We start from the raw sequence: 114,513 nt of genomic DNA on the forward strand, positions 1-114,513 counted from the left end.
GATCAGCGCGGGCGAGATGATGCCCACCGCCGGCACGAACAGCGCCCCGGCCAGCCCCGCCATACCGGCCGCGACCACGTACGCGACGAGCTTGACCGACGCCGGGTCGTAGCCGAGGAAGCGGACCCGCTCCTCGCCGTCGCGGACCGCCACCAGCAGCTCGCCGTAGCGGCTGTGGATGAGCTGGCGGGCCAGCGCGAGCAACGCCAGCAGGACTGCGGCGATGATGAAGTAGACCATCCGCTGGTTGACCGGGTCGTCGAGGTCGTAGCCGAAGAAGCCCTGGATGTCGGTGAGCCCGTTGGTGCCGCCCGTGGTGCCCTGCTGCCCGATCAGGAGGATCACCATGGCGGCGGCGAGGGCCTGACTGAGGATGGCGAAGTACGCGCCCCGCACGCGGCGGCGGAACACCAGCGAACCGAGCCCGAAGGCGACCGCCATCGGCAGCAGCACCGTGGCGGGCAGCGCGAACCACGGGCTGGCGAACGGCCGCCACCACAGGGGCAGTTCGTCGAGCTGCCCGTACAGCTGCATGAAGTCGGGCATCCCACCCGGGCCCGCGTCGGCGAGCTTGAGGTGCATGGCCATCGCGTAGCCGCCCAGGCCGAAGAAGACGCCCTGGCCGAGGGTGAGCATGCCGCCCCGGCCCCAGGCGATCCCGATGCCCACCGCGACCATGGCGACGCAGAGGTACTTGGCCAGCAGGGCCAACCGGAAGTCCGACAGGACCAGCGGCGCCACGGCGAAGAGCAACGCCGCGCCGAACGCGAAGCCCGCCACCGCGCGCAGCCGCGACCGCCCCCCCGGCGGGTTCGGCGGTACGGCACCGGCCGGCGCCTGTCGCACGGCGGTGTCCGGTGGGGCGGGTGTCACGGCGGTCATGCGAGGCTCCTGGTCCGCAGGGTGAACAGGCCCTGTGGTCGCCACTGGAGGAACGCGACGATCGCCACGAACACGATCACCTTGGCGACGCTGAGGGTGGTCAGGTATTCCCCGGTGGCCTGCAGCACGCCGAGGGCGAAGGCGACGATCACGCTGCCCTTGAGCTGGCCGATCCCGCCGACCACGACGACCAGGAAGGCGTCGATGATCAGGTTGGTGCCCATTGTCGGGCCGATCGGGCCGAGCAGGGTGAGCGCCACCCCGGCGAGCCCGGCCAGGCCGGAGCCGAGGAAGAACGTCGTCCGGTCGATTCGAGCGGTGGGAATGCCGGACACCGCGGCGAGGTCGCGGTTCTGCACCACCGCGCGGATCCGACGCCCGAGCGGGGTGAGCCGCAGCGCCAGGGTGAGCGCCGCGACGGCGGCCAGGGCCAGGGCCAGGATGAACAGCCGGTTGTTGGCGATGGTCAGCCCGCCGGGCAACGCCACGTTGCCGGTCAGCAGGTCCGGCGCGCGGGTCTGCACGTTCGGGCTGCCGAAGACGTCGCGGGCGAGCTGTTGCAGCATCAGCGACACACCCCAGGTGACCAGCAGGGTGTCCAACGGGCGGGCGTAGAGCCGGCGGATCAGCAGGATCTCCAGCAGCACACCCATCGTGCCGGCGACCACGAACGCCACCGGCAGCGCGACCACCAGCGACAGGCCGGCGGAGGTGATGCTCTGCTGCAGGACGTACGTGGTGTACGCGCCGGCCATGATGAACTCGCCGTGCGCCATGTTGATGACGTTCATCTGCCCGAAGGTCAGCGCCAGCCCGAGCGCGATGAGCAGCAGCACCGCGCCGATGCTGATGCCGGTGAAGAGTTGACCGAAAAGGACTGTCACGGTGGGTACTCCGTACTGCTGGTCGGGTGGCCCGGGCGGGCCGCGCGGCAACACGGCCGCCCGGGCCGGCGTCGTCAGCTCAGGCCGCTCGCCCATGGGTAGGTCTTGAGGAACGGGTCCGGCGCGACAGGCTTGCCGGAGTTCCACACCTCGGTGATCAGACCGTCGGCGCCGATCTTGCCGATCCGGGCGGTCTTGGCGATGTGCTGGGTCTTCCCGTCGACGGTGACCAGGCCCTCCGGCGCGTCGAAGGTGATCCCGTCGGAGGCGGTGCGGACCTTCTCGACGTCGAACGCGCCGGCCTTGGTGACCATCGCCTTCCACAGGTAGACGCTGACGTAGGCGGCCTCCATCGGGTCGCTCGTCGGCTTGTCCGCGCCGTACTTCGCCTTGTACGCGGCCACGAACTTGCTGTTCGCCGCGCCGGGCGTGGTCTGGTAATAGTTCCAGGCGGTCAGCTGGCCCTGAAGGTATTGCGTGCCGATGCCCTTGACCTCCTCCTCGGCGATCGACACCGACACCACAGGCATCGCCGCGGCGGTCAGACCGGCCGACTTGTACTCCTTGAAGAAGGCCACGTTGCTGTCGCCGTTGAGGGTGTTGAACACGGCATCCGCGCCGGAGGACTTGACCTTGTTGACGATCGTGCCGAATTCGGTGGACCCGAGCGGTGCGTAGTCCTCGCCGGCCACCGTCATCCCGTTGGCGGCCGCGTACGCCTTGATGATTTTGTTGGCGGTGCGGGGAAAGACGTAGTCACTGCCGACCAGATAGACCGACTTCACCCCCTGGGCCTTGAGGTAGTCGAGCCCGGGAACGATCTGCTGGTTGGTCGTCGCTCCGGTGTAGAAGATGTAGGGCGACTGTTCCAGCCCCTCGTACTGCACCGGATAGAACAGCAGCGCCTTGTTCTTCTCGAACACCGGCTTGACCGCCTTGCGGCTCGCCGACGTCCAGCAACCGAAGACGGCGGCGACGCGGTCTTCGGAGATCAGCTTCTCGGCCTTCTCCGCGAAGGTCGGCCAGTCCGAGGCGCCGTCCTCACCAACCGGTTGGATCTTCTTGCCGAGCACGCCGCCGGCCGCGTTGATCTCCTCGACGGCGAGCATGATGGAGTCGCGGACGGTGACCTCGCTGATCGCCATGGTGCCGGAGAGCGAGTTGAGCAGGCCCACCTTGACGGTGTCGCCGGAGACGTCGGCGGTGACGCCGGCCGCGCCGCCCTCGTCACTGGTCTTGCTGCCGCATGCGCTCAGCGCGGCCGCGGCGACGAGGGTCATGGCGCCCGCCAGGATGCGGCGGCTCCAAAGAAGTGACATCTATTCTCCCTGCGGTGCACTCTTGTGACGAATGGACGGTCGGTGCGGTCCGGTGGAGCTCAAGTGCGCGATGCCGAGGTCGACGGGTGGACGTCGCCGGTGGCCATCGCATCGGGTACGGGCACGCAAAGCGTCGACCGACTTGATTGCGTGAGTGTTTCCCAGCCCTTAATTGACTGTTTCCCGCGCACGGTCGAAGGCGCACACCACAATGGCCGACGCCGTCAGTCGGAGACGGCGCCGGCCATGAGGAATTCGAAGAATAATGGCCACCACAATGGTCGGCGAACAGATTGCGCCGACGGTGGACACACAATCGCGGCATCCGGCCCTCGGCCAGATACTTCACGCAGGAAGCATCTTAGGGTCGAGCCAGGTGGGCCTGTCAAGGCCGGACCCGACGGTCAGAGCTGGGCGAGCACCGTGAAGTCGAGCCCGTCGGCCTCGGCGAGGTAGATCCGCTGGCGCACGTGTCGCCGCCGCAGCCGCAGTCGACCGCGCGGCCCGTGGTACGCCACGGTGTCGGCGGCCGTCTCGATCGCCCGCACGTCGAGGGTGCGGGCTTGCCCGATCAGCGCGGCGAGCAGCATCACGCCCTCGTAGCAGGACTCCCCCAGGCTGCCCAGCGGCGGCGCCTCCACCCCGAACCGGCGGGCGAACTCGCCGTGGAAGTCGAGATTCTCCTGCGTCACCAGTCCGGCGAAGAAGCCCGCCGTGCTGTAGAGCCGCCGCGTCGCCCCGGCACCGCTGGCCAGCAGCATGTTCTCGTCCATGAGGGTGCTCAGTCGCAGGCAGCGCTGATCCATCCCGGCGCGGGCGAAGGCCCGGTTGAACCGCACCGCGTCGGCGCCGACGAGCAGCATCACCACCGCGTCGGCCTCGCTGCGCTCGATGTGGCGCAGCACGTCGCCGAAGTCGTGCGTCTCCAACGGCAGGAACGACTGCCCCACCACCCGTCCACCGCCGCGCACCGCGTACCGCTGGGCGGCCCGCGCGGTGCGCCGTGGCCACACGTAGTCGTTGCCGACCACGAACCAGCGGCGTACGCCCTGCTCCCCGGCGAGCAGCCGCATCGCCGGCCACAGCTGGGCGTCCGGCGTCTCGCTGGTCAGGAACACCCCCTCGGTACGCTCACCGCCCTCGTACAGGGCGGTGTAGACGTACGGCACCCGGTGTGCGACCCGGGGCGCCAGCGCCTGCCGCACCGACGAGATGTGCCAACCGGTCACGCCCTGCACGGCGCCCACCGACACCAGCGCCTCGACCTCGGCGGCCACCTCGGCCGGCGGGGCGCCGCCGTCGACCGGCACCAGCCGCACCTCGCGGCCCAGCACACCGCCACAGGCGTTGATCTCCTCGACCGCGAGCTGGGCGCAGAGTTCGCAGGTCGGGCCGAACATTCCCGCCGGCCCGCGCATCGGATAGACCAGCGCGATGCTGACCACGGCCCGATCGACGGTGAGCCACGGCGGTGCCGGCGCGGACATGAGCACATGATTGCCCGGCCCACCTCGGAAGACCAGGGCTCACCACGGACCGGGACGACTCGGTACCATGGCAGGGCCACCGGCCCAGGGAGATCCATGTCAGACGTGCCCGGGGCGCCAGCCGACCTGCTGCGCTCGCTCACCCGCGCCGAACGGCTGCTCTCCCGCCGGCTGGGCGCCGTCCTGGCCGAGGATGATCTGACCACCGAGGCGTGGCGGGTGCTCTGCCTGCTCGCCGACGGTCAGGGCCACCCGATGAGCGAGGTGTCAGTTGAGGCGTCCCTCCCGCCGGGCACCCTCACCAAGCTGGTCGACCAGCTCGTCGACCGCAATCTCGTCTTCCGGCGGATCGACCCCCTGGACCGCCGACGCATCCGCGCCTACCTGACGGCCCGGGGTCTTCGCGAACACGCCCGCCTCGACGAGCTGATCCGGGCCAGCCTCGCCGACCTCGGCGTACTGGCCGACCCTGCCCTGCTCGACCACCTCGGCGACCTGATCGCCCGCCTCGACCCGGCCCGTCGCCGCGACCACGCCGACGCGGCCGGCCCGCGCCACTGACCCGACGCCCGGCGGGTCACTCCACCTTGGTGAGAAGCGGCTTACCCTTCTCGACGACGTAGGTGGCCAGTTCGACGGCGACGCCGTCGCCGACGTTGCGGGCCTGATGGTGGACGCCGTACGGCACGGTGAGAGCGTCACCGACGGTGCACACCACAGGTGGCTGGCCTTCGAGCGTGTACTCCAGCGATCCCTGTAGCACGCAGATGATCTCTTCGCCGGGATGGAAGTGCTTGAACGGCGGAGAGTCCGGTGTGAACTCCACCCGGCTCTGGATGACCTCGCGGCCCTCGATGCTGAGATCGTGTCTCTGGAGATCGACACGCCACAGACCGGGTGCGCCCTCCACCGCTGTCGGACTGATGCCCTCGGGCCGATCTTTCCCACTCATCACGGCCTCCTGTGCGCCGTCATCCGAACGGCGGTCGCTCCGGTTGGCACATCCTCTCGAGGATAGGAGGCTCCCCAGCCCGCCGGAGCCGAGATGCCGAACATCGGGCCGGGGAGGGCTCACCTACCCACGAAGGTGGGCGCGCAGGGTGTGCGCGTCCGGGGCGGTCGCGGTCCACAGTGTCGCCGGGCCCCCGGCCAGCGGCAGTCGGGCGACGGTCCCGTCGACCGCCGCCGGTTCGACGGGCCGCGACGGGTCCACCACCAGCAGCGAGCCGGTGGCCGGCGCCCCGCCGAGCACGGCTGGGCCGGCCCAGCCGGGCGCCTGCGGTCCCACGGCCAGTGACTGGCGCAGCAGCGGCCGGCCGTCGTAGTCGACCCGGGTGTGCACGACGGCACCGCCCGGCGACTCGCCGTACCGGCCGCAGATCAACTCGTCCCGCCAGGTCAGCCGCGCCCCGGCGGCCAGCTCGATCCGGGATTCGGCCAGGTGGGCGCAGCCGGCCGCCGCGACGAGTTGCTCGGGCAGCCAGTGCAGCGCGCCGCCGTCGTGCACGACCGCCCGCACCGCCATCCGCGACACCGCGCCGGGCCGGCCGGGCAGGGCCACCGACGCGGCGACACTGTGCACCCGTACCGCCGCTCCCGGCCCCACGTCGATCTCCAGGCGCAGGTCGTCGCCGGCGAGCGGGCCGGCGGCCCCGCCCACGACGTGCACGGTCGCGACGCCGGCATCGCCCGGCGTCTGCCGCAACAGCAGCGGCGTCTCGCCGTGCACCTCGGTCAGGACCGTGCCGCCCCGGCTGGTGGCCCGGGCCACCAGCCGGGCGAACGCTCGCATCAGGCCGGGCCGGCCGGCGCGGCGACGGGGTGCAGGACCGCGTGGTGGGCCAACTCGTGGCGGATCCAGTCGGCGACCCGAGCCGCCGTCGGGTCGCCGACGATCGACAGGAAGACGGTCGGGAGGTCGCCGCGCCGGGCCCGCGCGTCCCGGTCCATCACCGCGAGGTCGGCGCCCACCATGGGCGCCAGGTCGGTCTTGTTGATCACGAGGAGGTCGGCGGACGTGACCCCGGGCCCGCCCTTGCGCGGCACCTTGTCCCCGCCGGCCACGTCGACCACGAAGATCTGCCGGTCGACCAGGCCCCGGCTGAACGTGGCGGTCAGGTTGTCCCCGCCGCTCTCCACCAGCACCAGGTCCAGCGGGCCGAGCGCCTCGGCCAGTTCGTCCACGGCGTCGAGGTTGGCGCCGATGTCGTCACGGATGGCGGTGTGCGGGCAGCACCCCGTCTCCACGGCGCGGATCCGGGCCGGGTCCAGGACGCCGGCCCGCTTGAGGAAGTCGGCGTCCTCGGTGGTGTAGATGTCGTTGGTCACCACCCCGAGCCGCAACTCGTCGGCGAACGCCCGGCACAGGGCGGCCACCAGGGCGGTCTTACCGGACCCGACCGGCCCGCCGATGCCGACCCGCAGCGCCCGGCCCGACCGTGCCAGCGGCGGGTGCGGGTCCACCCCCGGTTCGGGGTGGGTGTGCAGAACTGTCTCGTCGTGCGGCGGGACCGGCCCGGCGGCGGATGCAGCGGCGGGTACAGCGGTCGGCTCAACAGTGTCAGGACGCAAAGAGACGCACCTCCCAGGTGGCGTGGACTTCGGCGGATATGTCGGCGAGCGGGGCGGCGGCGGCCGGCAGCCGCTCGGGTGGATCGTCGGCGGCCCGGGCCGCGTCGGCGGCGGTGCCGTCGCAGAGGTCGGCGAGACCGACCAGCAGGGCCTGGACGTGGTACGGGTCGAGGCCGAGCAGACGTACGCCGGCGCTGGCCGCACCGGTCACCGTCCCGTACGCGGCGACCGTGGCGGTCTCGGTGCGGCTCAGCCCGGCGGCGGCGCAGAGCAGGCCGAGCACCAGCGGCTGGTGCGCTCCTTGAGGTGTGGCGGGCAGGTCACCGAACGGCGCCCGTGGCCAGATGGCCCGTCCGGCGCGCAGCAGCGCCCGCCCCTGGCGGCGGGACACCGCGCGCAGCGCCGGAGCGGCGGTCCGCGCGTCCAGCTCCGCGTCGAGCCGGGCCAGCGCAACCGCCCGTTCCGCGGAATCGGCAGGCGCACCCGACCCCCCGGTGTGATCGGCAGGCGTACCCGCCCGCCCGGCGGGATGGCCGCGGCCGACCGGCCGGGCGGTGGCCGGGGCCGGCTCGGCGGCGCTGCCGCCGACCGGCGACGCCACCCGGTGTGCCGCCGCCGCGAACGCCGCGCCGACCAGCCCGGCCGTGGTCAACCGGCCGACCAGGAACGACTCCAACGACGCCAGGTCGTTCACCCGGCCGGCGGCGACGGCCGCCTCCAGGCCGCCGGAGTGCGCGTGCGCGCCGGCCGGGAAGCGCCCGTCGGCCAGCAACAGGAGCAGGCTCGACGTCGCCATCAGAACAGGAAGTACCGCTGTGCCATCGGCAGCTGGGGCACCGGGTCCGGCTCCACCACCTCGCCGTCGATCCGCACCGTGAAGGTGTCCGGGTCCACCTCGATGTGCGGCATCGCGTTGTTCTCCGGCAGGTCGGCCTTGCCCCGGGACCGCACGTCGGCGACCGGCACGACCCGCCGTCGTACGTCCAGGCGCAGTCCGGCGTCCAGGGCGGCCGGCGCGACGAACGTGAGACTGGTGGCCGCCGCAGCGGCCCCGTACGCCCCGAACATCGGGCGCGGCAGCATCGGCTGCGGGGTGGGGATGGAGGCGTTGGCGTCACCCATCTGGGCGTACGCGATCATGCCGCCCTTGAGCACGAGGTGCGGCCGTACGCCGAAGAACGCCGGGTCCCAGAGCACCAGGTCGGCGAGCTTGCCCGGTTCGACCGAGCCGATCTCCCGTTCCAGTCCGTTGGCCATCGCCGCGCAGATCGTGTACTTCGCCACGTACCGGCGGGCGCGGTGGTTGTCGGCCGCGCCGTCGCCCGGCAGCGCGCCCACCCGCTCCTTCATGACGTGGGCGCTCTGCCAGGTTCGCAGGATCACCTCGCCCACCCGGCCCATCGCCTGCGCGTCGGAGCCGATGATGGAGATCGCGCCGAGGTCGTGCAGCAGGTCCTCGGCGGCCATGGTGGACGGTCGGATCCGGCTCTCGGCGAACGCCAGGTCCTCCGGCACGGACGGGTTGAGGTGGTGGCAGACCATCAGCATGTCCAGGTGCTCGGCGAGGGTGTTGCGGGTGTACGGGCGGGTCGGGTTGGTCGACGACGGCAGCACGTTCGGCTCGCTGGCCACCGTGATGATGTCCGGCGCGTGCCCGCCTCCCGCTCCCTCGGTGTGGTACGAGTGGATCGCCCGCCCGCCGATGGCGCGCAGCGTGTCGGCCACGAATCCGGCCTCGTTGAGGGTGTCGGTGTGGATCGACACCTGGACCCCGGAGGCGTCCGCCACCCGCAGGCAGGCGTCGATCGCCGCCGGGGTGGTGCCCCAGTCCTCGTGCAGTTTGAAACCGCCCGCGCCGGCGCGCAGTTGCTCCCACAGCGCCTCCGGCGAGACGGTGTTGCCCTTGCCGAGCAGCAGCACGTTGACCGGCAGCGTGTCCAGCGCCTCGTGCATCCGGGCCAGGTGCCAGGCGTTGGGCGTGACGGTCGTGGCCCGGGTGCCCTCGGCGGGGCCCGTACCGCCGCCGACGAGCGTGGTGATGCCGCTGGCCAGCGCCTCGGTGACGATCTGCGGGCAGATGAAGTGCACGTGGGTGTCGACGGCACCGGCGGTGAGGATCCGGCCGTTGCCGGCGATCACCTCGGTCGCCGGGCCGATGACCAGGTCGGGGTGGACGCCGGGCATGGTGTCCGGGTTGCCGGCCCGACCGAGGGCGACGATCCGCCCGTCACGCAGCCCCACGTCGGCCTTGACCACACCCCAGTGGTCCAGCACGACGGCGCCGGTGATGACGGTGTCGAGGGCACCGTCGGCGCGGGTGGCCCGCGACTGCCCCATCGACTCGCGGATCACCTTCCCGCCGCCGAAGACGGCCTCGTCGCCGCCGACGCAGTGGTCGGTCTCCACCTCGATCAGCAGGCTCGTGTCGGCAAGTCGGATGCGGTCGCCGGTGGTGGGCCCGTACAGGTCGATGTAGCGGTCCCGCCGCACGGCGCTCATCGCGCCGGCCCGTCGCTGGTCGGCCCGGTCGGGGACGCCTCGTCCAGCGGCCCGGCGCACTCCCCGCGCAGGCCCGGCACGATGCGCGCGCCGCCGAGCGGGACCAGGTCGACGCTGCGGCTCACGCCCGGCTCGAAACGGACCGAGGTGCCCGCCGGTACGGCCAGGCGCTGCCCCCAGGCCGCGACCCGGTCGAAGGTGAGGGCCGGGTTGGTCTCGGCGAAGTGGTAGTGCGAGCCCACCTGCACCGGCCGGTCGGCGGTGTTGACCACGACCACCGTGGTCACCGGCCGACCCGCGTTGATCTCGACCGGGCCGGCCGCCGGCAGGATCTCCCCCGGGATCACGGGATCGGGTGGTGCACCGTCACGAGCTTGGTGCCGTCCGGGAACGTCGCCTCCACCTGCACCTCCCTCAGCAGCTCGGGGATGCCGTCCTGGACGTCGTCGCGGTCGAGCACGGTCCGGCCGGCCGACATGAGGTCGACCACCGACCGACCGTCGCGGGCGCCTTCGAGCAGGAAGGCGGTAATCATCGCGACGGCTTCGGGATAGTTGAGGCGCAGGCCGCGTTCGCGGCGGCGGCGGGCGACATCGGCCGCGACGTGGACGAGCAGGCGGTCCTGCTCGTGGGGGCTGAGGAACACGGGACTCTCCGGTGGGGATCGGCGTGTCCGGCTCGCCGTCGGCTCCGTACGGAGCCGCGCCGGGCAGCAGCCACCCGGGGACGAGCTGGAGTCACACGACCGCCGGAACCACAGTCGACGGGGTGGCCCGGGACTCCACCATCCCGGCCCGCGCGACGGGCATCCGGCGGTGTCCGGTCGGATGCGGACCGCACCGCCCACCGCTTGAGCAGACCGTAGAGGATCGTCACCGGCCGGGGCAACAGTCCGTTCGGGATCGGCGGCGACGCCCCGGCTACGGCGGCAACCCCGCCCAGGCGTACGCGGGCTACGTCGCGTCGGCCACCGGGCGCCTGACGCCGTCGACGGGGTACGGGTACTCATTCCCGCCCGGGTCACGGCGGGAGATGATCGCCCGATGACGGCGACGAGGCGTACGCACGCACTGTTCGGTGCGCTGTTCCTGGCGGTGGCCACGGTCGGGGTGTGGCTGCTCTGGCTGGGCTGGGACACCGGTTACACGGTCGACGCGCGGACCGGCGCGACAAGCGGCCCGTACGAGCCGTGGCAGGTGATCGGCTGCGTGCTGACGCTCGTGCTGCTGGCCGCCCTGGCCGCGTGGCGACTCAGCCCGTGGCTGGTGGCCCCCGTGATGACTGTCGCCTTCACCGCCGCCTGGTCACGCCAGGCCGCGTCGCGCGACGACAGCGGGCTGTGGGTCGTCGGGGCGGTTCTGGTGCTGGTCGGGATGGCGGTGGGCAGTACGGCGGTGAGCCTCGCCGCACGCCGGATCGCCCGTGCCCGGGTCGGGCGTTCCGGCTAGGACGTGGCCTGTCGGGCACGCACCGGCCGGTCGGTTCAGCGCCGGTGGGTGAACGCGCGCCCGGCCACGGCGAACAACGACACGCTGATCGTGGCGACGAACACGCGCATCGTCGGGTCGAAGTTCAGCGCCGAGCCGAGGTCGCGGGAGATGTGCACGCCGACGAAGGTCGGCACGGCGCTCCACACCGTGACCGCGAGCAGCAGCAGGGCGACGCTGGCGAGAACGGCGGCCAGCAGGCATTGGCGCACGTACCGACCGGACCGCTTGCCGCGTACCCACAGCCGGGCGATCGCCGATGTCGGTGGCCGGCGCCAGCTGCCGTGCCGTACCCAGCCCTCCTCGTGGTCGTCGAGGGAGTAGCGGTTGACGATCGCCTGGATGAGCAGGTAGGTACGCAGGAGCAGGTAGACCTTCGACGGGGCGTCGAACGCGTACCACCGTTGCAGCTCCCGTGTCTCGGCGCGGATCCGGCCGGCCCAGGCCCGCAGCTGCCGGTCGGTGGCGTCGACACCCGTCCGGTTGACGCGATGCCACGCGAACTCGAACGTGGTGGCGGCGCGGTCCAGTGCCTCCACGACACGACGCCGCTCCGGTGGTGCCGGATCCGACTCGACGTGGTCGGCGAACTCCAGGAGGGCGGCGATCAGGGCCACGTCGGGGCGGGTCCAGTGCTCCCGCTCGACGCGCCACGCCCGCACGAGCGGCCACAGCGCGACGAAGAGCAGGCCAGCGCCCGCGAAGGCGAGCCCCACCAGGACGTCGTACCAGCGGGTCGCCTGGATCGTGGGGACGGCCGACGCCGCGACGCACGCCGCGACCGCGGCACCGCCGCCGACGGCCGCCCCGCGATACGGGACGGCGAGGCGCGAGACGGCCAGGGCGAGGACGACCCCGACGGACAGGCTCGTGGCGGCGGCCACCAGCCGGTGAGCCAGCGGCCCGCCGACCATGGCGAACGCCGCGACGGCGGCCACCACCGCGCCGAACAGGAGCGGTAGCGGTCCCGGCGTCCGCAGGAACTGCAGCGAGACGTCCCGCCAAGCCAGCGCGATCTTCGCGTCCCGTACGGTGGGGACCACCGACTGCGGATCAACGTCGACGTGGTCCCAGAACGTGTCGTAGCCCGCGACGATGCCGTGCAGCCGGTTCCCATGCTCCCTGCGGTTGGACCGCGTCGTCGCGTCGATGTGCTCCCCATGGGTGACCCACCACGGGACGGCGTACGGTCCGTCGGCGGCCTCGGCCGCGTCGACCGGGTCGCCCTCGTCCGACCAGTCGACGTCGGCCCTCGTGCTGTCGGGCTCGTCGTCAACGAACAGCAGGTCATCGTCGGCGGGCGATGCGGACCACCGTTCCCGGGATACCGGACTGTCGTCCGCGACCTCGATCAGGTCTTCGCGGAACAGGACGACGCGCGGCGGACGGACTGCGCGTCGAGGCAGCTGCCTGTCGTCGGGTGCGGGCGCGTCGGCTGCCCATTCGTCCACGCGATCACCACCAGCTCGCGGATGTGCCTCCGTGATAGCACGGCACGACAAGTCCGACGGTCCCGGCGGTGGGCCGGTCAGCGGGCCGCCACGGGCTCCGGGGCCGGGCGCGGTGTCGACGTCCCGGCGAACGGGATGTCGACGTCGTCCGCCGGCCCCGGCTGGCCGTCGGGGTGCCGCCACAGTCCGCGCTCGCGCAGGATCGGCAGCACGCCCTCGCCGAACCAGTACGCCTCCTCCAGGTGCGGATAGCCGGAGAGGATGAACTCGTCGATGCCGAGCGCGTGGTATTCGGCGATCCGGTCGGCGATCTCGCGGTGGCTGCCGACGAGCGCGGTGCCCGCGCCGCCCCGGACCAGTCCGACGCCGGCCCACAGGTTGGGCGAGACCTCCAGGCTGTCGCGGGAGCCGCCGTGCAGGTCGAGCATCCGGCGCTGCCCCTCGGACTCGCTGCGGCGCAGCCCGTCCTGCACGGCCCGGATGTCGGCCTCGGCGATGCCGTTGAGCAGGCGGCGGGCCTGTGCCCACGCCTCGTCGGCGGTGTCGCGCGCGATGACGTGCAGCCGGATGCCGAAGCGCAGGTCCCGACCGGCGTCGGCGGCCAGCACCCGCACCCGGTCCAGCTTCTCGGCCACCTGGGCCGGCGGCTCGCCCCAGGTGAGGTAGACGTCGCTGTGGCGTACCGCCACCGGCAGGGCGGCGGCGGACGAGCCGCCGAAGTAGACCGGCGGCGCCGGGTCGGGCAGCCGGTGCAGCCGCGCCTGCTCGACGCGCAGGTGGGCGCCGTGGTGGTCGACCGTCTCACCCCGCCACAGCGCGCGGACGATGTGCAGGAACTCGTCGGCCCGCGCGTACCTGGCGTCCTTGTCCAGGAAGTCGCCGTACGCCCGCTGCTCCTGCGACTCGCCGCCGGTGACCACATTGAGCAGCAGGCGGCCCCGGGACAGCCGCTGGAACGTCGAGGCCATCTGGGCGGCGAGGGTGGGTGAGGTCAGGCCGGGCCGGAAGGCCACCAGGAACTTCAGGCGTTCGGTGACCTCGGTGAGCATCGCCGTGGACAGCCAGGCGTCCTCGCACCACGCACCGGTCGGGGTGAGCGCCCCGACGAACCCGAGCTGCTCGGCGGTGCGGGCGATCTGCCCGAGGTAGGCCACGCTGGCCGGGCGGGCGCCTCCGGCGGCCCCGGTCGGCACGCCGTGGCCGCCGCCGACGATGTCGCGGCTGTCGCCGTTGGTGGGCAGGAACCAGTGGAAGGTGAGGGTCATCGGGGCTCTTTCCTCCAGTGCGCGGCGGAGCGGGTGCGGACGGCGCGCGCGGTTGAGGCGGGCACCTCCTGAGGGGTGGGACGATCCCGCCGACAGCCTACCCATAAAACCTATCGGGTTAGTAGGCTACCGCCCACGCCACCCCACGCCGGTCGATGCGGCCCGGCACACCTGCCCGACCCAAGGAGCCGCCATGCGCACCCCCTCGCCGAGTCATCCCCCGCGTCGCCGCCTGCTGACAGCCGCGTTCACCGCAGTGGTCCTGCTTGCCGCAGTCGCCCTGAGCGCCTGCGGCGGGTCCGCCGACGCCGGAGGCAGCGCGGGCAAGCTGCGGATCGGCTATCAGCGCTTCGGAGGGCTGAGTCTGGTCAAGGCGCGCGGCGAGACACCGGGCGTCGAGTGGTCGCTGTTCGAGAGCGGGCCGGCGCTCACCGAAGCGCTCAAGGCCGGGTCGATCGACATCGGACAGGTCGGCGAGGCGCCACCCGTCTTCGCCGCTGCCGGGAAGATCCCGTTCTCCATCATCGGCACCTCGGCGCCGATCCCGCAGGGTGAGGCGGTGCTGGTCAAGGCCGACAGCGGCTACCGCAGCTTCGCCGACCTCAAGGGGAAGACGGTCGCCCTCAACAAGGGCTCCAACGTGCACTGGCTGCTGGTCCGGCTGCTGGAGGCCAACAAGATGACGTTGCAGGACATCAAGGTCAAGTACCTCAAGCCGGCCGAGGGGCGACCCGCGTTCGACAGCGGGCAGGTCGACGCCTGGGTGATCTGGGACCCGTACTTCGCGCTTGCCGAGCAGCCGGGCGTGCGGGTGCTCGCGGACGCGACAGGCCTGGCCAGCAACCGCGAGTACGTGCTGGCCGCCCCCGACGCGGTCGCCAAGCGCTCGGACGACATCCGGGCCTTCCTGCAGCGCTACCGCGAGGTGACCGACTGGGGCATCGCCAACCCGCAGGAGCGGGCCCGCACGCTCGCGCCGGAGCTGAAGATTCCGGAGGACGTCACGAGTCGCGCCCTGGACCGCAGTGCCAAGCCGCTCGCCCCGGTCACCCCGGCCATCGGCGACGAGCTCCAGGCGATCACCGACAGCTTCATCGCGCTGGACCTCATACCGGGCCCTGTCGACATCAGGAGCCGGGTGGACGACCGCTTCAGCGCGGTGTTCCAGTGAGTCGTACACAGCTGTTGGAAACGCCGCCGGAGGCCGCTGCCGCCGCTCCGCCCGACCCCCGGCGGCCCCGGCCGGCGCGGCGGTGGCGACGGCTGGTCAGCCCGGTCGTGCTGGTGCTGGGCTGGGAGCTGGCCGCCCGGACCGGCGTGCTGGCGCCGGAGAAGCTGCCCGCGCCGAGCGACGTGCTCGCCACCGGCTGGCGGCTGTCCCGCGACGGCACGCTCGCCGTCCACCTCGTGGACTCCCTCACCCGGGCCGGGGCGGGGCTGCTCATCGGCGGCGTCCTGGCGCTGGTCCTGGGCACGGTGGCCGGGCTGTTGCGCCTCGGCGACGACCTGGTCGACCCGCCGGTGCAGATGGCCCGGATGCTGCCGCACCTGGGCCTCGTTCCCCTGCTGATCATCTGGGTCGGCATCGGCGAGTCGCTGAAGATCAGCCTGGTGGCCCTGGGCGCGTTCTTCCCCATCTACTTCAACACCTACGCCGGCATCCGGGACATCGACGAACGGTTGGTGGAGGCGGCCCGCGCCTGCGGGCTCGGGCCGGCCGCCCGGCTGCGGCACGTGGTGCTGCCCGGCGCGCTGCCGTCGCTCTTTCTCGGCCTGCGCCTCGCGATCGGGGCCGCCTGGCTCAGCCTCGTCGTCGGCGAGCAGGTCAACGCCCAGACCGGCATCGGCTTTCTGATGATGGAGGCGCGGGAGTTCAGCCAGACCGACGTCGTGGTCCTCGGCCTGCTCGTCTACGCGCTGCTCGGGCTGATATCCGACCTTGCCCTGCGCGTTGCGGAGAGGAGGATGTTGACATGGCGACGCGGACTGCGGGCCACCTGATCGGCACGACGCCGGTGCTGACCGCCCACGCGATCCACCGGGCGTTCGGGCCGACGGTCGTGCTGGCCGGGGTCGACCTCACCATCGCGCGGGGCGAGGTGGTGGCCCTGCTGGGCTCCAGCGGTTCCGGCAAGAGCACCCTCCTGCGGGTTCTCGCCGGCCTGGACGGTGACGCCAGCGGCGAGACAGTCGTGCACGGCACCGCCGCAGTGGTCTTCCAGGAACACCGGCTCCTGCCCTGGAAGCGGGTGGCGGCCAACGTCGGGCTCGGCCTGTCCGGCCCGGACACCGCCGGGCGCATCGACCGGGCGTTGCGCGAGGTCGGCCTGGCCGAGCGGCACCGGGCCTGGCCGGCCGAGCTGTCCGGCGGGCAGGCGCAGCGGGTGGCCGTCGCGCGCGCCCTGGTCCGCGAACCGGACCTGCTGCTGCTCGACGAGCCGTTCGGCGCCCTGGACGCGCTCACCCGGCTCAGGATGCAGGTGCTGCTGCGCCGGCTGCGCGCCGAGCACGGCTTCGCGGCCCTGCTGGTCACCCACGACGTGGACGAGGCACTGCTGCTCGCCGACCGGATTCTGCTCCTCGACGACTGCCGCATCGCCGCGGAGTTGCCCGTCGACCTCGCACCCACCCGTACGCCGGACGACCCGGGTTTCGGCGCACTGCGGCGCCACCTGCTCGACCGACTCGGCGTTCCCACCACCTGAGGAAGCGGAGACACGATGACCCGCTGGACGCCCGACCCCACCTTCTACCCGTCACCGTCGCAGGCCGCGACCGCCCCGGCGGAGAAGCTCGCCTACGTGGCGGCCTTCGACCGTACGGCCAGCCGCCCGGACGCCATCGCGGTGCTGGACACCGACCCCGACTCCCCCGACTACGGCCGGGTCGTCGGCTGGACCGACCTGCCACACCTCGGCGACGAGGTGCACCACTTCGGGTGGAACGCGTGCAGCAGCGCACTCTGCCCGACCGCACCGCACCCGCACGTCGAGCGGCGCTACCTGATCGTGCCCGGCCTGCGCTCGTCGCGGATCCACGTCATCGACACGCAGCCCGACCCGCGCCAGCCGCAGGTCGTCAAGGTGATCGGGCCGGAGGAGCTGGCGAAGCGTGCCGGCTACTCCCGGCCGCACACCGTGCACTGCGGCCCGGACGGCATCTACCTCTCCGCCCTCGGTGGCGCGGACGGCGCCGAGGGCCCGGGCGGCATCGCGATCCTGGACCACACCACGTTCGACGTGCGCGGGGCGTGGGAGGCCGACCGGGGCCCGCAGTTCCTGGCGTACGACGTGTGGTGGCACCTCACCCAGGACGTGCTGGTCACCAGCGAGTGGGGCACGCCGTCGATGATCGAGGACGGGATCATCGGCGAGCTGTTGCTGGGCCGGCGCTACGGTCACGCCATCCACTTCTGGGACCTCGCGAAACGCCGGCACGTGCAGCGGGTCGACCTGGGTGATCAGTACCAGATGCCGCTGGAGCTGCGCCCGGCGCACGATCCGACGAAGTCGTACGGGTTCGTCGGGGTGGTGATCAGCGTCGAGGACCTGTCCGCCTCGATCTGGCTGTGGCACCGCGACGGGGATGCCTGGGCGGTCACCAAGGTGATCGACATTCCGGCCGAGCCGGCCGACCCGGCGAACCTGCCCGACCTGCTCAAGCCGTTCGGCGCGGTGCCGCCGCTGGTGACCGACATCGACCTGTCGGTGGACGACCGATTCCTCTACGTCTCCTGCTGGGGTACGGGTGAGCTGCGCCAGTACGACGTCAGCGACCCGCTGCACCCGGTGCAGACGGGCTCGGTGCACCTCGGCGGGATCGTCCGGCGCGCGGCGCACCCGTCCGCGCCCGACGAGGCCCTCGCCGGTGGGCCGCAGATGGTGGAGGTGAGCCGGGACGGGCGGCGGGTCTACGTCAGCAACTCTCTCTACGGCTCGTGGGACGACCAGTTCTATCCCGACGGGGTGGGCGCCTGGCTGGCCAAGCTCGACGTGGATGTCGACGCCGGTGGCCTCACCCCCGACGTGCGGTTCTTCCCGCACGGCGACGAGTTCCGGGGGCTGCGCGTGCACCAGACGCGATTGCAGGGTGGGGACGCGTCCTCCGACTCGTACTGCTTCCCGTGACCCTCGGGACGCTCGCGACGCTGGCGGCGCTCGGCGCGTTCCACGGTCTGAACCCGGCGATGGGGTGGTTGTTCGCGGTGGCCCGGGGCCTGCAGGAGCGCAGCCGGATGGCGCTGCTGCGCGCCCTGCCGCCGATCGCGGCGGGGCATCTCGCCTCGGTGGCGATCGTCGCGGCCCTGGTCACCGCTACCAGGTCGGTGACGGCGAGCACCGCCCTGGCAGTGGTCGGCGGCCTGCTGCTGGTCGGCTTCGGGTTGTGGCGGCTGCTCTCCGAGCGGCACTTCCGCTGGGCGGGGATGCGGCTGTCGGCGGCTCAGCTCACCGGATGGTCGTTCCTCATGTCGTCCGCGCACGGCGCCGGACTGATGCTGCTGCCGGTGCTGGTCGCCGAGCCCGTGCCCGGAGGTCACTCCGGGCATCTGGCCGCCGCGCCGCTCGGTGCGCTGCCCGGGCTGGCCGCGGCGGGCGTGCACACAGTGGCGATGCTGGGCACCGCTCTGGTCGTGGCGGTGCTGGTTAACCAGGTGCTCGGGGTCGGGGTGCTGCGTCGGGCGTGGTTCAACGTCGACCGGCTCTGGGCGGGCGTGCTGGTGGCCGCGGGGTTGGTGACGCTGATCCGGGCGTGACAGTCCATCGTGGAAACGTGTGATGTGTGATCTCATGTCGCCATGGTCACCCCGACTCCCCTCATGCAGCTGGTGGCCGGCGTGTGGGGGTTCAAGACCCTCGCGGCCGGCGTCGACCTCGGTCTGTTCACCCGGCTCGCCGGTGGACGGACGATGACAGTCGAGCAGGCTTCGGCCGAGTTCGGGCTGCCGGACCGGCCGGCGGACCTGCTGCTCGCCGCGTGCGCCTCGCTCGGCCTGTTGGAGAAGGCCGGCGACGGCTACCGCAACTCCGAGTTGGCCGAGCAGTTCCTGGTCGAGGGTCGGCCCTACTACTTCGGTGCCCAGATCCGCTACTCCGACCTGCGCACCTACCTGCCGTGGCACCGCATCGGCGAGGCGCTGCGCACCGATCGGCCGTTGACCTGGGACCCGGAGTCCCAGCAGTCCATGTTCGATACCGAAGATCCGGAGATGCTCACGCAGTTCTGGGACGCCATGTTCTCGACGTCGAGTTTCACGGCGAGCGCGCTGGCCGAGGCGTACGACTTCTCCGGGCACCGCCGGCTGCTCGACGTGGGCGGCGGGGCCGGCGCGTTCCCGATCGAGTTCTGCCGCCGGCTGCCCGAGCTGCGGGCGACAGTCCTGGACCTGCCGCACGTCTGCGTACGGGCGCGGGAGCGGATCGCGGAGGCCGGTCTGACCGATCGGATCGACGCGGTGCCCGGCGACTTCCTCGCCGATCCGGCGTTGCCGGACGGGCACGACGTCATCCTGCTCAGCATGATCCTGCACGACTGGGACGAGCCGACGAACCGCGCGCTGCTGGCCCGCTGTCACGCGGCGCTGCCGCCCGGTGGTGCCATCGTCGTCTGCGAGCTGCTGCTCAACGATGAGCGCACCGGGCCACCGGAGGCCGCTCTGATGGGCATGAACATGCTTGTCGAGACCGAGGGCGGCCGGAACTACTCGGCGGCCGAGTACGGCGCGTGGCTCACCGACGCCGGGTTCGTCGACGTCCGTACCGTGCCATTCGACGCCCCCGGCGCCAACGGCGCTGTCGTGGCCCGCCGGCCCTGAACGCCGACGGCACCCGACCCGGAGAGGGTCGGGTGCCGCAGCGTCATCGTGACGCTGGCGTCCGATCGGCTACCGGTACCCCTCAGGCGCGAGCCTTGGCCGGCTGCTTCATGAAGTCCATGATCGCCTTGTTGACCTCGTCGGCGTGCGTCCACGGGATGCCGTGCGGCGCCCCCTTGAGCGTGATGAGCGTGCCGGTCGGCATCATCGGGCCGAGCCGCTGGCCGGTCACCGGGTAGGGCAGCACCCGGTCCTGGTCACCCTGCACGATCAACACCGGAATATTGATCTTCGGCAGGTCCTGCCGGAAGTCCTCCTGCCAGGCGTCCACACTGTCGTGGGTGGCCTTGCCGGAGGCCATCGCGCCGATCTGCCAGTGCGCCCGGTACGCCTCTTCGCTGACCCGCTTGCCCATGTTCTGGTCCGGGTTGAAGAACGCGTCGCAGAACGACGTCAGATAGGCGAAGCGGTCCTTGATGATGGCGTCCTGGAAGCCCTTGAAGAGCTTGCGGTCGACGCCCTCGGGGTTGTCGTCGGCCTTGGCCAACATCGGTTGCAGCGGGCTGAGCAGCACGGCTCGGCTGACCCGCTGGGAGCCGTAGTTGGCCAGGTAGCGGACGACTTCGCCGGTGCCCATCGAGTGACCGATCAGGGTGGCGTCGTTGAGGTCCAGCTCGGTCATCAGCACGTCGAGGTCCGCGGCGAACGTGTTGTAGTCGTAGCCGAAGGCCGGCTGCGCCGAGTTGCCGTTACCGCGTCGATCGTAGGTGATCGTCCGGTATCCGGCGTTCTGCAGCACGCTGGTTTCCTTCTCCCACGTTGCCCCGTTGAACGGGAAGCCGTGGATGAGCACCACGGGCTTACCGGATCCGTGGTCCTCGTAGTACAGGTCGATGGGTGCGGAGTTTTCCGTCCCCACGGTAATGAAAGGCATGTTTTTCTCCTGCTCCGGTATGGGCTGTCGGACGCCCCGCGCTTTCCCGTCGGGTCGCCGGATATGCGGCCGAGCGCCGTCGCCCAGGCCCGCCGGCCCGCTCCGGACGGCCGGTCCCGGCATCGACATTTATCAACCTCGTCGGTAGGGTCGCCGGTAGGAAAGTTTCGGCGTACGGGAGGTGGGCATGCTTCGAAAAGTCCCCGCGGCGCTGGCCGTCGGAGCGGCGGTGGCCGCCCTGGGCGGCACGCCGGCGCAGGCCGACCCGGTGGTGCCACGGCACGCCATAGTCATCTGCCAGAGCGCCAGCTTCTACGCCAACTACGACTCCGCCGGCGGCCCCACCGGCCTGAAGCGCACGCTCGTCTACGGCAACAAGATCGGCCACACCCCGGGCGCGCATCCGGTCTACAACGGGTGGGCGGCCACCTTCGACTTCGGCCCGAACGACTGGGGTTACCTTCGCTCCGAGTGCATCGGCGGGTACGACTCATGGTGAGGGCCCGGGTGACGGCTGGCGTGCTGGCCGGGATCGTCGCCGCGACCCTCGCCGCGCCGGCACCGGCGCAGGCCGCCAACGGCACCATCGGTCAGCGCGAGACGGTGTGCGCGAGCGACCTGTTCGTCCGCACGCAGCCCAACGGCGCCTGGATGGGCACCCTCTACGCGGGTCAGACGTTCCTGGTCGAAGGTCCCCGCAGCGGCGGCTACGTCTACGGCTTCGCCTACGGGTACATCAACCGACGCGGCTGGGTGCAGGACGGCTGGTTCTGCTGAGCGGTCGGCCGGCGACGCGACCCGATCGGAGTGCCCCGATCCGGCCGCGGCGGCCTAGCCTCGATGCGTGAGCCCTTCGCCCCGGCTGCGAGCCGTCAGCGACCTGCACATCAGCTACGCGGAGAACCGCGCGTTCGTCCAGGAGCTCCGGCCGGACCACCCCGGCGACTGGCTGCTCGTCGCCGGTGACGTGGCCGAGCGGTTCGCCGACATCGAGTGGGCTCTCGGCCTGCTGAGCAACCGCTTCGCCCGGGTGGTCTGGGCGCCCGGCAACCACGAGCTGTGGACGCCACCCGGCGACCCGGAGCACCTGCGCGGCGAGACCCGCTACCGCGAGCTGGTCGAGCTGTGCCGGCGCCTGAGAGTCGTCACCCCGGAGGATCCGTACCCGGTGTGGGACGGCGAGGGCGGGCCCGCCACGATCGCCCCGCTCTTCGTGCTCTACGACTACACGTTCCGGGTCCCCCAGGCGGGAACCAAAGAGGAGTCGCTGGCCCTGGCGTACGCGGCCGGGGTGGTCTGCACGGACGAGGCGCTGCTGCACCCCGACCCGTACCCGAGCCGGGAGGCGTGGTGCGACGCCCGCATCACCGAGACCGAACGCCGGCTGGCCGAGCGCGACCCGGCGCTGCCGACCGTGCTGGTCAACCACTACCCGCTGGTGCGCGAACCCACCGACGTCCTGTGGTTCCCCGAGTTCGCCCAGTGGTGCGGCACCGTCCGCACCCGCGACTGGCACCTACGCTTCGGCGCGTCCACGATGGTCTACGGGCACCTGCACATCCCCCGCACCACGTTCTACGACGGCGTCCGGTTCGAGGAGGTCTCGCTGGGCTACCCGCGTGAGTGGCGGCGACGCGGCCCGGTCCCAGACCCCGTCCGCACCATCAACCCCGCCGAGGACCTGCGCCGACGCGAGTCCGTCAGCGGGTGAGGCCGACCACCGACGCCAGCCGCGCCACGCCGGCCGGCGCCGGCTACGCGCGGGCGACATCGGCGATGAGGGTACGCGCCAACGGCCGCCACCGAACCTCAAGTTCAACACCCCTCTGAGCTGAGCGCAGCGACTACGGTGACCGGATGCCGATCAGTCGACGCCGAATCCTCCAGTTGGTGGCCGCCGGCGGCGGCGTCACCGCGCTCGGCGCGGCCGGCATCGCCCTGGTCGACGCCGAGGTGCTGCCCGGCCGGTCGGTGCTCGACCACGCGCTGGGCCGCTGCGACGCCGCACCGCCGACCGCGCCGCAGGGCACACCCCAACCGCCGGTCACCGGCAGCTTCCGCTCGGCGGCACGCCGCCGGGAGGTGGCCTTCGCCATCTCCTACCCACCCGGGTACGCCCCGGGCGCCCGGCTACCCGTCTGCCTGGCCCTGCACGGGTACGCGGCCGACGCCCGCTCCGCCGTCACCGCCGCCCGGTATCCGGAGTTCCTGGCCGGCGCGCTCGCGGCAGGGGTGCCCCCGTTCGCGCTGGCCGCACCGGACGGCGGGGACGGCTACTGGCATCCGCACGCCACCGACGACCCGCTCGGCATGCTCGTCGACGAGTTCCTGCCGCTGCTGGCCGGGCGCGGCCTGCGTACCGACCGGGTCGCGGTGGCCGGCTGGTCGATGGGCGGATACGGCGCGTTGCTCGCCGCGCTGACCCATCCGGACCGGTTCCGGACGGTGGTTGCCACATCACCGGCGATCTTCCGCTCGTACGCCGACGCGGAGCGGGTCAACGCCGGCGCGTTCGACGGTCCCGACGAGTGGGCCCGGTACGACGTGACGGCCCGCGCCGCGCAGTTCGCCGGCCTGCCGGTGCGGATCGCGATCGGCGCGGCCGACCCGTTCGCGGGCGCGGTCGAGACACTGCGGGACCGGCTGCCCGACCCGGAGGTGGTGACCATCGGGGTGGGCTGCCACGACGGCGACTACTGGGCGTCGGTCGCCCCGGCGCAGGTGCGGGCGATCGGCGCCGCGCTAGCCGGCTGACCCGCAGCACCATCCGCCAGCCCTCGGGGCGATGTATACGGTGCATCGGTGCATGAGCCATCCGTGCTGGACGGTCTGACGGAGATGACCGGCGTGCAGATGCTGTGGTTCGCCGACTATTACGACGGACCGTTGGATGGTCTCGCGCTGCTCGACGGCCGGGAGTACTGGTTCATCGCCGTTGCGGACGAGCGCGACTGTCCCGTTGATCAGGAACGGCGCTGCTACGTGCTCCATGCGATCTCCGAGGAGCAGGCACGAGCGGAGTGGGCGGAGCACCGCGATTTTGTGGCAGTGGTGGGTGGGCCTGGGTGCGTGCACACGCCCGCTTGTGCCCATGGTCCGGTTGATGCCGACGCGGCTGCTGCCTGGCACCGCGATCATCCTTGGGAGCTGCGGCCGGACCATGCCAGCGCGCCGGCGATCGGGTGGTTCCGCGGGTAGTGAGCTGACTAGTCCGGGTAGGAGTCGCGGATGACCAGCTCTCGGGTTTCGATGATGCCGGGCCAGTGCCGGGAGACCGGGTCGGTGCCCCGGCGCAGCCAGAGGGTCGTGCCGTCGGTGGCCGTCGCGGTCTCGATGACGTGCTCGGCGTCCGCCTCGATGCGGCCGGTCTCGACCGGGCCCATGCCCAGCCTCTCCGCCTCGGTGCGCAGGTCGGCGCGGGCGAGGTAGAGCAGGGCCGCACGGCCCGGGTCCACGCTGACGGCGGCCGGCTCGACGCGGGTCAGCCACGGCCCCAGCGCCTGCACGCTCCCGGCGATCGTGTCCGCCGGAACGGTGACGAAGAGCCGGGCGACAACCTCGGCCTCGGTCGGCCCGATGTCCAGGGTGCGGTCGGGGGTGAGGCCGGAGCCGTGGGTCGCGCCCTCCCAGCCCAGCTCCTGGTCGGCCCGATCGATCACCAGGCGGGTGGCGGGCGGCCCGGACGTGGGTACCAGAGTCTCGGCGTAGCGGACGTTGCGCGAGTAGCGGAAATCCTGATCGCGCCAGCCGAAGCGGTGCAGCAGCGGCTGCGCCAGGGCGTGCATGGCGCGTTCCTCGTTCCTGGCGACCCGGTAGCCCGACAGCAGCAGGTCCGCGCGGTCGACGTCGATGTCGATCCCGTCAGCGCCGAGCTCGTCGGCGAGCGGAGCGTAGCGGCGCAAAGTGTCGGCGGCGGTCGCGGTGCCGCGTTCCAGCCTGAGCATCGCCTTCATCCTGAACGGCGGCTTGTTCGTCGCCACTCGCCTCACCGCCAATCCGCGCCAGGCACGCGAGGCACCGTAACCAGCGGCTACCGAGTGAACAACCGATTTGGACCAGGCAGGCTGGGCGCCCGCGCCGACATCACGGTCGGTCAGTCGATGCCCTCGACGATGCGGAAGTCGCGCTCGACGGCGTCGGAGAGGACGACAAGCGCCTCCTGGTAGGCCGCACTCTCGTGCGCCGCGACGGCCTGCGCGAAGCTGTCGAACTCGATCAGGATGGTGCGCTCGGCGATGCCGGCGTCATGCGCCACGACCCGACCGCCACGGACGAGGACCCGACCGCCCCCGGCCGCGACGGCCGGAGCGGCCAGCGCGTTGTAGGCAGCCAGCTTCTCCGGGTCTGAGATGGTGCGGTAGGCGCTGACCCAGTAGCCCTTGGGCATGGAACCTCCAGTGTGGGGATGAGTGCATCAGGCTTACGGGTTGGTCTCGGACGAGCGTCGGCGGGCGAGAGCGAGGCTTGCCAGGGTCGTGATCGCCATGGCGCCGATGCCGACCACCGCCGCTGTGGTGTAGGCGCTGTCGTCGGGGAAGCGGTGGCCGGGGCCGGTGCCCGCGGCGAGGATCAGGCCGCCGATGGCGCTGCCCAGGGAGTACCCGACGCTGCGGACGACGTAGTTGAAGCTCATGGCGCTCGACGTCTCGCTCTTGGGGGTGACGGCCAGGATGACGCCGGGCATCGCGGCCGAGAAGCCGCCGACGCCGAAGCCGAGCACGCCCATCGCCACGAACAGTTCGGCCAGGTCCGACCGGGCCGCCGCGAACAGGGCGAACCCGCCGCCGACCACGACGGCGCTGCCAGCCAGGAGCAGGGGGTCGGCGATCCGCGTCCGGACCCGTGGCGTGAGCTTGCCGGCGACGAACCCCAGCACCGAGAACGGAATGAGGACAAGCCCGGCGACGAAGGTCGTCAGCCCGAAGCCGTAGCCGGCGCCGTGCGGCGTCTGCGCGTACCGGGTGATGAGCGTAAGCAGGAGGTACATGCCGATCCCGCCGACGAACATGGCGAGGTTCGCCCCGGCGACCGCCGGGTGCCGCACCGCCCGCACATCGACCAGAGGCGTCGTGCTGCGCAGCTCGATGACGGCCCAGACGCAGAGCAGCACCACCGCGACGACGGCGAGGCCCGCCGCCACGGCGAGGTGCCGGCTCCACAGATTGCGTTCGCCGGCGAGGAACAGCACCAGGAGCAACGCAGCGGCCAGGACGACAGCGCCTGCCACGTCCACGTGGGCGGAGCGGCCTTCGGGGGCTTCGGGCATGGAGCGCCACGCGGTCAGGAGGGCGGCGGCGGTGACGACCAGGCCGAGGCCGTAGGCGGCCCGTACCCCGCCGAGCTCGGCGAGCAGTGCGGCCAGCGGGTAGCCGACGCCGGCCCCGATGATCGAGACCACCGAGATCAGGGCGATCACGGCCGCGCCGCGCTCCTCGGGGAGGTGGTCCCGGGCCACGCCCATCATCAGCGCCGTCAGCCCGAGCCCGACGCCCTGGGCCGCTCTGCCGACCAGCAGCCACGCGAACGGCAACGGCAGCACGGTGAGCGCGCTGCCCGCGACGACGACAGCCAGCGTGGCGAGGATGGTGGCCCGCCGGTGCGGGCCGGCTCCGAGCCGGCCCAGGACCGGTGTGGCGACGGCGCCGCTGAGCAGCGCGATGGTCAGCGTCCACTGCGCACTGCCGAGCGAGACGTGGAACGAGGTCGCCACGCTGGTGATGAGCGGCGTCCCGAGGCTGGCGACCGCCGCCACGACCAGAGCGATGAACACCAGGGCGGGGACCAGCAGCGGCGTTTCGGAACGTGCCACCGGGACCGCCTGCACCGCGCCCCCACCGACGGGCTGCCCGGTCACTGCTTCGGCCCTTCGCGGTCCTGGCTTTCGAGCTCTGCCAGATGCTTCAGCGCCGGAAGGGCCGCCACCAGGGCCTCGACCTCGTCGCCGGTCAGCTCGCCGATCAATCGCTCGAACGCGTGGACGCCCGCCTGGCGGCGCGTCCGGACATAGGAGGCGCCGGCCTCGGTGAGGCACACCAGCGTGACCCGCTTGTCGGACGGGTCGCTGCGCCGCTCGACGAGGCCGGACTCCTCCATCACCCGGACCAGGGTGGTCATCGCGGGCTGGGTGACGCCCTCGACCGCGGCCAGGTCGGTGATGCGCCGCGGGCCGGTCCTGTCCAGGGTGGCCAGGGTGGCGGCGGACGTCAGGCTCATGTCCCGGGGCAGGCGTCTCGCGGCCCTTGTGGCCAGGGCGTAGAGGGCTGTCCCGATGGCGGCGGACGCGCCAGGAGTGGTGTCGTGATGACTCACACTCGAAGCATAGCAGTTTTATATTCAGTCTTTATGGAAGTGCCGGGGCACCGGTCGCGCGCACCGCCCACGGTGCTCACGCCATCGCGCTTGACACTCGACGTCAAGTACTTGACGATGGGCGTCAAGTAGCGGAGGAGGCAGCATGGCGCCAACCGACGAGGAACTGACCGAGCATCTGATCCGGTTGATCGACATCCGCCTGCTCGACCCCCTCGAAATCCTTGTCGACGGCCATGACGCCATCGACCCGCTGCGCGCCGTCATCCGGGAGCGGGCCCGATCCTGGGCCACCACGATCGTCAGCGGCGACGACCGGGCCGCCGTCGGCGTGGTCGTGCGCGCGATTTCCACCCTCTACCCGGGGGACGGGCCGTTCGACCCGCCCATCGATTGGTGGCGCAGTCCTTTCGGCCAGGCCGTCGCGCGACGGGTCGGCCACCCGAGCGCCGAATCCGTGTCGTACGCGGTGGCCGGCGCCATGCTCGGTATCACCCGCCAGGGCGTCCACGACCTGGTCTCCCGCGACAAGCTCGCGCGCCACCCCGAAGGCGGCGTGCGCTCCGCCTCCGTGCGCGACCGACTGCTCAACGAAGGAACCAGACGTGCCTGAGACCTTTGTCGACTCCGGGTCCGTGCCCATCGCGATCCGCGACTTCGGTGGACCCGGACAACCGCTGCTGCTCCTTCACAGCGCCGGCGGCAACCTCGCCCAGATGGCCACCCTCGCCGAGCACCTGCGCCCGACCCACCGGGTGGTCACCGTCGATCTGCGTGGTCACGGCCGGTCTGGAGACGGCCCGTGGCGCTGGGACGACGTACTGGCCGACCTGGCCGCCGTCACCGACCACCTCGGCCTCGCCTCCCCAGCAGTGGTCGGCGTCTCCCTCGGCGGCATGCTCGCCACCCTCTGGGCGCAGCGTCACCCGGAGTGCCCCGGCGTCGTCAGCTTCGACGGCAATCCGCCGCTGAACCGTCCGGACCAACTCGCCGGGCTGGATCCGGAGCAGGCCGAGACCGAGCTGGCCAAGCTGCGGGCCGTCTTCGACGGGATGGCCGCGATGCTGGCCGAACCGCTGACCGCTGAACAGGTGGCCGCCATGCGTGCGGGGCAGCGGGCCATGGCCCAGCGTTACGGCGCCGCACCCGACGAGTGGGTGGCGGCCTTCGAACGCAACCTCGTAACCGGCGACGACGGCAGCAGTCAGCTGCGGCCCGCCCCGGACCTCACCCGGCAGCTCCGGGACGCCATGGACTCCCTCGACCTGATGCCCGCCTACCGCGACGCCCGCTGCCCGCTGCTGCTCGTCCTCGCCACCGAGGACCTGCCCGAACAACAGCCGTTTCACAACCTGTACGAGGCGTACCGCAAGGTCACCGCCGAACGGCTTGCCACTGTGGACAATCCGTCTTTGCGGGTGCGGCACCTCGCCGGCGCCAGCCACGCGATGGTCGCCGAACGCCCACAGGAGCTCGCCACTCTCATCACCGACTTCCTCAGCCCTCGCGGCTGAGGGCGACCCGCAGGAGCCCGCCTCCTGGCGAAGGCGCGAGTGGCGGTGACGCGGACCGGTCCCCGACCCGTCCGCACCATCAACCCCGCCGACGACGTACACCGACGCACGTCCGTCGCCGGGTAAGCCCAACGAGCGTCGCCAGTCGCGCCACACCGGCCGGCGCCGGCTTCGCACGAGCAAGATCAGCGATGAGAGTACGCGCCAGAGGCCGCCCCCGAACCTCACCCGGCGCGACGCTGTCCGCGTCGCCCAACGCCCGCGCCGTCCCACGCAGGCCCGAGCGCTTCTCACTCAAGCTTCAGGCTTCCGTCTTTGGTGCCAGGGTGGTGTTGGCGATGAGTTTCTGCAGCACTGTCAGCGCCGCAACGTAGTCCGCGTCATCGATACCTCGATGGATCAGCGACCGGATCTCGGGAGCGGACTGCTTCATCTGCAGTCGAGCTGCCTCGCCGGCGTCTGTGATTCGTAGGTTGCCGTCGTGATCTGCGTGGATCCATCCGCGGCTGAGGAGCACCTCGGCTTCGCTCGCGAGGTCGTCGTCGGGGCGGATGTACTCGGTCATGGCGTGCTCAAGCTGGGGAATGGTCCTAGCTGCGCCGTCATGAGGCGCGAGGTCGTGAGGAGAGAGGTGGCGCAGGATCCAGAACTGCGGCTGCGTGAAGCCGCGCTTGGCCTGCTCGGCGCGGGTGAACCGGATGATGGACTCGTACGCCAACCGCGTCCAGTACGCGGCCACCTGGTTGGCGTCGGCCGTCGGGGCACCGTTGTTTCCTGGGAGCTGCATACAACTGATGCTTGACGTTCAAGGACGGTTGAAGTCAAGAGCGTGCTGCAGCATGTTGGGGACATGACCATCACTACGCAGGCCCCGCCATCTTTCGTGTTCACCGTCAAAGACGTTGCACACGCGAGCCACGTCGCTCCGTCCGCGGTGCGCTTCTACGAAGAACAAGGCCTGATCCAAGCGCGCCGAACCACTGGGAACCAGCGTCGGTTCGACGAAAACGCGGCCTGTCGCATCGGGTTCGCCCGACTCGCTCAGCGAGTAGGGCTGACAGTTCGGGAGATCGTCACCATCTTCCAGGCTCTACCCGGGAAGCCGTCGGCGCAGGACTGGGCGCGGGTCTCCGACTCGCTGGTTGCTGAGGCCGAAGCCCGTGTGGCGCACCTGCGCCACGACCTCGACGCCCTCCAGACCGTCACCACCAGGTGCACTGCCGGAGTCGTACGGTGAGGAATGGGACGGCCCTCCTGCTACCAACAGCGGCACGCCATCGTCCGCTTCCAGGAGGTCTCGCTCGGCTACCCGCGCGAGTGGCGGCGACGCGGCCCGGTCCCCGACCCCGTCCGCACCATCAACCCCGCCGACGACCTGCGCCGCCGCGAGTCCGTCACCGGGTAATCCCAACGAGCGTCGCCAGTCGCGCCACACCGGCCGGCGCCGGCTTCGCACGAGCAAGATCAGCGATGAGAGTACGCGCCAGAGGCCGCCCCCGAACCTCACCCGGCGCGACACTGTCCGCGTCGACCAGCGCCCTCGCCGCCCCGCGCAGGTCATCGGCGTGCAGATAGATCCGCGCGGCGTCGAGCAGGTAGGCACCCCGATACTCGACCGGCAACCGCCGCCACACCTCCCGCCGCACGACGCTCACAAGCCGTGCCAGTGCGCCATCGGCGTCACCCCGCTGCGCCGCGAGGAGCACCCGCGCCATCTCCACAGTGACCGGCCCGAAGCTGGTGCCATGCGGTTCGTCGTACCCCCGCAGGTCGACGGCGACGCCCGCGGCCCGGTCGATCAGCTCGGCGGCGCGGCGGTGCTCGCCGCAGCCGGCGGCGGCGAGGGCGGCCTGGACCAGCAACGTCCCACCCACCGCCCACGCTCTGCGATCACCCCGGCGCTCTCCCCTGCCTCGTTGATCGCCCTCGCCCCGGTGATCAAGAGGTTTGCGTCGACTTTGATCTCCAAAAGTGCCGCAAACCTCTTGGTCACCGACGTGGAGTGCCGGTGGAAGGGTTCGGTTGGCCGCTGTGAGGGTCGCCGACAGGGCCAGGCGGTCCCGGCCCGACGCGCGTAGCGCCTGCGCCACCGCGATTGCCGCTGTCGCCGCGAGGATTGGGTCGTCTTGGGCACCTCCCACGGCGCGGTCGGCGGCCAACCAGGCGAGGTCGGCCTCGCCGAGCTTGACCAGTAACAGCGCGGTGATCCGGTACGCCTGCACCAGCACCTCCGGCGACCGTGCACCCTGGGCAGCGTCGAGCAAGCTCGGCACCGCCCGCACCAACTGCGGGTAGTGCGCGTGCTGGTAAGCCAACCAGGCGTGCCCGATCTGACGCCTCAGCTCGTGCATGTGTGGTGGGGTCGGCGGGGTGTCGTAGCGGGCGAGCGCCGCCCTGATGTCGTCCACTCCGGCCGGGGTGCTCGCCGGGGCGCTGGGCGGCTGACCGAGCAGCACCTCCGGATCGACCCTCAGGACGCGGGACAGCTCCTGGATCACCGAGTACCGGTCCAGGGGACGAACGCCGCGTTCGATCTTGTCCACCCAACTCTTCGATCTGCGCAACCGATCGGCAAGCATCTGCTGCGTCATCGACCGTCGCACCCGCCAACCGGCGACGCGTCGTCCGATAGGGAGGTCATCGCTGCTCACGCCGCCACCGCCGGTCCGGGACCGCACGGGTCGTGTCGTCCACGGGTACACGCTCCGCCTCGGCCTGATCCAGGAGGCGCTGCTTGGCAGCCTCCCGCTCGGCCGCCTCAGCCTGCTCACCCTTACTCGCCGTCTCGTCGCCGCGCACGCTCACCTCCGTCAACTGGGCGCGACGGCGTTTCCCCCGTCGCCGCCTATGAACTCCTGTGATCAGCAAAGTCAGCCGCCGAGGGACGGACCAGATGGCAAGCGATGCGTGCCATTGCGCTGCTCAGGACGTGGGTTGCGCAGGGTTGCGTGGGTCCCCATAGGACCAGGTCTACCCATAGGCTCGTCACTGGTTGTAGTTGGCTTGATGCGTGGAGGCGAACCCATGGCGCGACCGGTGACGAACGCCGCTTTCGAAGGGCTGTTGCTTGCCGCTGGCTATGGCAACGCTCACGCTGCCTTCGCTCGCCAGCTCAATCACGCCGGCCGCGACCAGGGCGTCTGGCGGTACGACGCCGCCAGCGTCTACTGGTGGTTACGCGGCCGCCGGCCGGGCGAGCACGTCCAGGCCGCGATGGCCGAAATTTTAGGCCGCAAGCTCGGCCGCCCTGTTGCCGTCACGGAACTGGGTTTCGGCGCGACAGACGGCATCGGAACCTGCGTCTACCCGGCGACCGTCGATGGGACGATCGATACTGCCGAGCGGATCTGGGCGACGCTCAGTAAGCACATCAACGAGCAAGCCAGCGGATCATTCGACAGCGGAAAAGCTGAACAAGCTGCGCTCGGGTGGCGGTATGACCCGCCCGACGGCACACTGAGCCGGAGCGGTCGGCAGCCAGTCAGCCTCACCGACGTCCAGTCGCTGTACGCCCTGGCGGATCACTTCACCGACCTCGACCGACGTCACGGCAGCGGCTCGCCGCGCATCCGGGTTCTATTGGCGGACTTCCTCGTGCGTCAGGTCACTCTCATGCTGCGCGGCACCTACACGGATGCCGTGGGTCGCGACCTCATGCGAGCGGCCGCGACGCTGTGCGGCCAGCTCGCTTTCATGTCGTATGACGCGGGCGACCAAGCCAACGCCCAACAGCACGTGACCATCGCCCTGCGGCTCGCCAAGGCCGCCGACGATCGCCTCTACGGCGCTCACCTGCTGGCCAATCTCGCCACCCAGGCCGTGCACCTGGGTCACACCCGGGAGGCGATCCGGCTCGCCGAAGCGGCCATCGACGGCGCAGGCGGTGCACCAGCCGCGGTGCTCACTCGACTACACGCCACCGCCGCCACCGCGTACGGGCAGTCAGGTGAGCGACGTGCCTGCCAGCTCGCGCTTGCCAGAGCCGAGCGGGCTCTCGACCGCATCGGCGCGGACACCGGCCCGCGCTGGGTCAGCTACTTCAGTCCGGCCCACCTCGCTGGCGCCGCACTCAGGTGCTTGGGCGACCTGCGCCTGTACTCGCAGGCCCTTCGACACGCTACCGACGCGCTAACTCTCGGCAGCCAGAACACTCGGACGCGGGCTCTGCACACCGCCCTGGTCGCAGTGACTCATGCCCGCGCCGGGAACACCGACGCCGCCTGTGATTGGGGTCGGAAGTTGGCGCAGCACACTGAGGGCGTTCATTCGCGGCGTGTACAGCAGCGCATCCACGAATTCGCTGTCACGCTCGGCCCTCAAGGAGGGTGCCCCCAGGTCAACGATGTCCTGCATACCCTTGCAGCCACGCCCGCCGCGACATAAGGCCGGAGCCACCATAGGCCTGTCCGCTAGCGTCACCGACGTGACCTGGACGGAGCCTGCCACCTGGTACGCCAACCTGGCGTCTTTCTACGCCGCCGCCGCAGCGTTCATTACCGACCCAGACGGCAACGTGCTGCTCGTCAAACCCACCTACCGCGACCACTGGGCCTTCCCCGGCGGCTATGTCGACGAAGGCGAATACCCCCACGACGCCTGCGCCCGCGAGATTCGAGAGGAGCTGGGGATTTTGGTGGCGGTAGGCGACTTGCTCGTAGTTGACTGGGCACCACCCGCCGGCCAGCGGCCACGCGCGATCATCAGCTTCACGTTCGACTGCGGGTCCATCGCCAACCTCGATGACCTCAACTTGCCAGGACAGGAGCTAGAGGACATTGCCTTTTTCCCACGCCAAGAGGCCGAACAGCGGCTTCCCAACAACGTTGCCGCAAGGGTCCATGCGGCTATGCACACCCGCGACCGGCGCGCTGCGGCTTACCTTGCCGGCGGCTCGTTCGTCCCGCCCGCCCTTTGAACCGAACACAGGGCAACACCTCGGGCGGATACGGCGTGAACAACATGCCGCCTACAGGTCGACTCGTCCGTCGCCTACTTGCTCAACACGTAACAGGTTTGGTGTGGCAGCTCGGATGACGTTCGGGGTGCAGTTGCAGAAGCACTTAGCCGTCAAGCGGGACGGAGCACGTATTGCCTTGAAGTGGCAGCATGTCGAGTATGAACTTCCAGGATGTCGACTTCGGCGATCTGCCAGGTTGGCTCAGCGCACTGAGCGCCTTGGCGGCTCTGGCCGCTGCTATCTGGGCTGGCCGCGCCGCCTGGCGGGTCGTTTTCGTAGAGCGTGAACGTGATGAAGGACGACTGCGCCTGGACACCCGAGCGCAGGCCGATCTCATTGCCGCCTGGCCCTCGCTCGTCTTGAGTGAACCGACGGACGAGGCCTCACCGATCAGGTGGGGTGTAGCCGTGCGTAACGGGAGCCCACTCCCCGTTCATCAGCTACAGCTGACGTACGTTCCGATCTCACATCACGCTCAGTCAGAGCAGACGGTGGTTTTCGAGCTTGTGCCGCCGGGCGACTTCCTGGTGACGGGGCATGAGTTGTATCGACGTCCCGATTCCGTCGTCCCGCGCCCTTTCCCTCCAGAGCTCCGAGGCAGGTGGTACGTCATCGAGATCCGCTTCACGGACATGTCCGGGAGGCGGTGGCACCGGGACCGACGCGGTAACTTGGTACGAGTTCAGGTCAAGCCCGAGCTGGCATAGCGCCGAAGCAGACTGTCGGACAACCGACAGATGATGGTCAGTTCTATGGATCGCGACGAACCTGACTGCGGCGATCCACGAGGCAGAGTGCGATGCCGAGCAGGCAGCCTTGATCTGTCAGCCAGTCAGCCGACTTGATCAATTCTGACATCCTGCGAACCAGCCAAGGCCGCGTTGGCGGCACCGGTCTATGGTCGTGGTGATGGCTTTTGATCTCACGAAGGTTCGTCGCGACCATAGCTGGCCGTGGCGTGGGCTCACGCTCGTAGCGATACTCGCAATCTCAGCCTGGTGGTGGGCTCCGCCTGTTGTCGATGCCATCGTTAGCTTTGCGCGCGCAGACCTACCCCAGAAGGACAGCATTAGTAGCGTCGTGAGCATGGCAGTCGGCCTACTGTCGCTCTTAACGTCAACCTTTCTAGGCTGGATTCAACTCCGCAAGCGACGGCAGGGGTTTCCTTCTGAGGAACTGGCGTCGACCGACGGACGCGGCCACAAAGCTTTCAATCGGCTGAAGAGTCACATCGGCAGGGTGCGCAGTCTGCCCCCAATGAGTGCTGCTGATGCGCTTGCATTGGGCGTGCATCCGGCTATCGATCTGCGATCGTTGGCACCTCGGCCGGGCGAATCAATGGTCGCAGTTGCGGCGGCAGTAGACCAAGCGAAGAAGAAGGGCACGACGAGGCAGCATATCGAAGCATATCCGGAGCTGCCACTTTTCGTTCCTCGGGAGAAGTTTCAGGCAGCTTGCCACGCCTTGTTGGAATTTAAAGCAGACGGCGGCTTCTTACTGCTGGTGGGAAACTCGAGTGTCGGGAAGACTCGCCTCCTTTATGAGGCGAGTCGCATGATGCTTCCCGATTTCACACTCCTGGCACCCGACTTGGGCGACGGAGAATTAATCAACGCGATTGCTGACGCCGACTTCGATTTGCCACCAATGATCATCTGGCTGGATGAATTGCAACGTTTCCTTGAGGGTCCATATCTCACGGCCGGTCACACCCCCATTGCCGCTACCGCCATCCGGAAGTTGCTAGAGGCACCAAGCCCTGTCGTGATCGTCTCGACCTTGTGGCCGGAGTATGCTCGCCAACTCCGGAGCACAGAATTCGATGCAACTCACGGATTTCATCGACCTCGATACCCTTCCGCACTCGACGTCCTAGAGAGTAGGCGCTTAACGGAGATATCGCTCGACAGCTTCACCTTGGCAGAACGCGGGGAGGCGGCACGCCTAGCGGTAGCTGACCCTCGACTCTTACTTGCGCTGGAGAACCCTGATTATAATGTCACGGAAGCACTCTCAGGCGCGTTGGAAATCGTTCGTCGATATGAGCGAGGAACGAAGGAGCAGCGTGCAATCGTAGATGCTGCTGTCGATGCCCGCCGCCTTGGAATTCAAGGACCATTAAGCGCAAAGCTGCTCTTGGATGCATCTCGAGCTTATCTACCAGGCCACTATCCTGACGATAGCTGGTTCCTAGTCAATCTCGATGACTTGACGTCAGCAGCTCGGCCCCAGGATCGAGCTACCGCGCCCATTAATGCCATCACCAGCCCTGACCGCCGAACAATGCTCGGTTATTCGGTAACTGATTTCCTACTGCAACGATTAAGTAGACAGAGAGCTGGCCAGGCTGTGCCTCGCCTGGCATGGGAGGCCCTGACGGCGAATATTGCCGGGCCGTACGATCAAATGCGGTTAGCTGATAGCGCCTACGAAAAGGGGATGGCATTTCACGCTGAGTCACTTTACCGAAAGCTGACCGATGCTGGCACCGACAACTGGCAGGCAGCAAGGAAGCTCTCCCTCCTGCTTGCAGCTCATGGCCAAATCGACGAATTAAGCACTCGAGCCGACAACGGTAATATATTCGCAGCCGAGGTACTTATAGGAACCCTGGTTTCCGAGAACCGGATTGACGATGCGCTCGCAAAGTTGCGGCTATATGCGCAATCTGGCGGTATTTATGAACTACGAAGGCTCGCCGTGTTCCTCGACCTCTGCGGCCGACGGCATGAAGCACGCGCCGTTCTTCGAGGGCTGGTCAGCAGAGGAGATGGTTACGCGGAACGGCGCTTACTTGAGTTGCTTGTCAGCGATGGACAGACGGATGAAGCTGCGGAAATCGTGGATCAGGGTAACAACTGGAGCTGGCTTGGGGCTTACGGTTTAGCGCACCTGAAGTCAACGCCTGACGGGTGAAGATCTCGGGTGTCGAAGCGGTGGAGCGCGCCACCCTCAGTCTACTCAGAGACGTATTTTCCAATCCATTAAACTGCGATAGGCGTCGGGGATCGGGTAGCGCGGGACCATATCTTACCGTAGCTTTCGAAGTGGAACTAGTCGTAAAGGTTAACTTGACGCTGCCGGCTGAAGCCAAGCCCGCGAGCAGCCAACGGCGCCCTCGGCCCCGAGACTGATCTGCCATCCACTTGTGACCCCGACATGGCCTGCCCGGTGGCCAGGGCGGTCGCGTCGGCTGGCTAGCATCCGCTGGTGGACATCCTCTCAGACGCACAGTACGAGGTGCTTGCCTTCGTTGGCGCCTGCAACCGGAACTTTTACAAGCCAACTGGGACGCAGGTGATGCTCTGGCGGAACAACCGCAACCCAACATTGGCTGTCTACCGGACCGTTCGTCGGGATGTTGGCCCGGCTGTTGAACGCGTGGTGCCGCCCTTCGAAGTGAGCACCGCGGGCAACCGAATGCTCGCGTCTCTCCTCGCGGAACGCCTGCGGCCGATGCAGGAGATCTTCAGCGCGTTCGCGATGCAGATAGGGCAGCTCGGCATAGGCAACCAGGCACGCTACGTCACCGAGCGGGAGCTTGTGAAGCCGGCCGAGTCGGTGGTCGAGCACCTCGTGCGTCTTACCTGGCTGGAGGAGGTCCCGGCACCTCAGGCGGAGGATCCCGGGCTTCGACTTACCGACCTAGGCCGCGCGCTGCTCCGTAACGCCGAAACCGACGAGGAGAGCGACGAGGACGTGAGCGTCGTTGTCCTCGGGCGAGAGGATCCACTCGCCTACCCGATCGTCGTCGGGCAGTTCGCCGCGGCCGGGAGCGGGTTACTAGTCGATCCGTACCTGAAGTTGGCGGATCTGCACACCATTGTGGTTAGCACCCAGCTCACGCGACTGATAGTAAATGGAAAGGCCAACAACCGTGGCGTAGTCGCGTCCATGGAGGCTTACCTTGACAGCCAGAGCCTTGCCCGGCCGGTCGAGGTCCGATCGTCGAAAGGGCTGCACGATCGGGTGCTCATCGCAGACGACGGGGACGTGCTCACGGTCGGCACCTCGCTCAACGGCATCGGTCGGACAACAACAGTCATGACCCCGATCCCATCTCCGGCTCGGGAGTCACTGCGGGACGAGTACGAGCGGCTCTGGTCGGAGGCGACGCTGGTCGGTCCGAGCACGGCGGAGGAAGAGGCCGACGAGGCTCCCAACAACGTCGGTGAGCCGGAAGCAGGGGAACCTCCGACTGGAGACGGTAAGGCCTGAGCCGCCCCGCAGAGCGGTGGGTACGCGGCGGGTGGTTGTACTTCGCGCCCGGCGCAGTGACGTGTCGTTGGGTATCGGAGGCCATGGTCCGGCAGATATTCCCGAGCGGGAAGCCGGTCACATCAAGGCGCGAGCTACCACGCCTCCGCCATCGGTGCGGCCATGATCAGACGCCTCGCTCGCCGCTACCTAGGGGAACGTTAGCCAATCGGGCAAGCGTCCCTCACTCCAGGCGATGCCTAACTCCAGCTCAAGTGTGTTGATCTGCTCGGTGGATGACCTGGGCCTTAGCGAGGTGCCGCTTGCGCCGGTTCGCCGGGTGGAGGCGGCCGCCGGTCGGCGTCCGGCGGCCGCCCCACGTCCGGTCAGCTGGCGTACACCTCCAGCGCCGCCAGTTGCCCGGCCGGCCAGCCGCTGTTACCGGTCACCGTGATCCGCACATAGCGAGCCTGCGCGGCACTGAACGTCAACGACACCTGGTTGCCCGTCGACGGGTCGAACGTCCGCCCCGCCGAGGAAACCAGCGTGCCGAAGCTGCCCCCGTCGGCGCTGCCCGCCACGGCGAGGGTCTGCGTGCGGGTCGCCCAGGCCGACGACGGCGGCAGCTTGAGCACCACCCGCCCGACCGTGCGCGTCGCGCCCAGGTCGACCTGCACCCACTGGGGGAAGGCGTTGTTGGCGCTCTCCCAGTAGCTGTTCGCGTCGCCGTCGACCACGTTGCCCGAGCCGTAGCTCTGCACGTGGCTGCTCTCGCTGGTGGACCGCCCCCGGGCCAGGTCGGCGTTGGCCGGGGCGTCGGTGGTGGCGGTGACAGCGTTCGACGCCGCCGAGGTGTTGCCGCCGGCGTCGCGTGCCACGACCGTGAAGGTGTACGCGGTGGACGCGGCGAGCCCGCTCACGGTCGCCGTGGTGCCCGTGACAGTGCTGACCACTGAGCCGCCCTGGCGCACCTGGTAGCCGGTCACGCCGTTGTCGTCGGTCGATGCCGTCCAGGCCAGGGACACGCTGCTCGCCGTCCGGCCGGTCACCGTGAGGCCGCTCGGGGCGGTCGGCGGGTTGTCCGTGGTGCCGCTGGCGGCGTACACCTCGACCTGGGAGAGCTGGCCCGCCGCCCAGCCGGTGTTGCCGGCGATGCTCAGCCGGACGTAGCGGGCCGTGGTGGTCGTCAGCGTGCGCGTGACGGTGTTGCCCGTCGCCGGGTCGAAGGCGAACGCGGAGGCCCCGGCGATGGTCGAGAAGGAGCTGCCGTCGACGCTGCCCAGCACGGTGATGGTCTGAGTCCGCGCGCCCCAGCCGGCGGGCAGCCGCACCACGAGCTTGTTGACCGGGTAGCTGGCGCCGAGGTCGACCTGCCACCAGTGCGGGAACGAGCCACCGCCGCTCTCCCAGTAGGTGCCGGCGTCGGAGTCCACCGCGTTCGACGCCGGGAACGGGCCGTTCTGGCTGCTCGCCGAGGTGGACCGGCCGGCGGCCAGGTTCCCGGTGGCCGGCGGCGGGGTGCCGAGCGTCGGCGGCGTCGGGCGTACGGCGGTGAGCGCGAGCTGACCCTTGAGCATCCGGCCGCCGTCGCCGGTGATGCGCAGGTAGTAGTCCGACGAGCAGGCGACGCCGTCCTCGTCCAGGGCGCGGATGTTCGCGCCGGCCGGGGTGGTGGCCTGGGTCTCGGACGTCTTGGCGATCTGGTTGCCCTCGTTGTACTCGTCGAACATGGACACGTACAGGCCCTGCGAGCCGAGCCGGACCATGTTGTAGATGTGCCGCCAGTAGAAGTCGCCGTGCTTGCGGTGCCCACCGGCCAGGTCGCCGGGCATCACGCAGGGCAGGTAGTCGATGCCGCGCGCCGCGCAGTCGGCCATGTCGCCGACGTTGACGTTGTTGTAGTACGAGTCGAGCTCCTCCACCGTCCTGGCCCGGTAGACCATCCACGGCGAGATCGCGTGGAACGCGTGGTAGACGTCGAGGAAGCCGGCGCGGGAGTCCTCGATGCCCTGCCGCCACCAGGTGGGCACGCCACCGATGACGTAGCAGCCCTGCGCCTTGAACCAGTTGACGACCTCCAGGCACGGCCCCGGGGTGAACGGCCGGCTGGGCTCGCTGAAGCCGAACCCCCAGATGCAGACGACGGGCTTGCCGTTCTGGCGGGCGTACGCACTCGACGACGTGTGCGCGGACATCTTCGTCGTCCAGTCGGTCTTGATGTCCGTCTGCATCGTCAGCCAGTCGGTGACGTCGTACATGATGTAGAACTTGCGGCCGTAGCGCTCGGCCGCCGAGCGGACCTTCTGCGTCATCGCGTCGCGCGTCGGCCCCTCGTCGCCGGTCGGGTTGAACCGTTGCAGCGCCGCTGTGTCGCAGCCGTACTCCTGCATCCAGCGGAAGTGGGTGTCCACCGTCTGCTGGTCGTAGGAGGAGAAGAGGGTGGCCGGCGAACCGTTGCCGAGGTTGGGGTACGCGGTGGGATAGCTGCGCGTGTACTCGCGCATGTCCGGCCACGACACGATCGTGGTGTTGGACGGCGACGGCGGCTGGAAGCGGTCGCGGCTCCAGTGCCACCAGCCGCCGATGGGCGCGGAGTCGCCGGGAGCGCTGAACCAGCCCTGGTAGCCGACCGTCACCTTGCCCACCACGTCCCCGACCGGGCTGGCGGCGGACGCGGGGCTGGCGAGGGTGGTGAGCAGCTCGGTGGTGGAGGCGGCGGCGAGGGCGGAGCCCGCCAACACGGACGTGACGAACCTGCGGCGGGAGACCGCCATGGGGACCACTCCTTCGGGACGGAAGGCATTGACGGCCATCGTGGCAGCAGTGGATGCCGTCCCGCAAGAGTGCGACTGATCGATGAAAATGTAAGTCAGGGGATCGGAAGGAACCGAGCGTCACGGTCGGGCACACGCGGAGGGCCGGCGCCGCACACCGGCGCCGGCCCTTTCGGTGGTACGCCCGGAAGCGTTACGACGCCGGGTACTGCGCGATGTAGACCGGCACGCCGACCTTCGTCGTGTCGGCCGCGTCGCCGACACCGTTGACCACGTGGTCGATGGTGCCCGCGCTGAGGTTGACGGTCATGATGTGGTGCAGCCGCACACCCGGCCGGTTCGGCACCTCGAACCCGTTCTCGGTGTGGATCGACGGGTTGTTCTGGTTGAAGACGTACACCCCGCCGCCGTAGAGGTCGTGGTGGCGCACCCGGTCCCCGACCTTGTAGCCGGCGTAGCCCTCGACCGGGCCGTTCATCCAGTCAGCCTGCGTCGGCGGGTCGTACGGCAGCTCGTTCTGGTAGAGGATCGTGGTGCCGTGCTCGCCGTTCCAGACGGTGTTGTAGCGCTGGAAGTGCTCGACGAACAGGCCGGTGGCCGTCACGTGGTCGCCGTTGATGACAGCGCCGTAGCGGCCGGTGTTGGTGCGCCAGCGGTCGGTGTCGCCGTTGACGCCCTCGGTGAAGCCCTCGACGCCGTGGTCGCCGCGCCACACCCAGGTGTGGTCGATGAGCACGTTGTCGCTGTTGACCTCCAGCGCCGTGTTGGTCCGGCCGATGTGCGGGCCGCCGACGCGGAAGTACACGTCGGACAGCGTCGTCGGGTTGGCCGGGCTGCTGGCGTCGCGGCCGTGCTGACGGCCCACCCGCAGCAGGACCGGCGACTCGACGGTGCCGGCGTCGATCGTGACGCCGGCGACGATCACGCCGGGCACTCCTGCGACGTCCAGCGGGACGGCGCCGTTGACCGCGGTAAGGGTGGCGTGGCCGATGCCGAGCACCACCGTGTTGGCCCGGCGGATCTCGATGCTGCGGGCGATGTCGTACACGCCGGGGGTGAGCAGCAGGTGCTTGCCGCGTGCGAGCTGACTGTTGATCACCTGCACCGGGTCGGACGGCTTGGCGATGAAGAAGTCGTCGATCCCGATGGTCCGCCCGGGGGTCAGGCCGTCGGCCCACGAGACGCCCCGGCTGTCGCGCTGCGCCGACGGCACCCGCACGTTGTAGCGGCCCTTGCCGTCGACGAACAGGTACGGCTTCTCCCGGCTCACCGGCGTGGTGTCGAGGGTGGTGTACGGCGGGTCCGGGAACGTGGCGTCGTCAGGTGCGCCCTCGACGCCCGCGAAGACCTGGTTCCACACCGCGTTGGACCACCCGGCGACCTCGCTGTTGCGGGTGAGCCACTGCTGCTGGGACCCGTTGGTGGTGGCCGGCAGCCGCGAGTCGGCGATGAAGCCGCCGCTGGCGAACTGCGGGCCGGCCGTGCAGTAGTCCATCAGGGACAGCCCGCCGCCGGTGATGTTCAGCCGGCGCATCGAGACCGCCTGGGACACCGCCCAGAAGTTCGCCGTCGACCGGCAGCCGTCCTGGCCGGCGGCGTTGACGGTGAGCGAGAGGTTGGACAGGGTGCGCCAGAAGTTGACAAGCGCGAGGCAGTTGCCGGTGCCGCCGTCGGCCAGGCAGCGGTTGTAGACCTCGATCTTGCCGTTGACGGCGACGTCGGTGGGCGACGCGCCCAGGCCGGCGACCTCGGTGTAGTAGCCGACCTTGGCCTGCAACGGCTGTTCGGCAGTGCCGTACGCGCCCGGCTTGAACAGGTAGGCGTGCCGCTCGGTGCCCATCTCGTTGTCGACCTGGCGGGCGTGCGCGGCGTCGAGGGTCTGCTGGATCTCGCCGACCGGCATGGTCGGGTCGAAGATCGTCACGTTCGGCCCGAAGTCGGGTGCGCCGTGCGTCGGGCGGCCGGCGGTGGCAGGGGTGCCGCTCGCCGCGAGGGCGGTGGTGACCAGAAGGGCGAGCAGGAGGGTACGTCGGGACGGGGTTGTCATGTGGTTCGTCCTCTCCGCGACCGGGTGGTACTCCCGGCGCAGCTGGGGCGTGAGAGCGCTCTCTGGTGTTTCTACCCGCTCCGGCGGCCCCACGCCATGACCACAGGGCGGCGAACTTCGGGCCGGGCCGGCGAGAATGGACGGTGGCTCTCAACCCGAGGAGGCGACGATCGTGGGTGGCACGTTGGCCGACGTCCTGGACGCGGCAGCACGCGGGCACTTCCCTCCCCCGGACGGCGGGACCACCATCGTGCCGCAGCACAGCCCCCGGGACGCCGGAGTCATCGCGTTCACCGCCCACTCCGTGGTGTTCACCGACGAGGACCCCGACTGGGTCCGCCGCACCCTGGCCGCCCTCGACTGCGACTCGCTGGCAGCCACGATGAATCCGCGCTTCCTGGCTGCGCTGCTCGACCGCACCGGACGGTCGACGGACACCATCGACCTGCTGACCGTCGCCGCCCCGCTCGCCGGAGCGCCCCCGCTGGCGCTGCGCGAGCTGACCGACACCGATCACCCCCGCGAGGCCAGGGCGCGCAGGCGTCGCGACGACGTGCGCGTCTGGGCGGCCGAGGGCGGCGTGGTAGTCCTCGGCCGTGGCGTGGCGGGTCGCTGGGAGGCGGCGATCGAGGTCGACGAGAACGTTCGCCACCGGGGCCTGGGCCGGGCGCTGGCGACGGCAGCCCGGCACCTGGTGCCCGACGGCCAGCCGGTCTGGGCGCAGCAGGCCGCCGGCAACGCGCGCAGCGTGCGTGCCTTCCAGGCGGCCGGCTTCCGACCGGTGGGCGCCGAAGCGCTGCTTCTCGAGAAGTAGCCACTCCGGCGCTGGTGTCACACGTCGCTCAGGAACTCGTCGATCATCGCGCCAGCCCGCCGAGCAGCCTGCCTATCGACTCATTGCCCCCGACCAGACCTGACCCGCCCACTCCCACGGTCTTGCGCTTCTGGGCGGGCCGGCACGCGGCTTTCGCCCCTGATGTCACGGCAGCAGCTAGTGGATGGCACCTGCCCATCGCGCCCTTTGCTCTGCTTCAACCCGCGCAACACCGGGAGACCCAAACTGTTGCGTGGGTTGAAGCAGAGCAAAGGGGCGCGACCCGAACGTCCGCCGTCCTCCACTCTCCATCCCCAGATACCCCCCGCCGCAGCTGGCTGCGACTCCGACGCTCCCCCGAAGAGCGATAGCCCTCCCCGACCCGTCGATCATGGAGTTGTGGTGGTGCACGAGACAGACATTTGCCGCCAGAATGGCCACCACAAGTCCATGATCGACCTTGTGGGGCGGGGTGCGGAAGTGAGCGCGCTCTAGCGTTGCGAGCTGGCCTCGGTCAGGAACTCGTCGATCATCGGCGCCAGCCACTCGGCGCGCTGCGGGATCGTGGTGTGGGTGGTGCCCGGCAGGATGGCCAGCCGGCAGGCCGGCAGACCGGTCAGGTCGCCGGGCACCCCGCCCCCGAGCAGCCGGAACATCAGCACCGCGTGCTCGGGCTGGACGATGTCCGAGTCGGCCAGCACGATCATGGCGGGCGCGGCCAGGGCCTTGATCTGCTCGGGCGTCCAGCGCGGCAGGTTCGCGTCCAGCACCTTCATCTTGGTGACCAGGTTGGCCCAGCCCGCCGGGTCCGGCGCGGTGCGCAGGTACTCCTCGTGGAACTCCGAGCCGTGCAGGTGCTCCGGCCGCAGATCCTGGATCCCGTCGAGCAGCCCGGGGTGCAGGCCGTCGTCCTCGAAGCTCACCGAGGCGAGGACCAGCCGCCCGACCCGCTCGGCGTGGTCGGTGCCCAGGCGCAGCGCCACCGCAGCGCCCATGCTCCAGCCGAACACGTCCGCCCGCTCGGCACCCAGCCGGTCCAGCAACTCGACCACGTCGGCGGCGAAGTGCTCCACCGTCAGCGGACGGTCGACGTCCGGGGTGTGGCCGTGCGCCTGCAACTCCACGGCGATCACCCGCCGCGACTTCGCCAGCAACGGCAGGATCGTGCCGAACGAGGTGCCGATACCCGAGAGCGCGCCGTGGATGAGCACCAGCGGCCGGCCCTCGTCACTGCCGTGTGTCTCGTGATAGATCTCCATGCCCACACGGTGCGCCGGCCCGCTTACGGTCTGCTTCAGGTCGCCTTACCGGCGATAGGATGTCCGCCGTGCAGTTCGGGGTGCTCGGGCCGCTCGCCGTCACCACGGACGCCGGCGAGCCGGTGGTGGTGCCCGGCGCCAAGGTGCGCGCCCTCCTGGCCGACCTGCTGACCAACCGCAACCAGGTCGTCTCCGCCGACCGGCTCATCGACGACCTGTGGGGTGACGACTTCCCCGCCAACCCCGCCGGCGCCCTCCAGGTGCGGGTGTCGCAACTGCGCAAGGCGCTCAACGACGCCGAGCCGGGCGCCCGCGACCTGGTCGAGTCCCGCGCTCCCGGCTACCTGCTGCGGGCCTACACGGTCGACGCCGACCGGTTCGCCGAGCTGGCCCGGCACACCGACGTCGACGTGTTGACCGAGGCGCTCGGGCTGTGGCGGGGCGAGGCGTACGCCGACGTGGCCGACGCCGAGTTCGTCCGCGCCGAGGCGACCCGACTCGCCGAGCAGCGCCTCGCCGTGCACGAGCGGCTCGCCGAGGCCCGGGTGGCCCGGGGTGAGCACGACCTCGTCGCGGCCGACCTGGCCGAACTGGTCGCCCGACACCCGCTGCGCGAGGGCCTGCGGGCTGTGCACCTGCGCGCGCTGTACGCCGCCGGTCGCCAGTCCGAAGCGCTGGACAGCTACGCCGACCTGCGGGACCGGCTCGCCGACGAGCTGGGCCTCGACCCCGGCCCCGAACTGGTCGCCCTGCACCGCAGGATCCTCGAACAGGACGCCGGCCTGAGCGCGCCACCCAAGGCCGCGATCATCCGCAACAGCCTGCCGGCCCAGCTCGACGAGCTGGTCGGCCGGGCCGAGGCGCTGACCGAGCTGCGGACCCTGCTACCCGCGCAGCGCCTGGTCACGCTGATCGGGCCGGGCGGCGTCGGCAAGACCCGACTGGCCACCGAGAGCGCCCGCGCCCAGTCCTTTCCGGACGGCGTTCTGCTGGTCGAGCTGGCACCACTGCCGGCCGGCGACCCGGGCGTCGCCGAGCAGGTGCTCGGCGCGCTGGACGTGCGCGAGGCCGCCGGCACGAGCCTGTCGGCCACCGACCGACTCCTCGCGGCGCTGCGGTCGCGGCACCTGCTCCTGGTGCTGGACAACTGCGAACACGTCATCGAGCCGGTCGCCGCGCTGGTGGCCCGGCTGCTGCGCGACGCGCCCGGGGTGCGCGTGCTGGCCACCAGCCGGGAGCCGCTCGGCCTGACCGGGGAGCTGCTCTGGGAGGTACCCCCGCTGTCGTTGCCCTCGGACAGCGACCCGGACGCGGTCCGGCGCTCGGCGGCGGCCCGGCTGTTCGCCGCCCGCGCCGCCGCCCAGCACCGCGGCTTTCGTCTCGACGAGCACACCGCGGCGGCGGTCGCGCAGCTCTGCCGTCGCCTGGACGGCCTGCCGCTGGCGTTGGAGCTGGCCGCGACCCGCGTCCGCGCGCTCGGCCTGCGGGGTGTGGTGGACCGGCTCGACGACCGGTTCCGGCTGCTCACCACGCAGCAGCGTGACGTGCCGGCGCGACAGCGGACGCTGACCGCGGTGATCGGCTGGAGCTGGGACCTGCTCGACGACGGCGACCGCGCGGTGCTGGCCCGGCTCGCGGTGTTCGGCGACGGCTGCACCCCGGAGGCGGCCGAGGTCGTCTGCCGGACCGACCTCGACACACTGGCCCGCCTGGTGGACCGGTCGCTGGTGGTGCTGGACGACACCGGCGCCGGCCCCCGTTACCGGCTGCTCGAGTCGGTCGCCGCGTTCTGCCTGGACCACCTGAACGACGCCGACGACACCCGGGCGCGGCACGCCGCGTACTACACCGACCTGGCTGAGCAGGCCGACCCGCAGCTGCGCGGCCCCGAGCAGCAGCGGTGGCTGGCGCTGCTCGACGCGGAGACGGTGAACCTGCGCGCGGCGCTGGCGCACGGCGGCGGGTTACGGCTGGCCGTCGCGCTGAGCTGGTACTGGTACCTGCGGGGCCGGCTCACCGAGGCGCGGCGGGCCCTCGCGACGCCGGGCGACCCGACGCAGGAGAGCCGCGCCGCAGCCTGGCGGACCGGTTTCGCGCTGTTGCAGGGCGAGCAGATCCCAGCGGCCGAGGTGCGCGCCACCCTCGCGGGTGTCACCGACGCCCGAGCCGTCTGGTTCGCCGCGAACGCGGTGCTCGAGCGCAGCGACCTGCCGCTGGCGTCGGAGCTGCTGCCCACCGCCGCCACCGATCCGTGGACCGAGGCCGCGGTGCTCAGCTCCCGGGCCATGATCGCGCACGCCGGCGGTGACCTGGCCGCGTTGGAGAGCGCGGCGACGCGCAGCACCGCGCTGTTCGCCGAGGTGGACGACCGGTGGGGCCGCCTGCAGGCGAGCGACTGGGTGGGTGGGCTGGCCGAGATCCGCGGTGAGTACGAACGCGCGGCGGCCCTGCACCGCGAAGGGCTGCGCTGGGCCGAGGAGCTGGGGCTGTGGCCGCACGTGGGCGGCAAGCTGTCCTGGCTGGCCTGGCTCGCGGTGCAGACCCGCGACTACGCGCAGGCCCGGGAGCTGGCCGAGCGCGCGTACCAGCTGGCGGTGGAACAGGGCTCGCCGAGCGCGATCGTCTTCGCCGAGCTCGGCCTGGGCTTCGCCGCCCGCCGCGACGGCAAGCTCGACCTGGCCACCACCCACCTCACCCGCCTCGCCGAGAAGGGGCGCAGCGAGGCCCAGCCGGCGCTCTACCTGCCGATGGTCCTCGTCGAGCTGGGTTACGCCCTCGAGCAGAGCGGCGACCCCGCCGCCGCGCTGGCCCTGCACCTCGAGGCGTTCGACGTCGCCGAGGCGATGGCCACCGCACGCGATGCTCTCGGCCCACTGGAAGGGATGGCGTCGGCGGTGCGTTCGCCCGAGGTCGCGGCCCGGCTGCTCGGCGCCGCGGCCGCCGCCCGGCAGGCCGCCGGCACTCCGGCCGCGCCCGCCGAGCGCGACGACACCGACCGGGTGACCGAACGGGTGCTCGCCGCGCTCGGCCGGGAACGGTTCGACGCGCTGGCCGCCGAGGGCGCGAAGCTGAGCCCGGGCGAGGCCCGGGCCCAGCTCTGAGCGCCGCTCAGCAGCTCAGCTCGCCGACTTCGGCCGGTACGAGGCGATGATCACGCCGCTCTTGTGCACCCGGGTGTCGATCAGCTCGAACGTCGCCTTCACGTCGGTGAGCGGGGTGCTCAGGCTGGCGCCGCCCTCCAGCACCGGGTGGATCCAGAACCGGACCTCGTCGATCAGGCCCGCCTTGACCAGCTGCGCGGTGACCGAGCCGTAGCCGTACTGGACGATGTCCTTGCCGTCCTGGGCCTTGAGCTTCGCGACCGCCTCGACCAGGTCCCCCTGGAGCACCTCCGTGTTGTTCCAGGTGGGGTTGGTGAGGGTGGTCGAGGCGACGTACTTCTTGACGTTGTTGAAGAACGCGGCGCCGGTGCTCGGGTCGCTCTCGTCCATCGTCGGCCAGGCCTGGGAGAAGCCGTCGTAGGTGGCCCGGCCCATCAGCAGCGCGTCGGCGTCCTCGGTCTGCGAGCCGGCGAAGGCGGCGGCCTCCTCGTCGAAGTAGGGCGCGGTCCACATCGGGTTCTCGATGACGCCGTCGAGGGTGAGGTAGGTCGAGTTGATGAGCTTGCGCATCGGAATCTCCTGGGTGTGTGTCGTGTGCTCCGGTGACACCCAGAACTCTGCCGAACCCCGCTTACGATTCGCTTCAGGTCCCCTTGCGAGGGGCCGAAAGCGGGGCCGGAAGCGGGGCCTTAAAGCGGGTCGGTCAGCGGGATCGGCAGCGCCTGCGGGGCCGCCGTGCCGCCGCCTGACGAGTGCGCCGGCGCGGGCCGGTCGCCGGTGCGGCTGTGCAGACGTCCGCGCCCGGCCGGCCCGGCGCGGCGGGTCACCTCGACGATCACCATCCGCACCGGCGGTGGCGGCGCGGTGAAGCGGCCCACGCCCCAGCGCACCCAGATCGGGATCCGGCCGGCGCCGGCCTCGGCGGCGAGTTTCTGCACCGTACGCGCCCGGTCGGTGTGGTCGACCTCGATCACCACCGGTGGGCCGTCCGGTCGGGCGCACGCCACGTCGAGGACGGAGTGCCGCTGGTGCATGGGCGGCGGCAGCGGCACGACGCTGGGTGCGCGCCGGTAGACCCGCCAGCGGTGCTCCTGCCCCCACCGCGCCACCGCGTCGATGATCAGCGCGGTCACCTCGTCGACGTCCAGGTCGACGAAGGTCACGTCGGCCAGCCACCGGCCCAGGTCGGCGGCCAGCCGCTCACCCTGCGCCGTGACGTCCACCGGCGCAGGATAACGCCTCAGCCGAGGGTGGCCGCCGTCACGGCGAGGTGCCGGGTGAGCCAGGCGGTGGTGGCCGTACGCGCCGCCTCGGCGTTGTCGCGGGCCAGGAAGTCGTGCCCCTCCCCGGTGAGCACGAGGTGCCCGTGCGGGACGTCCCGCGCGGCGAGGGCCTGCGCCACCTGGGCCGACTCGCCGGCCGGCACGTTGGTGTCGTTGGCGCCGTGGATGAGCAGCAGCGGCACGTCGAGCTGGTCGATGCGGGTCATCGGGGACAGGTCCCGCAGCAGGTCGGCGTCGCGCACCGGGTCGCCGTACTTGCTGACGGCGGCGGCGGCGATCCACGGCTCGGTGCCGGCGTAGAACGTGCGGAAATCGGAGATGCCGCACTCGGCCACACCCGCGGCGAACAGCCCCGGGAAGTTCACCAGCACCGCGAGGACCAGGTAGCCGCCGTAGGAGCGGCCCAGGCAGCCGAGCCGGCCCGGGATCGCGACACCGCTGTCGATCAGGTGGTCGGCGCACGCCGCCACGTCGGCGATGGCCCCGTAGCGGCCGGCGAGGTTGTCGGCGGCGACGAAGGTGCGGCCGAAGCCCGACGAGCCCCGCACGTTGGGCGCGAACACGGCGACGCCCTGCGCGACGAGGGCCTGGAACAGCGGGTTGTAGCCGGGACGCTCCTGCGCCTCCGGGCCACCGTGCAGGCTGATCGCCGTCGGCCAGGGACCCGGGCCGGGCGGGCGGTACAGCCAGCCGGACAGCGGCAACCCGTCGCGGGCGCGCAGGTCGACGAGCTGCGGGGCGACACCGCTGTCCCCCGTACGGGCGGCGCCGGTGTCCGGCCGCAGCGGACGGGGTGTGCCGGTCACCGGGTCGACCAGCCAGACCTCCCGCGGCTGCACCGGCCCCTGCGCGGTGACGCAGAGCAGGCCGCCGTCGGCGGCGAAGACCGCGCCGTCGAGCACCTCGCCCGGGGCGGCGACGGCCCGCTGCACGCCGCTGGCGAGATCCAGCAGACTCAACTCGCTGCGCCCGCCGTAGGTGTTCCACGACAGCGCGGCGCGGCGCCGGTCGGCGCTGAGCGCGACGTGTTCCAGCTCGGCGTCCGGACGCGCCGCGAGCCGCGTCGGGGCCCGATCCGGGCGCGCGAGGTCGACGCGCACCAGTGCGGCCAGCTCCGCGAACGCGTCGGTACGCGCCAGCACGCTCGTCCCGTCGGGGCCGAACCAGCCCTGGTCGGTGCTGCCCCGACCGGTGTCCGGCAGCAGGCGTACCCGGTCGCCGGTGGCCACGTCCAGCAGTTCGAGCCAGCGGGCGTTTCGCGGACCGCGTCGCAGCAGGGCCGACCCGCCGTCCGGGCTGACGTCCAGGAGGGTGAGCAGGTCGCCCTCGGCGAGCACCCGCCGGTGCCCGCTGTCGGCGTCGACGAGCACTGCGGCACCCCGCTCGGCGGTCTCGGTGACCGCCAGCAGCGCGCCGCCGGGCAGCCAACCGGCCAGGGCGGCGCTGCGGCGGCCGAACCCGGCGACCTGGCGGCGCTGCGTGCCGTCGGGGCTCAGCACCCACAGCTCGGTGCGGGGGGCGCCGCCGGGCGCGACGACGCACGCCAGCCATCGCCCGTCCGGGGACCAGCTCACCGCCAGGACCGGTTCGTCGCCGCTGGGCAGCGCGACGGCCTCGCCCGCGTCGACGTCGCGGACCCAGACGGCAGGGGTTCCGGCCCGGTCGGACAGGTACGCCACCCGTCGGCCGTCCGGTGACGGCGCGGGCGCGAAGTCCTCGCCGGGAGGCGGGGCCACCGCCGGCCGGTGCCGTACGGGACGGACCCGGCGCGGCACCTCCATCCGTACGCTCATCTAAACCCCGATCCGCTGCAACCAGAGCTCCAGCAGCCCGAGCTGCCAGAGCGCGTTGGAGCCCAGCGTGGTCCGCCGGGCGTTCGGCGCCTCCAGCAACTCCTCCAGGTAGTCCTTGCGGAACAGGCCGCGCTCGCGCGCCGGTCGTGCGGTCAGCGCGTCCCGGACGTCGTCGAGCAGCGGGCCGGACAGGTGCCGGATCGCGGGCACCGGGAAGTAGCCCTTCGGCCGGTCGATCACCTCGTCGGGCACGATGCCCCGGCTCGCGGCCTTCAGCACGCCCTTGCCGCCCTGGGCGAGCTTGAGCGCCGGTGGGCAGGCGGCGGCCAGCTCGACGACCTCGTGGTCGAGGAACGGCACCCGGGCCTCCAGCCCCCACGCCATCGTCATGTTGTCGACCCGCTTGACCGGGTCGTCGACGAGCATCACCAGGCTGTCCTGGCGCAGCGCCGCGTCGAGCGCGGTGTCCGCGCCCGGCGTGCCGAAGTGGGCGGTGACGAACTCCAGGCTCGCGTCGTGGTCGAGCATCCACTCCGGCGCCAGGTGCCCGGCGAGCGCGTCGTGGCGACGATCGAAGAACACCCGGGCGTACGCCTCGACGGCGTCTGCGCGGGCCGCGTTGGCCATCGGCGGGTACCAGTCGTAGCCGGCGAAGATCTCGTCGGCGCCCTGCCCGGACTGCACCACTGTGATGCGCTGCGAGACCTCCTCGGAGAGCAGGTGGAACGCCACGCAGTCGTGGCTGACCATCGGCTCGCTCATCGCCGCGATGGCCTCGTGCACGGCCGGCACGAACCGGGCCGCGCCGATGCGGATCTGGTGGTGGTCGGTGTCGTACTCGCGGGCCACCAGATCGGAGTAGTGGAACTCGTCGCCGCTCTCCCCCGCAGCCGCCTCGAAGCCGATGCTGAAGGTGGCGAGGCCGGTCTGGCCCTGCTCGGCGAGCAGGGCGACGATCAGGCTGGAGTCCAGGCCGCCGGAGAGCAGCACACCGACCGGCACGTCGGCGACCATCCGCCGGCGTACGGCGGTGCGCAGCGCCGCCATGATCCGTTCCTGCCATTCCCCGGCGGACATGACCGGGGCGGCGGCGCGGGTGAACTCCGGCCGCCAGTAGACGGTGTCGGTGCTGCGGCCGTCGCCGGTGATCACCCGCACGGTGGCCGGGGGCAGCTTGCGGACGCCGGCCAGGATGGTGCGCGGTGGTGGCACCACCGAGTGGAAGCTCATGTAGTGGTGCAGCGCCACCGGGTCGAGGTCGGTGTCCACGTCACCGGCGGCGAGCAGCGCCGGCAGGGTCGAGGCGAAGCGGATCCGGCCGGGCGTCTCGGCCAGGTAGAGGGGCTTGATGCCGAGCCGGTCGCGGGCCAGCACCAGCGTGTTCGTGGCCATGTCGACAAGGGCGAACGCGAACATCCCGTAGAACCGCTCGACGCAGGCCGTCCCCCACCTGTGGTACGCCTTGAGGATCACCTCGGTGTCCGAGGTGGACCGGAAGGAGTAGCCGGCGGTGGTCAGCTCGTCGCGCAGCTCCCGGTAGTTGTAGATACACCCGTTGAAGACCAGGGCGAGGCCCAACTCGGGATCGACCATCGGCTGGGCGCCGGCGTCGGACAGGTCGATGATGCGCAGCCGGCGGTGCACCAGCGCCGCCGGGCCGTGCTGCCACCGTCCCTCGCCGTCCGGGCCGCGGGAGGACAGGACGGGCAGCATCCGTTCCAGCGCCGCCAGATCCGGTGGCGCCCCGTCGAGGCGGAATTCGCCTCCGATACCGCACATGGCACACACCTCTCATCGGCTCGGTCCGCTCGGGCCGCTGACCGGTCCAGGCTTGGCGGACCGGGTTGCGTCCCGATGTCATCTTCATCAAGCGTGAGTTACGCCGGGGGCTGATCGGTTCCGCCGAGCAGCCAGGTGTCCTTCGACCCGCCGCCCCGCGAGGAGTTGACGATCATGCTGCCGGCCGGCGCGACCCGGGTCAGCGCCACCGGGGCCACCTCGGCCGTCTCACCGAGGAACACGAAGGCCCGCAGGTCGACGTGACGCGGCGCGAGCGCCGTACCGTCGAAGACCGGGTGGGTGGTGAGAGCGACCACCTCCTGGGCGATCCACCGGTGCGGCGCGGCGAGGATCTGCTCCCGGACGGCGTCCAGCTCCTCGGCCTCGGCGCGGGGGCCGATCACCACGCGGTCGCCGCCGTACCCGTCGACAGGCTTGAGCACCAGCTCGTCGAGCCGGCCCAGCACCTCGGCCCGCTGCTCGGGCAGCCCGCACAGGTACGTCGGCACGTCGCCGAGCAGCGCCTTCTCCCCCAGGTAGTACTCGACGAGCCGGGGCACGTACGCATACAACGCCTTGTCGTCGCCGACGCCGTTGCCCAGCGCGTTGGCAAGCGTGAGCCGCCCGGCGTGCACCGCCGCCAGCAGCGGCCAGCCCAGCGGCACGCCGTCGGCGCCCGGGGCGTGCAGCAACGCGTCCTCGTCCATCCGCAGGTAGAGCACGTCGACCTGGCTGCGGCGGCCCTCGGAGACCAGATGGACGCGGCCGTCGGACACCAGCAGGTCGCCGCTCTCGGCCAGCGGCACGCCCATCTCGTCGGCGAGCAGCCGGTGCTCGAACCAGGCCGGGTCGCCCGGGCCGCTGCTGAGCACCACCACTGCGGGGTCGTCGGCGGCGGCGGGGGCGGCGGCGAGCAGCGCCCGGCGCAGCATCGCGGGTGTCTCGTCGGCGGGCAGCAGGTCGTCGGGCACCGGCAGCTCGGGCAGCACCGCACGGGTGAGCCGCCGGTTCTGCACGGCGTAACCGATGCCCGAGGGCACCCGGAGGTTGTCCTCCAGCACGTACCAGCCGCCGTCCGGGTCACGGACGAGATCGGTTCCGGACACCTGGGCCCGCGCGCCGCGCCGGCTCATCAACGCGCCGGTCGGACGCAGACCCGGCGAGGACTCCACCACCCAGGCCGGGACGACCCCGTCGGCGACCACCGCCCGGTCGGCGTACACGTCGCGCAGGAACGCGTCCAGCGCGCGGGCGCGCTGCACCAGGCCGGCGCGCAGCGCCCGCCAGTCGTCGGCGGGCACGACCCGGGGCACCAGGTCGACCGGGAAGAGCCGGGTGCTGGCCTCACCGGCCACGCTGAAGGTCACGCCCCGGGCGCGCTGCTCCTCGTCCCGGTCGTGCTCACGTTGGCGCAGGCCGGCGGCGCCGAGGGTGCGCAGGGCGGCGAGCAGCGGCCGGAACGTCGGCTCCGGCCCGTCCGGGCCGAAGACCTCGTCGCCCGCGTCGGCGTACGCGGACAGCGCGGGCGGTGGCGGCACACCGGGCAGGGGCGTACGCGCCGCCCGGCCCCGCGTCTCGTCGAGCAGCAGGTCGACCACGTCGGCCAGCCGGCCCCGCCGCTCGTACGCCCGTCGCTGCCGCGCCGCGGAGCTGCCGCGCTCCAGCGCGTACCGGGTCAGCTCGCGGACCTGCTCGGCGTCGCCTGTCGCCTCCAACTGCGGGCGCAGGTCGGTCACCAGGCGGCCGACCGCCTCGGCGGCCGGCACCGGCCGCGCCGAGCGGGGCAGGTCGAGCAGGTCGCCCTCCAGCCCGGAGCGGGCGGCCCGCCACACGGCGGCGCGCAGCACCGGCGGGCGGACGGCGGTGCGTTCTACTCCGGCGCGCAGGGCGGCTACCTCCCGGCGCACCAGCGCCCGGAACAGCCCGGTGAGCAGGACGATCGTCTCCACGTCGGCGTTGGCGTCGGTGATGCGCAGCTCCACGGTGGGCACGTGCGCGGACGGCCGGACATCGAAGTAGATCATGGCGGGGTCGGTGATGGTCTCCGAGGAGATCAGCTCGGCTACGAGGGCCTCGTGGTCGGCCGCGCTGGTCACCTCGCCCGGGTCGCCGGCCGTGGGCCAGCGTTGCCAGACCAGCGACCGGACGCTGGCGTAGCCGCTGTCCTGACCCATCCAGTACGGCGAGCTGGTGGACAGGGCGAGCAGCACCGGCAGCCACGGCTGCACCCGCCGGGTGACGGCCACCGCCAGGTCCCGGTCCGAGACACCGACGTGCACCTGCGCGCCGCAGATCAGCTGTTCCCGGGCGAGCATCTGGTACTCGTCGAGCATCCGTCGGTAGCGCGAGGTGGGGGTGACGCTCGGGTCGCCGTCGGCGCGCAGCGGCACCGTGCCGGCCGCCACGATGCCCAGTCCGGCCCGGTCGGCGACCTGGACCGCCGACTGGCGCAGCCGGGTCAGCTCGGCGCGGATCTCGTCCAGGGTGCGACAGACTTCGGTGTTGGTCTCCACCACGCTGCGGTGCAGTTCGGCGGTGAACGACGTGGCCGGCAGCCGGTCGAGCAGTTCCCCGGCCCGGGGCACCAGCTCCCGGGTGTGCAGGTCGACGACGTGGAACTCCTCCTCCACGCCGATGGTGGCGAGGTCGGCCGGGTCGTCGTGCACCGCCGTCGCCGGGGCGGGCCGGGGCGTGGGCGCGGCCCGGCCGTTGCCGGACCGGCCCACCGGCCCGTCGTACGTCGCCGCGTTCGTGGTGTTGTCGACCATGGTCACCCCGGTTCGCGTGTCGGTGGTCTCGACTGTCCGACGAGCGTTCCCAGGCTTGGTACCGGGAGCGTTTCCGGCGCGTTAAGGTGACGCGCCGTTCTACCGGCAGAGGGTCGACCATGCGGGTGGCCGCTGATCCTCTTCGGACACCGCGCCGCAAGCCTCAGGCGCGGGCGTATTCGATGGCGGTAGCGACCCGGTTGGCGGTGGCGGCGCCGAGTTCCCGTTCGGTGAGCCACAGTCCCAGATCGAGCCCGGCCGTGAGCGCGCCCGCCGTGACACGGTCGCCGTCGTCGACGACGCGCTCGTCGAGGACCGTCACGTCGTAGCCGCGCAGTTCGTCGTACGCGTTGCGGTTGGTGGTCGCCCGGCGGCCGGTCAGCAGGCCGGCAGCCGCGAGCAGCAGCGCGCCGGTGCACACCGACGCCATCCACCGCGTCGACGGCGCCAGCGCGGACAGCTTCGCCGCAAGCTCACCGCGCTGCGCCTGCGCCCAGGAGCCCTCGGCGGCCCGGTTGAGCCACCCGCCGCCGGGAACGATCACGCCGTCGGTCGGACCGAGCACGTCGGGAACCCGGAGCTCGACCCCACGCATGCTGGTGACCGGGCCGGGCCGCTCGACGGCGACCAGTCGCACGTCCAACCCGGCGATCGAGAGCACCTCGAAAGGCCCGAAGACGTCCAGTTCGTCGAAGCCGTCGAACACCACGATGTCAATTCGCACCCGGTCAGGATCACTCGCCGGCCAGGGGCTGACGAGTGGCATCCTTGCCATCATGCGTAAGAGTTCCGCCACGCATCGGGTCGCCGTTCTCGCTCTCCCCAGGGTCGTGGCCTTCGACCTGACCATCGCGACGCATGTCTTCGGCCACGAGGGTCACGGCCGGTACGCGACGACTGTGTGTTCGCTGGACGACGGTCAGGTCGTCACCACCACCGAGGGCCTGAACCTGACAGTCGCGGCGACGCTCGACGCCCTCGGCGACGCCGACACGGTGATCGTGCCCGGATTCCGCCGCGGCCCGGCACCGGCGCGCGCTCTCCAGGCGCTGCGACTGGCACACCGTCGCGGGGCGCGCATCGCGTCGATCTGCACCGGCGCGTTCGCGCTGGCTCAGGCCGGCCTGCTCGACGGCCGCCGCGCGACGACCCACTGGGTGCACGCCGAGGCGCTCGCCCGCGAACACCCCGGGGTGCTCGTGGACGCCAACGCCCTCTACGTCGACGAGGGCCAGGTGCTCACCAGCGCCGGACTCGCCGCGGGCCTCGACATGTGCCTCTACCTTGTCGGCCGCGACCATGGGCAGGCGGTCGCCATCGAGCGGGCCCGTCACATGGTCACCCCGCCGCACCGAGCGGGCGGCCAGGCGCAGTTCATCCCGGTCGCGGTGACGGGTGAGGGCGACGAACTGGCCGGGGTCACCGCCTGGGCGAGCAGCAACCTGCGGCAGCCGATCACCGTCGCGGACCTCGCGAGACAGGCGGTGATGTCCACCCGCACACTGCACCGGGCGTTCCAGAGCCGGTTCGGCATGGGTCCGCGGGCCTGGCTGATCCAGCAAAGGCTGCGCGCCGCCTGCACCCTGCTGGAGGACAACGGAATCAGCGTCGACGAGGTCGCCCGCCGCACCGGGCTGGGCACGGCCACCAACCTGCGTGCGCATTTCCAGCGGGCCTTCGCCACCACCCCCACCGCGTACCGGCGAGCCTTCACACCCTGAACTGACGCTCCGGGGTTGATTCTGGTGACCGGTAGGGGCGCGTGGTGCGGGACAGCCGGCCCGCGGCCAGCGCGGCGAGCAGCCCGCCGCCTTACTCTGCGGTTTCCTGGCTCAGCTGGCTCAGGACGGACGGTCCCCACCCGGTCGGGTCGTCGCCCGGCGGCACCATCGCCAGGGCCTGCCAGAGCAGAAGGATGTCCAACCAGCCCGCCTCGGCCGGGGTCAGCGGACGCTCGGACTGGTAGCTGGTAAGGAATTCCGCGCGAATCTCGGCCGACACCGGCCCCCAGTTGTGGTAGCGGGTGCCGAGCAGGACCGCCGCGCGGGCCAGCTCGACGATTCGGTGATCATGCTGGGCCTCCTCGAAGTCGAGGATCGCAGCGACCTCGCCGTGGGCCCACAAGATGTTGGCGGAGCGGAAATCGAAATGGACGAGTTGGCGGGGAAGCCGGTCGGGCGGCGCGCTGATGACCAGCCCGCGCAGCGTGTCACGAGCGGCCATCGGCAGATGGTCCGCGTGGGAGTCCAGCCAGTCGGTGACCCGGGCCGTCAACGGCGTGAACGCAACGGCGGGGGCGAGAAGCTGATCAGCGTCCGGGTATGCGGCCAGCGCGTCCTGCAACTGGGCGAGGACGACTCCGGCCGCCCGCACCTGGTGGAGATCCGTGGTGTCGAGGAGGTCGCCCACGACCTCGCGCTGCAGGCCCATCGAGACACCGTCGACCTCGACCTGGAGGCGGCCTTCTCGTGCGGGAACCGGCGCCGACACCGGCAGCCCTCGACGGTGGAGCCAGCACGTGAGACGCGCCGTCTCCATCAAACGCGGAAATCGCTCGCGCACCACCGACCATTTCGCGAGCAGTCGGCCGGACGGCACGCCGACCCACGCTATCGCGTTGCCCCCGCTCATGACTATTCGCTCGCAGGAGTCGATGCGAACGCCCCAGTGCTCCTTCAGCATCGCGGCGACCCAGCGGCCGGCCGACTCTGCATCACCGAAGCCGAACCGTTCGTCGAGCGCGTGGCGAGGGTCGTGCGGCTCCCACAGCATCTCCACCATCGGCGCCTGCGATTCGATCATGTGGCGTATCCGGTCACCGGGCCGGCGGATGCCGCTCGCCCGGCACCGGCGAAGGAACGGTCCCGACGACTGCATCGGATGACCCGCCACGGTTCGAGAGCTGTGTACCGCACAGGTATGAATATGACTGACAGGCATATCGCCCGCCAGAGCGACCGCCCCTGCGAGGGCCGCGCGTGGGTGATCGACACGTGATCGCCGATGTCGGGGCGTCCCGCTGGCTCGGACACCCCGACATCGGCGATCTGGAGTTGATCAAAAGCGCGGCCAGGTCACCTCATGTTGGCGACCACGAACGGCGCGTGGCCGTGCAGGTAGTTGTTCCACCCGCCGGTCACCGGTGCCCCGGGGCTGAGCAGGTTCGTGGTGTCGGTGCCGACGTCCAGCTTCCAGGCGGTCCAGGAGATGCCGTTCGCCTTCATCCAGTCGATCCAGGACTGCGCCTCCGGCAGGCAGGCCCGGCCGTCGAGGCCGCCGTCGGCGTTGCTGGCACCCCACTCGGTGACGAACAACGCGAGCCCCGCCCGGATCGCCGCGTCGCCCTTGGCGCGCAGTGACCCGCCGTGCGTACACGAATAGAAGTGCAGCGTGTACATGAGGTTGGTGCCGGAGACCGGGCTGGCCGCCGCGGCGTCCACGTCCTGCGACCACGTCGGTGTGCCGAGCACGACGATGTTGTCCGGGTCGGCGGCGCGGATCGCGGACACGACCGCCTGGTGGTACGGCTTGATGACGCCGGTCCAGCTGAGCTGCAACGGCTCGTTCCACGTCTCCCAGATCACGTTGGGCAGGTGACCGTAGCGGCGGGCCAGGTCACCGAAGAACGCCACCGCCTGGGACTGGTTGTTCTGCGCCTCGTGCGCGTGCCAGTCGACGATCACGTACACCCCGGCGGTGACCGCGTTGTTGATGATCGTCTCCACCTGCGCCCGCGCCCGGCCCGGGTCACTCAGGTACGCCCCGGCCGGTTCCACGCCCATCGCCGCCCGGATCACCTGGAGGTTCCAGTTGTCGCGCATCCAGGTCAGCGCGGACAGGTTCTCGGCGTACGGGGCGGTCTCCCAGTTGAGCCACATGCTGCTGACGCCACGCAGCTGCACCCGCGCGCCGTTCTTGTCGCACATCGTCGTGCCGCAGACCCGCAGTTGCCCGTACCGCTGCACCGGCGTGCCGGTCGTCGGCGGCGGAGTGGTCGGGGGCGGGGTCGTCGGGGGCGGGGTCGTCGGCGGCGGGGTCGTCGGCGGCGGAGTGGTCGGGGGCGGAGTCGTCGGCGGCGCGGTGGTGGGCGGCGGCGGCGTCGTGGGCGGCGTGCCGCCGGTGCAGGACACGCCGTTGCCGTTGACGGTGCAGTTCACCGGAGTTCCGGAGCCGTTGACGAGAAAGCCGAACGACGTCGAGGCGCCGGCCCCGAGAGTGCCGTTCCACGACACGTTGCTGAAGGTGTAGTGGTTGCCCGAGGTCACCTGCTGGGCGTTCCACGACTGGCTGATGCTCGTGCCGGCCGGCAGGTCGAACTCGACCCGCCAACTGCTGATCGGCGCGGAGGTGTCGTTGGTGACCGTGACCTGGCCCTGATAGCCACTGCCCCAGCTGTTGGTCACGGAGAACACGACAGTCGCCGCGCTGGCCGGCGTGGCGATCATCGCCACCGCGCCGGCGAGCAGGCCGGCGACGGCCAGCGACGTGACAAGTCTCAGTGTGCGCATGCGGAACCCGCTTCTCTTCGACGGTGATGGTCCGAGGCGGGGCGGCGCCTTCACGCAGGGTATCGATCAACGACGATGCCGTGCAAGCCGGGGCGCGCGGATGCCCGGTACGTCAACCCCGCCGCCAGCCCCACCGCCGCGCACCGGTAGCTCCTCCCGACCCACCCTTCTCCCGGGCCAGCATCTCGGCCGCGACCCGCAGCTTCTGGGCGGGCTCCGCGGCGGCCGGGCCCAGCGTCTCCACGAAGCGGTTGCCCATCGCCAGCACCATTGCCGCCCGGTCGAGGTCGCCGATCAGCACGAGGCACTGGGCGTACACCCCGTAGGTGTTGGCCATCTCCCAGAAGGTCAGCGGACGCGCCAGGTCGAGCAGCCCCTGGCGCAGCTCGCAGGCCCGCGACGCCGCCAGCGCCGCCTCCTGGGCGCCGGCGCCCGACGACGGCCGGGTGAGATGCCGGTGCAGCAGCGCCGTCGCCTGGTTGTGGTAGGCGGTGCCCATCGCCTCGCGGGTGCGGGGCCCGGCGGACGGCGGATTCCCAGCGCAGGTCAGACCCACGGTCACGGCCCGTTCCAGCAGGTCCCGGCGCGTGGCGGGCTGACCGGCGGCGAACGAGACCTCGGCCAGGTCCACCAGCGCGGTGATCAGCTCGGCGAGGGCGTCGTCCCGGGGTGCGGCAGCCACGTTCCCGCCCTCGGCCGCCACGGCGTCGTACACCCGCTCGAAGACGACCACCGCCTCACCGCCGGGGGCCATCCCGTCGGCGGCCCTGCCGCGCGCCGAGAGCAGCATGCCGTGCCGCCACAGCGCCCGCGCCAACTGCTGCTGGTCCTCGCGGACCCCACCGGGACCGCGCACCGCCTCCCGGTACGCATCGATCACCCGGACCCACAACCGGTCCGCCTCCGCCCAGGTCTCCTGTCGCGCCGAACGCTCCCGCGCCTGCTCGAACAACCGTCGCCGCTCGTCCGGTCCCATCGCGCGCACCGCCTTTCGTGGTCGCCCCCAGCCCACACCGCCAAAAGCAGTGAGACTCGTCGATTCTAGGTCGCCCCGACGGTCACCACCCGCGCCCACTGCGGCGGCGCGTTCGGTACGCGGTCCACCTCCTCGCTCCACGACGCCCGGCGACGAGGGAACAGGCCGACCACCGTCCGCGACGTCGGGCGGGCCGACGGCCAGGGCGTCTGCCCGTCGGTCAACGCCACGATGACGTCCGGTCGAGGGCGTGCCCGCAGCGCCCGGGCGAAGCCGCTGCGCAGGTCGGTGCCGCCGCCACCGATCAGCGGGATCTCCTGCGCGCGGCACAGCGGGTGCACGACCCGGGCCGCGGCGTCGCACGGCAGGACGCTCACCAGGTCGCGCCGGCCGCCCAGGGCCCGGGCGATGGCCGCCACCTCCAGCAACGCACTGCCCAGTTCGGCGTCGCTGACCGACCCGGACGTGTCGACGATGACGCAGACCGTCGGAGGTCGACGACGCAGGCTGGGCAGGATCACACCGGGCAGGCTGGCGGACCGCCGGGACGGCCGCCCGTACGTGTGGTCCGCGCCGACCCCGGCGGCCACCGCCGCGGAGCGGATCGCCGCGCCCAGCAGGTCCCGCCACGGCTGCGGCGGGTGAAACGCCTGCTCCGCCCACCGCCGCCACCCTCCGGGAACGGAACCGGGGTGTCCGTTGATGCCTTCGGCCACCCGGTGCCGCACCGCGTCCCGCTCCTGCTCGCTGAGGCTGTGCGCGCCGTCCGGCCCCAGATCCCACCGCCGGTCCAGGCCGTCCGCGCCGCTGCCGCAGTCCAACCAGACCAGATCCTGCGTACGCGGCCCCAGCCCGAACTGGCGCAGGTAGTCCTCCATCAGCTCCCCCGGGTTGAGCCCGAGCGACGCCGGCTCGACGGCGCCCTCGGGCATGGTCAGCCCGTCACCGAACGCGTCGTCGTTGATCTCGCAGTCCGCGGCGATGTTCATCCGCAGCCGCTCCCCCGGGCCGGTCAGCCCCCGGGCCCGGGCGACCCGGTCACCCCGGCCGTGGTGGTCGCGCAGCAGATGCGACACCTCGTGCACCCACACCCCGGCCAGCTCCTCCAGGGGAGTGCGGTCCACGAACGCGGGCGAGACGTAGCAGCGCCAGTACCGGTCCACCGCCATCGTCGGCACCTGCGAGGACGCCACCGGGTGCAGGGCGAACAACGCCGTCGCCAGGTAGGGCCGCGCGCGGGCGGCGTGCAGCCGGGCCGCGTACAGCTTGTCGACGTCCAGCCCCAACGTGCTCGGGGCGCTCACCGTCGCACCCCGGCGGCCGCCGCGACGCGCGCTGCTGCCTGGTCGGCCCGCCGGGACAGCGACACCGCCCCGCCGAGGCGTTCGATCGTGTCCGGGACGTCCCAGTCCTCGCGGCGCAGCGTGGCGAGGGTGGTCGCGGGAACCACGACCAGATCCGGCGCACCGGTCTCCACAGCCCGGGCCAACAGCGCCCAAGCCGCGTCCCAGCGCGACCGTTCCGGGCGGTTGCGGACCACCGCCACGACGGCGTCCAGCACCGCCTGGCGCAGATCACCCCGTTCGGGCAGTACGGCCACCGCCGGGTCGGCCAGCAGGTCCTCCGGATCGGGAAGGTCCATCCGGTCCATGCTGGCCAGCAGCTCCAGCCCCGGACCGTCGCCGACCGTGCCCCGCACCAGCGTGGACAGCACCTCGCGGGACACGCCGGCCGCGCTCGCGAACGCGGTCAGCCGCAGCGCCATCTCCCAACTGCGCGGCGACGGCCACGGCCCACCCCGGGCGACGTCGGTGGTGGGCAGCCGGTGCACGAGATCCGGGCGGACCGCCAGCAGTCCGCACACCGCGCGGCGGGCGAAGGCGACGGCCTCGGGCAGCAGCGCCGGGTCGAGCCGGGGCAACGCCGCGCGGGGCCACGTGCCGCCGAGTCCGCGTACGACGACCTCGTGGTCATGCCTCCACTGGAGGTGGACGAAGCGGTTGGCCAGCGGCGGGCTCAGTTCCCATCCGTCGGCCGCCGACGAGCGGGGATTTGCGGCGGCGACGATCCGTACGCCGGGCGGCAGCCGCAGGGCACCGACGCGGCGTTCCAGCACGAGGCGCAGTAGGGCGGCCTGAACGGCGGGCGGGGCGGTGGACAGTTCGTCGAGGAACAGGAGCCCTCGACCGGCCCGCACCAGGCGCACGGCCCAGTCCGGTGGGGCCATCGGGACGCCCTGGGTCGCCGGGTCGGCGCCGATGATCGGCAGTCCCGAGAAGTCGGACGGTTCGTGGACGCTCGCGACGACGGTGGTCAGGGGCAGGTCCAGGGTGGTGGCGAGGTGGGTGAGCGCCGCCGTCTTGCCGATACCGGGCTCACCCCACAGGAGTACGGGCAGGTCGGCGGCCACGGTCAGGGTCAGGGCCGCCAACTGGTCGTCGGAACGGGGTTCGGTGGTGGTCGCGCCGAGCAGGGAGAGCAGATCTCCGGCGACGTCGAGCTGAGGACTGGTTGCAGACATGGTCATCACCTGTGAGTTCGTGGTGGGTGAAGTGCTGGCGTACCGCGGTCAGCGGGGTGTCGCGTGCCGCGCGCGCCGGCGGCGCGCGCCGACGCGGCGGGGTTCCGCGGCGGTGGGGCCCGGCTCGGCCCCGATCAGGCCGGCCCGGAACAGGCCGTGGGTGATCCGCCGCTGTGCGGCGGTCTCGAGTTCGTCGCGCAGGGCGCCGTCCCGCAACAGCGCCCGGGGGCCTAGCAGCGCCTCCACGGTGGCCAGCGCCCCGGCGGTGTCCCCGTGGTCCAGGCGAGCCCGCACGTCGGGCAGGCACTCCGGCTGTCGATGCGCGTCGTCGATCGCCCGAAGGCAGGGCAGCGGCGACCCGGTGAGCGCCGCCAGCAACTCCTCCCGGCGGATCTCCGCCGCGTCGTGATCCAGCGCGGTGAGCACGCCGTCGACCAGGCCGATGCGATGGTGGGCGCCCCGGCACAGCACCACGCGCGGCAGCGCGGCGCGGTCCGGCGTGGCCGGGGCGCTCGGGGCGCTCAGCACCTGATGCTCGGGCACCAGGGCCGATGCGATCAGCGGATGCAGCCGATCCGCCTCGATCAGCCCGGCACGCAGCAGCGCCAGGTCGGGCAGCACCCACGTCGCCGCGTCGGGCAGCACCGGCAGGCGCCCGTCGCCCGATCTGAAGGCCCGGGCCGAAGGCGGCCCGTCGTGCCCGCCCGGTGTCACCTCAAGGACCAGCCGACGTCCGCCGCCGAGCCGCACCGCGACAGCTCCGCCGGTACGCTCCTCGGCGCGCAGCAGGAGCGCGGCCTCGGCCGCCCATCGGTCCGTCGCGTGCCCGGACGCCTGCGCCGCGTCTGCCCACTCGGGGACGACGGAGGGTGGGGTGTCCCACGGCAGCAGGTCCGCACCGGATCGGGTCCGCAACTCGCCCGCCCGACGCGCGTCCCACAGGTGGCGGTGCAGGTCGAGCCGGAATCGCCGGTCGGGGTGGGGATGGGCGCCGGGCCCGTCGCGCGTCCCGTCCCACAGCCCGAGGCTGATCCGCTGCCCGGCGTCGGCCCACGCCGGTGGTGTCCGGGCCACCAGGTGTACCGCGCCGCCGTCGGGCAGCTCCTGGCCGTACCGGGCCAGCGGGACGATCAGGCTCGGGCGCAGCAGACCGTCGGGAGCGGTCCTCGGCAGATGCCAGCGCAGCAGATCCGGGGCCAGCTGACGAAGGTCGGCCCGGACTCGGGCCGCCAACTCCCGCCCGTGGCGGCCGGCCACGGCACGCAGGTTGATGTCGGGGTCGACGCGGGCGGCGGCGCATGCCCCGGCCCAGTCACCGACCAGACGCCGAGCGGTCGCACGCTCGATCATGGACGGCGGTACGGCGAACTCGCGCACGCACCGCCAGAAGGACAGTCGAGAATCCGCATTCGCGGTCCGGGAGCGCATCAGCACTCACCGTTCGCGGATCGGACCCCCAATCTGACGAGAGAGGAAGTGATCATCACGCCGGAGCATACCGCCGGGACGCCGGCTCCGCCATGGCCGCACCGCCATCGTCACTGGGTGGCGACGCCCCAGCACGCCACACCAATTCCGGTCACGCTCGACGCCGGCGTACGGTGCGGGGCCGGCCCAGGCCGGCCGGCCCCGAGGTGGTCAGGCCGCCGGGCGTACGCGGTAGGCCAGGTGCGTGACGCCGTCGCCCTCGACGACGCGGAAGGGGCCGTCGAGTTGCAGTGGCGCGATCGTCAGGCCGGCGAAGAACGGTATGCCGGCGCCGAGCACGACCGGGACGAGGTCGACGTGCACCTCGTCGAGCAGGCCAGCCTCGACGACCTGGGCCGCGATGGTGCCGCCGTTGACGCCGACCTCCTTGGCACCGGCGAGCGCCTTCGCACGGTCGATGGCGCTGACGATGCCGTCGGTGACGAAGACGAAGGAGTCGTTCTCCGGCTCCCAGCCCTGCGGCACGGTGTGCGTGACGACCACGACGGGCACATCCATCGGGTGCCGGCCGCCCCACCCGCCGGTCATGTCGAACAGCCGACGGCCGACGACCAACGCGCCGGTACGTGCGGTGAGGTCCCGCAGGTGGCGGGCGCTCGCGGCGGACGTCCGGAACGTCATCTCGGGGTTGGCCGTGGGCGTCTCGACGGCGCCGCTGCCGTACCACTGGAAGAGGTGCTCGAAGCCGCCGTGGGAGGCGTCCGCGATGTAGCCGTCCAACGACATCGTCGCCCCGGTCGTCACCTTCGTCATCGGTCCACTCCTTGGTCTGTGCGGTGTCAGCCTGCCGGTCGTGCCCGGCCCTCACCCCGTGGTCGAAGCAGGCGCTGCCGTCCTCGACATGCCCGCCGAACTCTTTCCGACCGGGTTGGACGGCCGCCGGATGCCGCCGGGCGGCAGCGGTCGTAGCGTGGTGCCCATGAGAACCACCACGCTGGGCAGCGCAGGGCCCGAGGTCGGCGTCATCGGTCTCGGGTGCATGGGCATGAGCCACGGATACGACATCACCGGCCCCCGCGACGACGACACCTCGATCTCGGTGATCCGCCAGGCGCTGGACCTGGGCGCCACGCTGATCGACACGTCCGACGTGTACGGGCCGTACACCAACGAGGAACTGGTCGGCCGGGCGCTGGCCGACGGCCACCGGGAGCGGGCCGTCCTGGCGACCAAGGTCGGGCTGGTGGCCACGTCCCTGACCGGAGGCCCCGGCAACTCACCGAAGATCGGCAACAACGGCCGGCCGGAGCACATCCGCACGGCGATCGACGACAGCCTGCGCCGCCTCGACACCGACCATGTCGACCTCTACCAGCTGCACCGCGTCGACCCCGAGGTGCCGATCGAGGAGTCCTGGGGCGCGATGGCGGAGGTCGTCGCGGCGGGCAAGGCGCGGCAGATCGGCCTGTCCGAGGTAACCGTGGACCAGATCGCGCGGGCCCAGGCCGTGCACCCGGTGGCGTCGGTGCAGTCCGAGTTGTCGCTGTGGACCCGGGACCCGCTTGCCGAGGTTCTGCCGTACTGCGTCGCGCACGGCATCGCCTTCCTGCCGTTCTCCCCGCTGGGCCGGGGCTTTCTGACCGGCCGGTTCTCGTCGTTCGACGACCTGCCGGCCGACGACTTCCGACGCGGCCTGCCGCGCTTCCAACAGGACGCGCTGCGGGCCAACCTGGCCATCGTCGCCCGGGTCCGGGAGATCGCCGACCGGGCCGGCGTCACTCCCGCGCAGGTCGCGCTGGCGTGGGTGGTCGCCCAGGGCGACCGGGTCATCCCGATCCCCGGCACCAAGACACCGAAGTACCTGGTGGACAACTGCGCGGCCGGCGACGTGCGGCTCGGCGCCGAGGACCTGGCCGACCTCGACGCGCTGCCCGCACCCGAGGGCGGGCGCTACTGAGCATCCGGCGGCCCGGCGCTCCAACCGGGCCGCCGGGCCGTCACGGGCGGGCCGAACCGCACCCCGACACCTGGCGAGTAGAGCACGCTGACCGGCGGTCCGACAGGTGCCGGCAGCCCGGCGGCGGCGACCAACCCGTCGTCCAGATGCAGCAGCTCGGCCCGGTGCAGCGGCCAGCGGGGATGCCAGTTCGGCAGGTGCAGCGTGCGACCGTACGCCCGGGTGTGCAGCCCCCACCGGGCGGTGAGGAAGTGGTCCAGGGGGGTGGGGTCGGCGATCGGCTCCCCCACCCGGACCGCCATCCGGCTCGTCGTACCCGCAGGACCGGGCCAGCGACGCCGGCAGCGGTAGGTGAGTCGGTCGCCGTCGCGGTCCAACCGCATCGACGACCAGAGGTACGGCAGACGCAGCGTCGCCTGTGCCACCAGCACCGGCACCAGGCGGGACGCGTCGAGCGAGCGGAACACGACCGCCCGTCGGCCGGTGTCGTCGACCGAGTAGAGCCGGACGTTCGTCTCGGCGAACGTGCCGAAGTACGGCACCCCCGGGCCGCGACCGAAGCCCAGCCCGACCATCCGGAAGCCGATCAGCCCGACGAAGCTCACGCCGTCCAGCGTGTCCGGACGAGTGCCGGGGGGCAGCAGCGGCGCGACGAGTTCCGGAGCGACAGCCCAGTGCAGGAAGGTGAGGTCCTCCCAGCGCTGCCGCAGGACCGTCGGGACGAACGTTCGGCGGGGCGCGTCGTCGACCGGTTCGATGTCCACCCCCTCATCCTGACTCAGGCGTGCGGACCGACACGCACCGTCCCGACGGTCAGTGCGGCGTCCCCCTCCAGGATGTGGCCGACCCGCTCGATCTCCACGGCCAACTCTCGCCGCCGACGGGCGTCGAGGGCCCGCAGCGGCTCGACCGTGACGCGGGTGGTGCGGCCGGAGCGGCGTTGGTGCCACACTCCGGCGACTATCCCGTCCACCAGGAGCACGGGATAGTTACCCGCCTGTCCACCGGCCAACGCCCGCTCGGCGGCCGCACCGGGATAGAGCCGGTCGCGCGGATGACAGCCGACCACGTACGCGTCGAAGTAGGGCAGTAACCGCAACCCGGACGGCGGGTCGTCCGGAAAGTCGGTGTCGTCGGCGGCCACCCACGCGGGCGTGCCCTCGACCGTCACCTCGGTCAGGTCCAGCAGGGTGAACAGCCATGTCGCCCAGGGCCGGGGCGCCGACAGCCACTGGGCGAACTGGGCCGGCGTGGCCGGACCGTACGCGTACAGGTAGCGACGCACGAGGTCGGCCAGCGCGGCCCGGCCGGCCATCGGGGCGAACCCGGGTAGCCAGCGGTTCGGGCTGGTGTACGTGGCGGCGCGGCCCCGGTTCGGGCCGAAGCAGACGATTCCGCTGCGGGTTGCCTGCCCCATCGCCGCGAACCATCGGGGCCACCTGTCCTGGAATGCCTCCATGACCCGTTCGCCCGCCCACTCGCCGGTGCGGGCGACGACCTCCTCGGTCAGCTCGGCGGTGGTCAGCTCGGCCTCGGCCAGCGCCTCGGCGATGGCCGCGAGGACCCGCTCGGTCTGCCGGGGAGTCAACAGGGCCACACTCCGCTCCCGGGGCGCAATGGGCATCGCGCTCAGCGCGCCGGTCCACATCGGCAGGTCCGCGGCGGCGAGCAGGTGCACGGTCCCGCGTGGTCCACGGGTCTTGACCACTGTGCGGTCCCGCCAGAGCGCCTGGCGCACCAGGGCCCGGGTGGCGCCGGGGGCGCGGAGCCCGACGGACAGTTCGGCGGCGGAGGCGACCTGGGCGTGCGCGCCACACATCACGGACACCACGTCGGCGACGCGGTCGACGTCCGGCGTGGTGTCCGGTGTCGGAGTCGTGAGCCGGTGCCGCGCCAGACGCCGGGCGGCCACCTGCGCCCAGCTCAGGTCGGTCATCGCAGGCTCGCGAAGAAGGCGCGGATGTCCGCCGCGTGCGCCGACGGCTCGTCCATCGCCACGAAGTGGCTGCCCGGGTTGCCCTGCGGCCAGTGCACGATGGTGTTGTCCCGTGCGGCGAGGCGGCGCATCAGCGCGGTCCCGCCGCCGTAGACGCCCGACGGCACCCGCCGTTGACCCCGGGGCCAGGCGAAACCGCCGTCGTCGGCGAGGGTGAGCCGCTCGTACATCGGCCACGAGGAGGTTCCCGAGGTGCCGGTGAACCAGTAGAGGCTCACGTTGGTGAGCAGATGGTCCCGGTCGATGGCCTGCTCGGGTGTCGGTACCGTCATGGTGAACTCCTTGAACTTCTGCATCATCCAGGCCAGCAGCCCGACCGGCGAATCGGTCCAGGCGTACGCGACGGTCTGTGGCGCGGCCCGCAGCAGGGCGTGGTGGTCCACCCCACCGCTCATCCACCGCTGCATCTGTTCCCACTCGGCGCGTTCCGCCTCGCTCAGGTCGGGCTCGTCGGCGGCGGTCGGAAAGCCGAATCCGCCGTCGATGTGCACGCCCACCACGCGCTCCGGCGCCACCGCCGCCACCCGGGGCGCGACGTACGCGCCGAGGTCGCCGCCCTGGGTGCCGTAGCGGTCGTAGCCGAGGCGGGCCATCAGCTCGGCCCACATCGAGGCGAGCCGGTCGATCGTGAACCCGGCCGGTGGCGCCTGCGAGAAACCGAAGCCGGGCACCGACGGCACCACCACGTGGAACGCCTGCGCGGGGTCACCGCCGTGGGCACGCGGGTCGGTCAACGGGCCGATCAGCTCGGTGAACTCGACCACCGAGTTGGGCCAGCCGTGCGTCAGCAGCAGCGGCAGCGCGTCGGGTTCCGGCGAGCGTACGTGCAGCAGGTGCACGTCCAGGCCGTCGATCTCGGTGACGAACTGGGGAAAGTCGTTCAGGCGCGCTTCGTGCGCCCGCCAGTCGTAACCGTGTGCCCAGTGCCCGGTCAGCTCGCGGAGGTAGTCCACCGGCACCCCTCGGTCCCAGCCGGCGCCGGGCAGCGGGCGGGGCCACCGAGTGCGGGCGAGCCGCTCGCGCAGGTCGTCGAGGTCGGACTCGGGAATGTCGATGCGAAACGGCGTCATGCCGGGAAACGCTAGGGCCGATATAGGTCAGGATCTGGCACACATCGCTGGCATGGTGGAGGCCGTGTCCGACACCCCCGCCCGACTGCTGGGCCTGCTGTCGCTGTTGCAGACGTCCCGGGAGTGGCCCGGCAGCGAACTGGCCGCCCGGCTCGGCGTCAGCCTGCGCACCATTCGCCGCGATGTCCAGCGGCTGCGCGACCTCGGCTACCCGGTGCAGGCGACGATGGGCGTGATCGGCGGCTACCGCCTGGTCGCGGGCAAGGCGATGCCACCACTGTTGCTCGACGACGAGGAGGCGGTGGCGATCGCGGTCGGTCTGCGGACCGCCGCCGGTCACGCGGTGGCCGGTATCGAGGAGGCCTCGGTACGGGCGCTGGCGAAGCTCGAACAGGTGCTGCCGTCCCGGCTGCGACAGCGCGTCAGGGCGCTGGGGGCGGCCACCGAACCGCTGCTCACCTGGGGTCCGCCGCCCGTCGACCCCGAACACCTGAACGCCCTGGCAGCCGCCGTCGACAGCCGCGCGCAACTGCGGTTCACCTACCGCCGTCGCGACGGCGTGGACGGCGTACGGCTCGTCGAGCCGTACAAGCTGGTGTCGGCGGGCCGGCGCTGGTATCTGGTGGGCTACGACAACGATCGCGCCGACTGGCGGATCTTCCGGGTGGACCGGATCACCGACCCGCGGCTCACCCGGACCCGGGTCGCCGCCCGTCGGCTGCCGGCCACCGACGCGGCGTCGTTCATGGCGGAGAAGCTGCTCGAGCTGACGCCCGTCCACCGGGCGGTGGTGACGCTGCACGCACCGGTAGAGCGGGTCGCCGGCCCGCTCGGCGGCGCCGGGGTCGACCTGGAGCCGATCGACGCCACCTCGTGCCGGTTGCGCAGCGACGCGGACACCCTGGAGTGGCTGGCCTGGCGCCTGCTGACCCTGGGTTGCGATATCGAGGTGCACGAGCCGCCGGAGTTGATCGCGTACCTGCGGCAGATCGGGGTCCGGGCCACCCGCGCCGCCGGCCCGCAGGCTGCGGAGACGGGCCGCCCCGGGGGCACGCCGGTCCGCCGTACGCTTGAATGAGCAGAAGCGTTCAGAACGGGCGGTTCGGAGAGGAACTGGACGTGACGCAGGGTGATGCGGAGCTGGTCGCGCTCGCGCAGGCGGGAGACCCGGCGGCGCTCGGTGCGCTGCTGACCCGTCACGAGGCCGGAATGCGGGCCGTGGCGCTGGGCATCCTGGGCTACGGGCCGGACGCCGAGGACGCGGTGCAGGACGCGATGGTGACGGCACTGCGGCGCATCGGCGAGGTCCGCAACCCGGCCGCCGTCGGCCCGTGGCTGCGCACGATCGTGCGCAACAACGCCCGGACGACCCGGCGCGGGCCGCGCACCCTCCCGGTCGCCGAGCCGGAGTGGTTCGCCCAGCCCGCTACCAGCCCCACCCCCGAGGAGGCCCTGGACTCCGGCGCGCTGCGCGACTGGGTGTGGCACGCCATCGGCGAGCTGTCCGAGCCGGACCGGCTGGTCACGCTGCTGCGGTACTTCAGCGACGCCTCCTCGTACGAGCAGATCGCGACCGTGTGCGGCGTGCCGGTCGGTACCGTCCGCAGCCGCCTCAGCCACGCCCGTCGGGCCCTCGCCGGCGGCCTGCGGACGGCGGCGACCACCGCGCACGCCGATGTCAGCGCGGCCGGCGACGCCCGCTGGCGTGAGGGCCGCGACATGATCGCCACGGCGATGCGGGGCGACTTCGACCGGGTCGTGCACGAGAGCTGGTGGCCGCACGCCGAGATGGTCGTGCCGGGTGGGCCCCGCGGCGGCCGTGACCTGGCGATCCGCGGCATGACCACCGATCTGGAAGCCGGGGTACGCCAGCGGCTGCGCAACGTGGTCGCCAGCGGCGACGTGCTGATCTGGGAGACCGACCTGATCAGCCCGCCGGACGACCCGGAGCACTGCCCACCCGGCGCGCTGTGGTTGCAGCAACTGCACCGGGGCCGGGTCCGCCGGATCACCCTCTTTCACCCCGTCCCGGCGCTGGTCTGACAGAACGTTCGCCGACCGAGCGAACTTTCTCCTCGACCCGTGCATCTGGTCCGTGTCAGTCACCAGCCGCGCGGCGGGCACACGCCGCGCGGGTCACGGATCGGGAGATGATTCATGGGTTCCACAGGCCACGACGTCGACGCCCTCGCACCGGGCACGCACACCTTCACCGTTGACGGCGTCCGGCAGGTCTACCACGTCGCCGGCAGCGGCCCGGTGTGTGTGGCGCACTCCGGCGGCCCCGGGATCGAGTGGGCCTACCTGCGGACGCCGGGCCTCGAGGAGCACTTCACGATGGTGTACGTCGAGCCGGTCGGCACCGGCGCGTCGGGTCGGCTCGACACCGTCGACGACTATCGCCTCGTCACGTATGTCCGGTTCCTCGACGCCGTCATCGCGCACCTCGGCGAGCCCCGGGTGTACCTCCTCGGCCACTCGTACGGCGGATTCGTCATCCAGCGGTACGCCCTGGACCACCCGGACCGGGTCGCCGGCCTCGCCCTGTACGACACCTCACCCGTCACCGGCGCCGACTTCTGGGCCGAGGCGATGGCCAACCTCGCCGCGTACCCGCAGCGGCACCCGGACCGCCCGGAGGCGGCGGAGATCCCGGCCGCCTTCGCGCAGATCGGGGCCGCCACCGACGACGAGTCCCTGGGAAGCGCCCTGCGCGCCGCCCTTCCGGTGTACTTCGCGGACTTCTGGGGTCGGCAGGCCGAGTTCGTCCCGTTCCAGGCGGCCGTGCGGATCTCGGCGGCGCCGGCCGGCGCGCAGGACCCCACGCCCTTCGACGTGCGCGACCGGCTCGCTGAGATCACCGTGCCGGCCGTGGTGATCGTCGGCGCGTACGACTTCATCTGCGGCCCCCGGTACGCCGAGGAGCTGCACGCGGGCCTCAAGGACTCGCGCCTGGTCGTGCTGGAACGCAGCGGGCACTTCGCGCACGTCGAGCAGCCGACGGAGTTCACCGACGCCGTGGCGGAGTTGCTGAAGCGCTGACCTCGCGCCGCGCCCCGAGGTCCGTTCGTCACAGCGGGCAGGCCCCGGGGGGCGGCGGCGTTGGACGGTCATAGGCTTGGCACTTCGCTGCGCCGTGACGAAGGAGATACCGCCGTGAGCCAGACGGATTCCGTCGACGAGTGGAACGTGGCCGAGGACGACGGGGTGCTGGACGCCTCCGACACCCTGGACGACGACCGTGTCGGCGACCCCCTCGACACCGGCATCGTCGCCGCGGACCACTGGACGGCGGCGAACCGGTTCGGCACCACCCCCGCCGAGGAGCGGGCGGGCGAGTCGTTGGATCAGTACCTCGCCCAGGAGGAGCCGGACGTCGACCCGTACGCCGAGGGCGGCGACGACGAGGACGAGCTGACCCGCCGGGGGTACGAGACCGAGGCGCGCGCGGGCCGTCTCGTCGAGTACGACGAGGGCGTCCGCGAGGACGACGAGGCCGAGTCGGTGGCGTGGGACGCCGGGATCGACGCGGGTGCCGCCAGTGCCGAGGAGGCGGCGGTCCACGTAATCGAGGACCCCGACGGGCCGGGCGACGGTCCGCTGCGCTGATCGACACACCGCCGCGCTCGACACCACGATGGGTGCCGAGCGCGGCGGGTGGTCGAGCGCGTCGGTCAGTGGATGACGACCGGCGCCTTGGCCAGCTCGGCCTGCTCGTCGCCGAGCGGCTGCGCGGGCGTGCGCCGGCGCGGCAGCAGGGCGGCCGGGATGAACGTGGCCAGCACCAGCGCGAACGCCACCCAGAACGTGTGGGCGAACGACCGCGCGGCGAAGTCGAGACCACGTTCGATGATCGACGGATCCACCGGCATCTGCTGGAGCAGCTCCGGCCGCTGCTGGGCGGCGATGGCCAGCCCGGCCTCGGTGATCGGCTTGCCGCTCGGGTCCACCGCGCCGGGGATCGGCCGGGAGCCGTTCAGCTCGTTGGTGAGGATCACCGACATCACCGCGGCGCCGACCGAACCGCCGATCTGCTGGAGGATGTTGACGAGCGTCGAGCCGCGCGCCACCTCCTGTGCCTGCAACGTCCGCAGCGCCGAGGTCATGATCGGCATCATCGTGCCGCCCATGCCCAGGCCCATCACGAACAACGACCCACCGAGCAGCCAGTACGAGGTCTGCGCGTCGACCTGGGTGAAGCCGAAGAAACCGGCGACGATCAACGCCAGCGCGAACGGGACGGTGCGCCCGATGGGCACCCGGTCGGCGAGCGTGCCGGCGATCGGCATGGTGATCATGGCGCCGAGGCCCTGGGGCGCCATCAGCAGGCCGGCGGCCAGCGTCGACTCGCCGCGCACCTGCAGGAAGTAGCTCGGGAACAGCAGGCCGGCGCCCATGAACGCGATGATGAACACGAACAGCGTCACCGAGGCGATGGTCAGGTTGCGGTTGCGGAACAGCCGCAGGTCGAGCAGCGGGTGCCGGGGCTTGAACGAGTAGAGCACGAACGCCACCACCAGCGCGCCGCCGACCAGCATCGGGGCCCACACCTTGGTCGCGGAGAAGGTGCCCGCCTCCGGCAGCGACGAGACGCCGTAGAGGAAGAGCGCGAGGCCCGGGGAGAGCATCAGCATGCCGAGGAAGTCGAAGGACTCCGACGGCTCGGGGGCGTCCTTCGGGAGCGCCAGCTGCGCGTAGATGAGGGCGACGACACCGATCGGCAGGTTGATCAGGAAGATCCAGTGCCAGCTCGCCGTGTCGATCAGCCAGCCGCCGAGGATCGGGCCGCCGATCGGGCCGAGGAGCATCGGGATGCCGAGGACCGCCATCAGCCGGCCGATCCGGTGCGGCCCGGCCGCGCGCGTCATGATCGTCATGCCGAGCGGCATGAGCATGCCGCCGCCGAGGCCCTGAAGGACGCGGTAGCCGATCAGTTGGCCGATCGAGTCGGCGGTGGCGCAGAGGCCGGACCCGATCGTGAACAGGGCGAGCGCCACCATGTAGAGGCGCTTGGTGCCGAACCGGTCGGCCGCCCATCCGCTGAGGGGGATCACCGTGGCCAGGGCGAGCGTGTAGCCCGTCATCGTCCAGGCCACCCGGGCGTAGGACGCGTCGAACTCGGTCTGGAACGTGGGCAGCGCGACGCTGACCACCGTCACGTCGAGGATCGACATGATCGCGCCAAGGACGACGACGCCCGCCACCTTGAGCACCGCGGCGTCGAGTTTGTCCGATGTCGCGACGGATTGCTGTGTCACTGACTCTCCTGAGGTCGGTTGATCCGGCGGAAGGTGGGCGGTGGCGGCGTATGCCACGCCGACCAGGCGCGGGACGCGACGTGCCGGGGCGACGACGCGCGGAGGCAGACTATCCGGGGACTGTGACGGATTGCGGCCGGATTTCGTGACGACCACGTGGCGGAACCGATCGGCCGCCCGATTGGAACCGGTAGTCGGGGTGTCGATCAGCCGGCGGACCGACCCGGCACGGGAACGTCCGCGGAACAGCGCGGCCGGCCCCGGCTGTTGCACCCGACGTGCCGGTGCACCGCCGGCCCACACCGATCCACCCCGGGTGGCAGAAGGAGATGCCGTGGACCGCGCCCAGCTCGCCAGCTTCCTGCGCACCAGACGTGCGGCGCTGCAACCCGAGGACGTGGGTCTGCCCCGGGGTCAGCGCCGACGCACCGGTGGCCTGCGGCGCGAGGAGGTCGCCGCGTTGAGCGGTATGTCCACCGACTACTACAGCCGACTGGAGCAGCAGCGCGGGCCGCACCCCTCCGAGCAGATGCTGGCCGCCCTCGCCCGCGGTCTGCGGCTGTCGCTCGCCGAACGGGACCACCTGTTCCGACTCGCCGGTCACGCCGTTCCGCACCGCGCCGTCCGGGCCGACCACGTCAACCCCGGGATGATGCGCATCCTCGACCGGATGCACGACACTCCCGCCCAGGTGGTGAACCACCTCGGTGAGACGCTGGCGCAGACCGCGCCGGCCATCGCCCTGCTCGGCGACGAGACCCGGTACACCGGGCTGGCGCGCAGCGCGCACCACCGCTGGTTCACCGAACCGGCGGCGCGACGGCTGCACCCCAGCGAGGACCACGAGACGCAGAGCCGACTGTTCGTGGCGCACCTGCACGCGTCGTACACCCGCGACGGCCGGGGCTCGCGGGCGGCGACGCTCGTCGACGACCTGCTGGCTCGCAGCCCGGAGTTCGCCCGCCTGTGGCGGGAGCACCCGGTGCCCGGCGCCCCCTGCCCGACGAAGCGTCTCCGGCACCCCGAGGTGGGCCCGCTGGAGCTGCACTGTCAGACGCTCGTGGATCCCGACGGGTCCCAGACGCTGCTGGTCTTCACCGCCGCGCCCGGGTCGGAGAGCGACGAGAAGCTACGCCTGGTGTCCGTCACCGGCGAGCTCGTCTGATCGCGGCCGGCTCGCCAGGAGCACGCGCGGGGCCGCGTAGCGGGACGGGCTGACGCCCAGGTGCCGCCGGAAGTGGCGCGTCAGGTGCGCCTGGTCGAAGAACCCGGCCGCGACGGCGACCTCGGCGGGGCGCTGCCCCGCGAGGAGCAGACGACGGGCCAGTTCGACACGACGACCGGTCAGGTACGAGTGCGGCGGCAGCCCGTGCGTGTGGGTGAACGTCCGGACCAGGTGCGTCGGGTGGGCGTGCAGCAGCTCGGCGGCCTGGCGCAGCGTGAGGCCCTCGACGGTCCGGGCGTCCAGCAGCTCGCGTAGTCGTACGGCGAGGCCGGGCGCGGCCGGCGGGTCGCCGGCCGGGGAGCGCGGGCGCAGCCGCTGGCGCAGCCGTTCCAGGATGAGCGCGAGCCGGCTGTCGGCCTCGAACTCGTCCCCCGGCGCGGCGAGCACCCGGTGCAGGTGGTGGATGCGGTCCCGTAGGCGCGGATCGGCCAGGTCCGGCCGGTCGACCGCCGGACCGACGAGCGCGGCGTCGAGCGCCGTGGTGTCGAGGTACAGGACCCGTTTGCGAAAGCCGTTCGGCGTGGCGGCCCGGCCGTCGTGCGGCACGTACGGCGGCAGCAGCGTGACCGACGTGCGCAGCGCGCCGTGGCGGTGCCGGTCCAGGTCGAAGCGGACCGCGCCGTCGTCGACGATCAGCAGCGTCCACACGTCGTGGGTGTGCAGGGGGTACGCGTGATCCGGGAAGTGGGCGTGGAACACCTCGGCGACCCCGGCGACAGCGGGTCGCCACGCGCTGACCTGTGCGCCGGTCGGTCGGGTGACCACGCTAAGAACGTACAAGAACGGCCGGGCGCCGGGCGGGCAGGCTCGACGGCATGACCGAACCGATCCGTTTCCCCACCAAGATCGCCGTGCTGCTCCGCAACGACCTGGCGGGCTGGCAGCGGCTGAACGTCACCGCCTTCCTGGTCAGTGGTGTCGCGAGCACCGAGCCGGAGTTGCTCGGTGAGGAGTACCGCGACGCGGACGGCACCTCGTACCTGCCGATGTTCCGTCAGCCGGTGCTGGTCTTCGCCGGTGACCGGGCCACCCTCACCGCCGCGCACTCGCGGGCGCTCACCCGCGGGCTGCGCCTGGCGATCTTCACGTCCGAGCTGTTCGCCACCGGCAACGACCGGGACAACCGGGCGGCGGTGCAGGCGGTCGGCCGGGAAGAGCTGGACCTGGTGGGGCTGGCCCTGCACGCGCCGCGCGCCGTGGTCGACAAGGTCCTCAAGGGCGCGGCCATGCATCCGTGAGCGCACCGTCGCGGCGAAGACATTGATATCAATGGGTACGACTGTAATGATTAACACACTTTACAGTTGTCTTCGCCGCCCGGAAGGACCCCGACATGGCGCGACGATTGGCCGGGCTCGCGCCCCGCCACCCCCGTACCAGGTTCGCCGCCGCGCTCGCCGCGGCCCTGCTCGCCGTGCCGACCGGGCTGTTCGTCGGCGCCTCCCCCGCGACGGCCGCCACCACGGGCGCCATCACGGGTTACGGCGGCAAGTGCGTCGACGTGGCCGCAGCGAACCCGGCCAACTCCACAGCCGTGCAGCTCTACACGTGCAACGGCTCCACCGCACAGCAGTGGACGGTGGCCGACGACGGCACGATCAGAGCCCTGGGCAAGTGCCTCGACATCGCCGCCGCCAGCACCACCAACGGCGCCCGGGTGCAGATCTACGACTGCAACGGCACCGGCGCGCAGCAGTGGTCGTCCAGCGCCGGACAGGTGGTCAACCCGACCTCGGGCAAGTGCCTCGACGCGACCGGCCCCAGTTCGGCCGACGGCACGCCGTTGCAGATCTGGAGCTGCACCGGCAGCGCCAACCAGCTCTGGACCCTGCCCAGCGGTGGCACCACTGGACCGCCGTCGAGCGGCTTCACCCACCCCGGGGTGCTGGTCAGCCGCGGCCAGCTCGACTTCGTCCGGGGGCGGGTGCAGGCGGGCGCGCAGCCGTGGGCGGCGGCGTACAACCAGATGATGAGCAGCCGGTACGCCTCGCTCTCGCGCACCCCGGCGCCCCGCGCCGTCGTCGAGTGCGGCTCCTACTCCAACCCGAACAACGGCTGCACCGACGAGCGCGAGGACGCCATCGCGGCGTACACCGACGCGCTCGCCTGGTACCTCACCGGTGACTCCCGGTACGCGCAGAAGGCGATCCAGATCATGGACGCCTGGTCGGCGACGATCACCTCGCACACCGGCAGCAACGGACCCCTGCAGACCGGCTGGGCGGCCTCGACCTGGCCCCGCGCCGCCGAGATCATCAAGTACACCTACGGGAGCTGGCCCAACGCCAACCGGTTCGCCACCATGCTGCGCACCGTCTACCTGCCGGTCGTCCGCAACGGGTCGAACAGCAACGGCAACTGGGAACTGACGATGATGGAGGCCGCCGTCGGCATCGCCGTCTTCCTGGAGGACCGCACCGCCTACGACGCGGCGGTCACCCGCTTCCTCAACCGCGCCCGCGCCTTCATCTACCTGCCCAGCGACGGCGCGCTGCCGTACACCGTGCCCGGCAGCGGCCTGGACACCAGCAGCGAGATCATCGGCTACTGGCAGGGCCAGTCCACCTTCGTCGCCGGCCTCGCGCAGGAGACCTGCCGGGACTTCGTCCACACCGGGTACGGGATCTCCGCCATCTCGCACGTCGCGGAGACCTCGCGCATCCAGGGCCGCGACCTGTACCCGCAGGTCGGTGAGCGGCTGCGGCAGGCGCTCGGCCTGCACTCGCGCTACCAACTCGGCGAGGCGGCACCCTCCTGGCTCTGCGGCGGCACCCTCACCCGGGGCCTCGGCCCCGTCACCGAGGTCGGCTTCAACGCGCTGAGCAACCGGCTGGGCAATGTCATGACCAACACGCAGACCCTCACGCTGCAACAGCGACCCGCCGGCACCAACAACCTCTTCGTCGCCTGGGAGACGCTGACCCACGCGAGCAACCCCAACTGACCGCGCCGCGACGGGCCGGCGCCGAGACCCTCTCGACGCCGGCCCGCCCCGCACCTGGGCGCGCTCAGCCCTCGACGCCCAGCGCCACCACCGGGCTGACCCGCGACGCCCGCCGCGCCGGCAGCACGCCGGCCAGCGCGGTCAGCCCGACCAGCGCCGCGAAGAGCCCGACCAGCGACAGCACCGGCAGCGACAGCGGCGCGTTGAGCCCGAGCGCCCGCACCGCCAACCAGGCGTACGGGACGCCGAGCAGCAGACCGAAGCTCGCCCCGATCACCCCGTAGAGACCGGACTCGACGGTCAGCATCGTGCGCAGCCCCGCCCGGGACAGGCCGACGGCGCGCAGCAGCCCGGATTCGCGGACCCGCTCGACGACCGACAGCGCGGTCGTGGAGCCCACGCCGACCACAGCGATCAGCACGGTCAGGCTGACCAGGCCGGCAGTGATCCAGACCAGGGCGTTCAGCACCGCGTCGTTGCGGTCCCGCTCGTCGGCGAGCACCCCGATGCCCAGGCCGGCGCCGTTCCCGATCGCCTGCCGCAGCGCCCGTACCCCGGCGGTACGACCGTCCTCACCCGCCCGCGCCGCGTCGGCCAGCAGACCGGTGTACGCCGTCGGCCCGCCGATCCGGTCCAGGTCGGCACGGTCGACGACGATGCCCGCGTACAGGGGGCCACGGTCGGGCAGGACCGCCGACACCCGTACGTCGACAGTCCGCCCTTCGCGGGCCAGTGTGACGGTGTCACCGGCCCGCAGCCCGGCGTCGCGGGCGACCCAGTCACCGAGCACGACCCGGCCGGGTCCCCGGTCGGCGAGGGTGCCCTGCGCCACGTCCAGGGCCGCGGTGGTCGGCAGCGCCGACATGTCGAGGTCGGTCGTCGAGTACCCGGACTCGCCGTCGCCGAGCCGATCGGCGCCCCGCATCAGCGCGACGTCGTGGACCATCCGGTACGGCACCACCCGGGTCAGCGCGCCGCTCGCCGCCCGCGCCCTCGTCACCACGGCGACCGGCAGGGTGGCACCCTCACCGGAGGACACCTCGAAGTCGGCCGGCGCGGACAGCGCCATGTCCCGATCGGCGACGACCCGCATCGACGCTCCGCCGATGACCACCCCGGAGATCAGGGTCACGCCGAGCGCGACCACGACGGAGACGGCGGCGGCCCGCCGGGGCGTGCCACCGATCCCGCCGACCGCCAGCCGCCCCAGCGGCCCGACCTGGCGCAGCGGCCAACCCGCCACGGCCAGCACCGGGCGCACCAGCAGCGGCCCGAGGGCGACCAGGGCGAAGAACGCCAGCGCTCCCGAGGTGACCAGCAGCAACAGCGGCGTGCTCGGGTCGTAGGACTCCTGGCCCGGCGTCGGCAACCGCCGCACCGCGACGACGCCGGCCAGCAGCGCGCCGAGGACCAGCAGCCCGCCGGACACCAGACGCGGCGCTGAAATGCCGCGCCGCCCGGCGGTCACGCTCGCCGCCCGCAGCGCCTCCAGGGGCGAGACCCGGGCGGCGGAGAACGCCGGCGCCAGGACCGCCACCACGGTGAGGACCACCGCGCCGAGCACCACGGCGACCGCCGCCCCCGGCGACAGGCCGGGCGACGAGACCGCCATGCCCGAGGCGCGCAGGACCACGGGGAGGACCTGCCCGGCGGCGAGGGCGCCGACGACCCCCACGACACCCGCTACCAGCCCGGTCAGGGCGCCCTCGGCGGTCAGCGCGACCACCAGTCCGCTGCGGCCCGCGCCCACCGCCCGCAGCAGCGCGAGATGCTGCATCCGCTGGGCGAAGACGATGCGGAACGTCGAGGTGACCACCAGCGCCGCGGCGACCACAGCGACCGCGACGAACATTCCGACAAGCGCGAACAGTCTCCCCACCTGCTCGGCCGCCGCGTCGGCCTCGGCGTCACGCACCTCGGCGCCGGAGCGCACCGGCTGATCGGCCGGGACCACCGCTGTCACCCGGTCACGAACCGCCTGCGCCGTGCCGGCAGTCGCACGCAGGTCGATCCGCTCCACGGTGCTCAGGTGACCCCAGGCGACGACCGCGTCGTCCGGGGCGTACGCGTTGTAGCCGTCGTCGTCGGGGGTGTCGACCAGGCCGGTGACGGTGAGCGGGGCGCCGGTGGTGAGGTCACCGCCCGTGCCGGTGGTCACGGTCCCGACCGCCAACCCCAGCCGCTCGACCGTACGGCGGGTCACCGCGATCTCGCCGGGCCGGTCCGGGTAGCTGCCCTGGACCAGGCGGACCGTGGCCAGCGGGCCGGCGCCCGGGTCGCTGCGCAGGTTGAGGTAGCCCCCGGCGAGGGAGACACCGAGCGTCGTCCGGCCCACCGCCTCGGTGACACCCGCCACGGCGCGGACGGCACGCAGCGCCGCCACGGTGGGCGGGGGTTGCTGCGGGTCGCCGATGACCAGGTCGGTGGCGGCCGGCGTGCCACTGAGGTTGTCCCGCGCGGTCCGTTCGGTGATGTCCTGCGCCAGGACGGTGCCGAAGACGACGAACGACGCGACGAGGATCGCCAGGCCGGTCAGGATCAGTCGCCCCGGGCGTCGGGCCGCGGCGCTCACCTGGGTACGCAGCACCGTGGCCCTCACGCGGGAACCGCCAGCTCGCGCAGCGCGTCGGTGACCGAGCCCTGGTCCGGTTCGTCGATCTCGCCGGCGACCCGGCCGTCGGCGAGCAGCACCACCCGGTCGGCGTACGCGGCCGCGATCGGATCGTGGGTGACCATGACGACCGTCTGCCCCAGGTCGCGTACCGAGTCGCGCAGGATGCCCAGGACCTCCGCCCCGGAGCGGGAGTCGAGGTTGCCGGTCGGCTCGTCGGCGAAGACGACCTCGGGCCGCGACACCAGGGCCCGGGCCAGCGCCACCCGCTGCTGCTGGCCGCCGGAGAGTTCGCTGGGCCGGTGCCCGAGCCGCTGCCCGAGGCCCAGCACGTCGACGAGGCGCGCGAGCAGGTCACGGTCGGGTTCGCGACCGGCGAGGTCCAGCGGCAGGGTGATGTTCTGCGCGGCGGTCAGCTGCGGCAGCAGGTTGAACGACTGGAAGACGAAGCCGATCCGGTCGCGGCGCGCGCGGGTCAGCGTGCGGTCGGACTGACCGGTCAACTCCGTGCCGCCGAGCAGGACCCGGCCGGACGTGGCCGTGTCCAGGCCGGCGAGGCAGTGCATCAGCGTCGACTTGCCCGACCCGGACGAGCCCATGATCGCGGTGAACTCGGCCCGGCCGAAGCCGACCGAGACGCCGTCCAGGGCGCGGACCGCGGTGTCGCCGCTGCCGTACACCTTGACCAGGTCGACCGCGGCGACGGCGGCCTGCCCGGTCGGCGGCGGGGCGTGGGTTGTCATGGGTTCCTCCAGGGGCTGCGATGTGACAGGGGAAGCCTCGCCCGCGCCGGGTGGGAGCCGCATCGGCCCGCGGTCGGGGAACGCCCGCGCCGGGTCTGTCTTTCGGCCGATCTGCCCGCGCCGGTCGTCTGGCTACGCTGGGTCACGATGAACGCGCCGGGATTCTCGACATGGTGGGTACGCCTGGGTCAGCTCGCCGGTCTGGCGGCGCTGGCCCTGCTCGGTGCCTTCGACCTGCGGTACGGCCTCTACAGCGGGGCGAGCGCTGCCGACGCCCTGCGCGCCCTCCTGCAGGTGGGGTTGGCGTTGCTGACCGCCGTGGTCTGGCTGCCCGTGCACCGGCAGGGGTCCCGAACCCTGCCGCTCGCGGCGCTCGCGCTCGGCACCGTCTCACTCGCTGTCACCTTCGGCTTCCTGGTGCTCAGCGCGAGCGGCAGTTATCTGCTGGGCGGCAGCTGGGGGCTGGCCGAGTCCGCCGGGATGATCGCTGTGGTGTTCGTGGTGACCCGGTGGGCCGCCGCGCGGCTCGCGCCGTGGGCGGCGGTGCTCGTCGCGCTCGCCGCCGCCGCGCTGCCGCTGCGCGCCGGCGCCGACTACGTCTACGTGATCTTCGGGCTGCTCCAGGCGCTCGCCGCGGTTGGCGCCGCCGCCGTCGGGATCTACCTGCGCGTCGTCGCCGCCGGGCGGGAGCGGGCCATCGCGCTGGTACGGGCCGAGCAGCGCGCCGAGTTCGCCCGCGACCTGCACGACTTCATCGCCCACCACGTGACCGGCATCGTGGTCCAGGCGCAGGGTGCCCGGTTCGTCGCCGAGCAGGACCCGCAACGGGTGATCGTCGCCCTGGAGCAGATCGAGCGGGCCGGCGCCGAGACGATGGCCTCCATGCGACGGATGGTCGGCGTCCTGCGCAATCCGGACGCCCCGCCGGACGCGCCGCTGGCCCCGCTGGCCGGCGTGGCCGATCTCGCACCCCTGGTGGAGGGCCACAACGACACCACCAACGCGCCGGCCCGGCTGTACGTCGACGGCCCGCTCGACGAGCTGCCGGTGGAGGTGTCGACCTCGGCGTACCGGGTGGTGATGGAGGGGCTCACCAACGCCCGCCAGCACGCCCCGGACGCCCGGTCGGTGGCCGTGTCCGTGCGTCGTACGCCGGACTGGCTCCTGGTCCGGGTCGCCGACGACGGCGCGACCCCGCGTACCGCTCCCGCCCGGGGGCACGGCTTCGGCCTGCTGGGCCTCACCGAGCGGGTACGCGCCCTCGGCGGCACGATCACCGCCGGGCCGGGGATCTCCGGCGGCTGGGTGCTCGACGCCGCGTTCCCGCTGCGGTCGGCGGTGACCCGATGATCCGGGTGCTGATCGCGGATGACCAGGCGATGGTCCGCACCGGCTTCGGCATGATCATTTCAGCGCAGCCGGACATGGCGGTGGTCGGTGAGGCCGCCGACGGGGTCGCCGCCGTCGAGATGGTCCGGCGGCTACGCCCGGACGTGGTGCTGCTGGACATCCGGATGCCCCGCCTGGACGGCCTGGAGGCGTTGCGGCTGCTCGCCGGGCCGGGCGTCGCCGACCCGGTGCGGGTGGTCGTGGTGACGACCTTCGACCTCGACGAGTACGTGCACACCGCGCTGTCCAACGGCGCCTGCGGGTTTCTCCTGAAGGACTCCGGCCCGGCGCTGCTCGTCGAGGCGGTCCGCGCTGCCGTCTCGGGCGACGCGCTGATCAGCCCGTCCATCACCGTACGACTGCTGGAGCACCTCAGCCCGCCCACCGCGCCGCGCGACGACGCCGGCCTGTCCCCGCGCGAACTCGACGTCGTGAAGCTCGTCGCCCGGGGCCTGACCAACGCGGAGATCGCCGGTCGGCTCTTCATCGCCGTCGGCACCGTCAAGACCCACCTCGCCAGCGTGCAGACCAAGCTCCCGGCCCGCAACCGTGTCGAGATCGCCGCCTGGGCCTGGGAACGCCGCCTCGTCGGCTAGGCCTGTTTCACAAGAGCTGGCCGGCCTGCGGCGAACGGCGGTGTCCGCGTGGTGGCAGACAAGTAACGCTCGCGTCCGGACTCTGGCGTCGACGGCGACATCTTGCGACGCTAGCGATCGTGTATGACTACGACCTGTTGGTGCTGGGCTCCGGACCCAGCGGTCAGAAGGCCGCGATCGCCGCCGCCAAGCTCGGCAGGCGGGTCGGCATCGTGGACCGCCGCGACATGATCGGCGGGGTGTGCATCAACACCGGCACCGTCCCGTCCAAGACGCTGCGCGAGGCCGTGCTCTATCTGACCGGCCTGAGCCAGCGCGACCTGTACGGCAGCAGCTACCGGGTCAAGGAGGAGATCACGGTCAGCGACCTGGCCGCCCGCACCCAGCATGTGATCACCCGACAGACCGACGTCATCCGCAACCAGCTCGCCCGCAACCGGGTCGCGATGATCACCGGGACCGGACGCTTCGCGGACGCGCACTCCATCTGGGTCGACGCCGGCTCCGGGCGCGAGTCGAAGGTGACGTTCGACAAGGCCATCATCGCGGCCGGCACCCGCCCGGCCCGCCCGGACAGCGTCGACTTCGACGACCGGACCATCGTGGACTCCGACGGCGTCATCAACCTGCAGGCTGTCCCCCGCAGCATGGTCGTGGTCGGCGCCGGTGTGATCGGCATGGAGTACGCGTCGATGTTCGCCGCCCTCGGCACCAAGGTGACAGTCGTGGAGCGCCGCGAGCGGATGCTGGAATTCTGCGACGAGGAGATCGTCGAGTCGCTGAAGTACCACCTGCGCGACCTGTCGGTGGCGTTCCGCTTCGGCGAGGAGGTCGCCGCGGTGGAGAAGCACCAGACGGCGGCGCTGTGCATTCTCAAGAGCGGCAAGAAGATCGTCGCGGACACCGTCATGTACTCGGCCGGCCGGCAGGGCCAGACCGACGACCTGGCGTTGGAGGCGGCCGGGTTGCAGGCCGACCGGCGCGGCCGGATCGCTGTCGACGCCAACTACCGCACCCCGGTCGACAACATCTACGCCGTCGGCGACGTGATCGGCTTCCCGGCGTTGGCGTCCACCTCGATGGAGCAGGGCCGGCTGGCCGCGCAGCACGCCTGCGGCGAGCCGATCCGGGAGATGCACGGCCTGCAGCCGATCGGCATCTACACCATCCCGGAGATCAGTTTCGTCGGCCAGACCGAGGCCGAGTTGACCGACGCGTCGACGCCCTTCGAGGTGGGCGTCGCGCGCTACCGCGAGCTGGCGCGCGGGCAGATCGTGGGCGACTCGTACGGGATGCTGAAGCTGCTCGTCTCCCCCGAGGACGGCCGGCTGCTCGGGGTGCACGTGTTCGGCACCGCGGCGACCGAGATCGTCCACATCGGTCAGGCGGTCATCGGCTGCGGCGGCACGATCGACTACCTGGTCGACGCCGTGTTCAACTATCCGACCCTGGCCGAGGCGTACAAGGTGGCCGCGTTGGACGCGTCCAACAAGATCCGCAACATCACCCGCATCGACGGTTAACCCGGGACGCCGACGTCCACCAGCTCCGTGAGGTGGGCGCGGTAGTTCGGGCAGGTCGCGATGTCCTCGTGCGTGCAGTTCAACCCGGCCTCCAGCAGATCGAGCGCCGACCGCAGCGCCGCCATCCTGGTGTGCAGCGCGCTGTGGTTGCGGTGCAGCACGTCCTTGCGGGCGGCCGGGTCGTGTGCGGCGAGGAACGCGCGGATGTCCGGCGGTGCCAGGCCGGCCTGCGTCGCGCGCAGGATCGAGGCCACCTGCTCGACGACCCGGCGCGAGCCGTCGACGAGGCCCGCCGGGTCCTCGCACCGGGCGGGCGGGCCGTGCTGCTCGGCCAGGACTGGGACCTGATCGCCATCGACTCGGACGAGTCGGACACGACCCGCCGGCTCGTGCACGCCAAGGCCGACTCGCTCCCGTCGCCGCCCGGAGATAGCGGACTCGACCGGGACGTGCCGGCCGGTGCGGAGGGTCCGGGCCGACCTCCGCACCGGCCGGGGCTCCGTCAGCCCGCCGCGCAGGTCGGGCTGAGGCTGCCGGCGGTGCCGTTGCCCTGGAACCCGAACTCGGTGGACTGTCCCGCGCCGACCTGACCGTTGTACGACACGTTTCTCCAGGTCGTCGTGCCGGTGCTACCGCTGTTGGTGGCGCTCCAGGCGTTGGTGACCGTCGCGCCGGACGGCAACGCGATCGTCACGGTCCAACCGTTGAGCGCCGACGAGCCGGCCGTCACCCGTACGTTCGCCACGAAGCCACCGGTCCACTGGTTCACCGTCACCGTCGCGGTGCAGCCGCCCTGCCCCGGAGGCGGGGTCGTGGGCGGAGGAGTGGTGGGCGGCGGGGTCGTGGGCGGCGGAGTGGTGGGTGGAGGGGTCGTGGGCGGGGGCGTGGTGGGTGGCGGGGTGCCGTTGTTCAGCGCCGCGAGGACCGCGTCGTACGCGGCCTTCTTCGAGCCGTCGTTGTTGAACAGCAGCGGGGTCTGCGAGGACCGCCACGAGTCGCTGTCGCGGATGCCCCACACCGTGATCCCGTTGCAGCGGGCCACCGCGAGGCAGTCCTCCGTCACGCTGCGGTAGGTGTTCGCGGGAGCGCCCTGGATGTCCAGCTCGGTGATCTGCACGTCCACGCCCAGCGCCGCGAAACTCGACAGCGTGGTGCGGTAGTTGCTGACGTACGGCGAGTCGCTGTTGAAGTGCGACTGGAAGCCCACGCAGTCGATCGGCACACCACGGGACTTGAAGTCCCGCACCATGTTGTAGACGCCCTGGGTCTTGGCCCAGGTCCAGTTGTCGATGTTGTAGTCGTTGTAACAGAGCTTCGCGCCCGGGTCGGCGGCGCGGGCAGCGCGGAACGCGGCCTCGATCCAGTCGTTGCCGGTGCGCTGCAGGTTCGAGTCGCGGCGTCCTCCGGAGTTGCCGTCGGCGAACGCCTCGTTCACCACGTCCCAGGAATAGATCTGTCCCCGGTAGTGGGTCACCACCTGCGTCACGTGGTTGAGCATCGCGTTACGCAGCGCGGTGCCCTCCATGCCCTGCATCCACCCCGGCTGCTGGCCGTGCCAGGCCAGGGTGTGACCGCGTACCTGCATGCCGTGGCTGCGCGCGTGGTTGACGATCGGGTCCGCCTGGGAGTAGCGGAACTGGCCCTGCTGCGGCTCCGTCGCGTCGATCTTCATCTCGTTCTCGGCCGTCACCATGGTGAACTCGCGGTTCAAGATCGTGGTGTACGTGCTGTCCGAGAGCTTGTTCGCGGCCACCGCCGTACCGAAGTAGCGGCCCTTCTCCGCCGCGGACGCGCCCAGGGTGGTCCCGGCGGACGCGGGCGTCACCAGGACCATTGCCATGCCGGCGGCGAGAGCGCCCGCGCCGGTCAGCGCGATCGCGGCTCTCGATGCCGCCTTCCATTTCGTTCTGCTCATCGTGCGACTCCGTTTGTCGATGGTGGTGGGTGGTCAGGAGACGGCGCAGGTGGCCCCGTTGAGCGCGAACGACGACGGTTTGCCGGTGCCGCCGGTGTGGGTGGCCTGGAACCCGATCTCGACCGACGCGTTCGGCGCGAGGGTGCCGTTGTAGGAGACGTTGCGGGCGGTGACCGCTCCGCTCGTCGGGGAGTAGGTGGCGTTCCAGCCGTTGGTGATGGCCTGGCCGCTGGGCAGCGTGAAGGTCAGCGCCCACCCGTTGACGGCGGCGGTGCCGGTGTTGGTGATGGTCACGCTCGCGGTGAGGCCCGAGTTCCAGGCGTTGACCGTGTATCCGACCCGGCAGGCACCCGCGGTGGGCGGAGGCGTGGTCGGCGGAGGCGTGGTCGGCGGCGGCGTCGTCGGCGGAGGCGTGGTCGGGGGCGGCGTGGTCGGGGGCGGCGTGGTCGGGGGCGGCGTCGTCGGGGGCGGCGTCGTGGGCGGCGGCGTCGTCGGGGGCGTCGTGCCGTCCAGCCCGAAGAAGCGGATCACCTGGGCCGCGTCGACAGGGATGTTGTGTGTGACGCCCTGCATGCTGATCGCCTCGACCGGTGCCATCGGGCCGCTGCTGCCGTACCGGGTGCGGGTGTATCCGGACTGCGGGGAGTCGGTGTACGTCGGGGTCTGGCTCAGACCGTGCACGTTCGTCCACTGCTTGATCTGCTCGCCGAAGTTCGGGTAGCGCAGCGTCTCGTCGCTGGTGCCATGCCAGATCTGCATCCGCGGTCGCCGGCCCGTGTAGCCGGGGTACGCCCCGCGGACCAGGTCACCCCACTGCTGGGCGGTCTTGATGGACTGCCCGTTCGCGCACTCGCTGTTCCACTCCGAGGTGCCCCCGGTGGCGAAGCAGGCGAACGGCACCCCGGCGAAGGACGCGCCCGCCGCGAACACGTCCGGGTAGTCGCCGAGCATGACGTTGGTCATCATCGCGCCCGACGAGGTGCCGGTGGCGAAGACGCGGTCCGGGTCGGCGGAGTACCGCTGCTTCACGTAGTCGATCATCGAGATGAGCCCGACAGGGTCGCTGCCGCCACCTCGGCGCAGCGCCTGCGGCGAGGCCACGTCCCAGCACTTGCTGCTGCGGGTCGCGGACGGGTAGATGACGATGAATCCGTACCGGTCGGCGAGCGACGCGTACTGCGTGCCGGAGTAGAAGGCGGGGCCCGTCCCGGTGCAGTAGTGCAGGGCGAGCAGGATTCCTGGCCGGGATGCGACCCGGTCCGGGACGTACAGGTGCATCTGGAGGTTTGTGGGGTTGTTGCCGAAGCCGGTCACCTGGGTGAGCGTCGCGGCCGACGCGGGGCTGGCGAACGTCAGCGCCGCGGCGGCGACTGTCGCGACCGCCGCGAGGACGCCGAGCAGCCTTGTCTTCAGTGTCATGGTTCGCGATTCCTCGGGAGAATGGCGCATGGAAGGGGGGTGAGTCGAGGACTGCCCTTCGCCCGACCGTGACCGCGGCTCGCGTGACCGATGTCAGCTTCGATCGAGCGCACTCGATTGTCAAGGTTCCCGGAAACCTTTCGGTGCAAGGGATTGGGCCGTCACCTGCACGCACTCCCCGCTCAGCAACACCATTCACCACCGGCAGCCGGCGGGATATTATCGGCACGTTCCCGATAGGCAGACCGCCCTCGCACGCACCCCCTGCGAGCGTCCTCACGCGACTCCCGCGGGCACGAAGGAGATCGAGTGAAGATCGTCGACGCCCGGGTCATCGTGACCTGTCCGGGCCGCAACTTCGTCACCCTCAAGATCGTCACTGACGAGGGCGTCACAGGCGTCGGGGACGCCACCCTCAACGGCCGGGAGCTGGCCGTCGCGTCGTACCTGCGCGACCACGTGGCGCCGCTGCTGATCGGCCGGGACCCGGCCCGGATCGAGGACACCTGGCAGTACCTGTACCAGGGCGCGTACTGGCGGCGCGGGCCGGTCACGATGAGCGCGATCGCCGCGGTGGACACCGCGCTGTGGGACATCAAGGGCAAGGTGGCGGGCCTGCCGGTCTACCAGCTGCTCGGCGGCCGGTCCCGCGAGGGCGTCACGGTGTACGGCCACGCCAACGGCGAAACCGTCGAGGAGGTCCTGGTCGAGGTCGCCCGCTACGTCGACCTCGGCTACCGGGCGGTCCGGGTGCAGTGCGGCGTGCCGGGCCTGCCCAAGACGTACGGGGTCAGCGCCGACAAGCTCTTCTACGAGCCGGCCGACGCGGCGCTGCCCAGCGAGGCCACCTGGTCGACGCCGCGCTACCTGGCCCACGTGCCCACCGTGTTCGCCCGGGTCCGCGACGAGTTCGGCCCCACCCTGCGGCTGCTGCACGACGTGCACCACCGGCTCACGCCCATCGAGGCGGCCCGGCTCGGCCAGAGCCTGGAGCCCTACGCGCTGACCTGGATGGAGGATCCGGTCCCCGCCGACCTGCAGGAGGGCTTCCGGCTGATCCGGCAGCACACCACCACCCCGATCGCCGTGGGCGAGGTCTTCAACAGCGTCTTCGACGCGGCGCAGCTCATCCGGGAACAGCTCATCGACTACATCCGGGCCACGGTGGTGCACGCCGGCGGCATCACCCACCTGCGTCGCATCTTCGACCTCGCCGCGCTGCACCACGTCCGCAGCGGCTCACACGGCGCCACCGACCTGTCGCCCGTGTGTATGGCCGCCGCGCTCCAGCTCGACATCTCGATCCCCAACTTCGGCCTGCAGGAGTACATGCGGCACACCGCGCAGACCGACGAGGTGTTCCCGCACGGCTACCACTACGCCGACGGCTACCTGCACCCCGCCGAGACCCCCGGCCTCGGCGTCGACATCGACGAGGAGGCGGCGGCCCGCTACCCGTACGCGCCCGCGTACCTGCCGGTGAACCGGCTGGAGGACGGGACCGTGCACCCCTGGTGAGCGCGCCGGCGCCGATGCTCCGGCCGGCCCGGCCGGGCCGGCCGGGTCAGTGGATGCGCCGCCCCCGCTCGTCGGGCACCCCGGACTTGCGGAAGAAGTACGTGTTGATCTGATCCCGCCACTCGGTGGCGCAGCGCAGCTGCTCGTCGAGGCGCTCGGCCACCCGTTCGTACACGGCCGGATCGATCATCCCGTTCAGGGTCTGCCACCGCCGCCGCATCACCGCCACCTCCTCGACGCCCGCGAAGTGGGTGTCGTAGATGTGCTGGATGACCGTGGAGCCGCTGTGCAGGACGTGCGTGTACGGGACGTGGTGAAAGAAGAGCAGCAGCTCGTCCGGGCAGGTGCGGGGCGACTCGTACACCTGCGCCCAGTGGGGCGGGTACTGGCCGGCGAAGCCGGTGCCCGAGGCGCGACTGCGGTCCACGCCGACGCCGTCCCGGTCGGCGAAGTGGTAGGTGCCCCACCGCGAGTACTCGTACCCGTCGACGTCGGGGCCGTAGTGGTCGCCGGGGTGGACCATGAAGCCGACGCCCAACGGGGCGGTGTACCGCTCGTACGTCCGCCACGAGTCGTCCATGATCTCGTGCAGTGTCCGTCGTACCAGCTCCGGCTCGGCCGTCGCCGACGGCGGGAACGTCAACGTCATCCACTCGTCGAGGACCGCCGTCGGGTCGAGCAGCGGATCCCAGGCGAGCCGGCCGACCGTGTACAGGTTGGCCTGGGCCAGCGGGTGCCCCGTCCAGAAGGGGTCGTCGCCGGTGTTGGCGACGGCGACCAGGCCACCGCCCTTGCCGGCCTCCCCGGTGACCAGGTCGGCGATCGTCCGCCCGCCCGGGCCCCAGGGCTCGAAGCGCAGCACGTCGCTCCAGCAGGGCCCGAGGTGGCAGACGTGCCGCTGCTGACCCGTGTACTCCTGGGTGACCTGCAACTCGACAGCGATCCGGGTGGCCGGCATGGCGGCGAGCACCGGCGAGACCGGCTCACGCGTCTGGAAGTCCACCGGGCCGAACTTCACCTGCAGGACCACGTTGGTGCGGAACCGCCCGTCGAGCGGGGCGAAATGGTCGTACGCCGCCCGCGCCCGGTCGGTGGAGCGGTCCCGCCAGTCCTGGTGGTGGTTGTAGACGAACGCCCGCCAGTGCACCACTCCCCCGTACGGGGCGAGGGCCTCGGCGAGCAGGTTCGCCCCGTCGGCGTGGTCGCGCCCGTAGGTGAACGGGCCGGGTTGCCCCTCCGAGTCGGCCTTCACCACGTAGCCGCCGAAGTCGTCGATGCGCTCGTACACCCGCCGGGTGGTGGCCGCCCACCAGGCGCGTACCTCCTCGTCGAACGGATCGGCGCTCGACAGTCCACCGAGGACCACAGGCGCGGCGAAGGTGACCGACAGGTGTACCCGGATGCCGTACGGGCGCAGCACGTCCGCGATCCGCGCCACGTCGCCGAGCCGGTCGGTGAGCAGCAGCGCCTCGGCGTGACCCACGTTGACGTTGTTCACCGAGATCGCGTTGATCCCGCTGGCGGCCAGCAGCCGCCCGTACTCCCGGATCCGGGCCAGGTCCCCGCGCGGACGGCCATCGGCCCAGAAGATCGAGCCGCCCGCGTACCCCCGTTCGACCTGACCCATCACCGGGTGCACGGCCACGTTGTCCCAGTGGTTCAACATCCGGCGGCGCAGCGCGGGCCGGTGCAGCTCGGGTGGGCGGGCCGGGTCGAAGGCCGCCGCGCAGAGCCGTACGACGTGGAAGAGCCCGTACAGCAGGCCGGCGGGCGCGTCGGCGAGCACCACTGTCGTCTCGCCGGCGCGGGCCAGCAGGAACCCCTCGTCGCCGAGCGTCGCACCGTCGCCCAGGTCGACGAGCGCCGCCTCCCCCGCCGACCGCGCCGCCTCGACCGCGGCGCTGGGCAGCTCGTCGGCGTCGCGCAGGGTGAGCACCAGGTCGACGTCGACGTCCCAGGAGGGCGAATGCCAGACCCGCCCGCCGTAGCGCGCGCAGGCACGGGTCACCTCGTCGAGGACGGTGTCGACGAGCAGCCCGTCGCCGTGCACGAGGACGCGGCGCGCGCCGAGCGCGCGGAACGCCTCCGGTGGGAGCCAGGCGGGGTGTACGCGCGGGTCCTCGATGTCGCCCGGCTCCGCCACGAACACCGGCTCCTCCAGGTGCATCGACTCGTGCGCGTTCACGCGTCCTCCCGGCCGAAGCGCACCTCGGCGGTCGCGGGCAGGCTCATGCGGTGAACTCCTTCCGGATCAGGTGGATCATCGGGTCGCCGACGCGCAGGACCGCCAGCACCACGACCGAGGCGAGCAGCACCAGGACGGCCTCGGAGAAGACCGCGGTGACCCCGGCCGCCGCGGCGAGCAGCAGGGCGTTGCCGACGGTGACCCCGGGCGTACGGACGAGAAAGTGCACGGCCAGGCGCAGGACGTCGCGGGTGCGGAACTCGAACAGCGAGGTGATCACCAGCGCGTTGGCGGCGCAGAGGGTCACCCCGACCGCGATCAGGACCAGCGGCACCACCCACCACCTCCCGAGGCCTACCGCATCTCGATAGGCGAGGTTCAGCGCGAGCACGGTTAGCCACAGCAACGTCGGCGCCCAGACCCGCAGCGCGCCCGTGGCGTTGCTCCGGTAGCCCCGCCAGAACAGGGCGGCGGGCCGCAGGTCCGTCAGGTCGGGCCGCTGGTGGCGCAGGGCGTACAGGGCCGCGCAGACCGCCGGACCGACCGGCAGCAGCAGGAGCGCGACAAGCGGCAGGTTGCTGGGGTCGCGGCCGAGCAGCAGCAGCGGGAGCAGGCCGGGCAGTGTGGTGACCAGGAGCAGCACCTCGACCACGAGCAGCGTGTAGACGCGGGACGCGAACCGGGACAGCGGCCCGTCGCCGAACTGCCGCCAGGCGTGCGCGGTGCTCATCGGTCGTCCCCCGGCTCGGCGCCCAGCAGGCCGTCGGCGTCCCACCACGGCGGGGTCTCGTCCACGACCGGGGTCAGTTCGAGGAGGGTGACCTCGTGCCGGCTGAGGGTGAGGTCCACCTCGACCCGGCCGGCGGCGACCGGCAGGGCACGGTGCGTCCGCGACGGTTCCGCCGCCTCCCGCAGCGCGTCGAGCTGCCGGACGCCCGGCGAGCGGGGGCGGCCCATCTCGGCCCACGCCGCCCAGGCGTTGCCGGCCTCCTCGCTGACCGACGAGCGGAGCAGGAACGCCGAGGTCGTCGCGGGCGAGCCGAGCGGAATCGACAGCGCCAGGGGGTGTCGGTCGGGTGCCGGTGACCGTCCGGTGACGTCCACCGGCGCCCACGCCAGCACGGCCACCCGTCCGTCGGGATGGCGGGTGACCAGGTGGTCGTCGCCGCGCGCCAGCACCTCGGGGCCGAGGCGGGCCATGAAGGCGTACAGGTGGTAGGTGGGTTTCTTGATCTGGCGGTGGGTGAGCAGGCCGAACCCGCCGTGGAACAGCGCGGTCGGGATCCCCGCCTCCTCGAACATGTCGCTGAAGGTCCAGTACGCGAAGGAGTCCACGAGGTCGCCGCCGGCGGCCAGCACGGGTGCGAGGTAGGCGGCGTGGAACGCCGTGTCGTGGATCGGGTTGTCCGGCCGGTAGGAGGAGTTGAACTCGGTGATGTGCACCGGCAGGTCCGCCAGCGCGGTGCCGGCCAGGTGCCGGCGCGGCGCGGCGAACTGGGTGAGCAGATCCGTGGCCGGGGCGAGGGACTGGTGGGTGCCGAACGGCACGTGCCGCGCCGGGCCGGAGGTGTACGCGTGCCGGCTGACGAAGTCGACGGGCACCTGCCGCTCGGTGACGAACTCGGCGAACGGCGCCAGCCACCCGTCCGCCCCGGGCGAGATCGCCGGGCCGCCGACCTGCAACGACGCGTCCACCTCCTTGACGGCGTGCGCGCTCACCTCGTACAGGTGGTGGTACGCGTCGCGGTCGGCGCCCGCCCAGAAGTCGGCGAGGTTCGGCTCGTTCCACACCTCGATCGGCCAGCCACGGACCTCGTCGATCCCGTACCTGTCGACCAGGTGGGCGACCGTGGCGCGGACCAGGTCGCCCCACTCCTTGTGGGACTCCGGTGGCGTGACGTTGCCCCGCCACCAGAACACCGTCTGGTCGCCCGACGCGAGGCCGCTGGGCATGAACCCCAGCTCCACGAAGGGGCGGATGCCCAGATCGAGGTACGCGTCGACGACCTGGTCGACGTAGGTGAACGAGTGGTGCACCCGGCGCTCGCCGGCGTACTCGTACGGGCGGTGCACACCGACACCGTCGCTGAGCAGCCCGTGCCCGCGAATGTGCCGAAACCCGATGTCGCGTTGGATGAGCGCCAGCGAGTCCTGGTAGTCGCGGCGCAGGGCCAACTCGAAACGGCCGGTGCCGACGGCGAAGCGCCAGGCATCGGACAGGCGGCCCTGCGGATCCGCCGACACGGTCATGCGCGTCATCTCGTCCTCTTCGGTGCGGTGCGCGGCCGGTGCGGTGCGCGGCTGACGGTGCGCGGCCGGTCCGGTCGTGACGGGCACGACCGGACCGGCCGACGGTCAGCCGTGGTCCTTCTGGTACCTGTCGTACGCCTTGTTGACCATGGTCAGGTAGGCGTCCATGTTCTTGCCCTTCAACTCGGCCAGATAGGCGTCCCACTGGGAGAGGTCGCGCTGGCCGAGCGCGAACTGCAGGGTCGCCTGGTAGACGGCGTCCTTCAGCGGTGTCTCCCACAGTGACGCCTGCTCGCGCTCCTCGTCGCTGAGGGGGTGCGGCGGGGGCACCGCGACCGGCGGACGGGCGTTCAGCACCTTCTGGAACTCCTGCTCCTCCGGGGAGAAGAAGCCCTGCACCAGCTCCGGCTTGCCACCGTAGGCGAACACGCCGTTGTAGAAGCCGAAGTCCTTCTGCAGATGCTTGGGCGCCTTCGGGTTCAGGCCGATGACGTTGACGTCGGGCGCGAGCTTGGGCTGGCCGGCGGCGTCCCGGACGAACGTCGTTCCCTCGACGCCCCACTTGGCGAACTCCTGACCGGCGTCGGAATACCAGAGCCAGTCGATGAACTGCATCATCGCCACGAAGTTCTTGCTCTCGCGGGCCTTCGAGGAGATCATCACGCCGTTCTCCAACCGGCTGGCGGGGTTGACCTCACCCGCCGGACCGATCGGCAGCGGGATCTTGGCGATCTTCGCCTTGGGGTTGGTCTTGGCGAGGTCGGGCCGGTAGTCGTTCACGACCGCCTGCGCGTTGGCGCTGATCACGAAGGACTTGCTGTTGGCGAGCTTCTGCCGGGCCTGTTCGTCGGTCTGGGTGAAGCTCTCCGGGTCGAGCAGCTTCTCCGACACCAGCTTGTTGAGGTACTGGAGCATCTGCTTGTACTGCTCCGTTGCGCCGGTGTAGACGAACTTCTTGGCGTTCGCGTCCCAGGAGGTGTGCTGGAAGTTCCAGCCCGCCCCCTGCAGTCCGTACGACACGGCCAGGATGTTGAGCAGGTTGCCGGCCGGGTTGGGCTTGCTCCACCGGTCGGAGAACGGATACACGTTCGGGTACTTGGCCTTCATGGCCTTGAGCACCGTGTACAGCTCGTCCCAGGTCTTCGGCGGGCTCAGCTTCAGCTCGTCGAGGATGTCGGTGCGGATCGCCAGCGAGTAGTCCTGCCACGGCTTCTCGTGCAGGCCGGGCAGCAGGTAGAACTTGCCGTCCTCCTGACGCCGCGTGTCGATCTCGGGCTTGAGGTTCCACCGCGAGATCTTGTCCTGGAGGTTCGGCATGAGGTCCAGGTAGTCGCTGACCGGCAGGACCGCCCCGGAGGAGACGTAGGCGTCCTCCTGGCCGGGGTACGTCTTCGGGATGATCATCGGAGCGTCGCCGGCGCCGATCAGCAGGCTGCGCTTCTGTTCGTAGTCGCTCAGCGGCACGGCGACCGGCGAGAGCGTGACGTTGGCCCGCGACTTCAGCTCGTTCCAGAAGAGCCAGTCCTCGCGCAGCGGGTAGTTCGGATGGTTGTTGTAGAGGATGGAGAAGGAAACCGGCTCGCTCGCCTTGAACTGCTTGCCGATGCCGTAGTCGGCCATCGCACCGGCCCGGTTCTCCGACAGGTCCTTGGCGTCGGACGAGTCCTCGCTACAGGCGGCGATACTGCTGGCCGCGAGCAGCGCGGCTACTGCCGCTGTCGCGGCGCGGCGCCACGATCGGTGGAGCATGGCGGTCCTTTCGGGTTCGGTGAAGGGAAATGGTGGACGTGCCGGTCAGCCCTTGACGGCGCCGAGCATCACGCCGCGGACGAAGTACCGCTGGACGAAGGGGTAGACAGCGAGGATCGGCAGGGTCGTGAGCACGATCGTCACGGCCTTGAGCGTCGCGTCGGCCTGCACCTCGTCGGCCTCGGCGATGACGCCGACGTTCTCCGCGCCGGTGGCCCCCGCGATCAGGTTGCGCAGATAGACGGTCACCGGCCACAGCTCCTGCTGGTCCATGTAGAGGAAGGCGGCGAACCAGGAGTTCCAGAAGGCAACGGCGTAGAACAGCACCATCGTGGCGACGATCGCCTTCGACAACGGCAGCACGATGCGCAGCAGGATGCCGTACGTGTTGAGCCCGTCGACGGCCGCGGCCTCCTCCAGGTCCGTGGGCAGACTCTCGAAGAACGCCTTCATCACCAGCAGGTTGAACACGTTTATCGCGTTGGGCACCGCGATGGCCCAGACGGTGTTCTTCATGCCCAGGCTGGTGACCAGCACGTAGTTGGGGATCAGGCCGCCGGTGAAGAACATGGTGAACACCGCGATACCGATCAGAGCCGTACGGCCGCGCAGGTGCTTCTTGGACAGCACGTAGGCGTAACAGGTGGTCAGCACGATCGAGATGACAGTGGCGACGACCGTGTAGAAGACGGTGTTGCGGTAGTTCGTCCAGAACAGCGAGTCGTTCAGCACCAGCCGGTAGGTGTCCAGGTTGAAGCCGCGCGGCACGAGGTTGACCTTGCCGGCGATGATGTACTGCTCGTCGCTGAGCGAGCGGGCCACGACGTTGACGAACGGGAACAGCGTCACCACCACGACGATGGTGAGCACTACCGCGTTGCACGCCTGGAACACGCGGTAGCCCCGGGTCGGGCGGATTCCGCGCGGCCGCGCACGCGCGGGCAGGTCGCTGCCGCTGGCCGTGTCGGCCGCGTCGACGGTCACCACAGGCTCGTCCCCACGGTGCGGCGGGCGATCAGGTTCGCCGTCAGGACCAGCGTGAGCCCGATGACCGCCTCGAACAGCCCGATGGCGGCGGCGTAGCTGAAGTTGCTGGACCCGAAGCCCATCCGGAACAGGTACGTGGAGAGAACGTCGGCGGTCGGATAGGTCAGCGGGTTGTAGAGCAGCAGGATCTTCTCGAACCCGACGGCCATGAAGCTGCCGATGTTGAGGATCAGCAACGTCACCATTGTCGGGCGGATGCCCGGCAGCGTCACGTGCCAGGTCTGCCGCCACCGGTTGGCGCCGTCGATCCGGGCCGCCTCGTACAGGTCGTCGTCGACCGTGGTGAGCGCGGCGAGGTAGAGAATGGTGCCCCAGCCGACCGTCTGCCAGACCTCGGACGACACGTAGATGGTCCGGAACCACTCGGCCCGTTGCAGGAACGGCACCGCGTCGCCGCCGGTGGCCTGCACGATCTGGTTGATGGTGCCGTCGACCGAGGTCAACTGCATGACCATGGCCGCCACGATCACGATCGACAGGAAGTGCGGCAGGTAGGACACGGACTGGACGAACCGCCGCAGGCGACGGGCGCGCACCTCGTTGAGCAGCAGCGCCAGGACGATCGGCAGCGGGAAGCAGAACAGCAGGGTCAGCGTCCCGAGCACCAGCGTGTTGGTGAAGACGTCCCAGAACGTCGGGTCGGCGAGGAACATCCGGAAGTACCGCAGCCCCACCCAGTACTCACCGAAGATGCTGCCGCCGGGCTTGAACCGGCGGAACGCGATGATGTTGCCGATCATCGGGAGGTACCGGAAGACGAGGAAGAACAGCAGAGGCCCGATGGCGAGCGAGTAGAGCTGCCAGTCCCGGCGCAGCGCCTGCCGCCAGGTGCGGCGACGGCGCGGCGCGCGGGGCGCCCCGACGGCGGCCTCCGCCGGAGCGCCGGGTGGCGCCGGTGGCGGTGGCCGTAACGTTCCGGATGTCATCCTCGCCTCCTATGCGGAGTGCGGTACGGCCACCAGGGGCTCGACCCGCACCGACGTGAGTAGTGCCCGCTGGTGGCCGACCTGGCGCTCGGGCCCGGTCAGCAGCAGCGCCACGGCCGCCGCCATCTCCCCGCTCGACCGCCCGAACCGCAGCTCCACCGCGCCGGGCTCGACGATGCGCCGGCCGGACCGACCGGTGAACGACGCGATGTCGGCAGGTACGCCGAACGTCACGTGCGCCTCCGCCCCGGGCTCCAGGGGCACCCGGGCGAAGCCGACGAGCCGGTTCACCGGGCGGGTGGTCTGCGCCACCGGGTCGTGCAGATAGAGCTGCACCACCTCGGTGCCGGCCCGGTCACCCGTGTTGCGGACGGTGATCCGCACCCGTACCTCGCCGTCGACCGGCCAGGCGGTCGTCCCGCCCTCGGTCCCGTCCGCCGGCGACACGACCGTGGCGTCGGACCACTCGAAGCTGGTGTAGCTCAGGCCGTGGCCGAACGGGTACGCCGCTGTCGTGTCGATCGAGGACACCTTGCTGCGGTGCCCGAGCGGCGGCGACAGGTAGGTGCCCGGCAGGCCGCCGGCGTCGCGCGGGACGCTGACCGGCAACCGCCCGGACGGGTTCACCGCGCCGATGAGCACCTCGGCGAGCGCCTGAGCGCCGAGTTGGCCGAGGAAGAACGCCTGCACCACGGCCGCTGCGGTGTCGAACTCCGGGCCGAGCGCGTACGGCCGGCCGGTCATCAGCACCAGCACGACGGGAGTGCCGGTGGCGAGGACGGCCCGGACGAGGTCGGCCTGCACCCCGGGCAGGCGCAGGTCGGCGGCGTCGCAGCCCTCACCGGAGGTGCCCCGGCCGAACATTCCCGCCCGGTCGCCGACGGCGAGCACACACACGTCGGCCGCGCTGGCCGCGGCGACCGCGGCCGGGATGCCCGAGGTGTCCTCGCCGGTGATGGTGCAACCCGGCTCGTGGGTGAGCAGGGGGACGCGGCGGGCCAGTTCCTCGCGCAGCGACGCGATGTCCAGGCCCATGCCGTGGTCGCTGTGGTTGACGCCGACGTGGTTGGGAAAGGAGTAACAGCCCAGCATGGCCATCGGATCGTCGGCGACCGGACCCACCAGGGCGACCCGGCTCGCGATGGGCAACGGCAGGACACCGTCGTTGCGCAGCAGGACGACGGACTCGCGAGCCAGGCGTACGGCGACGTCCCGGCTGGCCTCGTCGTCGAGGCGCAGGTCCGCGACGTCCTCGGGCAACTCGCGCCAATCCTCGTCGAGCAGGCCGAGCTCGATCTTCTGGATCAGCACCCGACGCAACGCCCGGTCGATCAGCGCCTCGTCGACCTCGCCGGCGCGGACGGCCTCCACCAGCGCGCCGCCGAAGGCGTCCACGGTGGGCAGCTCGACGTCGATCCCGGCGCGCAGGGCCAGGTGGGCGGCGTCGGCCGCGCCCTCGGCGACACCGTGCAGGGTCTGCAGGAACCGTACGGCGAAGTAGTCGGCCACGACGGTGCCGGTGAAACCCCACTCGTCGCGCAGCAGCCCGGTCAGCAGCTGCTCGTCGGCGGCGGCCGGCATGCCGTCGATCTCGGCGTAGGAGTTCATCACCGACCGCGCGCCGCCGAGGCGCAGGGCCATCTCGAACGGCGGCAGGATGACGTCGGCCAGTTCGCGGCGTCCCATCGACACCGGGGCGAGGTTGCGGCCACCCCGGGAGGCCGAGTAGCCGGCGAAGTGCTTGAGGGTGGCCACCACGCCGGCGTTCTCCAGGCCCCGCACGTACGCCGCGCCGGTCGTTCCCACCAGGTACGGGTCCTCCCCGATCGTCTCCTCGGTGCGGCCCCAGCGGTAGTCGCGGGTGACGTCGACGACTGGCGCGAGCCCCTGATGCACGCCCGCGGCGCGCATGGACCTGCCGATCCGGCCGGCCATCTCCTGGACCAGGTCGGGGTCGAAGGACGCGCCCCAGCCCAGCGGGGTCGGGTAGACGGTGGCCTGCCAGGCCGCGAACCCGGTGAGGCACTCCTCGTGCACCTGGGCGGGAATGCCGAACCGGCTGGCGGCGACGATCTGTGCCTGGGACGCCGCCAGCGACCGGGCGCCGAGCACCGGGTCGACAGGCGCGGTGCCGAACGGCCGGGTGAGCTGGCCCAGCCCGTGGGAGATGACGTCGTCCCAGGCCGGCGTCTCGGCGACCATGTCGGACTGGTGGGGAGCGACGCCCTCGCCGGAGGCGTCGGCGCCGACCCAGACGCCGACGAGCTGGGCGATCTTCTCCTGCACCGACATCAGCGGGAGCAGCGCCTCGGCCCGCTCGGCCGGTGACAGCCGCGCGTCCCGCCAGGGTGTGGCGTCGCGCGACGCCGGTTCGCCGTCGGCGGGCAGCTGACTTCTCATGCCGAGACCCCTTAGCTCCGGCCACGTTCCCGCACCCTCGTGGGACCGGTCCGTGGCGGACGGTGTGCGATCCGAAACTTTCCGGAAACCCAAGCAACCTTTTCGGCAACCTAAGTCCACCGCCGGGATGTAGTCAAGGGGCTCGATTGGTTGCGAGGCGGCTCCTTCGTACGGCCAGTGGCACCGCCCATAGCGCTCAGTCATGACCGGGCCCCAGAACCGCTGCGGCCGCGCCCGACCTGCGGCCACATCGACCGTCATGACCGGCTGGTCGTGTTAAGGTCTTCCGAAAATTTCGACGCTGCATGAGGCTGCGATGACAGAGCACCGCCCGCTCGACCCACCCGCCTCCACCACCATCGCGACGATCGCCCACGACGTCGGCGTGTCGGTGGCAACGGTGTCCAAGGTCCTCAACGGCCACGAGGATGTCGCCGCCGGCACCAGGGCACGGGTCGAGGAGAGTCTCGACCGGCACCGGTACCAGCGCCGTGCGCGGCGGTCGTCCGGCGCGGGGCGGATCGATCTGGTGTTCCACGAGTTCGACACCGGCTGGGCGATGGAGGTCCTGCGCGGCGCCGAGGCGGTGACCAGCATCGCCGGCATCGGCCTCGCGGTGTCCCAACTCGACGGCGCGCACCGGCCACCGCAACGGTGGCTCGACACGCTGCTCAGCCAACGCCCGCTGGGCGTGCTGCTCGTCCTGTGCCACCTGGCCGAGACGCAGCAACAGCAGCTGCGCCGCCAGGGCGTCCCGTTCGTCGTGATCGACACCGACAGCGCGACCTCGGCCTCCGTGCCCACCGTCGGGTCGAACAACTGGAACGGCGGCCTGCTCGCCGCTCGCCACCTGCTGGAGCTGGGTCACCGACGAAACGCCGTCATCTCCGGGCCGCCCGACGTGCTGTGCAGCCGGGCCCGCGCCGCGGGCTTCCAGCACGCGCACGAGGAGATCGGGTTGACCGTCGACCGCGAGCTGGTCCGCTACGGCAGCTTCTCGGCCGGCGCCGGGCACGCCCACGGGCTCGAGTTGCTGAGACGGCCGGACCGGCCGACGGCGATATTCGCCGGCTCGGACACCCAGGCCATGGGGGTGCTCCGGGCCGCCCGGCAGTGCGGCCTGCGGGTCCCCGAGGACCTCTCCGTGATCGGGTACGACAACCTGCCCGTCGCCACCTGGACCTATCCGGCGCTGACCACCATCAACCAGCCGCTGCGCGACATGGCGGGCATCGCCACCCAGATGTTGCTCGACCTGATCGCCGGCAATGGCCCGGCGACCAGCCGGATCGACCTGGTGACCGAGCTGGTCGTCCGGGAGAGCACCGCACCCCCCGCCCAGCAGCCCTGACCCTGCGAGGACCCGTGCCGTACTCCGACCCCGCCCTCGACGAGCTTGCGCGATACGTGCCGACCGTCGCCGAGCCCGCGGACTTCGACAGGTTCTGGCGGAACACCCTCGCCGAGGCGGCCGCCCGTCCGGTGCTGGTGGACGTCCGCCCCGAGCCCACCGACCTGCGCCTGCTCGACTCCTGGGACGTCACGTTCGCGGGCTTCGGCGGTGACCCGGTGCGCGCCTGGTACACCCGCCCCGCGGGCGTACCCGGACCGCTGCCGGCCGTGGTGGAGTACGCCGGCTACGGGCGCGGACGCGGCCTGCCGCACGAGCGGCTGACCTGGCCGGTCGCCGGGTACGCGCACCTGCTGATGGACAACCGGGGCCAGGCGGGGCAGCACGGCGCCGGTGACACGGCCGATCCGCACGGCAGACCCGGCGGCCCCTGGCCGGCCACCTCGGGAATCCTCGACCCGCACGACTACCACTACCGACGTCTGATCACCGACGCGGTCCGGGCCGTCGACGCCGTACGCGCCCTGCCCGGGGTCGACGCGGACCGGATCGCCGTGGTCGGCAACAGCCAGGGCGGCGGCCTGGCCCTGGCGGTGGCCGGCCTCGTCGACGACCTCGCGGCGGTGCTGGCGACGGCACCGTTCCTGTGCGACGTCCAGCGCGCCATCACGCTCAGCGACGTCTCGCCGTACGGTGAGATCGGCCGTTACCTGGCGGTGCACCGGGAGGCCGAGGACGCGGTCCGGCACACGCTGTCCTACGTCGACGGGGTGACCTTCGCCCGGCGGGCGACCGCGCCGGCGCACTTCGGGATCGGCCTGCGCGACACCGTCTGCCCGCCGAGCACCGGCTTCGCCGCCTACAACCAGTACGGCGCCGCGGCCGGACAGCCCGTCCCGCCCGAGCGGGAGATGCACGTCTACCCGTTCAACGGCCACGAGGGCGGCGAGGCCGTGCACGTCCGGCGGCAGCTGCGCTGGCTCGCCGCGCGGCTCGCGCCGACCGACACGACCGGCCGGGACTGACCGCCTCGTCCACTCCCGAGCATCGTCGACGTTCGATCCATTGCCGGTGTTAGCGATAACAAGCTATGGTGCGTCCAGGCGGGGTGCAGGGCACATCCCGGCCGGGGCTCATCGATCCGTCGCCTCCGACCGTCGATGACCAGAGCGTTCGACCAGCGGTGTGATGACGTCCGGGTTCCTGGTCCTCGCGCAGCTCACTCTCGCGTACCGCGCGGTTCCGCCTCGTCGGTGGGCCGCCGCTGTCGTGCTCCCACCACCTGAGGAAGCCCCATGAGCAGACCGACCCTTGGCAACCCCGTCCCCCCACCGCCCGCCACCACCGCGCCGACGTCGAGGCCCCGCCGGGCCCGACTGTGGTGGGCGGCCCTGGCCGCCGTCGCGGCCATGACCGCCGCCGTCCCGGTGGCGACGACGCCCGCGAACGCCGAGTCCAACGGCGGGGTACGTGTCATGCCCCTCGGCGACTCGATCACCGACGGCTTCAACGTCGCCGGTGGCTACCGCATCGAACTCTGGAACCGGTTCGTCTCCGGCGGATACCGGATCGACTTCGTCGGTTCCGGGTTCAACGGCCCGGCGAGTCTCGGTGACCACGACCACGAGGGCCACTCCGGCTGGACCATCGCCCAGATCGACGCCAACATCGTCAACTGGCTGCGCGCCACGAACCCGCGGACCGTGCTGCTGCACATCGGCACCAACGACATGTACGGGGACACGTCCGGCGCTCCGGCCCGCCTGGCCACCCTGGTCGATCGCATCACCAACACCGCACCGAACGCGGACGTGTTCGTCGCGACGATCATCCCGAAGTCCGGCGCGGACACCCAGGTCCGCGGCTACAACGCGGCGATCCCGGGGATCGTGCAGACCCGGGCCGCCGCCGGCAAGCGCGTCCACCTGGTCGACATGTACCGCGCGCTGACGCTCAGCGACCTGGCCGACGGCGTACACCCCAACGCCACTGGTTACCGCAAGATGGCCGTCGCCTGGTACGACGCGCTGCGCACGGTGCCCGGCAGCATCGGCGGCGACACGCCGCCGACCACCGCGCCACCCACCACTGCACCGCCGACCACGGCACCGCCCACGACCGCGCCGCCGACCACGGCACCGCCCACGACCGCGCCGCCGACCACGGCACCGCCCACGACCGCGCCGCCGACCACGCCCCCGCCGTCCGGGGGATGCCGGGTCACGTACACGGTCAACGCCTGGAACAACGGGCTCACCGCTGCCGTGTCGGTGACCAACACCGGTAGCAGCGCGGTCAACGGCTGGGCGCTGACGTTCACCCTGCCCAGCGGCCAGACCATCACCGGCGGCTGGAACGCCAGCTACTCCCCGTCGAGCGGGGCGGTGACCGCGAGCAACGTCTCGTACAACGGCACCATCGCCCCGAACACGTCTGTCGACATCGGCTTCCAGGCCACCCACACCGGCAACACCGGCCGGCCGTCCGCCTTCGCGCTCAACGGCACCGCCTGCGCGGTCGCCTGACCTTCGTACCGGCAGCGGGACGCGGGGGCGGGCACACCTTCCCCACACCCTTTGCTCTGCTTCAACCCACGCAACACAAACGGGCTGTCACTGTTGCGTCGGTTGAAGCAGAGCAAAGGGCCCGCTGGTGGTCCTTGACCCCGCGCCGGTAACGCCAGGCAGCGCAGCGCAAGCAGCGGCGGCGCAACCAACGCGGCGCCGCTCGGGGCCGGACAGACGACGGGCTGCGGGGGCGGCGACAGAAGTCGCCCGCCCCCGCACCGGTCAGCGGCTCGCCTCGCCGTAGAGGCGGCTCACCGTCTCGGCGACGCACACGGGCTTGCCCCCGGCGTCACTCTCCACCGTCACCGCCGTGACCATCTGCACCCCACCGCTGACCGGTGACACCTCAGCGATGACGGCGGTGGCCCGCACGGCGGCGCCGACCCGCAGCGGCGCGGGGAAGCGCACCCGGTTCAGCCCGTAGTTGACTCCCATCGCGACCCCCTCGACGCGGTACAGCCGACCGGCCAACGCCGGCAACAGCGACAGGGTCAGGTAGCCGTGCGCGATCGTGGCGCCGAACGGTCCGGCCGCCGCGCGCACCGGGTCGATGTGGATCCACTGGTGGTCGTCGGTGGCGTCGGCGAAGAGGTTCACGCGGTCCTGCTCGATCCGCTGCCAGGGGCCGGGCCCGAGGGTCTCGCCGACCGCGGTGGTCAGCTCGTCGACAGAGGTGAAGACTCGCATCCGGATGTCCTTTGAGCTAGAAGGCGTTGACGCCGGTGAGCGCGCGTCCGATCAGGAGCTGTTGGATCTGGCTGGTGCCCTCGTAGAGGGTGGCGACCCGCGCGTCGCGCAGGTACTTGCCGACCGGGTACTCGTCGATGTAGCCGTACCCGCCGAAGACCTGGACCGCGTTGTTGGCCGCGCGGACGGCGGCCTCGCTGGCGAAGAGCTTCGCCATCGACGCCTCGGTGGCGAACGGCTGGTCGCGGTCGATCAGGTCGGCGACCTGCCAGACCAGCAGGCGGGCGGCCGCCGTGTCGACGGCGATGGCCGCGAGCAGCTGCTGGACGAGCTGGTGACCGGCGATCGGCTTGCCGAACTGGGTCCGCTGCCCGGCGTAGCCGACCGCCGCGTCGAGGCACCCCTGGGCGATGCCGACGCAGCCGGCCGCCACCGACATCCGTCCCTTGGCGAGGGTGGCCAGGGCCAGCCGGAAGCCGGCGCCCTCGGCCCCGAGGCGGGCGGCGTCGGGCACCCGTACGTCGTCGAGACGCAGCTCGCCGGTGGCCTGCCCGCGCAGGCCGAGCTTGCCGTGGATCTCGCGGCGGGTCAGGCCCGGACTGTCGGTGGGCACCAGGAACGCGGTGATCCCCCGGTGGCCGGGACCGCCGGTGCGGGCGAAGATCAGGGCGACGTCGGCGGTCGTGCCGTTGGTGATGAACGTCTTCGTGCCGGTGAGCAGCCAGTCGTCGCCGCTGCGGACCGCGCGGGTGCGCAGCGCGGCCGCGTCGGATCCGCTGTCCGGCTCGGTGAGCCCGAAACAGCCGAGCGCGGCCCCGGAGCAGAGCCGGGGCAACCACTCGGCCCGCTGCGCGGCCGACCCGTGGGCGGCGATCGACTTGGCGACCAGGCCGAGTGAGACGGAGACGATGCCACGCACGGCCGAGTCGCCCCGGCCCAGCTCCTCAAGGACCAGGCAGTACGCGAGGTGGTCGCCGCCGGAGCCACCGTCGGACTCGGGGATGGTCAGCCCGAGGAAGCCGAGGTCGCCGAGCTTGCCGACGATGGCCGGGTCGACCGACTCGCGCCGATCCCACGCGGCGGCGTGCGGCGTCAACTCCCGGTCGGCGAACTCGGCGGCGAGCTGACGGACCGCCGTCTGCTCGGCGGACAGGGTGAGCTCCATGACGGATAAACTAGCGGTGATAGTTTACGCCGTCCAGACCGGACCGTCCCCGTTGCGCGCTCACCTGTCGGAGGCCAGACCGGCGTGCGGCTCGGCGGCGAAGGTACGGGCCAGCTCGGTACGGGAGCGGATGCCCAGCCGGTGAAAGACGTTGCGCAGGTGGTGGTCGACAGTGCGGGTGGACAGGAACATCCGGGCGGCGATCTCCCGGTTGGTCGCGCCCTCGGCGACCAGTTGCGCGATCCGCAGCTGCTGACCGGTCAGCAACCGCGCCGCCGGCAGGTCCGGCGGACCGACCGACTCCCCGGCGGCACGCAGCTCGGCCGTGGCCTGCTCGGCCCAGCGATCCGCGCCGAGCAACGTGAACGTCTCCCGGGCCTGGTGCAGGTGCCCCCGGGCGTCCCGCGGACGCCGGCTGCGCCGCAGCTCCTGACCGAAGAGCAGCTCCGTGCGCGCCCGTTCGAACGCGCCGTCCTCCGTCGGGTGCAGTCGCAGCGCGGTCCGGAACTCCTGCTCCGCCTCGACACCGCCCCGGGGCGCGAGCAGCGCGTGACACCGGGCCGAGAGCGCCCGCCGCAGCGGGCTCGCGGTGCTGCTCGCCCACCTGTCGAAGGCGGCGAGCGCGGCCGTCGCCGCCGGCCGGTGCGGCAGGTGGGCCGCCGCCTCCACCAGGTACGGGGTGGCCATCACCTGGACGAGCACCTGACCCCGGCCGGTGCCGAGCCGGGCCAGCGACGCCAGTCGGGCCGCCGCCTCGGCGTGCCGACCGTCGACGAGGTCGAGCACGGCCAGCGCCCACCCGGCGAGCGCGTGTGGTCGGCTGCCCGGCGTCGGCGTCGGGCCGATCTCGCGGATCCACCGCAGGCTGGCGTCCCGGTCGGCCCGGACGGCGGCCAGCACGGCGAGCATGCCCAGGTGGACGTTGGCGCAGTTGAACTGCCCGGTGGCGCGGGCGACCCGCAGCCCGTCACGGGAGGTCTCCGCCGCCGCCTCGTGCCGCCCCAGCCAGTACTCGGCGACCGCGCGCAGCTCCAACGCCCGGGACAGCATGGACAGCTCGCCCCGCTCCCGCGCCAACCCGACGGCGCGCTCGGCGAGCCGGTGCGCAGCGCCGTCCACGGCCACCACCAGCCCGGCCGCCGCCGCGCAGCTGAGCGCGGTCGGGGTCAGCGCCGGCCCGGCCAACCGGCCGCCCAGCACGACGGCTCGGCGTAGCGCGGGCCCGGCCCGCTCGTGGTCACCCCGCAGCGTGGCGGCCACCCCGGTGACGAGGCAGCCCGTCAGCTCCACGGCCGGCGGGTCGTTCGGGTGCCGCAGAGCCGCCGCCCGGCGGCCGACCTCCGCGTACCGGTACTGGTCACCGGCGAAGCACACGGCCTCGCCGGCCCGCGCCAGCGCCTCCATGGCCACGGCACGGTCGGTCCCGGCCACCGCACGCGCGGCGGACACCAGCGTGGCCGCCGCGCCGGCGGCGTCGTCACAGCGCAGTTGCAGCTCGCCGCGCAGCAGCCCGGCGTGCCCGGTGACGGTCGGGTCCGCGCAGGTCGCGCGGAGGCGGTCGAGCAGGAGTCGGGCCTGGCCGGGTTGCCCGGCGGTCCAGGCGTAGCGGGCGGCGGCGAGCAGGCGCGCGGCGGCGTCGCGCGGGTGGTCGCTGAGCGCGGCGGCCCGGCACAGCGCGGCCGACGCCACGACCCAACTGTCGCGACCACCGGCCGCCGCCCGCTCCAACTCGTCGGCGAGGGCCGGGTCGGTGCCCGCCGTCGCGGCGGCGAGGTGCATCGCCCGCAGCAGCCGCTGCCCGTCCGGGTCGAGAACCTCCGCGAGCAACCGGTGCGCCGCGCGCCGCTGGGCCAGCGGCGCACCGGCCGCGACCATCGTGCGGGCCAGCGGCTGCGCGAACGTGACTCCCCCGGGCTCGACCCGGACCAGCCCGGCGGCCTCGGCCGGTGCGAGCACCTCGACGGCCAGGCCGGCGGCGTCGGCCGCGCGCACGAAGGTCGCCGGTTCGTCCGAGTCGTCGAGCGCCGCGAGCAGCAGCATCCGGCGGGTGTCCGGCGGCAACCGGTCGAGCCGGGCCCGGTAGGCGCGGGCGAGGGCACCGTCGGCCGGCGGCGCGGCCGGCAGGGGCTCCTCCCCCCGCCACTGCCCCGGACTCAGCGCCTCGGTGAGGTCCACGAGAGCCTGCGGGTTGCCACCGCCGACCGCGGCGAGCGTGGCCGCGACCGGCGCGGCGGGTCGCTCGGGTAGCCGGTCGGCCAGGACGGCGATGCTGTCCCGCTCGCCCAGCGGCGGCAGCCGGTGCGCCGCGATGCCGTCGACGGTGGCGGTGACGTCCGCGGTGAGCAGGACGGCCGCCGGCAGGTGCCGGAGCCGGCGGGCGACGAACGCCAGCACCTGCGCGGTCTGCGGGTCACCCCGGTCGACGTCGTCCATTGTGGCGAGCAGCGGGCGCTCCCGGGCGGCCGCGGCGAGCAGACCGAGGACGGCCACCGACAGGGCCAGCCGGCGCTCGGGCGGGCAGCCCTCGCCGTCCAACGCCCGGCGCAGCAGGTGCCGGCGCGGCTCGGGCAGGGCGGCGGCCCGGTCGAGCACCGGATCGAGCAGGCGTTGCAGGCCGGCGTACGGCAGCGTGGCCTCCTCGGGCAGCCCGGCCCCGGCGAGGACTGTGCAGTCCTTCGCGTACCGGTGGGCGTAGGAGAGCAGCGCCGTCCGGCCCGAGCCCGGCTCGCCGTGCAGCAGCAGAGCCCCGCCGCCGCCGGGCACGCCGTCGAGCAGAGCCCGGATGGCCCGGCACTGGTCGTCCCGGCCGCGCAACACGGTTATTTGCACTGAGTATGCAGTAACCATGCGTCCCAGTGTTACCCATCGGTCACCGGATGGAAAGAGGGGACGAGCCGGGATCAGTCGGTCGTGACCTCGGCCAGCAGCGCGCCCACCGTCCGGGACATCACCGCGCGGGCCTGGTCCACGCCGAGCCCGAGGCCGTAGCGCAGCATCGACCAGGCCGGCCACATGCTCGCCGCCACCAACGCGTTGAGCAGTTGCTCGCGCCCCCGCCCGGCCTGCGCCAGCTCGGCGGCGAAGAGGTGCTCGACCTCGTCGCGCACCCGGTCGATGTGCTTGAGGCGGTTGCGGTGCAGCTGGTCGGAGACCGGCTCGCGCATCTGCGCGGCCCGCGCCGACGGCGCGATGAGCTGGAGCAGCCGCGCCCGCTGCCGGCAGTACGCGTCGACCCGCTTGGCCAGCGGCAACGCGGGCGAGATCGGCCGGTAGGCGGCATCCTGCTGGCGCAGCACCTCGGCGCCGCTGGCCTCGAAGAGCGTCTCCATGTCCTTGAAGTTGGTCCAGAGTGTGCGCAGCGAGATGCCGGCCCGTTCGGCGATGCGCTCCCCGGTCGGCCGCAGGTCGCCCTCGGCGATGAGCGCCAGGTGCGCTTCGACGATGGCTGCCCGGGTGCGCTCGGCCCGGGCCGTCCGCCCGTCCACCCGCCCCGGGGCCTCGACCCTGTTCATCCGCCCCCGCCCCTTCACCGCCACGACGTCGCCCGGCTCCCCGCCGAGTCTAGACAGGCGATGATCAGGCACCGGCGAGCGTGCACGGACGGTGTCATCCGGCCCGGCCGGCCAGCGTGACGCCACCGTCGCAGACGATCGTCTGCCCGGTGATCCAGGCGGCGTCGGGGCCGGCCAGGAAGGCGACCGCGCCCGCCACGTCCGGGGCGACGCCGAGCCGGCCGAGGGGGTACCGCGCGGCGACCTCGTCCTCACGACCCTCGTAGAGCGCCGCGGCGAAGCGGGTCTTGACCACACCGGGGGCGACGGCGTTGACCCGGATCGTCGGCCCCAGCTCGACGGCGAGACCTGCGGTGAGGTGGATGAGCGCCGCCTTGCTCACGCCGTAGAAGGCGATGCCCGGCGACGGCGCGAGGCCGGCGATCGAGGAGACGTTGACCACGCAGCCGCCCCGCTCGGTCATGCCTGCGGCGCAGACCTCCTGCACCCAGCCCAGCGCGGCGACGAGGTTGACGTCGAGGATCTTGCGGGCGGCGGCCAGGTCCAGCTCGACCAGCGGGCCGTGCACGGGGTTGATGCCGGTGTTGTTGACCAGCAGGTCCACCGGCCCGAACGCCGCGCCGACCTGCCGCACCGCCTCGGCCCGGTGCTCGGGGTCGTCGGCCCGGCCGGGCACGGCCACGGCGTACGCGGGGCCGCCGAGGGCGACGACCGCGTCGGCGAGCGCCTCGGGGCGGCGGGCGGTCAGACCCACCCGGACGCCCTCGGCGACGAGGCGTTGGGCGATGGCCAGGCCGATCCCGCGACTGGCGCCGGTGACGATGGCGACCCGACCGGCGAGTCGACCTGAAGTTGCATCCACAGTGCAGATAGTAGGAGGACTGATCGGTGTCGGTCAACGGCCGGCATCCGGCACGGCGCACCGGGTCCGGGCACTGTCGTACGACCCGGAGGCGGTGACCCCCGGGTCGTACGACAGCGATGGCGGGCCCGTCAGGAGACGGTGGGCACCCCGTTCGCCGGCGGCGCGACCGGCGCGGCGGTGTACTCGGTGACCGGGCCGTCCCCCTCGTCGGTCTCGTACGTCGGCCCGAAGTAGCTCTGCACTCCCCCGCTCACCCGGCTCAACCGCTGCCCGCCGTAGCCGGAGTGGTCGTCGGCGGAGAAGCGCAGCGGCGCGAGCCCGGGGCCGGTGAAGCCGCCCTTCTGGACCGCGTCGAGCACCTTCTCGCGGGTGAGGTCCTTGCCGGCGGCGAGCAGCACCTGCACGAAGAGGTAGCCGACCGACATGCCGTAGACGGTGTTGCCGTCGAAGGGCGCGTCACCGTTGTGCGTCTTGTTGATCTTCGTGAAGAGCTGGATCCACGGGTTCGCGGTGTCGTTCTGCATCGGCAGGTAGTTGGTGCCGACCATGCCCTCCAGCAGCGGTGCGGCGGCGCCGAGCTGCTTGGCCAGGGTCGGGTGGTCGGCGCCGACGTTGGAGACCAGCCACTGCGGCTTGAAGCCCAGCCGTGCGGCGGTGCCGACGGACAGCGCGGTGAAGCCGGGCACCGTCGCCAGCATGACGACCTGACAGTTGGCCGCCTTGAACGCGCCGATCTGCGGCGCGACGTTGGTGTTGCTGGTGACGTACGTCTGCTTGACGGCCACCGCCCCCGCGCCGAGCACCTTCTCCACGCCGGCCAGGCTGTCGCGGCCGAAGTCGTCGTCCTGACCGAGGAAGCAGACCTTGCGGCCGGCCAGGTTCGTCTTCGCGTAGTTGGCCAGGATCTTGCCCTCGATCGTGTAGTCCGGGTTGAAGCCGAACGTGCCGGGATACTTGTCGGGCTGATCCCAGCTGCGGCTGCCGGATGCGACGAAGAGATCGGGCACCCGGTTGCTCTTGAGGAAGTCGAGCACACCTGTGTGCGTCGGCGTGCCCAGGCCGTTGAGGACGGCGAAGACCTTGTCCTGCAGGACGAGCTGGCGTACCACCTGCTGGGTGTTCGCCGGGTTGTAGCCGTCGTCCATGATCTTGTAGGTGATCTTGCGGCCGTGCACGCCGCCGTTGGCGTTGACGTAGTCGAAGTACGCCTTCGTCGCCGGGGCGATCTTGGAGTAGCCGGCCGAGGCCGGCCCGGTGAGCGGCATGTGGGTGCCGACGACGATCTCGGTGTCGGTGACCCCCGGCACCGACCCCCCGCCGGAGGTGGGGCCGTCGTCGCCGCTGCAGCCCGCGGCGGTGACGAGCAGGGCGATGGTGCTGGCGATCGCGAGACCGCGTCGTGCCGTACGGTGCATGGGAAACACCGACCTTTCTCGGTCCGGTTCTTCTGGGAACGGTGTGGTGGTGAGGCGCCCGGCCGAGGCCGGGCCGGGGACAGCTCAGGAACGCCGCGCCGACCAGCGGGCCAGCAGCCCTCGGCCGAGACGGGACAGCAGACCCTGCACACCGCCGGGCGCGGCGATCATCACGACGATCAGCGTGACGCCGAAGATCGCCAACGGGAGGTTGCCCTCCAGCCGCTGCGCCACCGCCGGCGAGAGGGTGAGCAGCTCGGTCACGGAATGGGTGAGATCGGGCAGGGCGACCAGCAGCACCGCCCCCCACAGCGCGCCGGCGAGGCGACCGAGGCCACCGATCACCACAGCCATCAGCAGGAAGAGCGACAGGGTCAACGAGAACGCCCCGGGCGAGACGCTCTGCGCGAGCATCGCGAGCAGACCGCCGCCGAGCCCGGCGGTGGCGGCACTGACGACGAAGGCGAGAACCTGCGTGCGGGCCACGTGGATGCCCGCGAGCCGGGCCGCCACCTCGTCGTCGCGGACCGCCCGGAAGGTCCGCCCGTACCGGCTGCGGACCAGGTTCGCCACCAGCAGCAGGGCCAGCAGGGTGGCAGCGCCCGAGAGCCAGAGCTGCCACCGCTCGTACGGGAAGTACGCGCCGAGCGCCAGCGGCGGCGGCTCCACCGGCACCGACAGCCCCTGCTCGCCGTTGAAGACGCCGTCGAAGGTGACGGCCAACGCCGGCACCACGACGGCCACGGCGAGCGTCACCCCGGCGAGGTAGGGCCCGCGCAGCCGGGCCGCCGCCACACCTACCACCGCGCCTACCGCGACAGTGCCCAGGACGGCCGCGACCAGCGACAGCGGCAACAGCCAGCCGCCGGTCAACCCCCGGTCGGCGAACGCGTTCTGGCACAGGGCCACGGTGTACGCGCCGGTCGCCATCAACGCCCCGTGCCCCAGCGACAGCTGACCGTTGAGCCCGGTGAGGACTGTCAACCCGGCGGTGGCGCAGAGATACGCCGCCACGGTGGCGAGCTGGAAGTTGCGGAACGGCTCGACGGCGTAGCTGACCGCCACCAGCACCAGCCCCACGACGAGCAGCACGGCGAGGTGCCGCAGCAGCGTGGAACCGCGACGCCCGCGGTCGAGGGGACGATCGCCGGTCTCGGCGGCCCGCTGCCTCGGCGGCAGGGCCGCCCGGGTGGCGCTCACACCCGCCTCGCCGCGACCGGGGCGAACAACCCGCCGGGCCGGACCAGCAGCACCGCCAGCAGCAGGACGAGCACGGCGAGGGGGGTGAGGTCGCTGCCGGCGTACCCGCTGACGTAGGAGAGCAGCAGACCCACCACCAGGCCACCGACCACCGCGCCCGGTGGACTGTCCAACCCGCCGACCACCGCCGCGGTGAACGCCGAGACGAACACCAGGTCCATGGCGTGCGGGTGCAGGCCCAACTCGGTCGGGATGACAAGCATCGCGGCGAGCGCGCCCACCCCGGAGGCGAGCGCCCAGCCGAGCGTCAACATCCCGCCGACGTTGACACCGAGCAGACGGGAGACCTCCGGTGCGAAGGCCGCCGCGCGCATCCGCAACCCGACAGCGGTACGCGCGAACATCCAGGCC

General features: G+C 71.8%; 100 protein-coding genes and 1 pseudogene (2 of these 101 running past the window's edge). 39 read left to right on the top strand and 62 right to left on the bottom strand.

From position 1 onward, the window contains the following. The 4 genes from urtC to AB0B97_RS09825 all read right to left on the bottom strand — a co-directional run. Positions 1–882: the 5' portion of an urea ABC transporter permease subunit UrtC gene (gene urtC, locus AB0B97_RS09810; RefSeq protein ID WP_357492207.1), read on the bottom strand. 306 nt of this gene lie to the left of the window's left edge; 882 of the gene's 1,188 nt are visible here — the first part of the coding sequence; the start codon lies at positions 880–882; the stop codon falls past the left edge of the window. Beyond that, positions 879–1,862, bottom strand: coding sequence for an urea ABC transporter permease subunit UrtB (gene urtB / locus AB0B97_RS09815; protein WP_357492209.1), 984 nt, complete (start codon positions 1,860–1,862; stop codon positions 879–881). The genes urtC and urtB overlap by 4 nt, the downstream gene beginning before the upstream one ends. Then, positions 1,841–3,085 carry an urea ABC transporter substrate-binding protein gene (urtA, locus tag AB0B97_RS09820; RefSeq protein WP_357492211.1) on the bottom strand — a complete coding sequence of 415 codons (1,245 nt, stop codon included), beginning with the start codon at positions 3,083–3,085 and terminating at the stop codon, positions 1,841–1,843. The genes urtB and urtA overlap by 22 nt, the downstream gene beginning before the upstream one ends. 404 nt (positions 3,086–3,489) lie before the next feature. Beyond that, positions 3,490–4,572 (bottom strand): substrate-binding domain-containing protein, encoded by a 1,083-nt coding sequence (locus AB0B97_RS09825; protein WP_357492213.1) that lies wholly within the window; start codon positions 4,570–4,572, stop codon positions 3,490–3,492. Between the two features lie 96 nt (positions 4,573–4,668). Between AB0B97_RS09825 and AB0B97_RS09830 the strand changes: the two genes are divergently transcribed. After that, positions 4,669–5,133, top strand: a complete 465-nt coding sequence (locus AB0B97_RS09830; RefSeq protein ID WP_357492215.1) for a MarR family transcriptional regulator — start codon at positions 4,669–4,671, stop codon at positions 5,131–5,133. Positions 5,134–5,149: 16 nt separating this feature from the next. Here the strand turns inward: AB0B97_RS09830 and AB0B97_RS09835 are convergent, their stop codons facing one another. From AB0B97_RS09835 to AB0B97_RS09865, 7 genes are all read right to left on the bottom strand, one after another. Continuing rightward, positions 5,150–5,524: a cupin domain-containing protein gene (locus AB0B97_RS09835; RefSeq protein WP_357492217.1), complete on the bottom strand. Its 375-nt coding sequence runs from the start codon at positions 5,522–5,524 to the stop codon at positions 5,150–5,152. A 123-nt stretch (positions 5,525–5,647) separates the two neighbouring features. After that, complete coding sequence (locus AB0B97_RS09840) at positions 5,648–6,364, bottom strand: urease accessory protein UreD (RefSeq protein WP_357492219.1); 717 nt, start codon at positions 6,362–6,364, stop codon at positions 5,648–5,650. Then, a complete protein-coding gene (gene ureG / locus AB0B97_RS09845; RefSeq protein WP_357493413.1) occupies positions 6,364–7,059 on the bottom strand; it encodes an urease accessory protein UreG in 696 nt (231 codons plus the stop codon). Before ureG ends, AB0B97_RS09840 begins: the two co-directional genes overlap by 1 nt. 73 nt (positions 7,060–7,132) lie before the next feature. Further along, a complete protein-coding gene (locus tag AB0B97_RS09850) occupies positions 7,133–7,939 on the bottom strand; it encodes an urease accessory UreF family protein (RefSeq protein WP_357492221.1) in 807 nt (268 codons plus the stop codon). Beyond that, on the bottom strand, positions 7,939–9,642 hold the full coding sequence (locus tag AB0B97_RS09855; protein WP_234583799.1) for an urease subunit alpha: 1,704 nt from the start codon (positions 9,640–9,642) through the stop codon (positions 7,939–7,941). Before AB0B97_RS09855 ends, AB0B97_RS09850 begins: the two co-directional genes overlap by 1 nt. After that, the gene (locus AB0B97_RS09860; protein WP_357492224.1) at positions 9,639–9,989 is read right to left on the bottom strand and encodes an urease subunit beta; all 351 of its coding nucleotides are present in this window, start codon (positions 9,987–9,989) and stop codon (positions 9,639–9,641) included. Before AB0B97_RS09860 ends, AB0B97_RS09855 begins: the two co-directional genes overlap by 4 nt. Then, positions 9,986–10,288 carry an urease subunit gamma gene (locus AB0B97_RS09865; protein ID WP_234583798.1) on the bottom strand — a complete coding sequence of 101 codons (303 nt, stop codon included), beginning with the start codon at positions 10,286–10,288 and terminating at the stop codon, positions 9,986–9,988. Before AB0B97_RS09865 ends, AB0B97_RS09860 begins: the two co-directional genes overlap by 4 nt. A 397-nt stretch (positions 10,289–10,685) precedes the next feature. Between AB0B97_RS09865 and AB0B97_RS09870 the strand changes: the two genes are divergently transcribed. Next, positions 10,686–11,090 (top strand): hypothetical protein, encoded by a 405-nt coding sequence (locus tag AB0B97_RS09870; protein WP_357492226.1) that lies wholly within the window; start codon positions 10,686–10,688, stop codon positions 11,088–11,090. Between the two features lie 35 nt (positions 11,091–11,125). Here AB0B97_RS09870 and AB0B97_RS09875 read toward each other — a convergent pair whose 3' ends face one another. After that, positions 11,126–12,580, bottom strand: coding sequence for a hypothetical protein (locus AB0B97_RS09875; RefSeq protein ID WP_357492228.1), 1,455 nt, complete (start codon positions 12,578–12,580; stop codon positions 11,126–11,128). Between the two features lie 77 nt (positions 12,581–12,657). Continuing rightward, entirely contained in the window at positions 12,658–13,845 is a 1,188-nt protein-coding gene (locus tag AB0B97_RS09880; RefSeq protein WP_357492230.1) for an LLM class flavin-dependent oxidoreductase, read from the bottom strand. A gap of 193 nt (positions 13,846–14,038) precedes the next feature. Here AB0B97_RS09880 and AB0B97_RS09885 point away from each other — a divergent pair, with 193 nt between their 5' ends. Genes AB0B97_RS09885 through AB0B97_RS09910 form a run of 6 tightly spaced genes read left to right on the top strand, consistent with a single transcriptional unit; the run spans position 14,039 to position 19,657 of the window. Continuing rightward, the gene (locus AB0B97_RS09885; protein WP_357492232.1) at positions 14,039–15,016 is read left to right on the top strand and encodes an aliphatic sulfonate ABC transporter substrate-binding protein; all 978 of its coding nucleotides are present in this window, start codon (positions 14,039–14,041) and stop codon (positions 15,014–15,016) included. After that, the gene (locus AB0B97_RS09890; protein WP_357492234.1) at positions 15,013–15,846 is read left to right on the top strand and encodes an ABC transporter permease subunit; all 834 of its coding nucleotides are present in this window, start codon (positions 15,013–15,015) and stop codon (positions 15,844–15,846) included. The genes AB0B97_RS09885 and AB0B97_RS09890 overlap by 4 nt, the downstream gene beginning before the upstream one ends. Beyond that, positions 15,819–16,550 carry an ABC transporter ATP-binding protein gene (locus AB0B97_RS09895; RefSeq protein WP_357492236.1) on the top strand — a complete coding sequence of 244 codons (732 nt, stop codon included), beginning with the start codon at positions 15,819–15,821 and terminating at the stop codon, positions 16,548–16,550. The genes AB0B97_RS09890 and AB0B97_RS09895 overlap by 28 nt, the downstream gene beginning before the upstream one ends. A 15-nt stretch (positions 16,551–16,565) precedes the next feature. Further along, positions 16,566–17,972: a selenium-binding family protein gene (locus AB0B97_RS09900; protein ID WP_357492238.1), complete on the top strand. Its 1,407-nt coding sequence runs from the start codon at positions 16,566–16,568 to the stop codon at positions 17,970–17,972. Further along, the gene (locus AB0B97_RS09905; protein ID WP_357492240.1) at positions 17,969–18,598 is read left to right on the top strand and encodes a hypothetical protein; all 630 of its coding nucleotides are present in this window, start codon (positions 17,969–17,971) and stop codon (positions 18,596–18,598) included. The genes AB0B97_RS09900 and AB0B97_RS09905 overlap by 4 nt, the downstream gene beginning before the upstream one ends. A gap of 42 nt (positions 18,599–18,640) precedes the next feature. After that, positions 18,641–19,657 (top strand): methyltransferase, encoded by a 1,017-nt coding sequence (locus AB0B97_RS09910; RefSeq protein ID WP_357492242.1) that lies wholly within the window; start codon positions 18,641–18,643, stop codon positions 19,655–19,657. Positions 19,658–19,739: 82 nt separating this feature from the next. Here AB0B97_RS09910 and AB0B97_RS09915 read toward each other — a convergent pair whose 3' ends face one another. Next, positions 19,740–20,591, bottom strand: coding sequence for an alpha/beta hydrolase (locus AB0B97_RS09915; RefSeq protein WP_357492244.1), 852 nt, complete (start codon positions 20,589–20,591; stop codon positions 19,740–19,742). Positions 20,592–20,778: 187 nt separating this feature from the next. On the opposite strand from AB0B97_RS09915, the gene AB0B97_RS09920 reads away from it, so the two are divergent. The 5 genes from AB0B97_RS09920 to AB0B97_RS09940 all read left to right on the top strand — a co-directional run bounded on the left by AB0B97_RS09920 (position 20,779) and on the right by AB0B97_RS09940 (position 23,789). Next, positions 20,779–21,090, top strand: coding sequence for a hypothetical protein (locus AB0B97_RS09920; RefSeq protein ID WP_357492246.1), 312 nt, complete (start codon positions 20,779–20,781; stop codon positions 21,088–21,090). Between the two features lie 8 nt (positions 21,091–21,098). Next, entirely contained in the window at positions 21,099–21,368 is a 270-nt protein-coding gene (locus AB0B97_RS09925) for a hypothetical protein (RefSeq protein ID WP_357492248.1), read from the top strand. Between the two features lie 67 nt (positions 21,369–21,435). Further along, positions 21,436–22,302: a metallophosphoesterase gene (locus AB0B97_RS09930; protein WP_357492250.1), complete on the top strand. Its 867-nt coding sequence runs from the start codon at positions 21,436–21,438 to the stop codon at positions 22,300–22,302. A 146-nt stretch (positions 22,303–22,448) separates the two neighbouring features. Then, positions 22,449–23,345, top strand: a complete 897-nt coding sequence (locus AB0B97_RS09935) for an alpha/beta hydrolase-fold protein (RefSeq protein WP_357492252.1) — start codon at positions 22,449–22,451, stop codon at positions 23,343–23,345. 48 nt (positions 23,346–23,393) lie between these two features. Further along, positions 23,394–23,789, top strand: coding sequence for a hypothetical protein (locus AB0B97_RS09940; RefSeq protein ID WP_357492254.1), 396 nt, complete (start codon positions 23,394–23,396; stop codon positions 23,787–23,789). Positions 23,790–23,797: 8 nt separating this feature from the next. On the opposite strand, the gene AB0B97_RS09945 is transcribed toward AB0B97_RS09940, so the two are convergent. The 4 genes from AB0B97_RS09945 to AB0B97_RS09960 form a co-directional block, all read right to left on the bottom strand. Further along, positions 23,798–24,571, bottom strand: coding sequence for a hypothetical protein (locus AB0B97_RS09945; protein ID WP_357492256.1), 774 nt, complete (start codon positions 24,569–24,571; stop codon positions 23,798–23,800). A 113-nt stretch (positions 24,572–24,684) separates the two neighbouring features. After that, complete coding sequence (locus tag AB0B97_RS09950; protein ID WP_357492258.1) at positions 24,685–24,978, bottom strand: DUF1330 domain-containing protein; 294 nt, start codon at positions 24,976–24,978, stop codon at positions 24,685–24,687. Positions 24,979–25,011: 33 nt separating this feature from the next. Further along, positions 25,012–26,400, bottom strand: a complete 1,389-nt coding sequence (locus AB0B97_RS09955) for an MFS transporter (RefSeq protein WP_357492260.1) — start codon at positions 26,398–26,400, stop codon at positions 25,012–25,014. Positions 26,401–26,441: 41 nt separating this feature from the next. Further along, entirely contained in the window at positions 26,442–26,804 is a 363-nt protein-coding gene (locus AB0B97_RS09960; RefSeq protein WP_357492262.1) for a MarR family transcriptional regulator, read from the bottom strand. A gap of 241 nt (positions 26,805–27,045) precedes the next feature. On the opposite strand from AB0B97_RS09960, the gene AB0B97_RS09965 reads away from it, so the two are divergent. Continuing rightward, positions 27,046–27,513 (top strand): hypothetical protein, encoded by a 468-nt coding sequence (locus AB0B97_RS09965; protein ID WP_357492264.1) that lies wholly within the window; start codon positions 27,046–27,048, stop codon positions 27,511–27,513. Beyond that, entirely contained in the window at positions 27,506–28,414 is a 909-nt protein-coding gene (locus tag AB0B97_RS09970; RefSeq protein ID WP_357492266.1) for an alpha/beta hydrolase, read from the top strand. Before AB0B97_RS09965 ends, AB0B97_RS09970 begins: the two co-directional genes overlap by 8 nt. Before the next feature lie 301 nt (positions 28,415–28,715). On the opposite strand, the gene AB0B97_RS09975 is transcribed toward AB0B97_RS09970, so the two are convergent. After that, the gene (locus tag AB0B97_RS09975) at positions 28,716–29,201 is read right to left on the bottom strand and encodes a MarR family transcriptional regulator (RefSeq protein WP_357492268.1); all 486 of its coding nucleotides are present in this window, start codon (positions 29,199–29,201) and stop codon (positions 28,716–28,718) included. 63 nt (positions 29,202–29,264) lie between these two features. Between AB0B97_RS09975 and AB0B97_RS09980 the strand changes: the two genes are divergently transcribed. After that, positions 29,265–29,651 (top strand): MerR family DNA-binding transcriptional regulator, encoded by a 387-nt coding sequence (locus tag AB0B97_RS09980; protein WP_357492270.1) that lies wholly within the window; start codon positions 29,265–29,267, stop codon positions 29,649–29,651. 42 nt (positions 29,652–29,693) lie between these two features. Further along, positions 29,694–29,819: pseudogene (locus tag AB0B97_RS09985) on the top strand (metallophosphoesterase); the annotation flags it as partial. Here AB0B97_RS09985 and AB0B97_RS09990 read toward each other — a convergent pair. Together AB0B97_RS09990 and AB0B97_RS09995 are read right to left on the bottom strand one after the other, a co-directional pair. Continuing rightward, positions 29,809–31,116 carry a helix-turn-helix transcriptional regulator gene (locus AB0B97_RS09990; RefSeq protein WP_357492272.1) on the bottom strand — a complete coding sequence of 436 codons (1,308 nt, stop codon included), beginning with the start codon at positions 31,114–31,116 and terminating at the stop codon, positions 29,809–29,811. The pseudogene AB0B97_RS09985 and the gene AB0B97_RS09990 sit on opposite strands and share 11 nt — an antisense overlap. After that, positions 31,052–31,213 carry a hypothetical protein gene (locus AB0B97_RS09995; protein WP_357492274.1) on the bottom strand — a complete coding sequence of 54 codons (162 nt, stop codon included), beginning with the start codon at positions 31,211–31,213 and terminating at the stop codon, positions 31,052–31,054. The genes AB0B97_RS09990 and AB0B97_RS09995 overlap by 65 nt, the downstream gene beginning before the upstream one ends. A gap of 225 nt (positions 31,214–31,438) precedes the next feature. Between AB0B97_RS09995 and AB0B97_RS10000 the strand changes: the two genes are divergently transcribed. The 4 genes from AB0B97_RS10000 (at position 31,439) to AB0B97_RS10015 (ending at position 37,589) form a co-directional block, all read left to right on the top strand. Further along, a complete protein-coding gene (locus AB0B97_RS10000; protein WP_357492276.1) occupies positions 31,439–32,797 on the top strand; it encodes a hypothetical protein in 1,359 nt (452 codons plus the stop codon). Between the two features lie 40 nt (positions 32,798–32,837). Continuing rightward, positions 32,838–33,329 (top strand): NUDIX hydrolase, encoded by a 492-nt coding sequence (locus tag AB0B97_RS10005; protein ID WP_357492278.1) that lies wholly within the window; start codon positions 32,838–32,840, stop codon positions 33,327–33,329. A gap of 1,128 nt (positions 33,330–34,457) precedes the next feature. Beyond that, positions 34,458–36,287, top strand: a complete 1,830-nt coding sequence (locus AB0B97_RS10010; RefSeq protein ID WP_357492280.1) for a hypothetical protein — start codon at positions 34,458–34,460, stop codon at positions 36,285–36,287. A 294-nt stretch (positions 36,288–36,581) separates the two neighbouring features. After that, entirely contained in the window at positions 36,582–37,589 is a 1,008-nt protein-coding gene (locus AB0B97_RS10015) for a hypothetical protein (RefSeq protein ID WP_357492282.1), read from the top strand. A 365-nt stretch (positions 37,590–37,954) separates the two neighbouring features. On the opposite strand, the gene AB0B97_RS10020 is transcribed toward AB0B97_RS10015, so the two are convergent. Beyond that, positions 37,955–40,342: a discoidin domain-containing protein gene (locus AB0B97_RS10020; protein WP_357492284.1), complete on the bottom strand. Its 2,388-nt coding sequence runs from the start codon at positions 40,340–40,342 to the stop codon at positions 37,955–37,957. Positions 40,343–40,535: 193 nt separating this feature from the next. After that, positions 40,536–42,389 carry an adenylyl cyclase gene (locus tag AB0B97_RS10025; protein WP_357492286.1) on the bottom strand — a complete coding sequence of 618 codons (1,854 nt, stop codon included), beginning with the start codon at positions 42,387–42,389 and terminating at the stop codon, positions 40,536–40,538. 172 nt (positions 42,390–42,561) lie between these two features. Here AB0B97_RS10025 and AB0B97_RS10030 point away from each other — a divergent pair, with 172 nt between their 5' ends. Further along, complete coding sequence (locus tag AB0B97_RS10030) at positions 42,562–43,203, top strand: GNAT family N-acetyltransferase (protein ID WP_357492288.1); 642 nt, start codon at positions 42,562–42,564, stop codon at positions 43,201–43,203. A gap of 491 nt (positions 43,204–43,694) precedes the next feature. On the opposite strand, the gene AB0B97_RS10035 is transcribed toward AB0B97_RS10030, so the two are convergent. After that, positions 43,695–44,462, bottom strand: coding sequence for an alpha/beta hydrolase (locus AB0B97_RS10035; protein ID WP_357492290.1), 768 nt, complete (start codon positions 44,460–44,462; stop codon positions 43,695–43,697). Between the two features lie 59 nt (positions 44,463–44,521). On the opposite strand from AB0B97_RS10035, the gene AB0B97_RS10040 reads away from it, so the two are divergent. Continuing rightward, complete coding sequence (locus AB0B97_RS10040; RefSeq protein WP_357492292.1) at positions 44,522–47,563, top strand: BTAD domain-containing putative transcriptional regulator; 3,042 nt, start codon at positions 44,522–44,524, stop codon at positions 47,561–47,563. Positions 47,564–47,578: 15 nt separating this feature from the next. Here AB0B97_RS10040 and AB0B97_RS10045 read toward each other — a convergent pair whose 3' ends face one another. The 6 genes from AB0B97_RS10045 to AB0B97_RS10070 form a co-directional block, all read right to left on the bottom strand. Beyond that, entirely contained in the window at positions 47,579–48,133 is a 555-nt protein-coding gene (locus AB0B97_RS10045) for a dihydrofolate reductase family protein (protein ID WP_357410352.1), read from the bottom strand. Positions 48,134–48,252: 119 nt separating this feature from the next. Further along, the gene (locus AB0B97_RS10050; protein WP_357492294.1) at positions 48,253–48,786 is read right to left on the bottom strand and encodes a hypothetical protein; all 534 of its coding nucleotides are present in this window, start codon (positions 48,784–48,786) and stop codon (positions 48,253–48,255) included. 17 nt (positions 48,787–48,803) lie between these two features. Further along, complete coding sequence (locus AB0B97_RS10055) at positions 48,804–50,639, bottom strand: prolyl oligopeptidase family serine peptidase (RefSeq protein ID WP_357492296.1); 1,836 nt, start codon at positions 50,637–50,639, stop codon at positions 48,804–48,806. Next, positions 50,640–52,418: an N-acetylglutaminylglutamine amidotransferase gene (locus AB0B97_RS10060; RefSeq protein WP_234583762.1), complete on the bottom strand. Its 1,779-nt coding sequence runs from the start codon at positions 52,416–52,418 to the stop codon at positions 50,640–50,642. It lies immediately after the preceding gene. Between the two features lie 98 nt (positions 52,419–52,516). After that, positions 52,517–55,186, bottom strand: coding sequence for a carboxylate--amine ligase/circularly permuted type 2 ATP-grasp protein (locus AB0B97_RS10065; protein ID WP_357493416.1), 2,670 nt, complete (start codon positions 55,184–55,186; stop codon positions 52,517–52,519). 163 nt (positions 55,187–55,349) lie between these two features. Next, entirely contained in the window at positions 55,350–55,910 is a 561-nt protein-coding gene (locus AB0B97_RS10070; protein WP_357492298.1) for a DJ-1/PfpI family protein, read from the bottom strand. Positions 55,911–55,962: 52 nt separating this feature from the next. Between AB0B97_RS10070 and AB0B97_RS10075 the strand changes: the two genes are divergently transcribed. After that, positions 55,963–56,907, top strand: coding sequence for a DJ-1/PfpI family protein (locus tag AB0B97_RS10075; protein ID WP_357492300.1), 945 nt, complete (start codon positions 55,963–55,965; stop codon positions 56,905–56,907). A gap of 91 nt (positions 56,908–56,998) precedes the next feature. Here the strand turns inward: AB0B97_RS10075 and AB0B97_RS10080 are convergent, their stop codons facing one another. From AB0B97_RS10080 to AB0B97_RS10110, 7 genes are all read right to left on the bottom strand, one after another. Then, entirely contained in the window at positions 56,999–57,988 is a 990-nt protein-coding gene (locus AB0B97_RS10080) for a phosphotransferase (RefSeq protein ID WP_357492302.1), read from the bottom strand. Between the two features lie 272 nt (positions 57,989–58,260). After that, on the bottom strand, positions 58,261–59,694 hold the full coding sequence (locus AB0B97_RS10085; RefSeq protein ID WP_357492304.1) for a cellulase family glycosylhydrolase: 1,434 nt from the start codon (positions 59,692–59,694) through the stop codon (positions 58,261–58,263). A gap of 112 nt (positions 59,695–59,806) precedes the next feature. Beyond that, on the bottom strand, positions 59,807–60,670 hold the full coding sequence (locus tag AB0B97_RS10090) for a hypothetical protein (protein ID WP_357492306.1): 864 nt from the start codon (positions 60,668–60,670) through the stop codon (positions 59,807–59,809). A 65-nt stretch (positions 60,671–60,735) separates the two neighbouring features. Then, entirely contained in the window at positions 60,736–61,974 is a 1,239-nt protein-coding gene (locus tag AB0B97_RS10095; RefSeq protein WP_357492308.1) for a VWA-like domain-containing protein, read from the bottom strand. After that, positions 61,971–63,197, bottom strand: a complete 1,227-nt coding sequence (locus tag AB0B97_RS10100) for a MoxR family ATPase (RefSeq protein WP_357492310.1) — start codon at positions 63,195–63,197, stop codon at positions 61,971–61,973. Before AB0B97_RS10100 ends, AB0B97_RS10095 begins: the two co-directional genes overlap by 4 nt. A 42-nt stretch (positions 63,198–63,239) precedes the next feature. Then, complete coding sequence (locus AB0B97_RS10105; protein ID WP_357492312.1) at positions 63,240–64,619, bottom strand: hypothetical protein; 1,380 nt, start codon at positions 64,617–64,619, stop codon at positions 63,240–63,242. Positions 64,620–64,829: 210 nt separating this feature from the next. Continuing rightward, complete coding sequence (locus tag AB0B97_RS10110) at positions 64,830–65,432, bottom strand: dihydrofolate reductase family protein (protein ID WP_357492314.1); 603 nt, start codon at positions 65,430–65,432, stop codon at positions 64,830–64,832. A 166-nt stretch (positions 65,433–65,598) separates the two neighbouring features. On the opposite strand from AB0B97_RS10110, the gene AB0B97_RS10115 reads away from it, so the two are divergent. Beyond that, positions 65,599–66,576, top strand: a complete 978-nt coding sequence (locus AB0B97_RS10115) for an aldo/keto reductase (protein ID WP_357492316.1) — start codon at positions 65,599–65,601, stop codon at positions 66,574–66,576. Here the strand turns inward: AB0B97_RS10115 and AB0B97_RS10120 are convergent. Genes AB0B97_RS10120 through AB0B97_RS10130 form a run of 3 tightly spaced genes read right to left on the bottom strand, consistent with a single transcriptional unit; the run spans position 66,570 to position 69,642 of the window. Beyond that, positions 66,570–67,340, bottom strand: a complete 771-nt coding sequence (locus AB0B97_RS10120) for a DUF2071 domain-containing protein (protein WP_357492318.1) — start codon at positions 67,338–67,340, stop codon at positions 66,570–66,572. The genes AB0B97_RS10115 and AB0B97_RS10120 overlap by 7 nt on opposite strands. Positions 67,341–67,354: 14 nt before the next feature. Beyond that, entirely contained in the window at positions 67,355–68,512 is a 1,158-nt protein-coding gene (locus AB0B97_RS10125; RefSeq protein ID WP_357492320.1) for a winged helix DNA-binding domain-containing protein, read from the bottom strand. Further along, positions 68,509–69,642 carry an epoxide hydrolase gene (locus AB0B97_RS10130; protein ID WP_357492322.1) on the bottom strand — a complete coding sequence of 378 codons (1,134 nt, stop codon included), beginning with the start codon at positions 69,640–69,642 and terminating at the stop codon, positions 68,509–68,511. Before AB0B97_RS10130 ends, AB0B97_RS10125 begins: the two co-directional genes overlap by 4 nt. 64 nt (positions 69,643–69,706) lie before the next feature. Between AB0B97_RS10130 and AB0B97_RS10135 the strand changes: the two genes are divergently transcribed. The 4 genes from AB0B97_RS10135 to AB0B97_RS10150 all read left to right on the top strand — a co-directional run bounded on the left by AB0B97_RS10135 (position 69,707) and on the right by AB0B97_RS10150 (position 73,251). Beyond that, positions 69,707–70,720 carry a YafY family protein gene (locus tag AB0B97_RS10135; protein WP_357492324.1) on the top strand — a complete coding sequence of 338 codons (1,014 nt, stop codon included), beginning with the start codon at positions 69,707–69,709 and terminating at the stop codon, positions 70,718–70,720. Next, positions 70,717–71,685, top strand: coding sequence for a sigma-70 family RNA polymerase sigma factor (locus AB0B97_RS10140; RefSeq protein ID WP_357492326.1), 969 nt, complete (start codon positions 70,717–70,719; stop codon positions 71,683–71,685). Before AB0B97_RS10135 ends, AB0B97_RS10140 begins: the two co-directional genes overlap by 4 nt. A gap of 114 nt (positions 71,686–71,799) precedes the next feature. Next, positions 71,800–72,684: an alpha/beta hydrolase gene (locus AB0B97_RS10145; RefSeq protein WP_357492328.1), complete on the top strand. Its 885-nt coding sequence runs from the start codon at positions 71,800–71,802 to the stop codon at positions 72,682–72,684. Positions 72,685–72,798: 114 nt separating this feature from the next. Then, positions 72,799–73,251 (top strand): DUF5709 domain-containing protein, encoded by a 453-nt coding sequence (locus tag AB0B97_RS10150; protein ID WP_007461315.1) that lies wholly within the window; start codon positions 72,799–72,801, stop codon positions 73,249–73,251. 65 nt (positions 73,252–73,316) lie between these two features. On the opposite strand, the gene AB0B97_RS10155 is transcribed toward AB0B97_RS10150, so the two are convergent. Next, positions 73,317–74,900 carry a DHA2 family efflux MFS transporter permease subunit gene (locus tag AB0B97_RS10155; RefSeq protein WP_357492330.1) on the bottom strand — a complete coding sequence of 528 codons (1,584 nt, stop codon included), beginning with the start codon at positions 74,898–74,900 and terminating at the stop codon, positions 73,317–73,319. Positions 74,901–75,234: 334 nt separating this feature from the next. On the opposite strand from AB0B97_RS10155, the gene AB0B97_RS10160 reads away from it, so the two are divergent. After that, positions 75,235–76,065 (top strand): helix-turn-helix transcriptional regulator, encoded by an 831-nt coding sequence (locus tag AB0B97_RS10160; protein WP_357492332.1) that lies wholly within the window; start codon positions 75,235–75,237, stop codon positions 76,063–76,065. Here AB0B97_RS10160 and AB0B97_RS10165 read toward each other — a convergent pair. Then, the gene (locus tag AB0B97_RS10165; protein WP_357492334.1) at positions 76,030–76,890 is read right to left on the bottom strand and encodes an AraC family transcriptional regulator; all 861 of its coding nucleotides are present in this window, start codon (positions 76,888–76,890) and stop codon (positions 76,030–76,032) included. The genes AB0B97_RS10160 and AB0B97_RS10165 overlap by 36 nt on opposite strands. Before the next feature lie 50 nt (positions 76,891–76,940). Between AB0B97_RS10165 and AB0B97_RS10170 the strand changes: the two genes are divergently transcribed. Both AB0B97_RS10170 and AB0B97_RS10175 read left to right on the top strand, forming a co-directional pair. Then, a complete protein-coding gene (locus AB0B97_RS10170; protein WP_357492336.1) occupies positions 76,941–77,363 on the top strand; it encodes a DUF2000 domain-containing protein in 423 nt (140 codons plus the stop codon). A 95-nt stretch (positions 77,364–77,458) separates the two neighbouring features. Continuing rightward, the gene (locus tag AB0B97_RS10175; RefSeq protein ID WP_357492338.1) at positions 77,459–79,069 is read left to right on the top strand and encodes a ricin-type beta-trefoil lectin domain protein; all 1,611 of its coding nucleotides are present in this window, start codon (positions 77,459–77,461) and stop codon (positions 79,067–79,069) included. Between the two features lie 64 nt (positions 79,070–79,133). Here AB0B97_RS10175 and AB0B97_RS10180 read toward each other — a convergent pair whose 3' ends face one another. Both AB0B97_RS10180 and AB0B97_RS10185 read right to left on the bottom strand, forming a co-directional pair. Then, complete coding sequence (locus AB0B97_RS10180) at positions 79,134–81,668, bottom strand: ABC transporter permease (protein WP_357492340.1); 2,535 nt, start codon at positions 81,666–81,668, stop codon at positions 79,134–79,136. Then, a complete protein-coding gene (locus tag AB0B97_RS10185; protein ID WP_357492342.1) occupies positions 81,665–82,423 on the bottom strand; it encodes an ABC transporter ATP-binding protein in 759 nt (252 codons plus the stop codon). The genes AB0B97_RS10180 and AB0B97_RS10185 overlap by 4 nt, the downstream gene beginning before the upstream one ends. 147 nt (positions 82,424–82,570) lie before the next feature. On the opposite strand from AB0B97_RS10185, the gene AB0B97_RS10190 reads away from it, so the two are divergent. From AB0B97_RS10190 to sthA, 3 genes are all read left to right on the top strand, one after another. Then, positions 82,571–83,773, top strand: coding sequence for a histidine kinase (locus AB0B97_RS10190; RefSeq protein WP_357492344.1), 1,203 nt, complete (start codon positions 82,571–82,573; stop codon positions 83,771–83,773). Further along, positions 83,770–84,408: a response regulator transcription factor gene (locus AB0B97_RS10195; RefSeq protein WP_357492346.1), complete on the top strand. Its 639-nt coding sequence runs from the start codon at positions 83,770–83,772 to the stop codon at positions 84,406–84,408. Before AB0B97_RS10190 ends, AB0B97_RS10195 begins: the two co-directional genes overlap by 4 nt. Positions 84,409–84,527: 119 nt before the next feature. After that, complete coding sequence (gene sthA / locus AB0B97_RS10200) at positions 84,528–85,931, top strand: Si-specific NAD(P)(+) transhydrogenase (RefSeq protein WP_234583724.1); 1,404 nt, start codon at positions 84,528–84,530, stop codon at positions 85,929–85,931. Here the strand turns inward: sthA and AB0B97_RS10205 are convergent. The 3 genes from AB0B97_RS10205 to AB0B97_RS10215 form a co-directional block, all read right to left on the bottom strand. Further along, positions 85,928–86,326, bottom strand: coding sequence for a hypothetical protein (locus AB0B97_RS10205; RefSeq protein WP_357492348.1), 399 nt, complete (start codon positions 86,324–86,326; stop codon positions 85,928–85,930). The two genes, sthA and AB0B97_RS10205, sit on opposite strands and share 4 nt — an antisense overlap. 107 nt (positions 86,327–86,433) lie before the next feature. Beyond that, positions 86,434–87,846 carry an endo-1,4-beta-xylanase gene (locus tag AB0B97_RS10210; RefSeq protein ID WP_357492351.1) on the bottom strand — a complete coding sequence of 471 codons (1,413 nt, stop codon included), beginning with the start codon at positions 87,844–87,846 and terminating at the stop codon, positions 86,434–86,436. Between the two features lie 33 nt (positions 87,847–87,879). Next, a complete protein-coding gene (locus AB0B97_RS10215) occupies positions 87,880–89,265 on the bottom strand; it encodes a PHB depolymerase family esterase (protein ID WP_357492353.1) in 1,386 nt (461 codons plus the stop codon). 309 nt (positions 89,266–89,574) lie between these two features. Here AB0B97_RS10215 and manD point away from each other — a divergent pair, with 309 nt between their 5' ends. Next, the gene (gene manD, locus AB0B97_RS10220; RefSeq protein WP_357492355.1) at positions 89,575–90,783 is read left to right on the top strand and encodes a D-mannonate dehydratase ManD; all 1,209 of its coding nucleotides are present in this window, start codon (positions 89,575–89,577) and stop codon (positions 90,781–90,783) included. Between the two features lie 46 nt (positions 90,784–90,829). On the opposite strand, the gene AB0B97_RS10225 is transcribed toward manD, so the two are convergent. The 7 genes from AB0B97_RS10225 to AB0B97_RS10255 all read right to left on the bottom strand — a co-directional run bounded on the left by AB0B97_RS10225 (position 90,830) and on the right by AB0B97_RS10255 (position 101,340). Continuing rightward, on the bottom strand, positions 90,830–92,968 hold the full coding sequence (locus AB0B97_RS10225; RefSeq protein ID WP_357492357.1) for an alpha-glucuronidase: 2,139 nt from the start codon (positions 92,966–92,968) through the stop codon (positions 90,830–90,832). 43 nt (positions 92,969–93,011) lie between these two features. Further along, the gene (locus tag AB0B97_RS10230) at positions 93,012–93,698 is read right to left on the bottom strand and encodes a hypothetical protein (RefSeq protein ID WP_357492359.1); all 687 of its coding nucleotides are present in this window, start codon (positions 93,696–93,698) and stop codon (positions 93,012–93,014) included. Next, positions 93,695–95,227 carry a xylan 1,4-beta-xylosidase gene (locus AB0B97_RS10235; RefSeq protein ID WP_357492361.1) on the bottom strand — a complete coding sequence of 511 codons (1,533 nt, stop codon included), beginning with the start codon at positions 95,225–95,227 and terminating at the stop codon, positions 93,695–93,697. The genes AB0B97_RS10230 and AB0B97_RS10235 overlap by 4 nt, the downstream gene beginning before the upstream one ends. A 96-nt stretch (positions 95,228–95,323) precedes the next feature. After that, positions 95,324–96,967 carry an extracellular solute-binding protein gene (locus tag AB0B97_RS10240; protein ID WP_357492363.1) on the bottom strand — a complete coding sequence of 548 codons (1,644 nt, stop codon included), beginning with the start codon at positions 96,965–96,967 and terminating at the stop codon, positions 95,324–95,326. Between the two features lie 45 nt (positions 96,968–97,012). Further along, on the bottom strand, positions 97,013–97,951 hold the full coding sequence (locus AB0B97_RS10245; protein ID WP_357492365.1) for a carbohydrate ABC transporter permease: 939 nt from the start codon (positions 97,949–97,951) through the stop codon (positions 97,013–97,015). After that, complete coding sequence (locus AB0B97_RS10250) at positions 97,948–98,940, bottom strand: ABC transporter permease subunit (protein ID WP_357492367.1); 993 nt, start codon at positions 98,938–98,940, stop codon at positions 97,948–97,950. Before AB0B97_RS10250 ends, AB0B97_RS10245 begins: the two co-directional genes overlap by 4 nt. A 9-nt stretch (positions 98,941–98,949) precedes the next feature. Next, a complete protein-coding gene (locus AB0B97_RS10255; RefSeq protein ID WP_357492369.1) occupies positions 98,950–101,340 on the bottom strand; it encodes a glycoside hydrolase family 3 N-terminal domain-containing protein in 2,391 nt (796 codons plus the stop codon). 316 nt (positions 101,341–101,656) lie between these two features. Here AB0B97_RS10255 and AB0B97_RS10260 point away from each other — a divergent pair, with 316 nt between their 5' ends. From AB0B97_RS10260 to AB0B97_RS10270, 3 genes are all read left to right on the top strand, one after another. Further along, positions 101,657–102,691, top strand: a complete 1,035-nt coding sequence (locus AB0B97_RS10260) for a substrate-binding domain-containing protein (protein ID WP_357492371.1) — start codon at positions 101,657–101,659, stop codon at positions 102,689–102,691. A gap of 14 nt (positions 102,692–102,705) precedes the next feature. After that, positions 102,706–103,716 carry an acetylxylan esterase gene (locus tag AB0B97_RS10265; protein WP_357492373.1) on the top strand — a complete coding sequence of 337 codons (1,011 nt, stop codon included), beginning with the start codon at positions 102,706–102,708 and terminating at the stop codon, positions 103,714–103,716. 270 nt (positions 103,717–103,986) lie between these two features. Next, on the top strand, positions 103,987–105,216 hold the full coding sequence (locus tag AB0B97_RS10270; protein WP_357492375.1) for a cellulose binding domain-containing protein: 1,230 nt from the start codon (positions 103,987–103,989) through the stop codon (positions 105,214–105,216). A gap of 264 nt (positions 105,217–105,480) precedes the next feature. Here the strand turns inward: AB0B97_RS10270 and AB0B97_RS10275 are convergent, their stop codons facing one another. From AB0B97_RS10275 to AB0B97_RS10310, 8 genes are all read right to left on the bottom strand, one after another. Beyond that, a complete protein-coding gene (locus AB0B97_RS10275; protein ID WP_357492377.1) occupies positions 105,481–105,945 on the bottom strand; it encodes a MaoC family dehydratase in 465 nt (154 codons plus the stop codon). A gap of 16 nt (positions 105,946–105,961) precedes the next feature. Beyond that, complete coding sequence (locus tag AB0B97_RS10280) at positions 105,962–107,110, bottom strand: acyl-CoA dehydrogenase family protein (RefSeq protein ID WP_357492379.1); 1,149 nt, start codon at positions 107,108–107,110, stop codon at positions 105,962–105,964. Positions 107,111–107,170: 60 nt separating this feature from the next. Beyond that, positions 107,171–109,957, bottom strand: a complete 2,787-nt coding sequence (locus tag AB0B97_RS10285; protein ID WP_357492381.1) for an AAA family ATPase — start codon at positions 109,955–109,957, stop codon at positions 107,171–107,173. Between the two features lie 53 nt (positions 109,958–110,010). Further along, positions 110,011–110,622, bottom strand: a complete 612-nt coding sequence (locus AB0B97_RS10290; protein WP_234588875.1) for a TetR/AcrR family transcriptional regulator — start codon at positions 110,620–110,622, stop codon at positions 110,011–110,013. Positions 110,623–110,716: 94 nt separating this feature from the next. Beyond that, positions 110,717–111,484, bottom strand: coding sequence for an SDR family oxidoreductase (locus AB0B97_RS10295; protein ID WP_357492383.1), 768 nt, complete (start codon positions 111,482–111,484; stop codon positions 110,717–110,719). Positions 111,485–111,615: 131 nt separating this feature from the next. Then, positions 111,616–112,902, bottom strand: coding sequence for an ABC transporter substrate-binding protein (locus tag AB0B97_RS10300; RefSeq protein WP_357492385.1), 1,287 nt, complete (start codon positions 112,900–112,902; stop codon positions 111,616–111,618). 84 nt (positions 112,903–112,986) lie between these two features. Then, positions 112,987–114,102, bottom strand: coding sequence for a branched-chain amino acid ABC transporter permease (locus tag AB0B97_RS10305; protein WP_357492387.1), 1,116 nt, complete (start codon positions 114,100–114,102; stop codon positions 112,987–112,989). After that, positions 114,099–114,513 carry the 3' portion of a branched-chain amino acid ABC transporter permease gene (locus AB0B97_RS10310; RefSeq protein ID WP_355066448.1) on the bottom strand. The gene runs 464 nt beyond the window's last position, so 415 of the gene's 879 nt are visible here — the last part of the coding sequence; its start codon lies beyond the right edge, outside the window — the gene reads right to left on this strand; it ends in the stop codon at positions 114,099–114,101. The genes AB0B97_RS10305 and AB0B97_RS10310 overlap by 4 nt, the downstream gene beginning before the upstream one ends.

This window comes from Micromonospora sp. NPDC049004 (genome assembly GCF_040649315.1).
GTDB lineage: Bacteria > Actinomycetota > Actinomycetes > Mycobacteriales > Micromonosporaceae > Micromonospora.

Excerpts from the sequence above, each read along its gene's own strand:
- urtB (WP_357492209.1), bottom strand. The coding sequence starts at position 1,862 with ATGGGCGAGCGGCCTGAGCTGACGACGCCGGCCCGGGCGGCCGTGTTG.
- urtA (WP_357492211.1), bottom strand. The coding sequence starts at position 3,085 with ATGTCACTTCTTTGGAGCCGCCGCATCCTGGCGGGCGCCATGACCCTC.
- AB0B97_RS09825 (WP_357492213.1), bottom strand. The coding sequence starts at position 4,572 with ATGTCCGCGCCGGCACCGCCGTGGCTCACCGTCGATCGGGCCGTGGTC.
- AB0B97_RS09830 (WP_357492215.1), top strand. The coding sequence starts at position 4,669 with ATGTCAGACGTGCCCGGGGCGCCAGCCGACCTGCTGCGCTCGCTCACC.
- AB0B97_RS09835 (WP_357492217.1), bottom strand. The coding sequence starts at position 5,524 with ATGAGTGGGAAAGATCGGCCCGAGGGCATCAGTCCGACAGCGGTGGAG.
- AB0B97_RS09840 (WP_357492219.1), bottom strand. The coding sequence starts at position 6,364 with ATGCGAGCGTTCGCCCGGCTGGTGGCCCGGGCCACCAGCCGGGGCGGC.
- AB0B97_RS09850 (WP_357492221.1), bottom strand. The coding sequence starts at position 7,939 with ATGGCGACGTCGAGCCTGCTCCTGTTGCTGGCCGACGGGCGCTTCCCG.
- AB0B97_RS09855 (WP_234583799.1), bottom strand. The coding sequence starts at position 9,642 with ATGAGCGCCGTGCGGCGGGACCGCTACATCGACCTGTACGGGCCCACC.
- AB0B97_RS09870 (WP_357492226.1), top strand. The coding sequence starts at position 10,686 with ATGACGGCGACGAGGCGTACGCACGCACTGTTCGGTGCGCTGTTCCTG.
- AB0B97_RS09880 (WP_357492230.1), bottom strand. The coding sequence starts at position 13,845 with ATGACCCTCACCTTCCACTGGTTCCTGCCCACCAACGGCGACAGCCGC.
- AB0B97_RS09885 (WP_357492232.1), top strand. The coding sequence starts at position 14,039 with ATGCGCACCCCCTCGCCGAGTCATCCCCCGCGTCGCCGCCTGCTGACA.
- AB0B97_RS09895 (WP_357492236.1), top strand. The coding sequence starts at position 15,819 with ATGGCGACGCGGACTGCGGGCCACCTGATCGGCACGACGCCGGTGCTG.
- AB0B97_RS09900 (WP_357492238.1), top strand. The coding sequence starts at position 16,566 with ATGACCCGCTGGACGCCCGACCCCACCTTCTACCCGTCACCGTCGCAG.
- AB0B97_RS09910 (WP_357492242.1), top strand. The coding sequence starts at position 18,641 with ATGGTCACCCCGACTCCCCTCATGCAGCTGGTGGCCGGCGTGTGGGGG.
- AB0B97_RS09915 (WP_357492244.1), bottom strand. The coding sequence starts at position 20,591 with ATGCCTTTCATTACCGTGGGGACGGAAAACTCCGCACCCATCGACCTG.
- AB0B97_RS09920 (WP_357492246.1), top strand. The coding sequence starts at position 20,779 with ATGCTTCGAAAAGTCCCCGCGGCGCTGGCCGTCGGAGCGGCGGTGGCC.
- AB0B97_RS09935 (WP_357492252.1), top strand. The coding sequence starts at position 22,449 with ATGCCGATCAGTCGACGCCGAATCCTCCAGTTGGTGGCCGCCGGCGGC.
- AB0B97_RS09950 (WP_357492258.1), bottom strand. The coding sequence starts at position 24,978 with ATGCCCAAGGGCTACTGGGTCAGCGCCTACCGCACCATCTCAGACCCG.
- AB0B97_RS09960 (WP_357492262.1), bottom strand. The coding sequence starts at position 26,804 with ATGAGCCTGACGTCCGCCGCCACCCTGGCCACCCTGGACAGGACCGGC.
- AB0B97_RS09965 (WP_357492264.1), top strand. The coding sequence starts at position 27,046 with ATGGCGCCAACCGACGAGGAACTGACCGAGCATCTGATCCGGTTGATC.
- AB0B97_RS09975 (WP_357492268.1), bottom strand. The coding sequence starts at position 29,201 with ATGCAGCTCCCAGGAAACAACGGTGCCCCGACGGCCGACGCCAACCAG.
- AB0B97_RS09980 (WP_357492270.1), top strand. The coding sequence starts at position 29,265 with ATGACCATCACTACGCAGGCCCCGCCATCTTTCGTGTTCACCGTCAAA.
- AB0B97_RS10000 (WP_357492276.1), top strand. The coding sequence starts at position 31,439 with ATGGCGCGACCGGTGACGAACGCCGCTTTCGAAGGGCTGTTGCTTGCC.
- AB0B97_RS10010 (WP_357492280.1), top strand. The coding sequence starts at position 34,458 with ATGGCAGTCGGCCTACTGTCGCTCTTAACGTCAACCTTTCTAGGCTGG.
- AB0B97_RS10020 (WP_357492284.1), bottom strand. The coding sequence starts at position 40,342 with ATGGCGGTCTCCCGCCGCAGGTTCGTCACGTCCGTGTTGGCGGGCTCC.
- AB0B97_RS10025 (WP_357492286.1), bottom strand. The coding sequence starts at position 42,389 with ATGACAACCCCGTCCCGACGTACCCTCCTGCTCGCCCTTCTGGTCACC.
- AB0B97_RS10035 (WP_357492290.1), bottom strand. The coding sequence starts at position 44,462 with ATGGAGATCTATCACGAGACACACGGCAGTGACGAGGGCCGGCCGCTG.
- AB0B97_RS10040 (WP_357492292.1), top strand. The coding sequence starts at position 44,522 with ATGTCCGCCGTGCAGTTCGGGGTGCTCGGGCCGCTCGCCGTCACCACG.
- AB0B97_RS10045 (WP_357410352.1), bottom strand. The coding sequence starts at position 48,133 with ATGCGCAAGCTCATCAACTCGACCTACCTCACCCTCGACGGCGTCATC.
- AB0B97_RS10055 (WP_357492296.1), bottom strand. The coding sequence starts at position 50,639 with ATGAGCGTACGGATGGAGGTGCCGCGCCGGGTCCGTCCCGTACGGCAC.
- AB0B97_RS10060 (WP_234583762.1), bottom strand. The coding sequence starts at position 52,418 with ATGTGCGGTATCGGAGGCGAATTCCGCCTCGACGGGGCGCCACCGGAT.
- AB0B97_RS10065 (WP_357493416.1), bottom strand. The coding sequence starts at position 55,186 with ATGGTCGACAACACCACGAACGCGGCGACGTACGACGGGCCGGTGGGC.
- AB0B97_RS10075 (WP_357492300.1), top strand. The coding sequence starts at position 55,963 with ATGCGTAAGAGTTCCGCCACGCATCGGGTCGCCGTTCTCGCTCTCCCC.
- AB0B97_RS10080 (WP_357492302.1), bottom strand. The coding sequence starts at position 57,988 with ATGATCGAATCGCAGGCGCCGATGGTGGAGATGCTGTGGGAGCCGCAC.
- AB0B97_RS10085 (WP_357492304.1), bottom strand. The coding sequence starts at position 59,694 with ATGCGCACACTGAGACTTGTCACGTCGCTGGCCGTCGCCGGCCTGCTC.
- AB0B97_RS10090 (WP_357492306.1), bottom strand. The coding sequence starts at position 60,670 with ATGGGACCGGACGAGCGGCGACGGTTGTTCGAGCAGGCGCGGGAGCGT.
- AB0B97_RS10100 (WP_357492310.1), bottom strand. The coding sequence starts at position 63,197 with ATGACCATGTCTGCAACCAGTCCTCAGCTCGACGTCGCCGGAGATCTG.
- AB0B97_RS10105 (WP_357492312.1), bottom strand. The coding sequence starts at position 64,619 with ATGCGCTCCCGGACCGCGAATGCGGATTCTCGACTGTCCTTCTGGCGG.
- AB0B97_RS10110 (WP_357492314.1), bottom strand. The coding sequence starts at position 65,432 with ATGACGAAGGTGACGACCGGGGCGACGATGTCGTTGGACGGCTACATC.
- AB0B97_RS10115 (WP_357492316.1), top strand. The coding sequence starts at position 65,599 with ATGAGAACCACCACGCTGGGCAGCGCAGGGCCCGAGGTCGGCGTCATC.
- AB0B97_RS10125 (WP_357492320.1), bottom strand. The coding sequence starts at position 68,512 with ATGACCGACCTGAGCTGGGCGCAGGTGGCCGCCCGGCGTCTGGCGCGG.
- AB0B97_RS10130 (WP_357492322.1), bottom strand. The coding sequence starts at position 69,642 with ATGACGCCGTTTCGCATCGACATTCCCGAGTCCGACCTCGACGACCTG.
- AB0B97_RS10140 (WP_357492326.1), top strand. The coding sequence starts at position 70,717 with ATGAGCAGAAGCGTTCAGAACGGGCGGTTCGGAGAGGAACTGGACGTG.
- AB0B97_RS10145 (WP_357492328.1), top strand. The coding sequence starts at position 71,800 with ATGGGTTCCACAGGCCACGACGTCGACGCCCTCGCACCGGGCACGCAC.
- AB0B97_RS10170 (WP_357492336.1), top strand. The coding sequence starts at position 76,941 with ATGACCGAACCGATCCGTTTCCCCACCAAGATCGCCGTGCTGCTCCGC.
- AB0B97_RS10175 (WP_357492338.1), top strand. The coding sequence starts at position 77,459 with ATGGCGCGACGATTGGCCGGGCTCGCGCCCCGCCACCCCCGTACCAGG.
- AB0B97_RS10185 (WP_357492342.1), bottom strand. The coding sequence starts at position 82,423 with ATGACAACCCACGCCCCGCCGCCGACCGGGCAGGCCGCCGTCGCCGCG.
- AB0B97_RS10190 (WP_357492344.1), top strand. The coding sequence starts at position 82,571 with ATGAACGCGCCGGGATTCTCGACATGGTGGGTACGCCTGGGTCAGCTC.
- AB0B97_RS10195 (WP_357492346.1), top strand. The coding sequence starts at position 83,770 with ATGATCCGGGTGCTGATCGCGGATGACCAGGCGATGGTCCGCACCGGC.
- AB0B97_RS10210 (WP_357492351.1), bottom strand. The coding sequence starts at position 87,846 with ATGAGCAGAACGAAATGGAAGGCGGCATCGAGAGCCGCGATCGCGCTG.
- AB0B97_RS10215 (WP_357492353.1), bottom strand. The coding sequence starts at position 89,265 with ATGACACTGAAGACAAGGCTGCTCGGCGTCCTCGCGGCGGTCGCGACA.
- AB0B97_RS10230 (WP_357492359.1), bottom strand. The coding sequence starts at position 93,698 with ATGAGCACCGCGCACGCCTGGCGGCAGTTCGGCGACGGGCCGCTGTCC.
- AB0B97_RS10235 (WP_357492361.1), bottom strand. The coding sequence starts at position 95,227 with ATGACGCGCATGACCGTGTCGGCGGATCCGCAGGGCCGCCTGTCCGAT.
- AB0B97_RS10240 (WP_357492363.1), bottom strand. The coding sequence starts at position 96,967 with ATGCTCCACCGATCGTGGCGCCGCGCCGCGACAGCGGCAGTAGCCGCG.
- AB0B97_RS10250 (WP_357492367.1), bottom strand. The coding sequence starts at position 98,940 with ATGACATCCGGAACGTTACGGCCACCGCCACCGGCGCCACCCGGCGCT.
- AB0B97_RS10255 (WP_357492369.1), bottom strand. The coding sequence starts at position 101,340 with ATGAGAAGTCAGCTGCCCGCCGACGGCGAACCGGCGTCGCGCGACGCC.
- AB0B97_RS10260 (WP_357492371.1), top strand. The coding sequence starts at position 101,657 with ATGACAGAGCACCGCCCGCTCGACCCACCCGCCTCCACCACCATCGCG.
- AB0B97_RS10270 (WP_357492375.1), top strand. The coding sequence starts at position 103,987 with ATGAGCAGACCGACCCTTGGCAACCCCGTCCCCCCACCGCCCGCCACC.
- AB0B97_RS10275 (WP_357492377.1), bottom strand. The coding sequence starts at position 105,945 with ATGCGAGTCTTCACCTCTGTCGACGAGCTGACCACCGCGGTCGGCGAG.
- AB0B97_RS10280 (WP_357492379.1), bottom strand. The coding sequence starts at position 107,110 with ATGGAGCTCACCCTGTCCGCCGAGCAGACGGCGGTCCGTCAGCTCGCC.
- AB0B97_RS10285 (WP_357492381.1), bottom strand. The coding sequence starts at position 109,957 with ATGGTTACTGCATACTCAGTGCAAATAACCGTGTTGCGCGGCCGGGAC.
- AB0B97_RS10290 (WP_234588875.1), bottom strand. The coding sequence starts at position 110,622 with ATGAACAGGGTCGAGGCCCCGGGGCGGGTGGACGGGCGGACGGCCCGG.
- AB0B97_RS10300 (WP_357492385.1), bottom strand. The coding sequence starts at position 112,902 with ATGCACCGTACGGCACGACGCGGTCTCGCGATCGCCAGCACCATCGCC.